102 protein-coding genes and 2 tRNA genes (2 of these 104 only partly in view) are annotated in these 115,343 nt (G+C 50.3%); 59 read left to right on the forward strand and 45 right to left on the reverse strand.

Annotated elements, in window-relative coordinates:
• The 7 genes from ispD to rpoS form a co-directional block, all read left to right on the forward strand.
• Nucleotides 1–712, forward strand: partial view of a 2-C-methyl-D-erythritol 4-phosphate cytidylyltransferase gene (ispD, locus tag IMCC21906_RS09355; protein ID WP_047011946.1) — the 3' portion only. 29 nt of this gene lie to the left of the window's left edge; only the last 712 of its 741 coding nucleotides appear in the window; the start codon falls outside the window, past its left edge; its stop codon occupies nucleotides 710–712.
• Nucleotides 709–1,194, forward strand: a complete 486-nt coding sequence (gene ispF, locus IMCC21906_RS09360) for a 2-C-methyl-D-erythritol 2,4-cyclodiphosphate synthase (protein WP_047011947.1) — start codon at nucleotides 709–711, stop codon at nucleotides 1,192–1,194. The genes ispD and ispF overlap by 4 nt, the downstream gene beginning before the upstream one ends.
• Nucleotides 1,184–2,194, forward strand: coding sequence for a tRNA pseudouridine(13) synthase TruD (gene truD / locus IMCC21906_RS09365; RefSeq protein WP_047011948.1), 1,011 nt, complete (start codon nucleotides 1,184–1,186; stop codon nucleotides 2,192–2,194). Before ispF ends, truD begins: the two co-directional genes overlap by 11 nt.
• 115 nt (nucleotides 2,195–2,309) lie before the next feature.
• Nucleotides 2,310–2,948: a protein-L-isoaspartate(D-aspartate) O-methyltransferase gene (locus IMCC21906_RS09370; protein WP_047011949.1), complete on the forward strand. Its 639-nt coding sequence runs from the start codon at nucleotides 2,310–2,312 to the stop codon at nucleotides 2,946–2,948.
• Nucleotides 2,949–2,999: 51 nt separating this feature from the next.
• A complete protein-coding gene (locus IMCC21906_RS09375; RefSeq protein ID WP_082117430.1) occupies nucleotides 3,000–3,920 on the forward strand; it encodes a DUF368 domain-containing protein in 921 nt (306 codons plus the stop codon).
• A gap of 153 nt (nucleotides 3,921–4,073) precedes the next feature.
• A complete protein-coding gene (locus tag IMCC21906_RS09380) occupies nucleotides 4,074–4,838 on the forward strand; it encodes a peptidoglycan DD-metalloendopeptidase family protein (protein ID WP_231580245.1) in 765 nt (254 codons plus the stop codon).
• Nucleotides 4,839–4,900: 62 nt separating this feature from the next.
• A complete protein-coding gene (gene rpoS / locus IMCC21906_RS09385; RefSeq protein ID WP_047011950.1) occupies nucleotides 4,901–5,875 on the forward strand; it encodes an RNA polymerase sigma factor RpoS in 975 nt (324 codons plus the stop codon).
• A 61-nt stretch (nucleotides 5,876–5,936) separates the two neighbouring features.
• Here rpoS and fdxA read toward each other — a convergent pair whose 3' ends face one another.
• Both fdxA and mutS read right to left on the reverse strand, forming a co-directional pair.
• Complete coding sequence (gene fdxA / locus IMCC21906_RS09390) at nucleotides 5,937–6,260, reverse strand: ferredoxin FdxA (RefSeq protein ID WP_047011951.1); 324 nt, start codon at nucleotides 6,258–6,260, stop codon at nucleotides 5,937–5,939.
• Between the two features lie 141 nt (nucleotides 6,261–6,401).
• Nucleotides 6,402–8,972, reverse strand: a complete 2,571-nt coding sequence (mutS, locus tag IMCC21906_RS09395) for a DNA mismatch repair protein MutS (RefSeq protein ID WP_047011952.1) — start codon at nucleotides 8,970–8,972, stop codon at nucleotides 6,402–6,404.
• A 205-nt stretch (nucleotides 8,973–9,177) separates the two neighbouring features.
• Between mutS and recA the strand changes: the two genes are divergently transcribed.
• The gene (gene recA / locus IMCC21906_RS09400) at nucleotides 9,178–10,206 is read left to right on the forward strand and encodes a recombinase RecA (RefSeq protein ID WP_047011953.1); all 1,029 of its coding nucleotides are present in this window, start codon (nucleotides 9,178–9,180) and stop codon (nucleotides 10,204–10,206) included.
• 223 nt (nucleotides 10,207–10,429) lie between these two features.
• On the opposite strand, the gene IMCC21906_RS09405 is transcribed toward recA, so the two are convergent.
• The 12 genes from IMCC21906_RS09405 to IMCC21906_RS09465 all read right to left on the reverse strand — a co-directional run bounded on the left by IMCC21906_RS09405 (nucleotide 10,430) and on the right by IMCC21906_RS09465 (nucleotide 22,037).
• Entirely contained in the window at nucleotides 10,430–11,596 is a 1,167-nt protein-coding gene (locus IMCC21906_RS09405; RefSeq protein ID WP_047011954.1) for a PilT/PilU family type 4a pilus ATPase, read from the reverse strand.
• Nucleotides 11,597–12,252: 656 nt separating this feature from the next.
• Nucleotides 12,253–14,328, reverse strand: coding sequence for a pilus assembly protein TadG-related protein (locus IMCC21906_RS09415; protein ID WP_082117431.1), 2,076 nt, complete (start codon nucleotides 14,326–14,328; stop codon nucleotides 12,253–12,255).
• 11 nt (nucleotides 14,329–14,339) lie between these two features.
• A complete protein-coding gene (locus tag IMCC21906_RS09420; RefSeq protein WP_047011957.1) occupies nucleotides 14,340–14,594 on the reverse strand; it encodes a DUF3613 domain-containing protein in 255 nt (84 codons plus the stop codon).
• Complete coding sequence (locus tag IMCC21906_RS09425) at nucleotides 14,591–15,292, reverse strand: hypothetical protein (RefSeq protein ID WP_047011958.1); 702 nt, start codon at nucleotides 15,290–15,292, stop codon at nucleotides 14,591–14,593. The genes IMCC21906_RS09420 and IMCC21906_RS09425 overlap by 4 nt, the downstream gene beginning before the upstream one ends.
• Nucleotides 15,293–15,337: 45 nt before the next feature.
• A complete protein-coding gene (locus tag IMCC21906_RS09430; protein ID WP_047011959.1) occupies nucleotides 15,338–16,213 on the reverse strand; it encodes a type II secretion system F family protein in 876 nt (291 codons plus the stop codon).
• Between the two features lie 10 nt (nucleotides 16,214–16,223).
• A complete protein-coding gene (locus IMCC21906_RS09435) occupies nucleotides 16,224–17,084 on the reverse strand; it encodes a type II secretion system F family protein (RefSeq protein WP_052763471.1) in 861 nt (286 codons plus the stop codon).
• A gap of 14 nt (nucleotides 17,085–17,098) precedes the next feature.
• Nucleotides 17,099–18,349 (reverse strand): CpaF family protein, encoded by a 1,251-nt coding sequence (locus IMCC21906_RS09440; RefSeq protein ID WP_047011960.1) that lies wholly within the window; start codon nucleotides 18,347–18,349, stop codon nucleotides 17,099–17,101.
• Nucleotides 18,350–18,367: 18 nt separating this feature from the next.
• Entirely contained in the window at nucleotides 18,368–19,678 is a 1,311-nt protein-coding gene (locus IMCC21906_RS09445; protein WP_047011961.1) for a type II and III secretion system protein family protein, read from the reverse strand.
• 38 nt (nucleotides 19,679–19,716) lie between these two features.
• The gene (cpaB, locus tag IMCC21906_RS09450; protein WP_047011962.1) at nucleotides 19,717–20,598 is read right to left on the reverse strand and encodes a Flp pilus assembly protein CpaB; all 882 of its coding nucleotides are present in this window, start codon (nucleotides 20,596–20,598) and stop codon (nucleotides 19,717–19,719) included.
• 228 nt (nucleotides 20,599–20,826) lie between these two features.
• A complete protein-coding gene (locus tag IMCC21906_RS09455; RefSeq protein WP_047011963.1) occupies nucleotides 20,827–21,279 on the reverse strand; it encodes a TadE/TadG family type IV pilus assembly protein in 453 nt (150 codons plus the stop codon).
• 46 nt (nucleotides 21,280–21,325) lie between these two features.
• A complete protein-coding gene (locus IMCC21906_RS16350) occupies nucleotides 21,326–21,814 on the reverse strand; it encodes a prepilin peptidase (protein ID WP_052763472.1) in 489 nt (162 codons plus the stop codon).
• Between the two features lie 31 nt (nucleotides 21,815–21,845).
• Entirely contained in the window at nucleotides 21,846–22,037 is a 192-nt protein-coding gene (locus tag IMCC21906_RS09465) for a Flp family type IVb pilin (RefSeq protein WP_047011964.1), read from the reverse strand.
• A 188-nt stretch (nucleotides 22,038–22,225) separates the two neighbouring features.
• Between IMCC21906_RS09465 and IMCC21906_RS09470 the strand changes: the two genes are divergently transcribed.
• Together IMCC21906_RS09470 and IMCC21906_RS09475 are read left to right on the forward strand one after the other, a co-directional pair.
• Nucleotides 22,226–22,681 (forward strand): regulatory protein RecX, encoded by a 456-nt coding sequence (locus tag IMCC21906_RS09470; RefSeq protein ID WP_047011965.1) that lies wholly within the window; start codon nucleotides 22,226–22,228, stop codon nucleotides 22,679–22,681.
• Between the two features lie 233 nt (nucleotides 22,682–22,914).
• Nucleotides 22,915–23,349, forward strand: a complete 435-nt coding sequence (locus IMCC21906_RS09475) for a Spy/CpxP family protein refolding chaperone (protein WP_047011966.1) — start codon at nucleotides 22,915–22,917, stop codon at nucleotides 23,347–23,349.
• Between the two features lie 180 nt (nucleotides 23,350–23,529).
• Here IMCC21906_RS09475 and IMCC21906_RS09480 read toward each other — a convergent pair whose 3' ends face one another.
• Both IMCC21906_RS09480 and IMCC21906_RS09485 read right to left on the reverse strand, forming a co-directional pair.
• Nucleotides 23,530–26,469: an insulinase family protein gene (locus IMCC21906_RS09480; protein WP_047011967.1), complete on the reverse strand. Its 2,940-nt coding sequence runs from the start codon at nucleotides 26,467–26,469 to the stop codon at nucleotides 23,530–23,532.
• Nucleotides 26,470–27,712: 1,243 nt separating this feature from the next.
• The gene (locus IMCC21906_RS09485) at nucleotides 27,713–28,552 is read right to left on the reverse strand and encodes a glutaminyl-peptide cyclotransferase (RefSeq protein WP_197085887.1); all 840 of its coding nucleotides are present in this window, start codon (nucleotides 28,550–28,552) and stop codon (nucleotides 27,713–27,715) included.
• 203 nt (nucleotides 28,553–28,755) lie between these two features.
• On the opposite strand from IMCC21906_RS09485, the gene IMCC21906_RS09490 reads away from it, so the two are divergent.
• Nucleotides 28,756–28,980, forward strand: a complete 225-nt coding sequence (locus IMCC21906_RS09490; protein ID WP_052763473.1) for a hypothetical protein — start codon at nucleotides 28,756–28,758, stop codon at nucleotides 28,978–28,980.
• A gap of 214 nt (nucleotides 28,981–29,194) precedes the next feature.
• Nucleotides 29,195–30,295, forward strand: coding sequence for a Na+/H+ antiporter NhaA (locus IMCC21906_RS09495; protein WP_231580349.1), 1,101 nt, complete (start codon nucleotides 29,195–29,197; stop codon nucleotides 30,293–30,295).
• Here IMCC21906_RS09495 and mnmC read toward each other — a convergent pair.
• Nucleotides 30,264–32,351, reverse strand: coding sequence for a bifunctional tRNA (5-methylaminomethyl-2-thiouridine)(34)-methyltransferase MnmD/FAD-dependent 5-carboxymethylaminomethyl-2-thiouridine(34) oxidoreductase MnmC (gene mnmC, locus IMCC21906_RS09500; protein WP_047011970.1), 2,088 nt, complete (start codon nucleotides 32,349–32,351; stop codon nucleotides 30,264–30,266). The genes IMCC21906_RS09495 and mnmC overlap by 32 nt on opposite strands.
• A 47-nt stretch (nucleotides 32,352–32,398) precedes the next feature.
• Here mnmC and IMCC21906_RS09505 point away from each other — a divergent pair, with 47 nt between their 5' ends.
• The 12 genes from IMCC21906_RS09505 (at nucleotide 32,399) to IMCC21906_RS09560 (ending at nucleotide 48,546) form a co-directional block, all read left to right on the forward strand.
• On the forward strand, nucleotides 32,399–34,054 hold the full coding sequence (locus IMCC21906_RS09505) for a peptide ABC transporter substrate-binding protein (protein WP_047011971.1): 1,656 nt from the start codon (nucleotides 32,399–32,401) through the stop codon (nucleotides 34,052–34,054).
• 2 nt (nucleotides 34,055–34,056) lie between these two features.
• A complete protein-coding gene (locus tag IMCC21906_RS09510; protein WP_047011972.1) occupies nucleotides 34,057–35,001 on the forward strand; it encodes an ABC transporter permease in 945 nt (314 codons plus the stop codon).
• A complete protein-coding gene (locus IMCC21906_RS09515) occupies nucleotides 34,998–36,299 on the forward strand; it encodes an ABC transporter permease (protein ID WP_052763474.1) in 1,302 nt (433 codons plus the stop codon). The genes IMCC21906_RS09510 and IMCC21906_RS09515 overlap by 4 nt, the downstream gene beginning before the upstream one ends.
• On the forward strand, nucleotides 36,296–37,279 hold the full coding sequence (locus tag IMCC21906_RS09520; RefSeq protein WP_047011973.1) for an ABC transporter ATP-binding protein: 984 nt from the start codon (nucleotides 36,296–36,298) through the stop codon (nucleotides 37,277–37,279). The genes IMCC21906_RS09515 and IMCC21906_RS09520 overlap by 4 nt, the downstream gene beginning before the upstream one ends.
• Entirely contained in the window at nucleotides 37,276–38,244 is a 969-nt protein-coding gene (locus IMCC21906_RS09525; RefSeq protein WP_047011974.1) for an ABC transporter ATP-binding protein, read from the forward strand. Before IMCC21906_RS09520 ends, IMCC21906_RS09525 begins: the two co-directional genes overlap by 4 nt.
• A 230-nt stretch (nucleotides 38,245–38,474) precedes the next feature.
• Entirely contained in the window at nucleotides 38,475–40,175 is a 1,701-nt protein-coding gene (locus IMCC21906_RS09530; RefSeq protein WP_369795750.1) for an AMP-binding protein, read from the forward strand.
• A gap of 50 nt (nucleotides 40,176–40,225) precedes the next feature.
• Nucleotides 40,226–44,122: an ATP-dependent RNA helicase HrpA gene (gene hrpA / locus IMCC21906_RS09535; RefSeq protein ID WP_047011975.1), complete on the forward strand. Its 3,897-nt coding sequence runs from the start codon at nucleotides 40,226–40,228 to the stop codon at nucleotides 44,120–44,122.
• A 127-nt stretch (nucleotides 44,123–44,249) separates the two neighbouring features.
• Complete coding sequence (locus IMCC21906_RS09540) at nucleotides 44,250–45,116, forward strand: DUF692 domain-containing protein (protein WP_231580246.1); 867 nt, start codon at nucleotides 44,250–44,252, stop codon at nucleotides 45,114–45,116.
• A 1-nt stretch (nucleotide 45,117) separates the two neighbouring features.
• Nucleotides 45,118–45,867 (forward strand): DUF2063 domain-containing protein, encoded by a 750-nt coding sequence (locus IMCC21906_RS09545; RefSeq protein ID WP_047011976.1) that lies wholly within the window; start codon nucleotides 45,118–45,120, stop codon nucleotides 45,865–45,867.
• 144 nt (nucleotides 45,868–46,011) lie between these two features.
• Complete coding sequence (locus tag IMCC21906_RS09550) at nucleotides 46,012–46,767, forward strand: VacJ family lipoprotein (protein ID WP_082117435.1); 756 nt, start codon at nucleotides 46,012–46,014, stop codon at nucleotides 46,765–46,767.
• 110 nt (nucleotides 46,768–46,877) lie between these two features.
• The gene (locus tag IMCC21906_RS09555; RefSeq protein WP_052763475.1) at nucleotides 46,878–48,053 is read left to right on the forward strand and encodes a PP2C family protein-serine/threonine phosphatase; all 1,176 of its coding nucleotides are present in this window, start codon (nucleotides 46,878–46,880) and stop codon (nucleotides 48,051–48,053) included.
• 4 nt (nucleotides 48,054–48,057) lie between these two features.
• Nucleotides 48,058–48,546 (forward strand): STAS domain-containing protein, encoded by a 489-nt coding sequence (locus tag IMCC21906_RS09560; protein ID WP_047011977.1) that lies wholly within the window; start codon nucleotides 48,058–48,060, stop codon nucleotides 48,544–48,546.
• 81 nt (nucleotides 48,547–48,627) lie between these two features.
• On the opposite strand, the gene IMCC21906_RS09565 is transcribed toward IMCC21906_RS09560, so the two are convergent.
• The 3 genes from IMCC21906_RS09565 to dusA are packed head-to-tail and all read right to left on the reverse strand — an operon-like array spanning nucleotide 48,628 to nucleotide 51,075.
• Nucleotides 48,628–49,080 (reverse strand): TerB family tellurite resistance protein, encoded by a 453-nt coding sequence (locus IMCC21906_RS09565; protein WP_047011978.1) that lies wholly within the window; start codon nucleotides 49,078–49,080, stop codon nucleotides 48,628–48,630.
• On the reverse strand, nucleotides 49,080–50,030 hold the full coding sequence (tal, locus tag IMCC21906_RS09570) for a transaldolase (protein WP_047011979.1): 951 nt from the start codon (nucleotides 50,028–50,030) through the stop codon (nucleotides 49,080–49,082). The genes IMCC21906_RS09565 and tal overlap by 1 nt, the downstream gene beginning before the upstream one ends.
• On the reverse strand, nucleotides 50,020–51,075 hold the full coding sequence (dusA, locus tag IMCC21906_RS09575) for a tRNA dihydrouridine(20/20a) synthase DusA (protein ID WP_047011980.1): 1,056 nt from the start codon (nucleotides 51,073–51,075) through the stop codon (nucleotides 50,020–50,022). The genes tal and dusA overlap by 11 nt, the downstream gene beginning before the upstream one ends.
• A gap of 108 nt (nucleotides 51,076–51,183) precedes the next feature.
• Here dusA and gltX point away from each other — a divergent pair, with 108 nt between their 5' ends.
• Nucleotides 51,184–52,683, forward strand: a complete 1,500-nt coding sequence (gene gltX, locus IMCC21906_RS09580; protein WP_047011981.1) for a glutamate--tRNA ligase — start codon at nucleotides 51,184–51,186, stop codon at nucleotides 52,681–52,683.
• Between the two features lie 98 nt (nucleotides 52,684–52,781).
• Nucleotides 52,782–52,857 (forward strand) — tRNA-Ala (locus tag IMCC21906_RS09585).
• A gap of 76 nt (nucleotides 52,858–52,933) precedes the next feature.
• On the opposite strand, the gene ald is transcribed toward IMCC21906_RS09585, so the two are convergent.
• On the reverse strand, nucleotides 52,934–54,046 hold the full coding sequence (gene ald, locus IMCC21906_RS09590; protein WP_047011982.1) for an alanine dehydrogenase: 1,113 nt from the start codon (nucleotides 54,044–54,046) through the stop codon (nucleotides 52,934–52,936).
• A 196-nt stretch (nucleotides 54,047–54,242) separates the two neighbouring features.
• On the opposite strand from ald, the gene IMCC21906_RS09595 reads away from it, so the two are divergent.
• The 4 genes from IMCC21906_RS09595 (at nucleotide 54,243) to IMCC21906_RS09610 (ending at nucleotide 58,866) form a co-directional block, all read left to right on the forward strand.
• On the forward strand, nucleotides 54,243–54,908 hold the full coding sequence (locus tag IMCC21906_RS09595; protein ID WP_047011983.1) for an outer membrane beta-barrel protein: 666 nt from the start codon (nucleotides 54,243–54,245) through the stop codon (nucleotides 54,906–54,908).
• 180 nt (nucleotides 54,909–55,088) lie between these two features.
• A complete protein-coding gene (locus IMCC21906_RS09600) occupies nucleotides 55,089–55,595 on the forward strand; it encodes a (2Fe-2S)-binding protein (RefSeq protein ID WP_047011984.1) in 507 nt (168 codons plus the stop codon).
• Nucleotides 55,592–57,754 carry a xanthine dehydrogenase family protein molybdopterin-binding subunit gene (locus IMCC21906_RS09605; RefSeq protein WP_047011985.1) on the forward strand — a complete coding sequence of 721 codons (2,163 nt, stop codon included), beginning with the start codon at nucleotides 55,592–55,594 and terminating at the stop codon, nucleotides 57,752–57,754. Before IMCC21906_RS09600 ends, IMCC21906_RS09605 begins: the two co-directional genes overlap by 4 nt.
• Nucleotides 57,755–57,780: 26 nt before the next feature.
• Nucleotides 57,781–58,866 carry an MBL fold metallo-hydrolase gene (locus tag IMCC21906_RS09610; protein ID WP_047011986.1) on the forward strand — a complete coding sequence of 362 codons (1,086 nt, stop codon included), beginning with the start codon at nucleotides 57,781–57,783 and terminating at the stop codon, nucleotides 58,864–58,866.
• Between the two features lie 74 nt (nucleotides 58,867–58,940).
• On the opposite strand, the gene IMCC21906_RS09615 is transcribed toward IMCC21906_RS09610, so the two are convergent.
• Nucleotides 58,941–60,767 carry a sodium:proton antiporter gene (locus tag IMCC21906_RS09615; RefSeq protein ID WP_047011987.1) on the reverse strand — a complete coding sequence of 609 codons (1,827 nt, stop codon included), beginning with the start codon at nucleotides 60,765–60,767 and terminating at the stop codon, nucleotides 58,941–58,943.
• Nucleotides 60,768–60,925: 158 nt separating this feature from the next.
• Between IMCC21906_RS09615 and IMCC21906_RS09620 the strand changes: the two genes are divergently transcribed.
• Nucleotides 60,926–62,536, forward strand: coding sequence for a hypothetical protein (locus IMCC21906_RS09620; RefSeq protein WP_047011988.1), 1,611 nt, complete (start codon nucleotides 60,926–60,928; stop codon nucleotides 62,534–62,536).
• Here the strand turns inward: IMCC21906_RS09620 and IMCC21906_RS09625 are convergent.
• The 5 genes from IMCC21906_RS09625 to IMCC21906_RS09645 are packed head-to-tail and all read right to left on the reverse strand — an operon-like array spanning nucleotide 62,526 to nucleotide 68,969.
• On the reverse strand, nucleotides 62,526–62,762 hold the full coding sequence (locus IMCC21906_RS09625; RefSeq protein WP_047011989.1) for a hypothetical protein: 237 nt from the start codon (nucleotides 62,760–62,762) through the stop codon (nucleotides 62,526–62,528). The two genes, IMCC21906_RS09620 and IMCC21906_RS09625, sit on opposite strands and share 11 nt — an antisense overlap.
• Before the next feature lie 60 nt (nucleotides 62,763–62,822).
• Nucleotides 62,823–65,960, reverse strand: a complete 3,138-nt coding sequence (locus IMCC21906_RS09630; RefSeq protein WP_047011990.1) for an efflux RND transporter permease subunit — start codon at nucleotides 65,958–65,960, stop codon at nucleotides 62,823–62,825.
• A gap of 10 nt (nucleotides 65,961–65,970) precedes the next feature.
• Entirely contained in the window at nucleotides 65,971–67,260 is a 1,290-nt protein-coding gene (locus IMCC21906_RS09635) for an efflux RND transporter periplasmic adaptor subunit (protein ID WP_052763477.1), read from the reverse strand.
• Nucleotides 67,257–68,585 carry a TolC family protein gene (locus IMCC21906_RS09640; protein ID WP_047011991.1) on the reverse strand — a complete coding sequence of 443 codons (1,329 nt, stop codon included), beginning with the start codon at nucleotides 68,583–68,585 and terminating at the stop codon, nucleotides 67,257–67,259. The genes IMCC21906_RS09635 and IMCC21906_RS09640 overlap by 4 nt, the downstream gene beginning before the upstream one ends.
• 54 nt (nucleotides 68,586–68,639) lie before the next feature.
• Nucleotides 68,640–68,969: a hypothetical protein gene (locus IMCC21906_RS09645; protein WP_047011992.1), complete on the reverse strand. Its 330-nt coding sequence runs from the start codon at nucleotides 68,967–68,969 to the stop codon at nucleotides 68,640–68,642.
• A 235-nt stretch (nucleotides 68,970–69,204) separates the two neighbouring features.
• Between IMCC21906_RS09645 and IMCC21906_RS09650 the strand changes: the two genes are divergently transcribed.
• Both IMCC21906_RS09650 and rdgC read left to right on the forward strand, forming a co-directional pair.
• Nucleotides 69,205–70,128, forward strand: coding sequence for a cation diffusion facilitator family transporter (locus tag IMCC21906_RS09650; protein ID WP_047011993.1), 924 nt, complete (start codon nucleotides 69,205–69,207; stop codon nucleotides 70,126–70,128).
• A 176-nt stretch (nucleotides 70,129–70,304) separates the two neighbouring features.
• Nucleotides 70,305–71,222 (forward strand): recombination-associated protein RdgC, encoded by a 918-nt coding sequence (rdgC, locus tag IMCC21906_RS09655; protein ID WP_047011994.1) that lies wholly within the window; start codon nucleotides 70,305–70,307, stop codon nucleotides 71,220–71,222.
• Between the two features lie 1,418 nt (nucleotides 71,223–72,640).
• Here the strand turns inward: rdgC and IMCC21906_RS09660 are convergent.
• Nucleotides 72,641–72,730, reverse strand: a tRNA-Ser gene (locus IMCC21906_RS09660).
• A gap of 1,181 nt (nucleotides 72,731–73,911) precedes the next feature.
• Here IMCC21906_RS09660 and IMCC21906_RS09665 point away from each other — a divergent pair.
• The 10 genes from IMCC21906_RS09665 (at nucleotide 73,912) to bcp (ending at nucleotide 80,698) form a co-directional block, all read left to right on the forward strand.
• Nucleotides 73,912–74,322: a hypothetical protein gene (locus IMCC21906_RS09665; protein ID WP_047011995.1), complete on the forward strand. Its 411-nt coding sequence runs from the start codon at nucleotides 73,912–73,914 to the stop codon at nucleotides 74,320–74,322.
• 94 nt (nucleotides 74,323–74,416) lie between these two features.
• On the forward strand, nucleotides 74,417–75,067 hold the full coding sequence (locus IMCC21906_RS09670) for an MBL fold metallo-hydrolase (RefSeq protein WP_047011996.1): 651 nt from the start codon (nucleotides 74,417–74,419) through the stop codon (nucleotides 75,065–75,067).
• Between the two features lie 7 nt (nucleotides 75,068–75,074).
• Entirely contained in the window at nucleotides 75,075–75,563 is a 489-nt protein-coding gene (gene moaC, locus IMCC21906_RS09675; protein WP_047011997.1) for a cyclic pyranopterin monophosphate synthase MoaC, read from the forward strand.
• Nucleotides 75,556–75,804: a molybdopterin converting factor subunit 1 gene (moaD, locus tag IMCC21906_RS09680; RefSeq protein WP_047011998.1), complete on the forward strand. Its 249-nt coding sequence runs from the start codon at nucleotides 75,556–75,558 to the stop codon at nucleotides 75,802–75,804. The genes moaC and moaD overlap by 8 nt, the downstream gene beginning before the upstream one ends.
• 1 nt (nucleotide 75,805) lies before the next feature.
• Nucleotides 75,806–76,267: a molybdenum cofactor biosynthesis protein MoaE gene (locus IMCC21906_RS09685; RefSeq protein ID WP_047011999.1), complete on the forward strand. Its 462-nt coding sequence runs from the start codon at nucleotides 75,806–75,808 to the stop codon at nucleotides 76,265–76,267.
• Nucleotides 76,268–76,432: 165 nt separating this feature from the next.
• Nucleotides 76,433–76,909: a flavin reductase family protein gene (locus IMCC21906_RS09690; RefSeq protein ID WP_047012000.1), complete on the forward strand. Its 477-nt coding sequence runs from the start codon at nucleotides 76,433–76,435 to the stop codon at nucleotides 76,907–76,909.
• Between the two features lie 38 nt (nucleotides 76,910–76,947).
• Nucleotides 76,948–77,508 carry an NUDIX hydrolase gene (locus tag IMCC21906_RS09695; RefSeq protein WP_047012001.1) on the forward strand — a complete coding sequence of 187 codons (561 nt, stop codon included), beginning with the start codon at nucleotides 76,948–76,950 and terminating at the stop codon, nucleotides 77,506–77,508.
• A gap of 246 nt (nucleotides 77,509–77,754) precedes the next feature.
• Nucleotides 77,755–78,660, forward strand: coding sequence for a PhzF family phenazine biosynthesis protein (locus IMCC21906_RS09700; RefSeq protein ID WP_047012002.1), 906 nt, complete (start codon nucleotides 77,755–77,757; stop codon nucleotides 78,658–78,660).
• 59 nt (nucleotides 78,661–78,719) lie between these two features.
• Nucleotides 78,720–80,177, forward strand: coding sequence for a DNA recombination protein RmuC (gene rmuC, locus IMCC21906_RS09705; RefSeq protein WP_047012003.1), 1,458 nt, complete (start codon nucleotides 78,720–78,722; stop codon nucleotides 80,175–80,177).
• 26 nt (nucleotides 80,178–80,203) lie between these two features.
• Nucleotides 80,204–80,698: a thioredoxin-dependent thiol peroxidase gene (gene bcp, locus IMCC21906_RS09710; protein ID WP_047012004.1), complete on the forward strand. Its 495-nt coding sequence runs from the start codon at nucleotides 80,204–80,206 to the stop codon at nucleotides 80,696–80,698.
• A gap of 17 nt (nucleotides 80,699–80,715) precedes the next feature.
• On the opposite strand, the gene IMCC21906_RS09715 is transcribed toward bcp, so the two are convergent.
• Nucleotides 80,716–81,213 (reverse strand): YkvA family protein, encoded by a 498-nt coding sequence (locus IMCC21906_RS09715; protein WP_052763478.1) that lies wholly within the window; start codon nucleotides 81,211–81,213, stop codon nucleotides 80,716–80,718.
• Between the two features lie 151 nt (nucleotides 81,214–81,364).
• Here IMCC21906_RS09715 and IMCC21906_RS09720 point away from each other — a divergent pair, with 151 nt between their 5' ends.
• The 4 genes from IMCC21906_RS09720 to IMCC21906_RS09735 all read left to right on the forward strand — a co-directional run bounded on the left by IMCC21906_RS09720 (nucleotide 81,365) and on the right by IMCC21906_RS09735 (nucleotide 85,076).
• Nucleotides 81,365–82,135: an exodeoxyribonuclease III gene (locus IMCC21906_RS09720; RefSeq protein ID WP_047012005.1), complete on the forward strand. Its 771-nt coding sequence runs from the start codon at nucleotides 81,365–81,367 to the stop codon at nucleotides 82,133–82,135.
• A gap of 101 nt (nucleotides 82,136–82,236) precedes the next feature.
• Nucleotides 82,237–82,572 (forward strand): preprotein translocase subunit YajC, encoded by a 336-nt coding sequence (yajC, locus tag IMCC21906_RS09725; RefSeq protein WP_047012006.1) that lies wholly within the window; start codon nucleotides 82,237–82,239, stop codon nucleotides 82,570–82,572.
• 39 nt (nucleotides 82,573–82,611) lie between these two features.
• Nucleotides 82,612–83,649 carry a 1-aminocyclopropane-1-carboxylate deaminase/D-cysteine desulfhydrase gene (locus IMCC21906_RS09730; RefSeq protein ID WP_231580247.1) on the forward strand — a complete coding sequence of 346 codons (1,038 nt, stop codon included), beginning with the start codon at nucleotides 82,612–82,614 and terminating at the stop codon, nucleotides 83,647–83,649.
• A 65-nt stretch (nucleotides 83,650–83,714) separates the two neighbouring features.
• Nucleotides 83,715–85,076 carry a sodium:alanine symporter family protein gene (locus IMCC21906_RS09735; protein ID WP_047012007.1) on the forward strand — a complete coding sequence of 454 codons (1,362 nt, stop codon included), beginning with the start codon at nucleotides 83,715–83,717 and terminating at the stop codon, nucleotides 85,074–85,076.
• A 28-nt stretch (nucleotides 85,077–85,104) separates the two neighbouring features.
• Here the strand turns inward: IMCC21906_RS09735 and alr are convergent, their stop codons facing one another.
• Nucleotides 85,105–86,190 carry an alanine racemase gene (gene alr, locus IMCC21906_RS09740; RefSeq protein ID WP_047012008.1) on the reverse strand — a complete coding sequence of 362 codons (1,086 nt, stop codon included), beginning with the start codon at nucleotides 86,188–86,190 and terminating at the stop codon, nucleotides 85,105–85,107.
• Here alr and IMCC21906_RS09745 point away from each other — a divergent pair.
• The 4 genes from IMCC21906_RS09745 (at nucleotide 86,185) to thrH (ending at nucleotide 90,695) form a co-directional block, all read left to right on the forward strand.
• Nucleotides 86,185–87,642 (forward strand): serine protease, encoded by a 1,458-nt coding sequence (locus tag IMCC21906_RS09745; RefSeq protein ID WP_047012009.1) that lies wholly within the window; start codon nucleotides 86,185–86,187, stop codon nucleotides 87,640–87,642. The genes alr and IMCC21906_RS09745 overlap by 6 nt on opposite strands.
• A gap of 324 nt (nucleotides 87,643–87,966) precedes the next feature.
• The gene (locus IMCC21906_RS09750) at nucleotides 87,967–88,890 is read left to right on the forward strand and encodes a 5'-nucleotidase (protein ID WP_047012010.1); all 924 of its coding nucleotides are present in this window, start codon (nucleotides 87,967–87,969) and stop codon (nucleotides 88,888–88,890) included.
• Nucleotides 88,891–88,942: 52 nt separating this feature from the next.
• On the forward strand, nucleotides 88,943–89,917 hold the full coding sequence (gene cysB, locus IMCC21906_RS09755; protein ID WP_047012011.1) for an HTH-type transcriptional regulator CysB: 975 nt from the start codon (nucleotides 88,943–88,945) through the stop codon (nucleotides 89,915–89,917).
• A 160-nt stretch (nucleotides 89,918–90,077) separates the two neighbouring features.
• Nucleotides 90,078–90,695, forward strand: a complete 618-nt coding sequence (thrH, locus tag IMCC21906_RS09760; protein WP_047012012.1) for a bifunctional phosphoserine phosphatase/homoserine phosphotransferase ThrH — start codon at nucleotides 90,078–90,080, stop codon at nucleotides 90,693–90,695.
• Here thrH and pabB read toward each other — a convergent pair.
• On the reverse strand, nucleotides 90,690–92,042 hold the full coding sequence (gene pabB, locus IMCC21906_RS09765; protein ID WP_047012013.1) for an aminodeoxychorismate synthase component I: 1,353 nt from the start codon (nucleotides 92,040–92,042) through the stop codon (nucleotides 90,690–90,692). The two genes, thrH and pabB, sit on opposite strands and share 6 nt — an antisense overlap.
• 756 nt (nucleotides 92,043–92,798) lie before the next feature.
• On the opposite strand from pabB, the gene scpA reads away from it, so the two are divergent.
• From scpA to IMCC21906_RS09780, 3 genes are read left to right on the forward strand one after another with little or no spacing between them, the layout of a single operon-like run.
• Complete coding sequence (scpA, locus tag IMCC21906_RS09770; RefSeq protein WP_047012014.1) at nucleotides 92,799–94,958, forward strand: methylmalonyl-CoA mutase; 2,160 nt, start codon at nucleotides 92,799–92,801, stop codon at nucleotides 94,956–94,958.
• Between the two features lie 11 nt (nucleotides 94,959–94,969).
• Nucleotides 94,970–95,974, forward strand: coding sequence for a methylmalonyl Co-A mutase-associated GTPase MeaB (gene meaB, locus IMCC21906_RS09775; RefSeq protein ID WP_231580248.1), 1,005 nt, complete (start codon nucleotides 94,970–94,972; stop codon nucleotides 95,972–95,974).
• Between the two features lies 1 nt (nucleotide 95,975).
• Entirely contained in the window at nucleotides 95,976–96,443 is a 468-nt protein-coding gene (locus IMCC21906_RS09780; RefSeq protein ID WP_047012015.1) for a YiiD C-terminal domain-containing protein, read from the forward strand.
• Here IMCC21906_RS09780 and IMCC21906_RS09785 read toward each other — a convergent pair.
• The 3 genes from IMCC21906_RS09785 to IMCC21906_RS09795 all read right to left on the reverse strand — a co-directional run bounded on the left by IMCC21906_RS09785 (nucleotide 96,436) and on the right by IMCC21906_RS09795 (nucleotide 100,402).
• Nucleotides 96,436–98,235, reverse strand: coding sequence for a thioredoxin domain-containing protein (locus IMCC21906_RS09785; RefSeq protein WP_047012016.1), 1,800 nt, complete (start codon nucleotides 98,233–98,235; stop codon nucleotides 96,436–96,438). The genes IMCC21906_RS09780 and IMCC21906_RS09785 overlap by 8 nt on opposite strands.
• Before the next feature lie 123 nt (nucleotides 98,236–98,358).
• On the reverse strand, nucleotides 98,359–99,570 hold the full coding sequence (locus tag IMCC21906_RS09790; protein WP_231580249.1) for a patatin-like phospholipase family protein: 1,212 nt from the start codon (nucleotides 99,568–99,570) through the stop codon (nucleotides 98,359–98,361).
• A gap of 13 nt (nucleotides 99,571–99,583) precedes the next feature.
• Complete coding sequence (locus IMCC21906_RS09795) at nucleotides 99,584–100,402, reverse strand: pyruvate, water dikinase regulatory protein (RefSeq protein ID WP_047012017.1); 819 nt, start codon at nucleotides 100,400–100,402, stop codon at nucleotides 99,584–99,586.
• Between the two features lie 122 nt (nucleotides 100,403–100,524).
• Between IMCC21906_RS09795 and ppsA the strand changes: the two genes are divergently transcribed.
• Nucleotides 100,525–102,888, forward strand: a complete 2,364-nt coding sequence (gene ppsA, locus IMCC21906_RS09800; protein ID WP_047012018.1) for a phosphoenolpyruvate synthase — start codon at nucleotides 100,525–100,527, stop codon at nucleotides 102,886–102,888.
• Nucleotides 102,889–102,962: 74 nt separating this feature from the next.
• Here ppsA and IMCC21906_RS09805 read toward each other — a convergent pair whose 3' ends face one another.
• Nucleotides 102,963–103,592 (reverse strand): 2OG-Fe(II) oxygenase, encoded by a 630-nt coding sequence (locus IMCC21906_RS09805; protein WP_047012019.1) that lies wholly within the window; start codon nucleotides 103,590–103,592, stop codon nucleotides 102,963–102,965.
• A 109-nt stretch (nucleotides 103,593–103,701) separates the two neighbouring features.
• Here IMCC21906_RS09805 and IMCC21906_RS09810 point away from each other — a divergent pair, with 109 nt between their 5' ends.
• The gene (locus IMCC21906_RS09810; protein ID WP_047012020.1) at nucleotides 103,702–104,019 is read left to right on the forward strand and encodes a Rieske (2Fe-2S) protein; all 318 of its coding nucleotides are present in this window, start codon (nucleotides 103,702–103,704) and stop codon (nucleotides 104,017–104,019) included.
• Between the two features lie 36 nt (nucleotides 104,020–104,055).
• Here IMCC21906_RS09810 and IMCC21906_RS09815 read toward each other — a convergent pair whose 3' ends face one another.
• The 7 genes from IMCC21906_RS09815 to IMCC21906_RS09845 form a co-directional block, all read right to left on the reverse strand.
• Nucleotides 104,056–104,487, reverse strand: a complete 432-nt coding sequence (locus IMCC21906_RS09815; RefSeq protein ID WP_047012021.1) for a GNAT family N-acetyltransferase — start codon at nucleotides 104,485–104,487, stop codon at nucleotides 104,056–104,058.
• Between the two features lie 21 nt (nucleotides 104,488–104,508).
• A complete protein-coding gene (locus tag IMCC21906_RS09820; protein WP_047012022.1) occupies nucleotides 104,509–105,639 on the reverse strand; it encodes a cupin domain-containing protein in 1,131 nt (376 codons plus the stop codon).
• Complete coding sequence (gene purB / locus IMCC21906_RS09825) at nucleotides 105,639–107,003, reverse strand: adenylosuccinate lyase (RefSeq protein WP_047012023.1); 1,365 nt, start codon at nucleotides 107,001–107,003, stop codon at nucleotides 105,639–105,641. Before purB ends, IMCC21906_RS09820 begins: the two co-directional genes overlap by 1 nt.
• Before the next feature lie 67 nt (nucleotides 107,004–107,070).
• On the reverse strand, nucleotides 107,071–107,721 hold the full coding sequence (gene hflD / locus IMCC21906_RS09830; RefSeq protein ID WP_052763479.1) for a high frequency lysogenization protein HflD: 651 nt from the start codon (nucleotides 107,719–107,721) through the stop codon (nucleotides 107,071–107,073).
• Entirely contained in the window at nucleotides 107,714–108,847 is a 1,134-nt protein-coding gene (mnmA, locus tag IMCC21906_RS09835) for a tRNA 2-thiouridine(34) synthase MnmA (RefSeq protein WP_156166026.1), read from the reverse strand. Before mnmA ends, hflD begins: the two co-directional genes overlap by 8 nt.
• A 40-nt stretch (nucleotides 108,848–108,887) precedes the next feature.
• Nucleotides 108,888–109,325 carry an NUDIX hydrolase gene (locus tag IMCC21906_RS09840; protein WP_047012024.1) on the reverse strand — a complete coding sequence of 146 codons (438 nt, stop codon included), beginning with the start codon at nucleotides 109,323–109,325 and terminating at the stop codon, nucleotides 108,888–108,890.
• A gap of 94 nt (nucleotides 109,326–109,419) precedes the next feature.
• A complete protein-coding gene (locus IMCC21906_RS09845) occupies nucleotides 109,420–110,067 on the reverse strand; it encodes a pseudouridine synthase (protein WP_082117437.1) in 648 nt (215 codons plus the stop codon).
• A 150-nt stretch (nucleotides 110,068–110,217) separates the two neighbouring features.
• Here IMCC21906_RS09845 and icd point away from each other — a divergent pair, with 150 nt between their 5' ends.
• Nucleotides 110,218–111,474: an NADP-dependent isocitrate dehydrogenase gene (gene icd / locus IMCC21906_RS09850; protein WP_047012025.1), complete on the forward strand. Its 1,257-nt coding sequence runs from the start codon at nucleotides 110,218–110,220 to the stop codon at nucleotides 111,472–111,474.
• A gap of 71 nt (nucleotides 111,475–111,545) precedes the next feature.
• Here the strand turns inward: icd and IMCC21906_RS09855 are convergent, their stop codons facing one another.
• The gene (locus IMCC21906_RS09855) at nucleotides 111,546–111,761 is read right to left on the reverse strand and encodes a cold shock domain-containing protein (RefSeq protein ID WP_052763628.1); all 216 of its coding nucleotides are present in this window, start codon (nucleotides 111,759–111,761) and stop codon (nucleotides 111,546–111,548) included.
• A gap of 198 nt (nucleotides 111,762–111,959) precedes the next feature.
• Here IMCC21906_RS09855 and clpS point away from each other — a divergent pair, with 198 nt between their 5' ends.
• Together clpS and clpA are read left to right on the forward strand one after the other, a co-directional pair.
• On the forward strand, nucleotides 111,960–112,307 hold the full coding sequence (gene clpS / locus IMCC21906_RS09860) for an ATP-dependent Clp protease adapter ClpS (protein ID WP_047012026.1): 348 nt from the start codon (nucleotides 111,960–111,962) through the stop codon (nucleotides 112,305–112,307).
• A 32-nt stretch (nucleotides 112,308–112,339) separates the two neighbouring features.
• Nucleotides 112,340–114,607, forward strand: coding sequence for an ATP-dependent Clp protease ATP-binding subunit ClpA (clpA, locus tag IMCC21906_RS09865; protein WP_047012027.1), 2,268 nt, complete (start codon nucleotides 112,340–112,342; stop codon nucleotides 114,605–114,607).
• A 101-nt stretch (nucleotides 114,608–114,708) separates the two neighbouring features.
• Here the strand turns inward: clpA and infA are convergent, their stop codons facing one another.
• A complete protein-coding gene (gene infA, locus IMCC21906_RS09870) occupies nucleotides 114,709–114,927 on the reverse strand; it encodes a translation initiation factor IF-1 (RefSeq protein ID WP_022957154.1) in 219 nt (72 codons plus the stop codon).
• Between the two features lie 152 nt (nucleotides 114,928–115,079).
• A protein-coding gene (locus IMCC21906_RS09875) for an arginyltransferase (RefSeq protein WP_047012028.1) crosses the window boundary here: on the reverse strand, nucleotides 115,080–115,343 show its end. 441 nt of this gene lie beyond the right edge of the window; the window shows 264 of its 705 coding nt (coding positions 442–705); the start codon falls outside the window, past its right edge — the gene reads right to left on this strand; it ends in the stop codon at nucleotides 115,080–115,082.

Here is a 115,343-nt window from a genome sequence, read left to right on the forward strand (position 1 = left end):
TGTGCCAGCCGCAGGCGCAGGCCAGCGGCTTCCAGGTGTTGTCCCCAAACAGTATCTCCATCTTCAAGGTAAAGCCATTATCGAACACAGTTTGGGCTGCTTGCTTAATGAGTTGCGCATAGAGTGGATCGTGGTAGCGCTTAACCGAAATGACCAAGGCTTTAGCGCTCTTGAAATAGCGAACCACCCCAGAGTAAAAACCACGCTGGGCGGTGCTGAGCGAGCTGAGTCAGTGCTTAATGGTTTGCAGGCCCTTGCTGAACATGCGGCGGCAGATGATTGGGTATTGGTCCACGATGCGGCGCGTCCTTGTTTACCTCAATCCGACTTAAGCAAATTACTGGAGTCGGGCTGTGCCCATGATGTGGGGGCCATTCTTGCTGCGCCAGTAGTGGACACCATCAAGCGCGGGCTGGCAGCCACCCAGGAAATATCCGAAACCGTTGATAGGCAGCAATTGTGGCGAGCATTAACGCCACAGTTGTTTCGTTATGGTCTACTTAAATCTGCGCTGGAACATTGTCAGAATAAGCATTTAATGGTGACGGATGAAGCCTCTGCGGTGGAGCATTTGGGAAAACAACCGCTATTGGTACCGGGACAGGCCTGCAATATCAAAGTGACTTATCCTGAGGATGTGGCCTTGGCAGAATTTTATTTACAGGACGCGGTTGTTTTGGATGAACGCAAAGAAAAAGGGGACCGGCAATGACGTTGCGCATTGGTCATGGTTACGACGTTCATCGTTTTGGTGGTGATAAGCCCCTGATGCTGTGCGGCGTGGAAATTCCTCACCATAAAGGCTTAATTGCGCATTCAGATGGTGATGTGGCCCTTCATGCCTTGTGCGATGCAATGCTCGGGGCTTTGGCTTTGGGCGACATTGGCAAACATTTTCCCGATACTGATCCCCGTTATGCAGGTGCTGATAGTGGTGAATTACTGCAGCATTGCCGCCAATTGATTTTAGAGCAGGGCTTTGTGTTGGCTAATGCCGACCTGACCATTGCTGCCCAAAAACCAAAATTGTCGCCTTTTATTAAGGAAATGCGAGAACGCATTGCCACTTTATTGGATGTTGCTTTGACTCAGATCAGCGTGAAAGCGACCACGACAGAAAAGCTGGGTTTTGTGGGTAGAGAAGAGGGCATCGCTGTTGATGCGGTGGTGTTGATGCAAGCTTATGATTCCTGATTGGCCCCGAGCATTGGGCGGCCCTGCGGGCCAGGCGCAGCTTAAATTTAACAACGATGATTTTATTGTTGAGGAATTGTTTGAGTTTGAACCCAGCGATGACGGCGAGTTTGATTGGCTTTGGATAGAGAAATCTGGAGACAGCACTGACTATGTTGCTCGGGCCATTGCCCGGGAGGCAGGCGTCACCACCAAGGCGGTAACTTACTCGGGCCTTAAAGATCGGCACGCACTGACCCGGCAATGGTTTTGTGTACACAGAGCGGGTAAACCGGCACTGGAGTGGCAGGACAAAATAAGTGGTAATTGGCGAGTGCTTAAAGCCTGCCGTCATCGTCAAAAGCTGCGAAGAGGAAGTCATCGGGGCAATCATTTTACGCTGTCGCTCAGGGATTTTGTGGGTGACAAAACATTGCTTGAAGTCCGGGCTGATGCGGTGGCACAGGGATTTCCAAATTACTTTGGTGAACAGCGCTTTGGGCGTGATGGCGGCAATATTACTGCCTGCCGAGATTGGTTCGGGTCGGCTAAGCAACTTGGGCGATTTGAAAAAAGCATGTATTTGTCGTCTGCACGGGCCTGGCTGTTTAATCAGTTATTGGCTGCGCGTGTGGATGCGGATAGTTGGTGCTCTGCTTTAGATGGCGAGCTTTTTGCTTTGCGGGATAGTGGCAGCATTTTTAGTGAGCCCTTAAACGCTGATATATTCTCTAGACTTGAGCTTGGCGATATTCATCCTACCGGGCCGTTGTTTGGTGGGGCGGGTAAAACTTGTGTAATGGCTGATGTTGCTAAATTAGAAGCGCAGATATTTGGACGTGAGCCCGAATTGTGTGACGGCTTGTTGCGGTCGGGTTTAAAAATGGAGCGGCGTTCACTTCGAGTTTTAGCTAAAAATATGCACTGGCATTGGGCAGATGAGCAAACGTTTTGCCTAAGCTTTTCTTTGCCCAGGGGCTGCTTCGCTACGGCGCTTGTGCGAGAATTGATCGAATACTAAAACGAGGCTCCAGGATTTAAGATAGTTATTTTTGAACTGCCAGAGGGCAAAATAACTGCTTACAACAGTCTCAAGACAATAATGGGTGGCAACGCTGAATCTACAAGGTATTGGGATGACATCCCAGCGCACAAGAGACCGCCTCATCGAAAGAGTGCGTGAGAAAGGCATTACGGATGAGTCCGTGCTTAAGATAATGCGCGCGACGCCTCGTCATATTTTTTTAGACGAAGCGCTTTCACATCGCGCCTATGAGGACAGCTCCTTACCGATTGGTTTTCAGCAGACGCTTTCTCAGCCTTATATTGTTGCGCGGATGACCGAGCTACTGCTGGCTGCGGGCCCAAGGGAACGCGTGCTGGAGGTGGGTACCGGTTCAGGATATCAAACGGCGATTCTTGCCCAGTTGGTCGAGCGGGTGTTTAGTGTGGAGCGTATTCGACCGTTGCAGGAACAAGCCCGACAGCGTTTACGACATTTGCGTCTGTACAATGTGCATTTGCGTCATGCCGATGGTGGCATGGGTTGGCCTCAGCGCGGCCCGTTTGACGGTATTCTCTCTGCTGCCGCCCCGGAGGTGGTTCCCCAAGAGTTGCTTGATCAACTGGCTATTGGTGGAAGGTTGGTGATTCCTGTGGGCAAGAAGGGCGTACAACAACATTTATGTGTCTATGACAAAACGGAAGACGGCATAAACGAGCAGAAAATTGAGCCGGTGTTGTTTGTTCCTTTGGTCAGTGGCGTGGTTGCGTAACGTATCAATTTTAAAAAATTGCTCCCAGCAGCATAAAAGGAATGTGCATTTGTGAATGGATTTAAACCAGCTATCTTTTTGCGCGGGATGGCAATGGGCGCGGCGGATATTGTGCCTGGCGTCTCTGGTGGCACAATTGCATTTATTACCGGTATTTACGACCAGCTTATTGAGAGCCTGAAATCTTTCAATATCGATGCTCTTAAAATATTATTCAGCCAAGGGGTTCCCGCTTGCTGGCGGCATATCAATGGCAGTTTTTTGTTTAGTCTAATACTGGGCATTATTTTTAGCGCACTTTCTTTAGCCCGAGCCATTTCCTACGCATTAGAGCATTATCCCGTGCCGTTGGCGGGTTTCTTTTTTGGCCTGGTCTTAGCGTCTGCAGTGCTTATCTATCGCGAAATTCCCACCCGAAGCTATGCCACGTTATTGATGCTATTGCTGGGCGCAATTGCTGCATTGGCCGTGGGAGAAATGCGGCCTGCCAGTATTGATGTCTCACCGGTGAGTTTATTTTTGTCTGGCGCACTGGCGATCTGTGCCATGATTTTGCCCGGCATATCGGGCAGTTTTATTTTGCTGTTAATTGGCATGTACGGTCCGGTTATTGATGCCATAAAGGCGCTGGATTTTGGCGCGATTGGGGTGTTTGGTTTGGGCTGTATTACGGGCTTAATGCTTTTTGTGCGGCTGCTATCGTGGCTGCTTGAACATTATCATGCTGCGCTACTGGCCTTTCTCTCAGGTTTGCTGGTCGGATCCCTTAGAATTATTTGGCCTTGGAAATTTGATGCTGAAGCCACGCCTGCTTCGCTGGGAAGTGGCGTGGATTTGACGAATGTATGGCCTTGGCAGTTTGCTGAGCTTGCTAATGCCCATATACCTCTGTCTGCTATTCTGGCAGTCTTTGGTATTATTCTGGTAATCGGCATCGAGCGGATTGCCGCACTCAGCGAGGTAAGGTCTTAGCTTAATTCAATAACTTAATTCAATAGTAGCTCCGCTGAGAGATTTCAGTGTTATGCAGAGGTTTTTTAGACCGACCATGAACAGAGCGACACCGATACACACACTGCTAAACCAATACTGGCCGATAGGTTGTCGGCTAAGGTTGATGTGCCAGTGTTGAACGCGCACTGGATTCCCTTCGCTATTATTATCGCCTTAATTAGTGGGGGCTGCGTGAGTAGTGGTGGCTCTGCGCCTATTGAAGATCGCTACTCGCCGTCTGAGCGTGCACCTAAAGAGTATATTGTCAGCCGAGGCGATACGCTGTTCTCAATAGCCTGGCGGTATGGCTTTGATGTAAAGCGACTTGCTGCGGCCAATAAGATCCCCCCTCCGTTCACGATTTATCCCGGCCAAGCGATTCACCTGAAAGAAAGCAATACTGTGCAGGTCAAACGGCCTACTTCAGTAGCAACCGCTGCCAAGTCTCCTGAAGTTAAAGCGCCAAGCCGCGATGTTGCCAAACCTGTTAAAAAACCTACGCCTAAAGTGTCGTCGAATAAAAATGAATCTTGGCGCTGGCCGGTAAATGGCCGTGTAGTTCGCGCTTTTGTTGCTACCGGACAGGCGCATAAAGGTATTGATATCGGCGGTAAAATAGGCGAGCCTGTACATGCAAGCCGCAGTGGTGTCGTGGTGTATTCGGGCAGCGGTTTAGTGGGTTACGGCAATTTGCTCATCCTTAAACACTCGGAGCAAGAATTGAGTGCTTACGGTCATAATAAACGGGTTTTAGTAAAGGAGGGACAGAAGGTAAAAGCGGGTTCTGTTATCGCCGAATTGGGAGACAGTGGTACGGACTCAGCAAAGCTACATTTTGAAGTACGGATTAATGGAAAACCGGTTGATCCTTTGCGCCTGCTTCCAAAACAAAATTAAGGCAGCAGACTAAAGTATCACCCCAGTCAGTCAATAAAATTCTCAACAATAAGGATTTGACGATGCGGGTATTGGAATCGGAGCTTGATCAAGACGCCTTGGTCGACACCATTCATACAGAAGACTTTAAGCTTGAAAAACGCCGTCTGACGAATAAGCCGGATCAGCGTTTGCATGCCAAACGAACGCGCAGCGAGCTTGATGCAACTCAACTCTATCTCGCCGAGATAGGGTATTCCCCTCTACTTAGTGCTGATGAAGAAAAGCACTTCTCTCGGCTGGCCCGCAGTGGCGATGACGCTGGTCGAAAACGTATGATTGAAAGCAATCTGCGGTTGGTTGTAAAAATTTCCCGACGTTATCTTAACCGTGGTTTGACCTTGCTGGATTTAGTGGAAGAGGGCAATCTCGGTTTGATTCGGGCGGTTGAAAAGTTTGATCCCGAACGGGGATTCCGGTTTTCAACTTATGCCACCTGGTGGATTCGTCAGAACATTGAACGGGCAATTATGAACCAGTCCCGCACAATTCGCTTACCTATCCATGTTGTCAAAGAGTTAAACGGCTACCTCCGTGTCGAGCGCGAGTTAAGCCAACAACTCGACCATATGCCATCTCCAGAAGAAATGGCAGTGGCGATGGACAGACCAGTGGCTGATGCCAAGCGCTTGTGCGGTTTAAAAGAGCGGGTGGGGTCAATTGATGTGCCTGCCGGTCAAGGTAACGACCAGTCGCTACTGGACACCTTAGCGGATCAGCATGCGGCAAACCCCAGCGATATTTTGCAAAGTGAAGATCTTACAAAGTGCATCGATACCTGGCTGGATGCCCTTAGCAGTAAACAGCGAGAAGTTGTGCTGCGCCGTTTTGGGCTCCGGGGCTATGAGAATGCGACCTTAGAAGAGGTGGGCCGAGAAATTGGCTTGACCCGTGAACGTGTCAGGCAGATTCAGGTAGAGGCGTTAAAGACTTTGCGGCAGATGTTCGAAAATAATGGGCTTAGCGCGGCGTCGTTGTTTTCGGATTGCGAAGACTAGAAACCAAAAAGACCTGCTCAAGGCAGGTCTTCTCAATAGCATACAGAATGCGTTCTAGGTTTTAACGCTCCAGATACTGCAGCTTGTTGGGCTTACCTGCCCACTCTTCGGCGTCGGCAGGCGGGTCTTTCATTTCAGCAATGTTGGGCCATACTTCTGATAGTTCAGCATTAAGCTCCAGAAACACTTGCTGATCTTCTGGCAGTTCATCTTCTGAAAAAATGGCTTCTACCGGACACTCTGGTTCGCACAATGCACAGTCAATACACTCATCTGGGTGGATGACCAAAAAGTTAGGACCCTCATAGAAGCAATCTACTGGGCAGACTTCTACACAGTCTGTATGTTTGCATTTAATGCAATCTTCACCCACTACAAATGTCATTTTGGCTCGGCCCCTCTTAAATCGGATGTGGTCTAGTTCCACGAGCCGCGTATTGTAACACTGGCTAAATTTATCGGTATAGACTTTGTCTTAACAATAATTTAGCTGTGGCTTATCGCTTTTTTAGATGAACAGCTGTGATTACAGTAAGGACTTAAGTTCATAGAGCAAATCTTGAGCTTGACGAGGCGTGAGCTCATCGGGGTCCACGTCGCTTAATCGCACAAGGGCTTTTGATGGCTCCGCCGGTGCGGCGAATAAATCGGCCTGAAACTGCTGGGCATCGGCGGCACTGATGTGCTCAGTGCTGGCGTGTTTTTCCAGCTCTTCTAGCTTTCGCCGCGCCGCCGACACGACTTTGCTGGGAATGCCTGCCAGCTTGGCGACTTGTAAGCCGTAGCTACGGTTTGCTGGGCCTTCTTCGACCTTGTGAAGAAAGACAATGTGGTCTTGGAACTCGGTGACACCTAAGTGAACATTGGTCGCCAAAGGATAGGTCTCGGGCAAGGCCGTTAATTCAAAATAGTGGGTGGCAAACAAGGTAAAGGCTTTAATGCGCTCGGCCAGATCAATGCCGCTTGCCCAAGCTAATGACAAGCCATCGAAGGTGCTGGTGCCTCGACCCACTTCATCCATGAGTACCAGGCTTTTGTCGGTGGCGTTATTTAAAATATTGGCGGTTTCGGTCATCTCGACCATAAAGGTTGAACGGCCACCGGCTAAATCGTCGGATGAGCCGATACGGGTAAAAATCTGATCAACAATACTCATTTCAGCCGATTTTGCCGGAACATAGCTGCCAATATGAGCCAGCAAAACAATCAGCGCGGTTTGACGCATATAGGTCGATTTACCGCCCATGTTGGGGCCGGTAATAATTAAAGTGCGGCGGTTTTCGTCCAGATGCAGGTCGTTGGCAATAAAGGGTTCATCCAGTACCTGCTCAACCACCGGGTGACGACCTTGCTCGATATTCAGGCAGGGTGAATCGGATAAAACCGGGCAGCAGAAATCCAATGCCAGCGCACGCTCGGTTAAATTACAAATGACATCCAGCTCGCACAAGGCGTTGGAGGAATCTTGCAAGGGCAGCAACTGCGCGTTGAGGGTTTCTAGCAGCTGCTCGTAGAGCATTTTTTCTCGAGCCAGCGCGCGGCTTTTGCTGCTTAGGGCTTTGTCTTCAAATTCTTTTAGTTCCGGGGTAATAAAACGCTCGGCATTTTTAAGGGTTTGCCGACGGATATATTCAGCAGGGGCCTGTTCTGCCTGGATACGGCTGATTTCAATGTAATAGCCGTGAACCCGGTTGTAGCCGACTTTTAGACTACTGAGGCCCGTACGCTGTCGTTCTTCCTGCTCCATTTTTAGCAGAAAGTCCCCGGCATCGCTGCTGAGGCTGCGCAGTTCATCCAGCTCTTGGTCATACCCCGTAGCGATGACGCCACCATCGCGAATCACCATGGGCGGATTTTCCATAATGGCGCGATCGAGTAATTCTGCCAGTTCAGGAAATTCGCTGATGCTTTCAGACAGGCTTTTTAGCAGCTCGGACTCGGCTTGGCGCAAGTGGGATTGTAGGTGGGGCAGGCTTGCCAAGGCTTTTGCCAGTCGTGACAAATCCCGTGGCCGGGCAGAACGCAAAGCGACTCGTGCCAATATGCGCTCTAAATCACCAATATCTTTGAGCTGGGGTTGCAGTGATTCATACAGAAACTCTGCCTGCAGTTCGGCAATCAGCTGCTGGCGCTGTTCCAGTTGAGCTTTGCTGCGCAGCGGCCGGTGCAGCCAGCGCTTAAGCAAGCGACTCCCCATTGCTGTTTGGCAATGATCAATCACTGACGCCAGGGTGTTTTCGACCCCACCGCTGAGATTAATATCAAGTTCTAGATTGCGTCGGGTGGCCGCATCCATCGCAACGGCTTCATCTCTGGCTTCATGCTGAAGACGCTGGATATGGGGAATGCTGGTTCGCTGAGTGTCTTTGACATACTGTAACAGGCACCCTGCAGCGGCGATGGCGGCGGTTAAGCCTGAGCAGCCAAAGCCGTTAAGGTCTTGTACCTTAAAATGCTGACAGAGACTGCGTTGGGCGGCATCCAAATCAAAATCCCAGGGGGGAAGTCGGCGCAGGCCGGGGCGATTATTCAGCGCGCTACATTCAAACTCATCGGCGATAAGTAGCTCTGCTGGTTGCAGACGCTGAATTTCTGCCAGCAAGGCCGTTTCATCCGTCACTTCAAAAATTTGAAAGCGACCGCCGCTCATATCGAGAGAAGCGATGCCCAAGCGTCCTTGGGTGGCCGCAATGGCAACCAGTAGGGTGTCCTGACGTGCTTCCAGCAGTGCTTCATCGCTGAGGGTGCCGGGGGTAACAATGCGGGCGACTTTACGTTCTACTGGTCCTTTGCTGGTGGCGGGATCGCCAAATTGCTCACAAATGGCAATAGACAAACCTTGTCTTACCAAGCGGCCGAGGTAATTTTCGGCCGAATGGTAAGGGATTCCGCACATGGGAATGGGGTTGCCACCAGCTTTACCACGGGCAGTCAGGGTAATATCCAGCAACTGGGCAGCGCGCTTGGCGTCGTCAAAAAACAGCTCGTAAAAGTCGCCCATTCGGTAAAATAACAGCTCATTGGGATGCTGTGCTTTGATGCCAAGGTATTGTTGCATCATCGGCGTATGTTGGTTCAGCTCGATGCTTGCATTCATCCGGTTATTCCGTCCAAAGTGAGTAATATAAAGGCTGGAAGTTTACGGAAAGCGTTGCGCTTGTGCTACCGGATAACGATATGTAAAAAGAGCATTGACATTACGGCCAATAATACTGAGTATATATACAGTTGTTTTGCCCGGCGGGATTTTGATCATTCCGCGTTTATCACCCATCGCTAGCAAATAGGCAAGGTAGGAAATCATGGACCCCAATAAACAGAAAGCACTGGAATCCGCTCTCGGCCAAATCGAACGTCAGTTTGGTAAAGGCTCGATTATGAAAATGGGTGACAGCTCCAGAGAGGTTATGCCCTCAATCTCCACGGGTTCTTTGGGGCTGGATGTGGCGTTGGGTATTGGTGGTCTTCCCTGTGGCAGGATTGTCGAAATCTATGGACCTGAATCATCAGGCAAAACCACACTTTGCTTGCAAGTGATGGCCGAAGCGCAAAAAGTCGGTAAAACCGTCGCCATCGTTGATGCCGAGCATGCACTGGACCCTCAGTACGCAGAAAAACTGGGTGTGAACTTAGAGGACTTGCTGGTTTCCCAGCCCGACACTGGCGAGCAGGCACTGGAAATTACCGATATGTTGGTGCGTTCCGGTTCAGTCGACGTCATCGTCATCGACTCGGTAGCGGCACTGGTGCCAAAAGCTGAAATTGAAGGGGACATGGGCGACGCTCACGTCGGTTTGCAAGCTCGTCTTATGTCACAAGCCTTGCGCAAGCTGACTGGTAGCATCAAGCAAACCAATACACTGGTTATTTTCATTAACCAGATTCGGATGAAAATTGGTGTGATGTTCGGCAACCCAGAAACCACCTCGGGCGGTAACGCACTGAAGTTTTATGCCTCAGTCCGCTTGGACATTCGCCGCATCGGTTCTGTCAAAGAAGGCGACGAAGTCACCGGCAACGAAACCCGCGTCAAAGTAGTGAAAAACAAAGTCTCGCCGCCATTCAAACAAGCAGAATTTCAAATACTCTATGGCCGAGGTATTTACCGTCTGGGCGAAGTTATCGACCTGGGGGTGAAGCTGGGTTTAGTAGATAAGTCAGGTGCATGGTATGCCTATCAAGGCAATAAAATTGGCCAAGGCAAGGCCAACGCGGCTAAGTTCTTAGCAGAGAACCCAGAAATTGCAAAAGAAGTGGAAGGTTCCATCCGCGAGCAGTTATTGCCTAAACCTACGCCTAAGAAAGTAGAAGAGGCTGAAGCAAGCGAATAGAGCATCGTGTGATAACAGCTAAAGCCAGTAGTCTTTTTGAGCTACTGGTTTTAGTGTTAGTTTTTATTGCTGTGTATGCCAATCGTTATCTACCTTCAGGCTTTTTTAAGCCGCTTACTTTTTAAACTCATTAGATGAATAACACTGACTTAACGTTAAAACTACAATTTCGGTCATTCCCGCCTGCGTATGAATGACAAGTTTAAGCCGGTGTCTTCAATCCTTAGAAAATTTGTTCGTCGCCATCGTCCGGTTCTTCTATTGTTAAGCTAAACCCTGTATTTGTTGCTTCGGATTCAGCTTCTTGGTGGGCGCCGACGGGCAAGCCTCTACTGCTGTGCAGCTTGATTCTAAGGCGGAGATTGTTAGCAGAGTCGGCATTTTTTAATGCGTCTTCAAGACTGATTTTCCCGTCTTCATAAAGTTTGAATAAGGCGGCGTCAAAGGTTTGCATGCCTAAGTTTTCAGACTTGGCCATAATTTCTTTAATGCCTTCGATTTCTCCTTTATGAATCGCTTGAGCGACTGTCGGGGTACCTAGTAAAACTTCAATCGCGGCAGCGCGTTTCCCATCTACAGTGGGTACTAAACGCTGAGAAACAAAGCATTTTAAATTCAGTGACAAGTCTAATAATAATTGATTTCTGCGCTCTTCCGGAAAGAAGTTAATAATTCTATCCAAGGCTTGGTTAGCATTGTTAGCGTGCAATGTTGAGATACAAAGGTGACCCGTCTCGGCAAAGGCGATTGCATGCTCCATTGTCTCTCTATCGCGTATTTCACCGATCAAAATGACGTCCGGTGCTTGCCTCAACGTGTTTTTCAATGCTTGGTGAAAACTCCTTGTATCAACGCCAATCTCACGCTGGTTGATAATGCTTTTCTTGTGGCGGTGAATAAATTCAATGGGATCTTCAATAGTAATAATATGACCGCTACTGCTGGTATTGCGATGATCGATCAGAGCAGCAAGAGAAGTAGATTTACCCGATCCGGTAGCGCCAACAAAAAGTACTAAGCCACGCTTTGTCATCACCACATCTTTAAGTATTGGCGGTAAGCCCAAATCATCAACTTTGGGGATGTCAGTAACAATATTACGAGCCACAATAGAAATTTCATTGCGTTGTTTGAAAATGTTGACCCGGAAGCGTCCGACCTTGGCGATGCTATAGGCTAGGTTCATTTCCAGCTCTAGCTCAAACTCCTTAATCTGCTCACTATCCATAATTTCATAAGCAATCTTTTTAATATCGCCGCTAGAAAAAGGCTCTTTATTCAGCGGCTTAAGCTGGCCGTGAAACTTGGCGCAGGGTGGGGCGCCGGTGCTGAGGAACAGGTCGGAGCCAGCGTTTTTGGCAAGGATGGTAAGGTAGTCGTTGAAGGTCATATGGCCAAATTTTCCTGTGTAGGGCTATACAAATCCACGTTGATAGATAACGAAAATTACTTGTTAACAGTGTATCGCTATATTGAGTTAAATTCCTTTCGATCCAACATGATGAGCTATGTATAGAAATCCCCTTGGTTTCAGCTACCAAGGGGTTTTTTTGGTCAATTCATTGAACTATTAACGCCGCATTTAGCGCGTACGCAGCTTGGGAAAACTGACTCTGAACGGCAGAGTGCTTACTATCAGCTGTTTCACTGTAGGATGCTAGAGGTGGGGTTGACGGCGATAGGGGAGGTTATAAATAAAGCATCGGTGTTGGGCCGTAACCGCTTTAAGGTCCAGGTTGAAGGCTATTCCAGAACGGCGGCCAGCGAGGTGGTGATAGGAAGTCAACAGCTTTTCGTGAGCGGTAAAATCAATGACACTGAGCCAACGGTCTCTAGTGGTATTAAACTCTAGCTCCATTGATCGGTAGGAGCGGGCGCTGACCGCGATTGCTATGGACGAGCTTCTTTATATATTTCAATCGCCTTAGTGAAAGAATCAATTACTCTGACCCTATTGATAACCCTATTGATATAAGTGGCTGGTAGTGTAGGAGAAGCAGTTGTAGGAGCTCCTAGGCTTTCTTTCCATAGGGTTTTAATGCACATTTACATCACCAATCTGACTTTGTCGTTTTCGCAGGTCATAGAACCGCCAACCTCGGCTGCAGCGATGTTAGCACCCAGTAGCTGCAATACTTGGTTCAAGACGGGGTCCAATATCGGTGATAAAGCGCTGTTTATTGTTGAGTTGATAGTCGAAACCAACGTATTCGCTGTGCTGCCCACCAATGTGGTTACCAGCCCCAACCCCGAGCCAGTAATGCCGTTTCCATCGCCATTGGGTTCGTAAAACTCAACGCCGATGCCGCCAATGGTATCAGTCAGGCTGGCAAGTAAATCTTCTTCGCTGAATGTCTGGAAGGCGTTCTGGCCCATACCATTATCTACGTCAGGCAGATAGGTTTCGTCGGGATAGTTCTCATAGTCCAGAGGGGTGCCTGATACGGTGCCGGAGTCAGGTGATGGGGCCCAGCGTAGGCCGATGCCTCCACCTGTAAATGCAGTTCGTTGGGCGTTAGCGGGGTTTGAAGACCAACTACTGCCGGTCCAATACTCCTTGTAGCAGACCACCAGGCACGTCTTTCTCACCAAAACCTCGCCAATATCCAAGATGGGGAAAGGGCTCATTTCCAATTCAGTGTCAGAAAAGGCCTGGGTACTCGCTTCTTCTGTACTGTTTCCTAACTGGCCTAGGGAGGCACTTAGCAACTGTGAGTTAGTCTCAACATCCAATGTTTTATCTTCACCAGCACAGCTATAGTCGCTTACTCTGGCTTCGGAATGGCCAGCATTAATTACCACATCCAGTCGGGGGGAGGGCAAGACTCGAATACTGATTTCTTGCTCTTCGCTTGAGCCTAGGAGATTAGACAGTACTCCAATTAGATCGAGCGCGAGTAAATCATTCACGGTATCTGCCACCGATGATACTAGGGCGTTGTCAAGCAATGGATCCAAGGCGTTATCTAAAGCGGGAAGATCGAGGGAGATAAAAACTCTTAATTGTGCTGACCTGACATAAATTTGATTTGGACCGTCAGGATCAAGTTTCACTAATTCCGGGTTGCCGATCGCTGAGAGTTTGGGAGGCTCTCCCACTTGGAGCCGGATGGTTGCATTGGCTAGGCCAAGCAAATTAGTTGGCAAATTTGCGACGATCCCACTTTCACTGTTGGCCAGTTGAATCGTACTTTGGACAAAATCCAGAACACTTAGCCTACTATCTAACCCAGCTTCATCGGTACCCGTTTGAAGTTCCAGAATATCGCCCAGTTTGACTAACGGTGTGGCGCCGGGAATAGCACCCGACAGTAAATTCAGCGCGCTCAAAGTAGCAGTATTTCCGGTCGGCAAGACATCCGCTGCAACGTTTAGGAGGTCGCTAACGCTCACTTCACTTGAGAGCACGCTATCGTAGCTGCCAGCGTCGAGAGTTAATTCTGATGCGAGTGCATCCATATAATTGAGAAGGTTGATGTCTGTGTCCACCAAACTTTGCCAATCTGCGACATTGAGATTCAAGGTGGTGCCAAGGAGTCCCCCCAGTATCGCGTTTAGCAATTCTGACTGGGTACTGTCTATGGAGACAATATTACCGCTAATCGCCAGTTGCGCCGTAGGCTCACAAGCCTGGGCGACGGCTTCCGCGTAGAGGTCTATGTCTCCTGGAGAGCTAGGCCATAGCTGTTGGAATAAGGATGCGGGAATGGTGCGGGTTAATTTAACTTCTACGGCTTTGCCATTCTCACCCGCGCTGTTGGGTGTGAAAACCCGGCCACCAGCGCCGCCACCTTGGACTCGCCCCAGCGAAACTTTGATGTCGCCATCCTCATCTTCGTCACCAAAATTTCCTTTAAAATCATTTCTGTCTGCTGAAAGTGCGTCCAATGCAACACTGCGACGACCGGCATCATCCATGGTCTGGTCTCGGCAGTACAACAACGCCGTTTCCAATGCCGCTAAATCCGCATTTTTTTGCAGTGAGCGCTTTTCAAGAAAGATTCTGCCGGTATCGACAACCACTGCTAGAAACATGATCAGTGTGATCATCATTACTGCTGCCATCACCGCGACCACGCCTTGTTGCCGTTGCCGTAGTGTTGTTTTATTTGCGGTGATCATCTTGATGATACTCAGTCGTTTGTAAACGTTTCGTCGATAAAACTGTCGGGGATAGGCTGGCTAAAGCTTTTTACGTAGCGCTGATAGATTTCACTGCGGGCTTTACCACTAAGGTACTGCTCATTACCACTTGCTAATTCCCCTGAGCGTTGTGCAGCCATCAGTTTTGCGGTGGCGGTTTGGGGCTCGCTTTTGTGGTTCGGAGGTGTGGCAAAAGCAGGGGCGGCCAGCAACAGGGCGGCAGCGGTGGCAATATAGTATTTCATAGTGGTGCTCCTTTTTTGATGCTGGATGAATTGGCTAAGGCGGGTTGCTTAAAGGTGTTTGCTTTGCCAATGAGTTCTTTGAATTCGTGTCTATCGATACCATTGTTCGATGCCATACGGGCGGCGGTGCGGGTGTCGCCGTCCAGAATCAGGCTGATCACCATATTGCGAATGGCCACTGGGTGCCCAGGTGCAAGTTGTAGGGCGGTCATAAACTCCCGTTGGGCGTCTTTAAACTCTCGGTGGGCCAACAGAATAAAACCAAAATCATTGCGAATATCTGCATTGGTGGGGGCCAGTTTTCGGGCAGTCAGCATTTGTTGATGGGCTTGGGGAATGTCACCTCGAGTAGCCAGTATTTTGGCCATGCCAGCGTGACCATAAGCGGTCATGCAGGTGAGACTAAGATCTCGGTAACTGTTATAGGCTTCGGTCAGTAAACCGGTTTTGCGTTGGCCTTCTGCTCGCAACCATAGTGCTTGGGCGCTATTGGAGTTGTCTCTTTCAAGGTGGGCTAGTGCAGAGTAGTACTGCCCCTCTTTAATTAATTGCGAGACCATATCCAGTTTCATGCTTTCGGCCTGTTGCAGCGGTTTATCGCAGCTGGCCGCTACTGAAACGGATTTGTTAGCGGTGCTGGCACAACCACTTGCCAAAAGGGTCGCGCAAATAGCGATTGTTAAGGTGATTTTTTTCACAGGATTCTCCATCCTTGTACCAAGCTAAGTAGTTAACCCAAGTGGTTAATTGCCCATGCCAGAAAGCGCGCTTGTTAGTGACATAAAGCTGGGGCCTGCCGCAAAAATAAGCAGCGCGGGAAAAAGAAATACCATCATAACCAAAGACATCTTTCCCGATAGCTTGTTGACCGTTTCTTGAAGGTCCAAGCGCCGTCTATTTTGTAATAGGGAGTAAAGCTCATTCAGCGATTTATCGATGCTTCCGCCGGTGATGGACTGTTGGCGGATGACAATTAGGTATTCTTTAAAGCCTTCCGCCGAGGTGCTATTGATTAGCTCATAAAGCGCTTCTTCCTGACTCTGGCCCGATTCAATTTTGTTGACCGCCAGGTTCAGTTCCTTGGCGCAGTTCGGGGTAAGGTCACTCAGTTCATCGCAGATTATTGCCAGTGTTTTGGGCAGCGACAAGCCCACGCGCCAAAGCATACGGGTGGTTTGAATCAGCATTAGGGTTTCGCTTTCAAGTTTGCTTTGGCGCTCCTCGGCGACTTTTTTTAGTAGCGAGTAGCTAATCAGCAACATTACCAATAAGCTGCCCAGTACGCTTAAAATCAATTGGCTAAACTCAAAATTACGGGAAAAAGCGTAGGCACCACCGGTAACGGCAAGCGTGGTGCTGGCGACTAATGTATAGACAGTCGCTCTCATTTGCTGATCGCTTTTAAACAAGCCTGCCCGGCGCAGTAATTGCGATAAGGAGGCAAGCTGAGTGTTTTCTTCCCGTAGTTGACGCCAGATATCTGTGGCGTTGAAATTCATTTGCTTACTTTTGGTGCCGTTATTGTTGGTGGTCTCCAGGTGGGCAACCACCAGTAGTAGCACGGGGGCAGTGCATAGCACGATAGCGCCAATAATAAAGTAGATATGATGTGCTTCCATGTTTCTCTCCTTAGCGGCCGATCGATTTGACCATGCGCCATAACACCACTACACCGAGTATCTCCATCCCGATGGCAAGCAACAATAAGGACTGTCCACTAGGGGTAGCCCACATATCCAGCAGCATATTGGGGTTTTGGTAGAACATATAACCAGCAATGCCGGGGGGGAGCAGGGCCAAGACCATGGCAGTAAAGCGGGTTTCGCCAGTCATGGCACTAAGTTCACGTTTGCCTGCGTCATCAAGTCTTAAAATGGCAACAATATCGTCTAGAATGGCGCGAATGCTGCCACCGTATTGTTCGTTGATACGTAGTGATGTGGCGAGTACACCAAACTCCTGGAGTTTGCTTGCCTTCGCTTCGCGATCAAAGGACTTGTGCAGCTCGTCGCCGAGATGAACGCGACGGACAATACGGCGCATCACTGTTCCCAGAGGACGCTCTAAGGTTTCTACCGAGTCGCTAAACGCGTTTTCCACAGAAATACCTGCCGATAGGCGGCGGGTAATTTGGTTGATAAAAGAGGGCAGTTGCGCCAGCATTTTAGCGCGGCGTTTGGCGCCCACGGCCTTTGTCAGCATCACCAGTACGGCGGGTATCAGTAGCACCACCATCAGGGCCAGTTTGGTGGGCAACAGCAGCGCACTTAGCAACAGCGCAGCGGCCGCTACCGCCAGGGCGCTGTAAATAATCACTGCTGGCAGTTCAACGCCATTGGCTGCCAGGTAGTTTTTGATAAAGTCCGGCACGTCGTCTTCGGTATCGAGCTTGGCGGCCTCGTCTTCGAGGGGCTTGTCGTCATTGTTCAGTAGCAGCAATATAACAAAGGCCAGGCTGGCAACCAGTAATGACAAGGCTATCCAAATCATTTAATTAATCCTTGTTAAACCGTTACTTCTTCATCGAGCAGCGGTACCACATTGCTGTCGATGGCTTGCAAACTTTTGCTGACGTCGTCGTAGGTAAACAAGGTATTAAGTTCCACCCCCTTGTTTGCTAAGCGTAATTCGGCAATTTGAAGTACGCACCGATGACCATCAGACTTGCGGCCAATATGAACGATCAGATCCAGAGCACTACCAATCATTTTTAGAATCAGCTCGCTGGAACCCTTGAAGCCCGACATGCCCACCATCATTTCTAAACGAGTAATGGCGTCGGTTGCAGAGTTAGCGTGAACAGTACTCATGGAGCCACTATGGCCCGTGTTCATGGCCTGTAAAACATCTAGCACTTCGCCGCCACGGCTTTCGCCAACAATGATGCGGTCAGGGCGCATCCGCAGGGCGTTTTTCACCAGTTCTCTTGCGCTAATCTCGCCGACGCCTTCGTTGTTTTCAGGCCGTGTTTCCAGGCGCACTACGTGATCATTACGCAGTTGTAGTTCCGCCGCATCTTCAATAGTGACGATCCGTTCGGTGGTGGGAATATACTGGCTTAGAACATTTAACAGTGTGGTTTTACCTGAGCCAGTGGCACCACTGATCAGCATATTACGGCGATTATTTACAGCGTTGGTCAGGTAGTCTAGCGCCTCACGGCTAATCGAGCCGCCAGCCAATAGTTCCTCTGCGGTTAGCGGGTCCTTACGAAACTTTCGAATTGACAGGCAAGGACCATCCAGGGCCAGTGGCGGTACGATTGCATTAATTCGGCTGCCGTCGCCCAGACGGCCGTCTACAATCGGGCTGGATTCATCGATACGACGACCCAGCGGGGAGATCATTCTGCGAATAACTCGCAACACATGGCGGTTGTCCAAAAAACGCATGTCCGCTCGCGACAACACACCTGCCCGTTCAATATAAATATTGCGGGGGCCATTAATTAAAATGTCATTAATGGTGGGGTCGTCCAACAGAGTTTGTAGAGGGCCATAACCGACTATTTCATCTAGCAGTTGCTTTTCAAGCTTGGCGAATTGATCGCGGCCAATATTGATTTCATGGATGCGACAGTACTGACGTATATAGGCGGAAATTGCCTCTTCAAGTTTTTTTTGATTGTCATCATAGATAACATTGTCGTCTTCAATTCGATCAATAACAAAGGCGTGCATTGCTGCTTTGAGACCTTCGTGATCATTCATATCGGTTTTTTTACTTTCGGATTCGCGCCGCTCCAAGATTCTCATGAGTCTCTCCAGATTCGCTTAATTTGCAAAGCCAACATTGGCCGATCGGGATTCAGTGCTCTTTGAATTCGCTTTATCCTGACCATCGGGATCAAAAATCATGTCCAAAAATGAGGGAGTGTATTGGCTGTAGACTTCACCAGGGAGCTCAGGCAACTTGGCATTTTTGGCAATGGGTTTGACCAGGTGTGGGGTAACAATCATTACCAGCTCCTTGTCTTCCTGCTCAAATTTGGTGGAGCGGAACAACGCGCCAAGAATGGGGATGTCTCCCAATCCAGGAATACGATCGGCATTATTGAAGGTACTGCGGGTCACCAAGCCACTAATCACAAAGCTTTCGCCGGGGGCCAGCTGAATAGAGGTGTCAGTTCGCCGTACCCGCAGGCTGGGTACAGCAACGCCGCTGGCCTGCACGCCGTTGCTGAAGTCCAGGTCGCTAACTTCGGGGGCCACTTTCAGCATAATGCTGTTTTCACTGAGAATGGTGGGGGTGAGGCGTAGCCGTACGCCAAATTCCTTGAACTCAATTTGTACTTGACCGTCTCTGTTAGAAACAGGATAGGGGAATTCGCCCCCGGCTAGAAAGCTAGCCGTTTGGCCAGACAGGCTCACCAGCGAAGGTTCTGCCAAGGTATAAGCATAGCCATTTTTCTGCAGTGCATTAATTGCTCCCCGGAACGAATTGGTAGCGTGCCCAACCAGAATAGAAGAGGCATCGCCACTGTTAACCGTGTTGCCGATCAGGGCGCCCACTGGACTGTTGGCGAGCAGTGGTAGCAGGCCCGTAGAGCCGGTAGCTACCGACGTGTCACCGCCAATATAGGAAAAGGCGGTGCCAATCTGTTTTAGCTGCGAGCGGCTGTATTCCACAATACGGATATCGGTTTGTACCTGAACAGCGCCACTTTGCACGGTATTGTCTTGCACCTGTTTGCCGGCCGATTGCAGTAGTTGGTCATGCTGGTTTAATGACCGAGTCTTACCCTGCAAGTGCACGCCACTGCCGCTAGCATCTACCGCTACACCAGAGGTGCTGCTTACGGGTAGGTCAGGAACAACGTCAATCTTAAATACCGTAGGTTCTGAGCTGCCCTGCCACAGTAGCAACTGGGTAGAGCCCATGGTTTTGGCGGTAAGTAAAAATTCTCGCGAGTTCAACACTTTCAGGCTGGCAATCTCGGGGCTGCCAATGGCGCTGCGTTTAACACTGTGCTGGGTGTTAAGGGCACGCTGTTCGCCCACCGTCATTCTCAGGGTTTTGTAGGGACTGGCTTCCACTGAGGTAACAGCCGCGAGAAGTAATCCTACTAGGAATCCTTTTTTCATTACCGATACTCCTTTATGCTGGGCTAGGCCGGTATTCATTACTTGGTTACTCGAATAGTTTCGACGCTGTCACCGCTGTAAACATAGATGGACTTGGGGGCCGGAGGTGGTTTAAGTCCGGTCACGCTGCGCATCAGAGTGGGGTCGTCTTCGATAGTTTTGGTGGCATCTTCTGCATTAGCTTTTGCTAGTTGCACGTCGCTTTCGCCAATGGCAACTAAGCGAATATTGCCGCTGTTCTCTGCTAGTACCAGGGTGTTGATTTGCTCAATGGCGACCTCCAGCACAGCTGAGCGGCTGCGTTTGCCGGAGTCTTTGTCTGCGGTTTTAGGTTTACCTTTTTCGTCAGTGATTTGGGGTATGGCTTCGCCAATATCATTGCCATAAGCCAGCAGACGAACATTGCTCAGTACTCGGCGCGCCAAACTTTTGTTGTAGTTTTCTTTGTTGGGCCGGGTGGTGTAAATCACATCCACATAATCACCGGGTTGCAGAAAACCGCCGGTACCTACAACCTCATCCACTTTCACCGCAATAGCTCTGTAGCCGGGATTTACATCGTCAGCTAATAGACTGCGTTTTTCGAAGTGAACAAGTCGCAGTACATCGCCTTTGCGGAGGTCGGTTTGTAGCGTCTTGCCAACGATGTCAGTGACCTTAGAAAAACCACCCTCAATACTTTGGGGGTAGGGCACCAAGTCCACCTGCTCGGCATTAATAACGCTACCTTTGGACAGGTCTTGGTTACTGATTATTGTTTTTTGGGCGTAGGTGAAACTGCTGGCATCAGCTTGTGGGGCGGTTGCCACCGAGCCAGGTTGACTAGCATCCTGCTGGCTGATCTTATAGCCGATCACGCCCATGATAATGGCGCCGATAATCAGCAGCGCCGCGATGATTTTTAAAGTCCTTGCTTGCATGGTTGAATCCCTAAAATCGCCTTAAGCTTCAATGTTTCGTATGAGTAATTGGCAACGAAACATACCTGATATATCTGTAACTTTGATGCTATGGCTTGTGTAGTAGGCTCGATATCGTGAGAGATACGTACTAGCGCCCGTGCATGTCGAAAACCTTGCTTTGCGTCACATTACCGCTGGCGCGATGTCGCTCTAACGCCAATGGCAAAGCCGCCGCGAGGGGCGGCATTAAAGACGAAGGCTGGCGCGACCCACCAGGCTGTCTGGCAGACTGGGAATGTCACCCACCAGTGGCAGGGTGATACCCGGTAGAGGCGGCGCGGTGCTTAGCCGAACCGTACATAACATGTTTGGATCACAGGAGAAGGAGAAGTTTTCACCGCTGGTAGCACTACTCACCAAGGATGCAGACAGCCAGGTCAGGGAGTTTTGCACTTGGCTGCGTACCACTGGCTCAAGCTCGTCTTGGGTACACACCGATTCCGCGCACTCCGTGGCCAGTGCGGCCCGCAGGGCGTCTTCGCTGACATAGGTAAAACTCTGGATGATCAGAAACGCCATCCCGTAGGCGATAATCGCGTAAACCATGGCAAAGAAAACCGGAAACATCAGCGCGAATTCAATCGCCACTGCCCCCGTTTGTTTTTTGGCCTTGCCTGTTTTGTTGCTGTTGTGCTTCATGATTCCTCGCCCTCCGTCCAGTGGTTTAGCGGGAGAGATTCGATAGCTAATTGGTGACGTCTAATAGGCTTAGCAAATACTCACCGGTTAATAGATGCAGCGCTGCGCCCAAGGCGATAGCGGTGCCAAGGGGTAGCCCGGTGTGACTGGGCGGCACTGGCTTGGCGTACGTATGGGAGCTTGGCGCAAACACGCCCCGCCAGCTTGCGACCAGCGGGGCTTGAAGCTTAAGCAGACACACCACCAGCAACACGCCGGTGGCAAATACTTGCAGTAATACCGCGCTGGGCCACAGTGGCGCAATCGCCAGCATCAGCTTGACATCGCCGCCCCCCACAATGCCCTTGATATAGCCGGGCAGGGTAATGGCCAAAGCAAAGATGATATTGATTGCCAGTGTCGTTAGGTTCACTTGGCTTTGCGAAAAAAAGGCAAAGTATGCCACTGCCGCTAATAGTGCGTTTAGGGCATTGGGAATTCTGCGACTTTTCCAGTCGAGAACTCCAATGCCGGTTATTAAAGCGGTGGCGATCACAGGCTTACCTATGCATGGCTAGAGGCGCGAGTTAACCACCAGTCGCAGTAGTAACATCAGTGAACATACCCGTGAAAATGCTGCTGACACTTATACCACTAGCACCAAATGCAACGACCAGCGCTACGACAACTATTGCAGCAATAACCGCATACTCAATCGCGCTGGCACCAGTCTCGTCTTTTGCAAAAGATTTCATTTTGGTCAAAATTGTATTTAACATGGGTCGTTCTCCATTGGTTTAGGTTTCGACCGAGATACATAGGCGAATCCCTATCGGCCTTGGTGATAAGATTGCGCTTTGCACAGTTGGAAAAAAATAAGTAGTTGCCGTAGCTGATCTAAGGAAATACCCACTATTTGTAGCGTTATGCGAGATAAAATGCGCTTTTTAGCCCCCCTTTTTGCGTTATGAGCGATAACAAGACGGTTCGCCTGAAGGCCATGGACTTGCTGGCGCGGCGGGAGCACTCTCGAAGTGAGCTTAAAAATAAGCTGTTATTTCGCTTTAGTGAAAACGAATCAGAAATTGATGTGGCACTGGCCGATCTATCTGCTGAGGGTTTGCAGTGTGATGCTCGGTTTTGCGAATCGTATATCCGTGTTAGAGCAGAACGGGGGTATGGGCCTCAACGATTACAGCAGGAGCTGCGGCAACGGGGTGTGGATGAGGCGTTGATTAGTGACGCTTTAGGTTGTTGTGATATTGATTGGTGGCAGCAGGCAGAGGCGCAGTTAATTAAAAAGTTTGGTGAAGGGAAGCCTAGTGATTATAAAGCTCGCGCTAAGCGTATGCGGTTTTTGCAATATAAGGGTTATTCACAGGATCAAATCAACGTAACCTTGGCTACCCTCTGTGGTGATTGAGTTGGACGTTGAATTAAATCGCATTTATGTCATCTAACAGCTCTATGGTACAAGTGCCTCAGAAGCTTGTAGGGTACTTGTTAAATACATAAACCAGCTTAGCTGATGGTGAATGTGACTCTCTTTGGGGTTATTCACATTGCTATTTGATACGGTCGATTCAATTGCTATAAGTGGCGACAGTGGCATTAAGTAGCTGCTAAATCGCAGAGTTTTCAATAAGGAGCTTAACAATGTTAAAACGTTATTCGGTCATTTTGGCCTCGCTAATCATCTTTTTTTCACTGAGTTCAACGACCCAGGCTCAGCAAGGGGCTGACTTGGCCGCTGCTGGTTTGCAGAGCCTGGTGACTGAGCTGAAGCTTGATGAATCGCAAAAACAGGAAGTGGATGCATTAATTAAAAGCTACACAGAAAAGTCTACGGCTATCCGTACTAAGGTTCTGGAGCTGCAAACTGAAATGAAGAGCCTGGAGCTTGGCAACTTGACTAAGAAGAAAATTCAGCGTCTTAGCGCAAGCACGGGTAAATATTCTGCCCAATTCACTGAGCAAACGTTGTTGCTTCAAACTGGTTTTTACGCCGTGTTGAATAGCGAGCAAAAAGCGAAATTTGACGAGTTGAGAGGTCAGATTGCTGAGCGTCGCAGCATCATGTCTTCCCAATAAATAAGAAGCTGGGTGCGCAGGTCCAGTCTGCGCGCCGCCACCTACCGAGTAAATAACGGGCACTCAAAACGATGCCGACCTTTTAGCGTTTATTATGCTTAATATTATTTGAGCCCATTCTCACAGAGGCTTGCAGGGTGCACACTCCTTTAGCTGTGCACCCCACCCCCACCGCGGTGTTTATACTTTTTCCAGCGTAAAACCTTCTTCTTTTATCCAATCTGCCAGCGATTTTGCATGGCTGTCATTGCTAACGACAGCGGTACTGGCTTTGCCTTGTTGTAAGTACGTTTTTGTAACTCTGATGAGATCCTCAGCTTGAGTGTTTAAAACCCGCTGACGAAACAGGCGGCGTTGCGTGAGGCTGCGGCCGAAAAGATTATTCTGGAAGTCTTGCTTGGCTTCGCCTGCTGGGGAACCCGGTTTGTCGATGCTTCCGATAATACCAAGTATTGCTTGCTCTAGCGCTTCATCGGAGATGGGGTTATTTAATAACCATTCGATTGAATCATCAAAATCTTGCAGGGTTTCGGTAAGCCTTGGATCGCGATAAGAAAAGAAACGAAATGCGGCGATATTCGAATCTTGCGAGGCTCCACCACCGTAAGCGCCACCTTGCTCACGAATACAGCGGTGCAGGTAGCCATTGCGAAGATAGCTGGCAAGCACCGTCAACACTGCCGAATCAGGATGCTCTGAGGTGACGGTGGGATAGGCCTTGGCGCAGAAGTTGACCTGGGAGTTGGCGACCCAAAATTCTTGGCGGCTTTCTCGTAGGGGCGCTAAGGTAAACAGATTACTCTGGCTTTGAGAAAGGTCTGACCATGTGCTGGCAAGCTGCTCGTTAAGGCTTGCTACAATTTCCTCATCGGCAATGAATAACAGCTGTTTTGGGCATTGAAGAATTTTAGTATGTAGTGCCAAAAGCCGGGTTGCCAGTTGCTGACGCTGGGTTTGTTCTTTCAGTGCGTCGCTTAACGCCTTCGATGATTTAATGCCCGGAAGGCCGCCTAATTTGTGATTGATGTTAGCGATAGGACTCATCCCCGCACTGGCCGCGCTCATGGCCAGGGCATGGCCGTTTCCGGTAATGGCAGATTGCTTACGTGCGCTAACTTGTGAGGCGATATCAGCGATGCGTTCCAGTTCGTCAAAGCGCTGGGTGGTTAAGGTGTCTTTCATTAACTGGGCTTGATCAAGGGCGTTGCGGGCGAGGGCTTTAGCACTGATGACTAAATAAGCAGTCGATTTTTGCTCGTCATCGGTATCGCCTCGCATACTGGTAAACGCCGAAATGCCGCCACACACTCGAGCTTGTCTAGCTTGGGTTTGCAGATAATCTTCTTTTCCCACCCCTAGTTCGGTTAGCAGTTGGCTGTAAAGGGGCAGTAATGCGGTTTCCTCGTCGCTAAGGGCTGGGAGTGAGAGAAACAGTTGCTGGTAAACCAGGCCGTTGGTGCCCCGGGCATATTGTGTGCAAGGTAGAGAGCCCAGCTTGGTTTTGTTAAAGGGAATTTCCGGGATATCCAGCTGCACGTCGTCTAATGAGACTTTAGGGAGGATGGATTCGTCTTCTTGCAAGGTTTGACGTTCCGCCAGTGCCGCAGCTTGATCTACGATGGCTTGTTTTTCAGTGTCTGACAGAGAAGATTGCAGTGATGCCAATTTGGCTCTTTCGGCATTGTCACGATGCTGTTGCATGGCGGTATCTGGTGCCATGGTCAGTCGTACCCGATGGGGGTTGTCTAGTAGTTGTTGGGCCAAACCTTTTATATAACCGGTGTCTTTAATGCTTTCCCGAAGTTTTTCAATGGCGGGGTCAAGGTTAAGTAAATCAATGGGCTTGCCTCGATGAGTAGCACTGCCCATGGCGTTAAGAATCAGCTGCAGCCCGTAGGGAAAGCCATCGCCACTGATTTCACGTTGCTGTAATTCCAGTTGGTGAAGCACGGCCTCGATATTTTCTTGGGGGACGCCGTTGCTGGCGATGTCGGCAATGGTATCCAGTACCATTTTTTCAAACGCGGGGCCGTGCTCAGCTTCGCTGCCTTCAATACCGCATACCAGCGTCATTTCCTTCATGGAGTCTTCCAGGCCGCAAAGTGGCGAGGGCGCGCTACCCAGCTCAGTGGTTTCTAGTGCCTTTAGAAGTGGGCTGGCGCTATTGTCTAACAACACGCCAGATAGTAACTGCGCTTCAAGAAGTGAGTTCAGGTCGGTGCTGGAGCCAAGCAACCACGCCAACACAATGTGAGTTTTGCCCGCGACGTCTTCATCCTCGGGTACAGGGTAGTGCTCAAGAACTTGGACTGGGGCGTGATAACGTTTTTCATCGGCAACGGAGATATGCACATCCAGTGCATCAAAGCGTGACAGCGCCAGTTCTTCAAAACGGGCCTGATGTTCTGCTGCCGGGATATCGCCAAAGGTCATGAATATCGCATTGCTGGGGTGATAATGCTTGCGATAAAAGTCTTGTAGTTCTTGATAACTTAGGTCAGGGATGGCTTCCGGGTCGCCACCACTGTTGTAATGATAGGTGTTGCTAGGATAGAGGTATTTGCAGAGGGTTTGCCAAAGTTGGCTGGAGACGCTGCTCATCGCGCCTTTCATCTCATTAAACACGACGCCTTTATATACTAGCGGCGAGTTGGGGTTGTCTGCCTCTGCAAACTCCAGGCGGTGGCCTTCTTGGGCAAAGTCCAGTGGGTCTAGTCGGGAGAAAAACACCGCGTCCATATAGACTTGCAAGAGATTTTCAAAATCTTTGCGATTACAGCTGGCAAACGGGTAGGCGGTCCAGTCGGAGCTGGTAAAGGCGTTCATAAACGTGTTTAAGGAGCGCCGGATCATCATAAAAAACGGGTCGCGGAGGGGAAAACGCTCGCTGCCGCATAAAGCCGTATGCTCAAGGATGTGGGCGACTCCGGTAGAGTCTTGGGGCACCGTGCGTAGCGCAACAAGAAAGACGTTTTCGGGGTTGTCGCTGGCAATGTGGTAATGGGCGGCGCCGGTGACGCGATGACGGTACTCTGCAAGGTTGACTCCCAGCGCGGGGATATCCTCACTGCTGATTAGCTCAAAACTGGCGGTGGTGGTTTTTGCAGCGGCTTGACTCATAGTGGGGGACATATCCTTTTTTAATAACAGCGTATTCCCTCATTCTAGCTGGTGGGGATCGGGCGAGGCTAGCCCGAAAATTGTCTGGCTTGATGAAACCCCCTGTATTTGCTGGAAATTGTAAATGACTGCTGTCGTTGAAGCAGGTTGATATCCCCGAAATCGCTTAGCCAGTGTTGCGAGCTTTCGTTGTGGTGGGAAGGGTGTTTTTACTGCGGCGACTGGATCCCGGCTCAAGGCCGGGATGACGATTTTTGAGATTGAGGATGGCGATTTTCGAGACCGAAGGTGATGATTTTCTAGACAGAGGATGGTGGTTTTGGAGGCTGAGGGTGACGATTTTGCTAACGTCGAGACTCGATTAATAAAAGCCCAGAGCTGAGTCTTACCCGCGAAAGCGGGTATCCAGTGTTGCGAGCTTTGGCTGTGGTGGGAAGGGCGTTTTTATTGCGGCGACTGGATCCCGGCTCAAAGCCGGGATGACGATTTTCGAGATTGAGGGTGACGATTTCCGAGGCTGATGAGGGCGGTTTTGGAGACCGAGGGTGACGATTTCGCTAACGTCGAGACTCGGTTAATAAAAGCCCTGAGCTGAGTCTTACCCGCGAAAGTGGGTATCCAGTGTTGCGGGCTTTGGCTGTGGTGAGGAGGGCAGTTTTTACTGTGGCGACTGGATCCCGGCTCAAGGCCGGGATGACGATTTTCGAGATTGAGGGTGGCGATTTTGGAGTTGATGGTGGTTGTTTTGGAGCTAAAGGATAGCGGTTTGAAAATCTGAGGATAGCTGTTTGGAGCCTGAGGATGCCGCTCTGTTAATCACGTTTTTAGAAAATGCTTCCACTTGGTTATGTGGCCTGTCTAATTTTATGATATGACAAGCTCTATCTCGTTGAGAGGTAATGAAGTGTTACCTATATGGCCGAGCTAGATGGCCGAGCTAGTCTGTAACCCATGTGACCGGTTTGCACTAAACAGAGTCTTACCCGCGAAAGCGGGTATCCAGTGTTGCGGGCTTTGGCTGTGGTGAGGGCGTTTTTACTGTGGCGACTGGATCCCGGCTCAAGACCGGGATGACAATTTTTGAGGCTGAGGCTGAGGCTGAGGCTGAGGCTGAGGCTGAGGCTGAGGCTGACGAGTTAAAGTGTTATCCCTATTGTGGTCGTATATGCAAGATGTTGAAGAAGTTCTTGGATGCTCGCTTACAAGGATGACATGTTTAGATCAATGCCATTCGGTCTTGGAGCTACTTTTGGGGGAGGGGAAGCGGGATTTCAAGCCGGTAAATAACAGGCCAGAATTTCCCGGTAACGAGCCAGCTGCCATCACTGCTGTCGTAAGCGATGCCATTTAGTACGGCTTGATCAGAACTGACCGCCGGTTTTAGTGCCGCAAGATTGATCCGGGAAACTACATTTCCGCTTTTAGCGTTGATAAAGACGATGTCGTCGCTTTGCCAGACATTGGCGACCACATAGTCACCAACACATTCTAGTTCATTAAGCTTATCTACGGGCTTGCCGTTTTCCCTTACCTCTACTTTATGGCTGAGCTTCATGTTTGTGGGTGATAACCATTGCAGGCTCGCGCTGCCGTTACTCATCACAAATTGGCCTTCGTCACCCAAGCCGGGGTGAAAGCACAATCCCCAGCCTTCACCTTGATAGGCAAAGGCGCCGAGCACACTAAAATGATGGGGATCTAGAATAAGCCCTTTTTGCGCCCGCCATGTCAGCAGATACAGCCGGTCACGATAAATACTCAAGCCTTCTGCAAAGGCGGTGTCGGGGAGGGCCACGCCTTTAAGGTCGGGATCTTGACTTGCCTTAGGAGGGAAGTGACGGCTGATAACCTTAGAGCGACCGTACAACCCCGTGCTTTCAAACATTCGGCCTTTATAGAGCTCTAAACCCTGTGTAAATAAAGCGGTGTTATGAGGGTACTGTGTAATAACCCGGTAACCCCGTTTCTGTGCAGTTTTAGCAGTGGTGTCGGCCGGTGCGCCGCGAACTTGGGCGGTTAACATCGGTATTGAAATCAGGGCGGCAAAAAGCCAGCTCCTGTAGCGTATAAAAGTGTAAGTCATAACCAAATCATAACAGGGGTAAATGAATATTGGGTAACTCCCTGTCATGGCTACAAATTGTGAAAATTACCGTTAGGGGAACAACTTTAGGTGTTACTGTGTCAGAGATTACGCTTGGCAAGAAAAGCTAGGTGTAAAAAACATAATGCCACGACTGAAAAAGTGGCGTTCATTCTGCGATAGCTCAAGGAGGGCTAAAACAAATGAAGCGCAATTCAGAAAATACCTTGGTTTCAATGGTAAGTCGTTATCTTTTAGTAGCGATTATTGCGGGGGCAGGCCTGTTTACAATCACTGCTTGTGAGGAAAAAGGCCCTATGGAAGAGGCTGGAGAAAGTATCGATCAAGGAATGGACGATATGGGCGATAGCATGGATGAAGGCGCTGAAGAGATCAGTGACGAATACGATGACCATACAACTAATTAAGTTTAGTTGTGTAACGGGCGCCTAATTGGCGCCCGTTTTTTTTAACTATTGTCACAGGGAAAAGTGTTTTGTGGATTGTTTACACAGGGAGAAATAATCTCGCAAACTAGTGTAGAATCCGCCGTGTTTGTTGTTTAAAAAGGCCCGAAAAATGTCCCTCACTAGCGCATTCAAATGCCGAGAGCGGCTTGTTCCGGGCACCTTGTTAATTTTAATGTTGATCGCTATAGCCATAGCGATTGTTGCTGCAAATTCCCCCTATAGCCGTTTATACGATGGCTTGCTCGATGTACGTAAACCCCTCGATTTTCTAAAGCTGCCCACGTCCAGACCGCTTGTTTTTTGGATTAACGAGACCCTGATGCTTGCTGTGTTTTGTTGGACTGCTTTATTCCTAAAGCAATTTCGACAACGTCATTCAACAGTTACGCGACCCTTGATAGTTGTGTGGTGCTTGGCTGTAGTGAGCAGCGTGGGGGTGCCTTTCGTCTTGCTAGGCATACAGCAACAACAATTTGATATTGGTCATTTAGCTGCTGTAGCGGCCGACCCCGCCTTAGTTTGGGTCTGTGGTTTGCTGCTGTGCCGTTTTCTTAATGCGGATTCACGTCTGTTACTGGTGGCATTTGTTGCCAGTCAAAGCCTCGTTGTATTGGGCGGGGTGTATTTATATCAACTCCCCAACCTGCAATTGGGGCTGGGAGTGTTGGCCGCTTTTTTACTGACGGCGAGTATTTTATTTGCCAGGTATGGCTTTTTGTTATCGCTGCTCTGCGCTGCAGTTGCATGGTGGGTCTTGTTAAAAATGGGCTTGCCGGGGGGGCTGGCCGGTGTGGCACTGGCCTATGCGCTACCTATTCCCCAAAACCCGAATCAGCGCCTAATAGTAATAAGCGGCGTTGTGATTTTTCTTATTTGTCCGTTGCTGGTCGCTAATGCCGGTATCGGCCTGCGGGGTGTTGATCCAGGTTATGTTTTGCAGCTGCCTGCGTTAAGTTTGCTGTTGACCAGTATGTTACTAAAACCCTTATGGTTGTTTTTACTATTGGCGATTGCCATGCACTTTGATTGCTTGCCTGCAGGCTTGAAACAGAAGAGCCCCGTTCTATTTGGGCTGGCTTTACTCAGTGGCGCCAGTCTTTCGGGCCAATTGTATTTTGGTAGCTTGATTGATCGTGTAGGTAATTATCATTTTGATGTTCGAATGGCTGCGCTGTGTGGTACGGCTCTTGTCTTAGCCGGAGCATGGTGTTGTTTTCGGTCGGTATCCGGCCTCGCTGCGACTAGCGACGATTTTTCTTCAGGTCTCGAATAACAAAACGCGCAGGGGAGAGGTTTTCACAAAGCGCTCTGTCTAGCGGTGGAAACTCGCCACCAATATAACTTGCGATAAGCTCTGCGCAGATGGGGCTTGAGGTCAAGCCTCGGGAACCGTGGGCAATATTAAGGTATAGCCCTGGTTGATAACTGCCCGGACTATCGATGGTCGCTTTGGCATCTTTTCGTAAACGTTTGTAGTCGATATCAAATTTGGCCAAGTCAGGCACTGGACCCACAATAGGATGATAATCCGGGCTGGTACAGCGTAAGGCGGCGCGGCCGCCGAGAGCTTCTGCATTGCTGTGGAGCAACTCCGGGGAAAGCTTTCTAAGCTGCTGGATGTTCCAATGATGCTCCATATCGCTGAGTTCGCAATGTTGATCTTTAAGATTGAAGCTTGCACCAATACAAAAATTCTCACCGGTTGCGGGTGCAAAGTAACCTTCGTGACAAACGACTTTTTTAGGTGAGTAGGCGAGGTCTTTTGGCGATAAATAGCTCAGCTGCCCCCGAATAGCCCGGGTAGGAAGATAGCCGCAGCATGAGAGCGTTTTTGCCTCATGGCTATTGGCGATAACCAGTATGTCTGTTTCAGCAAGGGTTTTGCCAGCACGATTGCTGAGTTGCCATTGTGATTCTTGGTAATTTATCTCCCTCACTTCAGTATTATATTTTACGGTAATGGCATCGTGGTTGAGCCAGTATTTACAAAGTGCTGGCGGTGATAGCCAACCCGCACCGGGGTAGTAAAAGGCCGGGGCATGAAGGGGAATGCCTGCCAGCACGCTCGCTTGTTCTGGCGAAACAAAGGTGAGCCAATCTTGATGTTTTAATAATGTCTTTAGTTTCTCAAACAGTAACTTATCCGCGTGAGTGCTGGCCATTTGTAGCACACCGCAGAGTTCGCCAATGATATGTTGTTGCTCTATAAGTGGGCGATAATAGCCCAAGGCGTGCAGAAAGCTTGTCAGCGTAAAGCGGTTGAGACTGCCCAGCTCAGCGGAAAGCTTGGTGTAAAGCACGCCTTGCGGATTACCTGATGCGCCTTGAGCCGGTTCAGAGCCTCGTTCAATAACCTCGACTTGATATCCACGCGTGGCCAGTGCTCTTGCTGTGCTGGCACCCGCCAAGCCTGCACCGATGATTGTCACTTTGTTTGCTAGAGGGTTATTGGAACTGCGGTTAGAACTAGGGCAAGTATAAAAGGGGTTGTGCCATGGGACTTTTATATTGCCCCTGTTACTGTTACTGGCCATGCTGATGGCAGAGGTTGCTTGGGTGTTTTTTCGGCCATGCAATATGGCAGGCTTGTGATCAAGGCCGTTTACTGTTGCTACCGAAAATCCTCTCGTAATTAAACCGCGACAAACAAGCGCGTCTCCAGTGGACGCGGCAAAGCTACTGCCGGGTTTGCTTAACGTGGTAATCGAGTCAAGCAAGGTTTCTTGCCACATGTCGGGGTTGAGCTGTGGTGCAAAGCCGTCTAAAAACCAGGCATCGGCGGCGAGGCTCGAATGCGAATTTTTCTGACTTTCGTTATGGGTGCTGGATGACAAAATAAGCTCAGTTAAACCGTCACTTACATCACCAAAAAACAGATCCAAGCAAACTCTCTCACAATTCAACAATCTACGGTGGCGGCCTGGTACCAGCGGTGGATAGTTGTGCTGTAGTATGCTGGCTAGATGGCATAGTTCGGGCCAAGATTGGTGTGCCTTTTGCAGATCAATTGTTCTCATTGGATGTTTATCGATTGAGATATAGTGCAGCTGCCAATGTGACGGTGCTGTTTGTTGCCAGAGCTGCCAAGCAATCAGAAAATTAAGTCCGGTGCCAAAACCGGTTTCGATAATAGTAAACGTGCCCGGAGGTAATGCGTGAAGCTTATGCCACCGTTGGGCCAAATCATTGTGGTGAAGGAATACATGCCGATTTTCTGCAAGACTGCTTTCTTTGGAAAAATACCCATCGCTATAAGCTTTAGCCACGGGGACGCCGTCTTGCCATTCGACATCTGCGGTTTGAAGATAATAAGGGTTGGCGTTATCCATGGTGTTGAAAATGTCAGAGCAGCTATTGGCGGGATCGAATTGTAGCAGTGATTAAGTCAAAAAAAGTTTTAAGAGTTGTTAACCCTTTTCGGGATTGTGCGTTGCCCGCTTTTTTGAACATATTTTTATGCGTGCTACTGACTTTCTCGATTCCCGCTTACAGCCAAGCGGTTGATAGTGCCAACGCCAAAATTAGTTTGGCATTGGCAACTGAACCCCCTAGTTTAAATAGCGCCCAGGCCACCGATGCCATTGCCAGTTTTGTTCTATCTCATTTAATGGAAGGCTTATTAGCTTATGGTCCAAAGGGTGAATTGGTCGCGGGTGTTGCAGAGCGCTGGGAGTTAACGGCGGAGGGCGCCCGGTTCTGGTTGCGTGACGATGCACGCTGGAGTGACGGTCGTAAAGTCACGGCCCATGATTTTGTGTTTGCCTGGCAGTATGCACTTAAGCCCAGTACCGCCTCTCAGTATGCGTTTATTTTTTCGCCTATTGCCAATGCTGAGAAAGTGAATCGTGGCGAGTTGCCTCCTGCTGCGCTGGGTGTATCGGCGGTGTCTGACCGAGAACTTCGAGTAGACTTTGAAACGCCATGTCCCTATTTTCTTAGCCTGACCGCCTTTATGACGTTTATGCCGCTGCGTGAAGACGTGGTGCAAGAATGGGGCGACCGCTTCGCCGCTGACCGGGATAAGATGGTCTTTAATGGTCCTTTTGTGCTCTCCAAGTGGGTGCACGGCGCGCATTTACGATTTGAGAAAAACCCCCAATATTGGAACGCTGAAAGTATCCGTCTCGATGAAATCGATATTCCCTATATCACCAGTGATTTCAGTGCCCAGTTTAATTTATTTCGAGATGGGCAAATTGCCATGGCAGGACTCGATACGGGGTTGTTAGATGAGGCGGTAAAGCGCGGTTATGACATCCACGATTTTCATACGGGTTCGTTGTTTTTTTTGGAGTTTAATTTTAGAGAAGGGCGGGTTACTCGCAACCTGGCTTTTCGGCAAGCGGTGCAGCGGGTGATTGATCCCGCTTTGCTGGTGAATAAAGTGATTGGCTTGCCGGGAATCGCACCGGCATATTCGCTGTTTCCTAAAACAGTGGAGGGCATGTCCGCTCCGTTTAGAGAAGAGTATCCGGTGGCCAAAGTGCAACCCGATCTGGCGGCCGCACGGCGGCTGTTAGCGCAGGCTAAGCGAGAATTAGGTATCGACGAATTTCCACCTTTATTACTCCTGTCAGGGGACAGCCCCAGATCTCAACAAGAAGCTGAGTATTATCAGTATTTGTTCCGTAAGGGGTTAGGTATTGATTTGCGTATCGATCAACAGGTCTTTAAACAGCGATTGGAAAAAATGCGGCGGGGCGACTTTGATATTGTCGTGGCGGCGTGGGGACCGGATTACGACGATATTATGACCTTTGGCGATTTGTTTGCTTCTTGGAATGATAATAACCGCGGGCGATATAATAACCCTCAGTACGATCGCTGGGTGCGAATTGCTCAGCGCAGCAAAGACCCCGAGCAGCGTTTTAAGGCGATGTCACATATTCAGCGCATCGTGGTAGAGGATGTGCCGATATTGCCTACCTATGAAAACGGCTTGTTGTATGTTCAGCATCCGCGTTTAAAAGGCGTGAGACGGGGTGTGTTTGGCGGCGATCCCTCTTTTAAATATGCCTGGATAGAGCCTTAGTTATGCTGAGCTTTATTGCCAAGCGGTTGCTGTCGGGCGTCATAACCATTTGGTTTATTGCGACTGCCACCTTTTTTGCCATGCACGCCGTACCTGGTGACCCATTGGTGCGAGACAAAGCCATGTCGCCACAAGTGCGGGCCGAGCTAGAGGCGCGTTACGGTTTAGATAAACCGCTTTTTACTCAATATCAGCTTTTTCTTGGCAATATGATTAAAGGGGATTTTGGTATTTCCTTCACCCAAGAAAACCGCTATGTGAACGATATTATTCGCGAGCATTTTCCTATTTCGGCTATCTTGGGTATCACCGCATTATTGATTGCTTTGGTCGGTGGAGTGACCGCGGGCAGTGTGGCGGCCTATTACCGAAATCGCTGGCCAGATCGATCGGTGATGGTGGCGGTAATTGCGTCGATATCAGTACCGAGCTTTGTTATTGCCGCGCTGGCCCAGCTTATTATTGTGCAACTTAATCGCGCTGCTGAACAAACCTTGATTCCTGTCGCGGGCTGGGGCGGCATTGCCAATGTTTGGGTGCCAGCGTTGGTGCTTGGGTTGGGCACAATGGCCTATCTCAGCCGGTTGATGCGGGCCTCTATGCTAGAAGTTATTACCACCGATTACGTTATGGCGGCTAAAGCAAAAGGCGTGGGGCGCTGGCCCTTGTTTTGGCGCCATCAATTGCGCAATGCAGTGTTGCCGGTAGTCACAGAACTTGGGCCTACCATTGCGGCCATCACCACGGGTGGCTTTGTAGTGGAGTTGGTTTTTGCTATTCCCGGTTTAGGGCGTTATTTCGTCCAGGCAGTGCAGCAATTGGACTACACCGTGATTATGGGCACCACGGTATTTTATGGCGCGTTTTTGGTATTGGTGGTCGTGATTATCGATATCAGTTACGGCTTTATTGACCCCCGTATTCGCTTGTACCGGGGGCGGGGATGAGTATTTCGGTATTTCGTTTTGCACCTTGGCGGCCACCAGTATGGCAATCTTCTGAGCTGCCGACAGCGGTGCCGTTGCCGCGTCTGTTCAGCCCGGCTGTCATTATTTCGCTGGCGGTGGTGGTAGCTATGGTGCTTTTTGTCACCCTGGGACCACTGTTTTGGCAGCAAGACCCTTCTCAACAGTGGCTATCGCAAATTTCTCGGGGACCGACTCCGGCGATGTCGGTTAAAGTTATTAAGAATGACGACGCTTGGCATGTCAGTAAGCGGGTTACGCGCTTGACCGTGGTTGAGGCCAATACCGAACGGGTGCGCTTGCAGTGGCCGAATGTAGACGGCGTAGCGACTTATCGGGTCTACCGCAGCTTGGCATCGGAGTCGGGTATTGGCTTACCAATGAGTGACGTGAATCGTGCTGCGTTTGAAGATCGTCTTCAGCTGCGTCACAGAATATATCGTTACACCATAACTGACGCAGATACCGGCCTGCTATTGTTCGCCAGAGACGTGCGGCCTCAGCCCGCCATTTCTCTATTTGAGGCCCAGCTTCAAGGCCTGATTAAGCTGGGGAGCGCCACACCGGAATTTATCGACTTGCCGTCTCACCCCTTGGGAACCGATGCCCTGGGTCGGGATATGCTCGCCCGCTTAATGGCCGGGGGGCAAACGTCGTTGTTTGTCGGGGTGGTGGCACCGTTGTTGTTTATTGGGCTGGGTTGTCTTATCGGCGCTATTGCCGGTTTGCTTGGCGGCTGGGTAGACCAGGTGCTTATGCGGCTGGTGGATTTTGTCATCGCCTTACCGTTTTTGCTGTTTATGATTCTGTTCCGGGTTGCCTTTGGTATCGGCCCGGGAGAAAACGGTATTGCGCCGCTAATTTTGGCGATGTTGATGTTGAGTTGGCCAAGCAGCGCCCGGCTTATTCGCGGCCAGGTATTGGCATTGCGAAGTCAGCCCTTTGTCGAGGCGGCTCGATTGGCTGGGGTTGGCCGCGCGGGATTGATTGCTCGGCATTTGTTTCCCAATGTGTTGCCGATGATTTTGGTGGCCTTTAGTTTTGCGATTCCGCAAGCAATTTTTACCGAGGCGTTTTTATCGTTTATCGGCATGGGGGTATCACCCCCCACCACCTCTTGGGGCGCGCTTTGCAATGATGGTATTAAAACCCTGTTATCCCATCCCCGTCAGCTCTTGCTACCCGCCTTGCTGATTAGTATCTCGGTACTGGCGTTTAACACCTTGGGCGATGCCCTCCGGGACGCCACCGACAGACGGGCAGGGGCGGTGAAAGCATGAGTCTGGTTTTAAATTTACAAAATTTACAGCTTAGCCTTGGTGACAATCCGGTGCTCAGAGATGTATCTATGACCTTGGAACAGGGCGAGTGTCGCGCTTTGGTGGGGGAGTCTGGCAGCGGTAAATCACTCACGGCTATGGCGCTGTTAGGGCTGTTGCCTAATGGCGCTAAGCTGAGCGCAAACGCCTGGACGTTTGCGGGCAAAAAGATGGCTGTGTTGGATGCCAAGCAATGGCGGGGGCTGCGGGGCAACGACATTGCGATGATCTTTCAGAATCCCATGTCAGCCTTAAACCCTACCCAAAAAGTGGGTGATCAAATTGCAGAGCCTCTGCGGATTCACCAAGGGCTTAGCCGAGCCGCAGCAAAGAAAGAAGCAATTAGCTTGTTGGAGCGTTTGGCCATTCCCAACCCCGCCCGCCGAGCAGAGCAATACCCTTTTGAGTATTCTGGCGGCATGTTACAGCGGGCAATGATTGCCATGGCCAGCGCCTGTAAACCGAAGCTATTGATCGCCGATGAGCCCACTACGGCATTGGATGTAACCGTTCAGGCTGAAGTGCTAGGTTTGCTAAAAGAACTTCAGCAAGACCGGGGCATGGCCTTGTTGTTTATTACCCACGATTTAGGGGTGGTAGCGAATGTCGCGGACTCAGTTTCGGTGATGTATGCGGGACAAACTATTGAGTCCGGCAGTCTTGAGGCGGTCTTTAGCCGAGAGGGACATCCTTACACCGCCGCGCTCAAAAAAGCGGTGCCCAGCTTAGAGCATGATCAAGCGTTGTTTGCGATTCCCGGTACGCCGCCAGACCCTCGGGAGCTACCCAAGGGTTGCAGCTTTGGTCCGCGTTGCGATCACAGAATGGCAATCTGTGAAGAAGAACCGGCACTGCATCGCTGCAGCGACGGTCATTTGAGCCGCTGTTGGCGCTGGCACCCCGAGCACCCATTGCGTTGGCGGGAGGGCGATTGCCAATGAGCGTGTCGCCGATACTGACTGTGCGGGATTTACGCTGCCATTTTGACAGCGGCCAAGGTTTGCTCGCCGCAGTGGACGGCGTTGATTTAAATATCGCCCCTGGCGAAGTGCTGGGCTTAGTCGGCGAGAGCGGCTCGGGTAAGTCTACACTGGGGCGTATTATTGCGGGCCTGCAACCCCGAACCGGGGGCAGTATGGTTTTGGATGACAGACCGCTGCCGGCGAAATTTAAGAGCCGGGATTTTCGTTTTACCGCCAACCGGGTACAAATGGTCTTTCAAGACAGCTACGCGAGTTTAAATCCAAGAATGACCATCCTCGATAGTCTGCTTGAGCCGCTTCGAGTACGAAGAATGCCTGACTCTGCGGCCAAAGCATTGGGGCGGCAATGGTTGGACCGGGTTGGTTTGGCGGCGGGTGCTGCCGAGCGTTACCCGCATGAGTTATCTGGTGGTCAACGACAGCGAATTGGCATCGCGCGGGCTTTTATCGCAGAACCTAAACTGGTGATTTGCGATGAACCGGTGTCGGCACTGGATGTGTCTGTGCAGGCCCAAATTATTCAGTTGCTGCGTGACCTACAGCAAGACTTAAATACGGCAATGTTGTTTATTGCCCACGATTTAGCGGTGGTTCGTCACCTCAGCAGTCGAACGGCGGTCATGTATTTGGGGGAAATTGTTGAGTTGGGGGAGAGTGCTCAGGTGTTTTCTCAACCCTTGCACCCCTATTCTAAAATGCTGATATCGGCGCATTTGAGTGCCGACCTTAAGCACAAAAATGTCAGCCATTACCGCAGTGATAAATCCGCGGTGCGATTGCCGCCTCTAGCGGACGATGCGGGTTGTCGTTTTGCTCCACGCTGCCCTTATGCCGAGGAGGGGTGTGTCGCTCAGCCACCGTGGCTGCAGTCTGGCGACGGTGGCAGTGTGGCGGCTTGTCATCGATTGCAATGGTTGGACTAAGTACGTCGCATCGCGACGTTTCATTCAAATAGGGCGGTATCAGACTTTATGGATTTGAGCGTATAGCGTGATTTATATGCTCAGTGTTGACAGTGAACACAAAAGCCGATAGCTTGCATTATTGTGCTCAAACTGTGCTTGGTTTTATGCCTTGATGCTTGTTTTAGGGTTAAGGTGTCTTGTGCTGATACGGCAATAACAATAATGGTGAAAAGGTAGGAGGGGTGATTTTGTCCGATAAACGTGAGGCCGTTGCAAACGCTATTGAAGCCGGTAGGTCGCTGGCGGGTGTTCCCAGTAGCGTAGATCTAAGCCAGTTTGCCAATCTTGCTGAAATGTTTCAGCACTGCGTTGACACGGCCAGTAACAATCCCGCCGTAAGCTGTTTGGGCTACACCCTGAATTACAGTGATCTGGATCGGCTTTCGGCTAATTTTGCGAGCTATCTGCAAAATGAGTTGGGAATGAAAACCGGTGATCGCATCGCGATTCAAATGCCCAATATTCTTCAGTATCCGGTGGTGCTTTTTGCTGCCATTCGCGCGGGTTTAGTGGTGGTTAATACCAATCCACTGTACAGCGAGCGGGAATTAGAACATCAAATTAAAGACTCCGGTGCCAAGGTGATGGTGGTGCTGGCAAATATTGCCGAAGTGGCCGCGGCGGTTGCCCCCATGGCAGGGATTGAGACCGTCATTGTTACCGAGCTGGCCGACTTACATCCACCGGTAAAAAGACTGTTGATTAACTCGGTGGTTAAGCACGTCAAAAAAATGGTCCCTAAAGTGTCTTTTCCCAATAGCGTCAGTTTTCGGACTGCCTTGGCAAAGGGTAAATCCGGTCGCTACCAGCCCACGACGGCGGGCAAGGAAGACTTGGCCTTGTTGCAATATACCGGTGGCACAACCGGTGTCTCTAAGGGGGCAATGATTAGTCATGGCAATTTGATTGCCAACGTTTTGCAAAGCAAAGAACTGTTTGAAAGCTATGGTCTCAAGCCGGGAGAAGAGACCTTTATGGCGCCTTTGCCGCTCTATCATATTTACTCATTTATGCTGAGTTTTGTGGTCATGCTGCAGGGGAATCACTCTGTGCTGATTCCCAACCCCCGTGACTTGGATAGCGTCATTAAGGAAATGCGTCGCTGGAAGTGGTCTGGAATGAGCGGCATTAACACCTTGTTTGTCTCGTTGTGTAACCACCCAGAATTTGCGAGCTTGGATTTCTCTTCGTTAAAAGTCACCTTGTCGGGTGGTATGGCACTAACGGCCGGGGCGGCTAAAAGCTGGCAGGAAATGACCGGTTCTGAGGTGTTTGAAGGTTACGGCCTGACCGAAACCTCCCCCGTTGTTTCGATCAACCCCGGTGGTAAAAACCAGGTGGGGACTATTGGTTTGCCCTTGCCGGGTACCGATATTCGCATTATTGCCGAGGGTGGTGAAGAATGCGGTATTGATGAGCGCGGTGAGCTGTGTGTTAAGGGCCCTCAAGTCATGATGGGGTATTGGCAGCGGCAGGATGAAACCGATAAATCAATGAAAGACGGCTGGTTTCATACCGGCGATGTGGCTGTTGTGCAGGCTGATGGTTATATGCGGATTGTCGACCGCATGAAGGACATGATTCTGGTGTCTGGATTTAATGTGTATCCCAATGAAATTGAAGACGTATTAAGCAGCCATCCCAATATTAGGGAGTGTGCGGCGATTGGTGTGCCCGATGAAAAGTCTGGTGAGGCGGTTAAAATTTTTATTGCCACTAAACAGGGAGACATTGATCAAGACGAATTAAAAGCCTTTTTGCGTGAACGTCTTACGGGCTATAAAATGCCCCGCTATATCGAAGTGCGGGACGAGTTGCCCAAAACCAATGTTGGTAAGGTGTTGCGGCGCGATTTGCGGGATGAAGAGTTGGCGAAACGAGCCAGCTGATTAACACTCCCCAAAAGGCGCTTAACGGCGCCTTTTTTATTGCGAGCCCTATGCCAGAATCCTCTCTGAACTCCCTGTTTGATGCCTTGAATGAATGCTGTCTTATTGACCAGTTCCCATTGCGCCGGGAGTTACTGCGTTTAAAGAAAGCCGCCCTTGAGCCTGAACCGCGCCAAAAGGCATTGGCAAAGCTGCAAGCACGCTTGGACCGCTCAGTGGCCAACCGCCTGGCTCGGCTAAACAGCGTACCCGTCGTCAGCTACCCTGAAGATTTACCCGTCAGTGGCCGGGTTGACGATATTAAAGCGGCCATCGCCAATAACCAGGTCGTGATTGTTGCCGGGGAAACGGGCTCGGGTAAAACGACCCAAATCCCCAAGGTCTGCCTTGAGCTGGGCCGAGGCGTGGCGGGTTTGATTGGTCACACCCAACCCCGGCGCTTGGCCGCTCGCAGCGTTGCCCAACGTCTTGCCGATGAGTTGGCAACGCCGCTAGGGGAGAGCGTGGGTTTTCAAATTCGCTTTCAGGATGTCAGTAATCCGCGCACCCACATCAAGGTGATGACCGACGGGGTCTTGCTGGCGGCGATTAATCAGGATCGTTTTCTTAATCAATACGACACCATCATTATTGACGAAGCCCACGAGCGCAGTCTCAATATCGATTTTTTGCTGGGTTATCTTAAAACCCTGCTGCCTAAGCGCCCTGATTTGAAACTGATCATTACCTCGGCGACCATTGATGTTGAGCGTTTCTCTGAGCATTTTAATAACGCCCCGGTGATCGAAGTATCAGGTCGGAATTACCCGGTGGAGTATCGTTATCGACCAATGGAGGAGGCGGAATCTGGCAATGATCTGCCCGCAGCTATCGAAAACGTGCTGAACGAGTTACAGCGCGGGGGCGAGTCTCGCCGGGGGGATGTCCTGGTGTTTCTCAGTGGTGAACGGGATATTAGAGAAGTTCACCGACATTTAAAGCGCAGCAGCAATGACAACCTGGAAGTGTTGCCACTGTATGCCCGTTTAAGTAATAAAGAACAACAGCGCATTTTTGATTTGCGGGGACGGCGGGGTTGGCGCGTCGTGTTGGCGACGAATGTTGCCGAAACCTCCTTGACCGTTCCCGGTATTCATTTTGTGATTGATGCCGGTACCGCCCGCATCAGCCGCTACAGTGTGCGCAGTAAAGTGCAGCGGCTGCCAGTAGAAGCGATCTCCCAAGCCAGTGCCAACCAACGGGCGGGGCGTTGTGGCCGTCTTGCCCCCGGTATTGCTTATCGCCTATACAGCGAAGAAGATTTTCAGCGGCGGCCTGAGTTTACTGAGCCGGAAATTCAGCGCACTAATTTGGCGGCGGTTATTTTGCAAATGCTGCAACTGCGTCTGGGCGAGATAGAGAAATTTCCATTTATTAACCCCCCTGACCGCCGCTTGATTAATGATGGTTATGGCTTGTTGCAGGAACTGGGGGCGGTTGCTGGCAGAAGCCTAACTCCACTGGGTAAGCGCTTGGCACAATTGCCTGCGGATCCTAGAATTGGCCGCATGTTGTTGGCAGCCGCTGAGCAGAGCTGCCTGCATGAAATGTTGATTATTGCCAGTGCCTTGAGTATCCAAGACCCTAGAGAACGCCCGGCAGATAAACAACAAGCTGCCGATGAGAAGCATCGCCGCTTTTCCCACCCCGAGTCTGATTTTATGGCTTATCTGGCGTTATGGGACTACGCCGAAGAGCAGCGTCAGGAATTATCAAGCAATCAGTGGCGCAAGCTTTGCCAGAAAGAGTTTTTTTCGTGGACGCGTATGCGGGAATGGCGAGAAGTTCATCACCAACTGACGTTGCTGTGTCGGCAAATGAAGCTGGTTAAAAATCAAGAGCCCGCAGATTATCAACGCTTGCATCAAGCTCTGTTGCCAGGGTTTTTGAGTCAGATAGCGTTTAAAACGGAAGAGCGGGATTACTTAGGCGCCCGCAACCGCAAGCTGAGAATCTTTCCCGGTTCGGCGTTGTTTAAGAAATCACCTAAGTGGATTGTCGCCGCCGAGCTGGCCGAAACCAGCCAGCTTTTTGCCCGCTGCGTGGCCAGGATCGAGCCGGAATGGGTACTGGGGGTAAACGACGACCTTCTCAAACGCCGCTATTACGAACCCCATTTTCAAGCAAAAACCGGGCGCGTTGTGGCCTTTGAGCAAACCCTGCTATTTGGTCTGCAGATTCGCGACAAACTGAAGGTGAATTACGCCCCCATCAATCCCAAAGAAAGCCGGGAAATTTTTATTCGACAAGGACTGGTCGAAGGACGTTATCGCGGTAAAGCGGCATTTTTTGTCCATAACCGTGCATTGATTGACGATATTGTAGGCTTGGAAGATAAAACGCGGCGCCGGGATATCCTCGCCTCTGATGAGGAGCTGTTCCGCTTTTATGATGAGCGACTACCCGAAACCGTTGTGTCTGCGCGGCATTTAGAAAGTTGGTTAAAACGCGATGCGCCTAAAAATGCGCTGTATCTAGGGCGTGGCGATGCCATGCGTATCGCTGACATCGATGCCGGTGAAGCTCAGTTTCCCGATGTGTTGCATTGGCAGGAAAATCAACTGCCACTGAGATACCATTTTGAACCTGGCCATCCCGCCGATGGCGTAACGGTGCTGTTACCCATGGCGCTATTGGATAAAGTCCCCGAGGGGCGTTTGCAATGGCTGGTGCCCGGCTTACTGCGAGAAAAGTCGATTGCCTTAGTTAAAGCGCTGCCCAAGGCCCAGCGCAAACAACTGGTGCCGGTGCCCGATTACGTTGACCGGGCCTTGGAAACGCTGTCGCCCTCTGACACGTCTTTACTCGAGGCGCTATCAATTGCGCTAAAACGCATTAGCGGTGTTGAAATTGATTTGCAGAGCTGGTCAGCACAATCGCTAGATGACTACTATCGAATGAATATCCGGGTATTGGATGATGCCGGCGAAACCCTGGCGGAAAGTCGAAATTTGAATTCGCTGCGAAGCAAACTCAGCCATCGGGTGCAGAGCAGTATCGCCAAAGAAACCGGCAAGGGTTTTGAGTCTAGAGAGGTTGATTGTTGGGATTTTGGTGCGTTGGCGGTAGAGCATCAATTTAAACAAAGCGGTGCGACTTTAACAGCTTACCCCTGCTTGCGACTGCGCAAACAGACGGTAGAACTGGCCTTGGCGGAGTCGCTCCAAGAGGCACAGCGGGAAAGCCTTGCAGGCGTGCAGCAATTATTGTTGCTTCGACTCGGCCAACAAACCAAGGGCTTGCGCAAACAGTTGTTTAGCAATAACGCCCAGCAATTGCAGTTTGCGGCCTGCCAGCAGGACCGGCGCCAATGGATAGACGATACCTTAATGGCGGCGGCCCGGGAGGCGTTTGGTTTGAGCACAGAGTGTCTTCCCCGCAATGAAGAGGCTTTTGAGTCAATCTGGCAGCGTGGTCGCAGTGAGTTTGTGCCAGTGGCGGAGCGCTATGATGTTTTGCTGGGCGAAATATTAGGGCTGTATAGCGATATTTGTCGGCGGATGAAATCCTTGAATAGCTTGGCGTGGATTCAGAGTATTAATGATATTCGCCAGCAACTGAGCAGCCTGTTTAGCAAGGGGTTTATTCGGGATTGCAGTTTACAAGAGCTGGCGCAGTTTCCGCGCTATCTTAAAGCGGTGCTGCAGCGTATGGACAAGCTCGACGGTAACTTTCAGCGAGACCGTCAATGCACATTGATTATTGAACCGATGCAGGAAAAAGTCGATCAGGTGTTGCTTAAAGACCCATTGGCAATGACCCTGGCGGATTTTGCCGAGTTTCGTTGGATGCTAGAAGAATTCAGGGTCTCGCTGTTTGCCCAACAGCTGGGTACCGCAATGCCGGTGTCTGAAAAACGCTTAAAGAATGCTTGGAAGGCGCTGGCACCACTTGTAACAAAAGCTTAGGCTGAGAGTCTGCAGTGAACGGCCGCTGAAACATCGTTCTGCTGATTTGCTGCGTAGAAGCTTGCGGAGCAAACAGGCTTAGTCGTGTATTCAGCCCCTTCATTCTCTAAACAGCAAAGTGGAATTAATGGTAAAAAGTGCGCCCAATATGATTTCTGGCAATACTGCGCTGGCGGGCCTTGGCCTGCGACGCGGACTGCTGGAAGACTTTAAAAATATCGAGCTTGGCGATATTGATTTCTTCGAGGTGGCGCCAGAAAACTGGTTGAATATGGGCGGGCGATTTGGCCGGGCGTTTCGTGAATGTGCCGAACGTTTTCCTGTTTACCTCCATGGTTTGTCCCTTAATATTGGCGGCTTTGCACCGCTGGATACCCAGTTGATCAATCAAATTCGGGGGTTTATGGATGAATTTGATTGCACGCTATATTCCGAGCATCTGACTTACTGTGCGGATGAAGGTCACCTCTATGACTTAATGCCTATTCCCTTTACTGAGGAGGCGGTTAAGCACGTTGCAGCTAGAGTGCGACAAACCCAGGATATATTGGGCCGCCGAATATTATTAGAGAATGCCTCTTATTATGCTGCACCGGGGCAGCAAATGTCCGAGAGCGAGTTTATTTGCGCCGTGGCCGCCGAGGCTGACTGTGACCTGCTGCTGGACGTGAATAACATTTACGTTAACAGCATTAACCATTGCTACGATCCCTATGCGTTTTTAGCCGCGTTGCCCGCGCAGCGCATTCGCTATATTCATATTGCCGGACATTATCACGAGGCCGAAGATTTGCGTATCGATACCCATGGTGCCGATGTGATTGACCCTGTGTGGTCTTTACTCGATGCTGCCTACGATAAAGCTGGGGCATTGCCGACCTTGTTAGAACGGGATTTTAATTTCCCCCCCATGGCTCGACTGCTCGAAGAAGTTGCGCAAATACGTCGTGCCCAAGCTCGGGTACAAGCCGTGCTGACTGAGCAAGGAGGCTGATATGCCATCCGAATTAGTGCAACTGCAGAAAAAACTTAGCGACTACGTTCGTAACCCTGAGGCAAATCCTGGCCCAGAAAATATTGAAGTCCGCCGTTTACAGATATACCAAGATTTGTTTTTCAATACAGTTGAAGGCTTTGTTTCTACGGCATTTCCGGTTACTCGAACCCTCTATGATGACGCCGCGTGGCGAGGGATTATTCGGGACTTCATGTGTTGCCATTATTGTAAAAGCCCTTTTTTTGTAAAGCTGGCTGAAGAGTTTATTGATTACCTCAGCAATGAGCGGCAAATGCTGCCCTCTGACCCTGCTTTTTTAGTAGAGCTGGCTCATTACGAATGGGTTGAGCTTGCCTTGGATATCAGCACCGAGCAGCTGCCGGAGATACCGCCCGTACCAAAAGAGGTTTTATCGGTAAATTTGCAGATGTCGCCACTGGCGTGGTCATTGGCATATCAATTTCCGGTTCACAAAATCAGTGCGACATTTCAGCCAGAGACTGCCGACGCCGAACCGACTTTTTTGCTGGTATACCGCAACAGTAAAGACGTGGTTGGCTTCTTGGAAATAAATGCTGCCACCGCGCGGTTATTGGTTTTATTAGAAGAGCAGGGTGGCAACGTCACCGGGGCTTTAAGCCAATTAGCCGCAGACATGGGTGCCACTGTTGGGGCCTTGAAAGGTTTTGCCACTGAGCTGCTACAACAGATGCTGGAATTAGAGATTTTGCTGGTCGCATCTGATTAGCAACAAACGGGGGTACGAAAGTCTATCAACAGCACGATGCTTTCCCTGTATTATAAGTGTTCAAGGTATATGGAGGCGCTGAGGACTGGCTAGATATTAGGCTGGCGAGACAGGCGTATTGAATTCAGGCTAAGGATTTCAGCAATGTCAGTATTGCGAAATGATAAAACAAGATTATTTGGGCTGTCGGGCGGCTTAGCCGTGCTGCTGGCGGCGCTGTTGTCGTCTCCCAGCTTTGCTGATGACGATACGCTTGATCCCCGAGACCCTCTGGAGGGCTTAAATCGTAAAATATTTGCCTTCAACGAGGTTGCCGACCGCTATGTGCTTAAGCCGGTCGCCAGGGGATATAAAACGGTAACCCCCACTCCGGTTGAAACAAGCATCGGCAACTTCTTCAATAATATTGGTGAAGTGCAGAGTTTTGGCAACGATATTCTGCAGGGCAAACCCAGTAATGCCATGGTCGATGCCGGACGGTTTATTATCAATACCACGGTGGGCGTTTTAGGCTTGTTTGATGTGGCTACCCATATTGGTTTGAAACGAGAGCCAGAAGATTTTGGCCAAACCCTTGCCGTTTGGGGGGTAGGCTCTGGTCCGTACCTGATGCTGCCACTGTTTGGCCCCAGCACACTTCGAGATGGGACTGGCACCGCGGTAGACAGCTACACTTCTGCAGAGGGCAATATTGACCCCGAGCGAGCCCGCTACTATATGAAGGTCATTGATGTTGTTGATACCCGGGCTTCGTTGTTGGACTCAGAAGATCTTATCTCTGGAGATCGCTATAGTTTTTTGAAAGATGCTTACTTACAGCGTCGGGAGTATTTGATTAACGATGGCAAAACTGAAGACAGTTTTGGTGGCGAGGACTTCGAGTCATTTGAAGAATTTTAGTGTCCCGGAGGGCATCGTGTCAGCCGACTTTCTCTCTGTAATGTTCCCGCTGTGAATCCTGCACATTTTTGTTGCTTGTGTGCCGATAGGGATACGAGTAAAAAGGCTTGATGAGCATCCCTTTACGGCATCGTTTGCTTTTAGTAGGGCAGGCGATTACCAATTATGCAGATTTACGCAGCTCCCTTGAGTCACTGGGGGTTGAAGTGCTGCTTGTCATTCAGCGCGACGAAGGCTTGTTGAGCTTTCGAGAAGACGATATTGACATGGCCATGATTGATATCGATGCAGCCGATGGCATCGGCTTATTGTCTGATATGGCCGACGATCCCCGAGAATTACCGCTTATTGCCGTTTCCCATCGAGAAAGTGCTGAAGACGTAGTTTCGGCATTGCGCCACGGTGCCACCGATTATCTGATGTTGCCGACCAAAAGCACCAATGTGCTTGCCCATGCCATGGAGCGGGCTATGGAGCGGGCGATTCTCAAGCGCGAGAATCTTGCTTACCGCACCAAACTGGAAAATGCTAACCGCGAGTTACTTGAGAGCCTGACCCACCTGCAGCAAGATCAACAGGCGGGTAAGCACGTTCAGCAGTTGTTATTGCCGGATACCCCAAAAGAAATTGGCGGTTACCGGTTTTGCCACTTTATTCAGCCATCGTTGTATCTCAGTGGTGACTTTGTTGATTATTTCTTAGTCGGCGAAGATCACGCTGTGTTTTTTGTTGCGGATGTGTCTGGGCATGGCGCTAGCTCTGCGTTTGTGACGGTTTTTCTGAAAAATCTCTTTGCCAGTAAACGTAGTGATTTTTTACATAGAGGCTCAACCGCGATTTTGTCACCTGCAAAAATGCTGGCAATTGCCAATCGTGAGTTGATCGACATGGGCATTGGCAAGCATGTCACGATGTGTGTCGGCGCGGTGGATTTGAAATGCCAGCAAATGAGCTACTCAGTGGCTGGTCATTTACCGGCACCGGTGATGGCGGTTGATGGGGTGGCGGCATTTTTGCCCGAGCACGACATGCCAGTGGGTTTGTTTAGCGAAGCAGAATTTAGTGACCATATGATCAGCTTTCCGGAAGGGGCTGTGCTGAGTCTGTTCTCAGATGGTATATTAGAAGTTCTGCAGCAGGAAAATCTGGAGCTGAAAGAGCAGGCCTTATTGGACTTGCTCAAGTCAGGCCAGCGTTCTTCTACAGAGTTGGCGGAGGCCTTTGATTTATTTACACAAAATGAGCCTCCAGATGATATTGCAATACTCGTCGTCAGCAGGTTATAGGCTAATGCAGCCGGGAAAAATTTTAGTCGCCGAGCAGGATGGTGCATTTGTCATCAAACTGGTCGGCGATGTTCGTTTAACGCTATGCACAACCATGGATGAGTTCTTTGACGAGATGTTAGCCGTCAAGGGCTTTGCCAGTGTGGTTGTGGATCTTGCAGATGCTGTCAATATCGATAGTACCACCTTGGGTTTGCTCGCCAAATTAGCGATTAAAGCAAAACAGCGGTTTCATTATATTCCTCTCGTTCTTTCTACTAACCCTGATATTACCCGGGTGCTGGAGAGTATGAGCTTTGACCGGGTGTTTCGTATTCGAGAGGTGCCCTTGATCAGTGACGAAGATCTGGGCGAGTTACCGGTGCTCCCCGACAGTGAAGAGGGTGTGAAGCGCAGGGTGCTGGAAGCCCATCGAGTGTTGATGGGCATGAGCGAAAGCAATCGCGCCAAGTTTCGGGAATTGGTGACCTTGCTCGAAGGCCAGTGTTATTGAGTTAATTTGAATGAGCGAATGAGGCATCGCTTAGCATTTAAGCCAATGCCTCACGCTTGTATCGGTAACGGCGCTCGCTCGTTACTCCATATTCTCCAGTTTTTCAGTCGTTATCAATTTAGCCCGAATAAACTCCCGGTGGGGGAGATAAATCAAGTCTGAAATTTTGCGGATTAAGTGCTCTTCGTATTTATCGATCCGGCCATCCTCTGCGGCCACTTCCCACAGGGATAACACCAGCTGATATTTTTCCTGATTGTCGCAATTGTCGTTGATATAACGTGTAAAGGGATACAGTGAGGTACTGTCTTGCGTGGTGTCTTGTGCCTGGGCGACGGCTTTTTCGACCTCGCTTTCAGATACTGAAAAGTGCCGTACCAATAAACCGCGAATTTTGTCTACTTCAGCCGGGTCTTGCTCGTAGTCCGATTTACTGACTTCCACTAGCAATGCCGCGGCAGCCATTTCCATGGTCATCGACAGGCTGTCGTCTTCTGTATCGGAGGCAAAGAATTTTTTTAAGTGCTCAAACATTATTTGTCCCAATTTTTTAGCATGGCTTCTAATTTAATTTGATCTGCGGCAAAGGCGCGAATGCCCTCTGCTAATTTTTCAGTTGCCATGGCGTCTTCGTTCATTGCCCAGCGAAAGCTGGATTCGCTTAATACCAGTCGCGGCACGGCTTTAATATCCATTTCTGGAGATAGGCGGCGGGGCAAATCACCGCTGGCGTTCTCAAGCTCTTCCAGTAATGCCGGGCTGATGGTTAAGCGGTCGCAACCGGCTAGGGCTTGAATTTCGCCAGTGTTGCGAAAGCTGGCACCCATCACAATAGTCTTGTATCCGTGCTGCTTATAATAGCTGTAGATGCTGCTAACGGAGATTACACCGGGGTCTTGTTCTGCTGTGTCGGGTGTATTGCCATGGGCAACATGCCAATCCAGAATGCGGCCCACAAAAGGCGATATCAATGAAGCGCCAGCTTCAGCGCAGGCGGCAGCCTGAGTCAGACTGAAAAGCAGGGTCAGATTACATTCGATCCCTTCATTTTCCAAAATTTCAGCGGCCCGAATACCTTCCCAGGTCGAGGCAATTTTGATGAACAGCCGAGATTTATCCACGCCTTGCTTCTTATACAGTTCAATCACTTGACGGGCTTCTTCTACCGTTGCGTCGGTATTAAAAGACAGTCGAGCGTCGACTTCTGTAGAAACCTTACCGGGAACCAACTGGGTAATTTCTTTGCCAATGCGCACGGCAAAGGCCATCACCGCCGATTTCAATGCGGCCTCGCTACGGTCTTCACCCAAACTGGCGACAACCTCGTTAATCATGTCTTGATACTGGGGCAGTTGCGCGGCTTTAAGAAGTAATGAGGGATTGGTGGTGGCGTCTTGAGGGGTAAAACGGCGGATGGCTTCAATGTCACCCGTGTCCGCGACCACGTCAGTCATATTTTTAAGCTGTTCCAGTTTACTCGTCATTCGATACCATCCTGTATTCCTGTTGGTCTTCTACGGCTTTGCTCACTATGGCCATGGCTTGGCGCAGTACGTCACTATTCGCGCCGGGTAAGTGGGCATGTTGACTCAAGTGGCGCCGAAATAATTTAGCGCCAGTCTGGCCGTTAAAGATTCCCAATATGTGTCGGGTAATGTGGTTTAAGCGCACATTGCCGCTATTTAGTTGCGAGTCGATATAAGGTAGCAGCGCTTCTAATACCGCGAAGCGAGTGGGGGTGGGCGATGTTTCACCGTAAAAACGCTGATCTACCTCGGTGAGGAGATACGGATTTTGATAGGCACTGCGTCCCATCATGATGCCATCCACATATGACAAATGCGAGGCGCCACTGCTGAGATTGTCAATGCCGCCATTAATGATGACCTCTAATTCGGGAAAGTCTCGCTTTAGCTGATACACAAAGTCGTAGTTTAGAGGTGGTATTTCTCGGTTTTCTTTGGGGCTAAGCCCTTGTAGCCACGCTTTGCGTGCATGCACAATAACCGCGTCGGCTCCCGCGTCGGCAACCGCGCCGACAAAATCGATTAACGGTCCATAGCCTTCTTGCTCGTCGATACCAATTCGGTGTTTGACAGTAATCGGGAGTGAGCAGGCATCTTTCATTGCCGAGACACATGCTGCAACCCGCTGGGGCTCGGCCATTAAACAGGCACCAAAGGCGCCGTTTTGGACCCGGTCCGAGGGGCAGCCACAGTTGAGATTGACCTCATCGTACTGCCATTGCTCAGCAAGTTTGGCGGAGCGCGCCAAAGCATCAGGGTCGCTTCCACCAAGTTGCAAGGCAACAGGGTGCTCAACATCACTAAATTGCAAATGCCGCTCGACATCACCGTGGAGCAGGGCGCCAGTGGTGATCATCTCGGTATACAGCACGGCCCGCTTGCTGAGCAGGCGCCAGAACACGCGACAATGCCTATCACTCCAGTCCAACATCGGAGCGACGCAGAAGCGGCGGTCCAGCCCTTGGATCGGGATGTGTAGAGAATTACTTGGGGTTTTCTGCATGAGTAGATGAATCTGCCAACGGGCTACGTATAATACGCGGCTTAATGCTTGCCGGAGCAATTGCCGGCGCCAAACCCTGTATTCTATTGAAATGGAAGCAAACTCTCCATGACTGTTCGTACTCGCATTGCGCCGTCACCCACCGGCGACCCCCACGTAGGCACCGCGTATATCGCGCTTTTTAATTACTGCTTTGCCAAAAGTCAGGGCGGTGAGTTTCTGTTACGGATTGAAGATACCGATCAGCAGCGCAGTACGGCGGCCTCTGAAAAAGCCATCTTGGATTCTTTGCGGTGGTTGGGTTTAGATTGGGATGAAGGTCCAGATGTCGGCGGACCGTCGGGACCGTATCGTCAAAGCGAGCGCAGTGACATTTACCAGCAACATTGCCAGCAGCTTATCGATCAAGGCAAAGCCTTTCGCTGCTACCGTACGGCAGAAGAGCTAAATACTTTGCGGGAGTCTCGTCGGGAGGCGGGTTTGCATACGGCTTTAAAAGCCAGCGATTTGCGCCTATCTGAAGAAGAGGTGCAGGCTAGGGAAGCAGCAGGCGCGGCCTATGTTATTCGGATGGTGGTGCCGGAAGAGGATGGCCGTTGTGAAATCGACGACATGTTGCGGGGCAAAATAGAGCTGGAGTGGTCCCAGGTTGACGCACAGATTTTGTTGAAATCCGATGGTTTGCCTACCTACCACCTGGCCAATGTGGTGGATGATCACCTGATGGGGATCACCCATGTGCTGCGAGGAGAGGAGTGGATTAACTCTGCGCCCAAGCACAAGTTACTCTATGAATACTTTGGCTGGGAGATGCCTCAACTTTGCCATTTACCGCTGCTGCGGAACCCGGATAAGAGCAAATTAAGCAAGCGCAAAAATCCCACCAGTATTCTGTACTACCAGCGTATGGGCTTTATGCCGGAAGCCTTGTTGAATTACTTGGGGCGTATGGGCTGGTCCATGCCCGACGAAAGCGAAAAATTTAATTTGGCGACCATGCTCGAAAATTTTGACGTATCTCGGGTCAGTTTGGGCGGGCCAATCTTTGATGTAGAAAAACTGCGTTGGCTCAATGGGCTCTGGTTACGTGAAGATCTGGATCAAGAGCAGCTGGCTCAGCGCTTGATGGAGTGGGCGCTAAACAAAGAAACCCTGGCCAAAATTTTGCCCCATGCCCAATCACGGATAGAAGTCTTTAGCGATTTGGCACCTTTGGCTGCTTTCTTTTTGTCAGGCATGCTGCCGATTTCGCCGGAAAGCTTCAGTGCTTGTAATTTAGATGAAGAAGAGCTGGTGTCGGTGCTGCAAGCGGCGGCATGGCGGCTGGAAGCCGAGCAAGATTGGCAGCGGGATACGCTTTTTGCAGCGATTAAGTCCTTGGCCGACGGCATGGAAATAAAGCTAAAGGATTTTATGCCGCCGCTATTTATTGCCATTGCCGGTACCACCGCGTCCATCTCGGTAGTGGATTCTATGGAGGTGCTGGGCCCAGAAATGAGCCGGGCAAGATTGCGTTATGCCGTAGATGTCTTGGGCGGGCTTGGTAAGAAACGGCTTAAAAAGTTGGAGAAACGCTACCAACAAGCTTTACAGAATAGTGCTGGTTAACAATCGTCATTTTCGGTTTTTGATTTAAGCTTACTGTTTTTACAGACAATTTGTTGACAAGCTCAGAGGTGATCATTAATATGCGCAGCCTCTGCTTTGGGGCTATAGCTCAGCTGGGAGAGCGCTTGCATGGCATGCAAGAGGTCCGCGGTTCGATCCCGCGTAGCTCCACCAAAGTTTTAAAAAGCCGCCTATTTTTAGGCGGCTTTTTTGCGTCTGATCCACCAGAATCTGGTCGCTGCATTTTCCATCAAAACAAAGCCGCGTTGTTTTCATAGGGTAAGCCGTGTGCATCAGCGACGGCTTGGCAATAAACCTTTCCTTGCGCAATATTTAACCCATCTCGAAAGTACTTATCATTCTGTAAGGCTTGCTGCCAACCTTTGTCTGCCAACGTCAGGACGTAGGGCAGTGTGGCGTTGTTAAGGGCGAGTGTGGCAGTGCGAGCAACAGCGCCGGGAATGTTGGCGACGCAGTAATGAACAATGCCATCAACAATATAACGGGGGGCGTCATGGCTTGTGGGGCGGGATGTTTCAAAACAGCCGCCTTGATCAATGGCAACATCGACTAACACGGCACCACGTTGCATTTTTTTGACCAGATCGGCGCTGACAAGTTTGGGGGCGGCGGCGCCAGGAATGAGAACCGCGCCAATGACTAAGTCGGCATGGATGACTTGCTGCTCAATAGCATCGGTTGTGGAGTAAAGGGTTTTCAGGCGACCTTGAAACTGTTCATCTAAGATTTTAAGGCGGGATACAGAGCGATCAATTACGGTGACATCTGCCCCAAGTCCCAGCGCCATCGCAGCGGCATTGATGCCGACTACGCCGCCACCAATAATGCAGACTTTCGCCGGTAATACACCGGGAACGCCGCCAAGCAGTTGTCCCCGTCCGCCGTTAATCATTTCTAATGATGTTGCGCCAGCTTGCACGGCGAGCCGACCCGCCACCTCTGACATCGGGGCCAGCAGGGGTAAGCTGCCGTTGGGGGCAGTGACGGTTTCGTAGGCGATCGCGATGGCGCCGGATTGCAATAACAGTTCAGTTTGCTGCAGGTCGGGTGCAAGGTGCAGATACGCAAATACAATTTGATCTTTTTGAAGCAGCTTACATTCTTCGGGTTGGGGTTCTTTGACCTTCACAATCAGTTCGGCATTGCGGTATAGCGTTTCGGTATTGTCGATGATGGTTGCGCCAGCGTCGATATAGGCTTTATCGGCAAAACCAATTGCGGCACCGGCACCGGTTTCTACGGTGATACTGTGGCCGTGCTTGCTTAACTCGCGAACGGAGGTGGGGCTTAGGCCGACCCGGTATTCTTGCGCTTTAATTTCTTTTGGGACAGCGATTTTCATTCGGCGCTCCTACAATGATTCCAAGACAGCTGTTTTCAAAATAGCTACGGCGTAAAGTCGCAAAGTGGGTGGGACTTACATATCAGTCTAGCCGATGCTTTGGTAAACGTTGTTAGTCAATATTCTTAGTCGTCATAGTTCAGCATTGATTCAGTCTTTTCGGCAGATACTTCCATTAATCTTTGGAGGACATGCTATGAAAAAATCATTAATGGGGCTGGCGGTTGCCGTGGCGGTTATGCCTTTTTATGCCCAGGCTAATGACTATGGTCGCAGTGCTTATAATGCGACCCCGACCATGTATTTGTTTGGTGGCGTAGGGGCTGCCGATTACGATTTGGCCAGCGAAGATGTGCGCTTTAGTTTTGGCGATGGTTCTCTTAATCGCATTGAGGAAGACAATCAGTCGGTCAGTTGGCGGTTCGGCGTGGGGTACCGTATTGCCGATGTGTTGTCTTTTGAGTTTGGCTATGTGAACTTGGGTGAATTTGCCGCCAGTGCCCAGTCAGACGGCTCTAGGGTGGCCACCAATGGCTACGCGCCGGGGCGAGTGGATATTGATGGCGAAAGCAGTGGGGTATTTTTAGGTTTAAATGCGCATACCCCAGATGAAGAGCCCGTTGGCTTGTATTTACGCGGTGGAATTTATAGCTGGGAAGTGGATGGCCGAGTAAAAGATAGCAGCCGGAGCGGTCGGTTTTTAGTTGACGGTGTCGATCCCTTTATCGGCGGCGGATTGCGTTTTGCTATTGATCGTAATATTCAAATTCAGGTCGGTTACGACTATTACTTTATTGACGACGATGAGGCACTGGATACCGCAGTAGGCGTGTTAGGGGCTGACTTGGTGTTTTATTTCTAAGCTGATCTATCGCAAGGGTATTCTCAGCCGCTATTGACCGTGAATCGCCCAACATTGTGCACTGATGCCATAGGCTTGTTTAGCGTAATTTAGTGATAATACGGCAGCGAATACGCCGCCGCCGCAGAATTCTTATTGCCCGGCGAGTATAGTGGGGAATCGGATGAGGCCGGAGGCACAATGAGCAACATAGAAATCACTCTTAATGGCGAAGCTCGCCAGCTATCGGTAGAGGATGGCACGCCACTGTTGTGGGTGCTGAGGGAACAACTGGCCATGATGGGCACCAAGTTCGGTTGCGGTGTGGGGCTATGCGGCGCTTGCACTGTACACCTTGATGGCAACCCTGTTCGTAGCTGCAGTTATCCGGCCCAACTTGCCAATGGCCGGAAGGTCACCACCATTGAAGGCCTGGCGCCCTCTGACGAAGAATTGCATCCCGTGCAGCAAGCCTGGCTTGAAATGAACACGCCCCAGTGCGGTTACTGCCAATCGGGCCAAATTATGTCCGCGGCGGCATTGTTGGCCAACAACAACTCACCCGATGACAGTGAAATCGATGCGGCCATGTCGGGCAACCTCTGCCGTTGTGGCACTTATCCACGCATTCGTAAAGCCATACATCGAGCGGCGGCGTTAATCGCTACTGATCAGGCTGATGCTCCTGCCGAGGAGTCCCAAGCATGATGCAGCGCAGACAGTTTTTAAAAACCACCGCTCTGCTCGGTGGTGGCGTTGCCATTGGTTTTCACCTCACGGGCTGTGATCAAGCGCCTTATCCAGGCAGCGCCGATGATGTGCGACCCAATGCCTTTTTGCAGCTAAACAGCACCGGTGAGATTGTGTTGCAGTTGCATAAATCGGAAATGGGACAGGGGGTTTACACGGCCATGGCGACCCTGGCCGCCGAAGAAATTGGCATTCATCCCTCCGAGTTAAAAATTGAACACGCCCAGTTCCACCCGGAATTTAGAGACCCGAGTTTTAAAGTGATGATTACCGGTGGTAGTTCATCGCTATCAACCAGTTTTTTACCTCTGCGAGAAGCCGGTGCGGTGATGGGGGCATTGTTACGGCATGCGGCGTCTTATCAGTTAGGCGTAAAACAAGAGCGGTTGACGCTTCAAAACGGTATGGCGGTATTTGAAGATAAAAAAGTCAGCTTTGCTGAGCTGTTGCCCGTCGCACGAAAGCTACCCATGCCCAGCGATGTTGCTCTGCGTTCCGCCAGTGACTTTCGTTATATCGGCAAGTTTGATCAGCGCTTAGACAGCCGTGACAAAGTCACGGGCAAAGCGATGTTTGGTTTAGATAGTTCTTACCCCGATGCTCTTACGGCGGTGTTAGTACGCTGCCCGCATTCGGGTGGCAGTTTGAAAAAATTTGATGCCAAAGAAGCGAAGGATAAACCAGGTGTTGAGTCTATTTTTGAGATAGACGGCAAAATTGCGGTGGTTGCCAAAGGCTATTGGCAAGCCAGACAAGCCGCCAATATTATTGATGTGGAATGGAATAAAGGGCCATTCGAAGGCTTAAGTCAAAGCGATTTGTTAACCCGCCGCAAAGCATTGCTAGACAGTGAAGATCGCCGAAAAGCGGAAGAAATCGGTGATGAAACCTTGTTTGCCGGTGACGACTATAGCGCCGAATACCAGGCACCGTATTTAGCTCATGCGACGATGGAGCCAATGAATGCGTTGGCTGCTGTTACCCAAAACGGCTTAGAAATTTGGACCGGTATTCAAGCCATAGACCTGGCACGCAATGCAATTGCCGACGCAACAGGGTTTACACCAGAAGAAATCACTATTCACAATACGATGCTGGGCGGTGGTTTTGGCCGCCGTTTAACACCAGATTATATGGTAGAAGCCGCGCAGTTGGCGGTGCATTTGAAAAAACCGGTCAAGTTAATTTGGAGTCGCGAGGACGATATGCGGCACGATTTTTATCGTCCCGCAGCGATGGCAAGAATGTCGGCAAAATTGTCTGGCAATAAAGTAAACGGTATTTATAGCGAGTTAGTGGCCCCTAGTATTTTTAAAGGCTTTTTGCCCATGGTGACCAATACGCTGTTGCCAAATTGGGTGCCAGATAAAGCCCATCGTTATCTCGGTGATATGGCATCGGGATACGACCCTTCAGCAACAGAGGGGGTAATTAAATCTCCCTATCAGTTTCCCTATGCGCGTACGGACTACATAGAAGAACCGTCGCCTGTTCAAGTAGGTTATTGGCGCTCGGTGGGGCACTCTCAAAACGCATTTTTTATGGAAAGTTTTGTTGACGAGCTGGCCCACCAGGCTGAGCAAGATCCGCTGGATTTTCGGCTGCGGTTGCTACCACCCGATAGTCCCTACCGGGCGGTGTTAAAACTGGCAGCAGAGAAGGCGGGGTGGGGCAATCCTCAAGAGGGCCGCTATCAGGGCTTAGCCTTTCACGAATCTTTTGGCACACCTGTGGCGCAGGTGGTGGATGTCTCCATTGAGCATGGCCAAATTCGCGTTCATAAGGTCGTTTGCGTACTGGATTGTGGTTTGGCGGTGAACCCGGATATCGTCAAAATGCAGATGGAAAGCGGCATTGTATTTGGTTTGACGGCGGCGCTTAAAGGCGAAATCAGTTTTCAAGATGGCGCGGTACAGCAGAGTAACTTTCATAATTATGAGTTGCTGCGCTTGTTTGAAACTCCAGAAATTGAGGTCTATCGCATTGATAGCCAGGCGTCCCCCAGCGGTGTTGGCGAACCCGGTGTGCCGCCCATTGCGGCAGCCGTGGCCAATGCAGTCTTTGTGGCAACCGGACAGCGTTTGCGCAGCTTGCCGCTCCGTTTGGCTGCGTCGTAAGACATAATCAAGGCTTGGATGGTGTAATGAACGATATTTCTTACCCCCATGACACACCCCCGCAAAAGGGCGAATGGCTCAAGGTTGCCGAGGGTGTGTACTGGTTGCAGATGACGTTACCAATGTCGTTGGACCATATCAACTTGTACGTTTTAGAAGACGATGCAGGTTGGTGGATTGTGGATACCGGAATGAAAACCGGTGATACCCAAGAGCGATGGCAACTGTTGTTTGACGGTCCGATGGCGGCTAAGCCGGTCATTGGCGTGATTTGCACCCATATGCATCCAGACCATGTCGGCAAGGCGGGATGGTTATGTGATTACTGGCGCGCGCCACTATATATGAGCTTTGGTGAATACCTGGCGGCCAGGGCGTTTGCCTCGATAAAGGGCGGGGCGCTCAGCTGGAGCACTGAGCAATTTTATGTTCGCACTGGCGTAAACCCTGAACACTTAGCGGCAGCCGGGAAAAAATTCCGAGGGTTTGGCAATATTGTTGAGCCTATCCCCATGAGCTTTCAGCGTTTAAGCGAAGGGACGTGTCTTAAGATTGGCGGCCGTGAGTGGCGTGTGATGTTGGGCAGTGGCCATTCGCCAGAACATGCCTGTTTATATGCGGCGGAAGATAAGCTGCTGTTATCTGGTGATCAAATCATTCCTCGTATTACCTCCAATGTCAGTGTTATGCCCACCGAGCCAGACGCTAACCCCTTGGCCGAATGGTTTGTGGCACTGAATAAATTTAACAATGAAATCGATCCAGATACCTTGGTATTGCCTGCCCATAATGCGCCGTTTTACGGGGTTCGTCCGAGGCTAGAATATTTAATTGCTCATCACGAAGGTCATCTTGCCGAAATTGAAAAAGCCTGCAAAACCGAAAAGTGTGCGCTGGATTTACTGGGGGTGTTATTCAAGCGCCGTCTTGAAGTATCGCAAATGACTTTGGCCATAGGTGAAGCTGTTGCGCACTTAAATTTTCTAGTTCAAGAAGGGCGTTTGCAGCGTCGCTTAGATGAGCAAGGCATTTACCGCTATCGCAGTTTGTTTCCCGATGCACCTTGCTACTTTAGCCGGGTGGAGTCAGATTCTCCCTTGATGGAAGTCTGATTTCTAGCTGTGTCAGAAAGGGAGGTCATAGACCTCCCTTCGTTGTTTTGGTGAGCTAAATAAGCGTTGAAAATCTACTTAGTGGGCTCCGCCGCGTCTTCAATTTTTGCATCTGCAGCTTTGCTTTTTTCCTCGGGGGGAACAAAGCTAATCACCACATCGCCTTCTTGATATTTACGTCCGGTCTGACTGAGCCACTGTAATTTATTCCCCTCAGGAATCACCGCTAAGCGCACTGCACCTTCCGGAAGGTTTTCTAAAAAGGTTTTTTCAGTATAGGTGTCGGTAATCGTGGTTTTGCGAATATGCCAACCGCGAATGAGTCGGGTCCATAGCTCAGCAAAGGCAATTTTTTCACTGAAGGCGGTAATACCTCGACGGGTTTCTGATACCACCCGACTATTGCGCTCATCGCCGCTATCGTAAGGTTGAAACACACGGTGACGGCCTAAGTGTGGAGCATAATGATTGCAAACCATAGAGTTGTAATGGTTGTTGCCGGTGGCCGCCAATACGGTATAAACGCTATCCAGGGCCATTGCCTCGTCTGCCATGTCAGACAAGACTTCGCCAAACCAGGTCTCTACCCCTTGTTGACGAGCATTTTGCAATCGTCCCCATTCACTGTCGGCAATGACCACCTCTTGATTCACTTTTTTAAGCGCAATGGCCAATTCCACCGACCAAGGTGAGGCGCCCACAATTAATACCCGACCTTTACCGGGCGGTCTTAATTTTAGCAGTTTGGTCAGCGGCCCTAATGAAAAGCCATGGGCGATAACCGTGGTAAAAATAATCATAAAAATGGCCGGCACCAAATACCGGGCATCTTCAAAACCCGCTTCAATTAACGCCGGAGCAAAGGCCCCTGCAGAGGCGGCTGCAACAATGCCGCGCGGCGCAATCCAACTGATTAACAAACGGTCACGCCAGTCGCAATCGGTCGCAATGGTGGATAAAAATACCGCCAATGGCCTAACCACAAAGAGGAACACCAGTACCATGAATACCAGCGGCATATGAATAGTGCGCAGATCTTCAATGGTGAGTGAGGCGGTGAGCACAACAAATAAGAAAGAGACCAAAATAAGCGTGATGTACTCTTTAAAGCGGCGCATCTCGTCAAGACTCCGCAGCCGCATATTGCCCATCACAATGCCCATTAGCGTGGTCGCGAGTAGGCCTGATTCGTGCTGCACCATATCTGACAGGGCGTAAACGGCGAGTACCGAAGCAATAATGGAGGGCGCTTTTAAGTATTCGGGTATCCAGCCTCGGCGGAATAGAATTCCGAGCGTCCAAGCGATGCCGCCACCCAGCGCAAGCGATACCCCAAAAGCGAGCCCTAAGCTTATGAGGATATGACCAACGGCGGTGCCTTCGCCGGAATAGAGCAGATACTGATAAACCAAAACCGCGAGCAATACACCGAGGGGGTCATTAATAATCCCTTCCCATTTGAGATAAGACGCGGTGCGACGATTTAACTTGGCGTGCTTAAGCAAGGGCATAATCACCGTTGGGCCGGTAACGACCAGAATGGCACCCAGCAGCGCGGCGATGCCCCATTCCAGTCCGCCAACATAGTGGGCGGCGACTGAGCCAATCCCCCAGGCCAGAATCACCCCGATGGAGGTTAAGCGCCGCGTGACCTGGGCGGTTTCTCTTAACTCGTGGAACTGGAGGTTTAAGCCGCCTTCAAACAAAATAATGGCGACAAATAAAGAAGTGACCGCGCTCAGGCCCTCACCAAAATCTTGGGCGGGCTGAATCCAACCCGACACCGGACCCAGTATCAAGCCGGCCGCTGCCAGCAGTACGATAGCAGGAAGTCGGAAGCGCCACGCCAGCCACTGACAAAATATTCCGCTGACTAAAATTCCCACCAACGATATGGTCATATACTGATTTATCCTTAAATTATCGATTTTTTTGCCAAAACCAAGCCATGCTTGCCCAAAGTTGGGACCTTGGTCAAGCTGTACGACGATAAGATCCTTTAGGATGCGTTTCTCGTTGATGTGTTAGTGTGTATTTAAATTGATAAAGGGAGAAGGCTATGCGGGCGCTGTGCCGATGGATGACGGTGGCGGTGTTGTTAAGCCTTGCGGCTTGTGCAAGCCAAGATAGTGAAAGGGAGTTTCGTCTCGAATCTGGGGAAGCGGTACGCTTTCTTGGCAATGTCGATGATGAGCGTTTTATTGATGGCCGGGCTGCCTACCTTTCCAGCAACAGCAAAACGGTTTTTGATGGCCGTTTTGACGACAAGGGCTACCCCCATTCGGGACATCTTGCCCAAACGCTGCTGGGAGAAGGTAGCGAGCTCTACAGTTTGCAACTTATCGGCGAATTCACTTTTGACCAACAAAACCTGCTTATTGATTTTCTCGGTGACTTTACGTTAGTCGACAGTCAAGGTCGCGTTGTGGCTGAGGGCAAAAACAGCCGTTGGCAAGCACCTTATAACAAAGCTCACCCATACCTATCGCCTGGTAATTTTGGCCTGGATGGCAAAAATCAATACCGTCAATATCGTCGCCACATTCCGCTAGCGGCTGAAAAAGGCCGCTTGATCGAGATTCATCGCCCACTTGCGGGGCCATTCCTGGTCGACAGTTACTTTTGGGAAGGTCAGCCTCAGGGGCGGGTCAATATCACGGCCGAAAATGTTGGTGGCAAATCCTATGTTGTAGAACGCCAGTATCACTCTGGTGGTGATGACAGCAAACAATATTTTTACTATGAACCTGGAAGCTTTAGCGAAATAGAATTGATGGGGGCTTGCAACTCCATGCCCACATTAACCGTGCCTCAAAATATTCTAAAAGCCTTTGCCTACGACTGTGAGAAAACGAAGTTTCTGGCGGTAAGCCCCTTATTTAAAGCAGCAAGAGTGGAGATACACCTCTCCGACCTCGATAACAGCGGCAGTGTACGACGTCTTGTTGTTAAACAAAAAGACAGCAATGCTGAAATGAATATTGACCCCGAAGCCCTGTACGAAGGTGAGTTGATTCCAGAAGGGGCGGTTTTAAAAACCCGTGCTGACAAGCTTATTTCCTATAGCCATTTTTATCGGGGCCACGCTGTGGGTATAGGCATTGATGGCAATGCTGAATCGCCACATTATCTTCAGTCCAAATGGCCAGAAGCTGACCAAGATATGCCGCCTAAAAGCTTGCTCGATGGTTTAAAAACTCAATATGCGGCACAGCAAAAGATATTGGATAACCTCGACGTGTCGAAGGCCAGTGCGTCTAAAGATAAAAATGAACCGCTAAAAAAGCAGTTATTAAGCGCCTATTCGGAAGATGTCAGCAAAGAAGATGACGATATTTCTGGCCTGCAAGCCAGTTATCAACGCTGGCAACACGACGGCACTGCCAAAATTCTCGGTTGGTGGCACGGCGCGGATGGCAGTCTGCCGGGTTTAAAACAACTGAAAAAAGATCTGCAAAAAGATTTAGAAAAGTGGTGGCAGCAAAGTCAAAACTTGATACACAAACAAGCTGCATTATCCTGCGCGGTTAAGGGCTTAAGCTTGAACGACGCAGATTGGCAGTGTCATCTTAAGCCGAGTAAAAAAGCCGAAAACATTTGTCATCAGTACTATGGCAAATCCACTTGCAACAAAATGCTAAAATCCCTGACCAGAAAAATTACTCGTTAGGGTCTGTTACCATTTTGGTCAGACCCGCAAAGCGGGACAGAATGCTTTGAAATTCTCCCTTGCTGATATCCACTAATTCCAATACCCGGCCATAGAGCATAATGGTTGGCACATTGCGGCCGCCCAATTCTTGTTGGGTTTGCTGCAGGCAATAAAGAATCGCCCGCTCTTTTTTATTCAAGCCATCTCTTACATCGGGTAAGTTGTCAAAATTATCCTGATCCATTTGTCTCTCGTTTAATGCCCCACCTGAGCTGAATAGGCTCGCGTGGGGCGAGGGTATGGGTTAATGGCGCTGTTCCCGCTCATGCAGCCAATGATACAGAACCGGCAATATCAGCAAGGTGAGTAGGGTAGACGAGATAATGCCGCCAATCACCACGGTTGCCAATGGCCGCTGCACCTCTGCACCGGTGCCGGTGTTTAATGCCATGGGTATAAATCCCAAGCTGGCCACTAGCGCGGTCATAATCACCGGACGCAGGCGAGTGAGTGCGCCATCAATTACCGAGCTGCGGAGTTCGCCGGTTTCATGCCAGCGTTGCCGTATAAAAGACAGCATGACGAGGCCATTCAATACGGCAACACCCGATAAGGCAATAAAACCAACACCTGCCGAAATGGACAGCGGCATATCCCGCAGCCACAATGCCAGCACACCGCCGGTTAGTGCCAAGGGCACACCCGTAAAGATAATTAAGGCATCTTTAAGGGAGCCAAAGGCCATCACCAGCAGCCCGATAATTAACAACAGGGTCACCGGCACAACAATGGCCAGACGTTGGCTGGCGGACTCCAGCTGTTCAAAGCTGCCGCCGTAATCCAACCAGTAACCGCTTGGCAGCGTTAATTGCGCGTTGATAGTTTGTTTGACGTCGTCTACAAAACTGCCCAAATCACGGTCTCGCACATTGCTGCTTACCACGACTCGACGCTTGCCGTTTTCTCTGCTGATTTGTGCCGGTGCCGGTTTAAGCGATAAATCTGCGACTTCACTCAAGGGTACATATTGGCCATTGGCTAAGAGCACGGGTAAAAATGCCAGATTATCGATATCTCGCCGCAGCTCGTCGGGAAGTCGCAACACTAGCTTAAAGCGGCGGTCACCTTCGTAGATTAAACCGACCTCTTCGCCGCCAATGCCGGTCGCAATTAGCCTTTGTAAATCGTCTACGTTTAAACCATAGCGGGCTAATGCCATTCGTTTGGGGATAACCGACAGCATAGGTAAACCGGTGACTTGTTCCACCCGCACATCGGCCGCGCCGTCAACGGATTTAATCAAGGCCATAACGTCGTTGGCACTGGCGACCAGTTGTTCAAGGTCGTCACCAAAAACCTTTACGCCAAGATCGGCGCGAACCCCAGATATCAGCTCGTTAAACCGCATTTGAATGGGCTGGGTAAATTCATAATTATTGCCGGGCAGTGTTTTTAAGGCCGCTTCCAGTTCTGCCACGAGTGTCACCTTGGGTTTGCTGGGGTCGGGCCATTCACTGCGAGGTTTCAAAATAACAAAATTATCTGCAACGTTAGGTGGCATCGGGTCGGTGGCCACTTCGGGTGTGCCTATTTTGGCAAACACTTTATCGACCTCGGCAAATTCCTTAAGCCGCCGTTCCAGTATGCCCTGCATTTCTATGGACTGCTCCAACCCGGTGCCGGGAATGCGCAGCGCGTGAAGAGCGATATCGCCTTCATCCAATTGGGGGATAAACTCGGTCCCCAATGTCGTCATCAGGTAGAGAGAAAACGCAATAAGTAGTGCTGCCGCACTCATTAGCACACCGCGAATTTGCATGGCTTTCTCTAGCGCCGGGCGGTAAACCTCTTTGCCTTTGCGAATAACAGCACTTTCTTTTTCGCTGATGTTGCCACCCATAAAGATCGCTACTGCGGCAGGTACCACTGTTAGCGAAAGCAACATGGCGGCAAGGAGTGCCATCACTACGGTGGCAGCCATGGGGTGAAACATTTTTCCCTCGACCCCAGTCAGAGAAAAGATGGGAATGTACACCACGGTAATAATCGCCACCCCAAACAGGCTAGGGCGTATCACTTCATTGCTAGCTTGAAATACGACATTGAGCCGTTCCCGCAACGGCAGTCCTTGGCTTTTCGCCTGTTGCTTTAACGTGGCGGATTGCTGTTGAGCCAATGCCAAACGACGAATGCAGTTTTCAACAACGATCACTGCACCATCCACAATCAAGCCAAAATCCAAGGCGCCCAGGCTCATCAAGTTGGCCGATACGCCATTTTTCACCATGCCGGTAATGGTCGCCAACATGGCGAGTGGGATCACCGCAGCGGTAATTAAGGCAGCTCGGAAGTTGCCCAGCAACAGAAAGAGAATGACGACCACAAGCAGGGCGCCTTCCAACAGATTTTTTTGCACGGTGGCAACAGTTTTTTCAACAAGGCTGGTGCGGTTATAAACCACTTCTACTTTCACCCCAGCGGGCAAACTCGGTTTGATGGCCTGCAGTTTTTTTGCCAAGGCCTGAGCCACGCTGCGAGGGTTTTCGCCGACTAACATCATCGCTGTGGCCATGACGGTTTCTTTGCCGTCGCGGGTTGCGGCCCCGGTGCGAAGCGCTTTGCCAATGGCGACGTCGGCAACATCGTTAACGGTGATGGGCACATTACCCTGACGACCCACCACTACATTTTCTATATCGCTGATGCCACCAAGTTGGCCTGGGGAGCGCACCAAAAACTGTTGACCATTGCGCTCAATATAGCCGGCACCACGATTGTTGTTATTACTGCGCAGCGCTGTAGCGAGATCGTTCAAACTCACACCCAGCTCAAGCAAACGCGCCGGGTGCGGGGTGACATGATATTGCTTGTCATAACCACCAATAGTGTTGATCTCTACCACGCCGTCCAGCTGTGCGAGCTGAGGCTTGATGATCCAGTCCTGAATCTCCCGCAAATCCATGGCATCAAGCGCCTTGCCATTTTTGTCGGTAGCACCGGGCAACGCTTCTACTGTGTAAGTAAATATTTCGCCAAGCCCAGTGGCAAGGGGGCCCATCTTGGGCTCAAGTCCCGGCGGTAAAGCGGTTTTTATTGCAGCAAGTCGTTCGTCAATCAGGTTGCGGGCGTGGTAAATATCTGTCCCTTCCTTAAAAACAACGGTTACTTGAGAGAGGCCGTAACGAGACAAAGACCGGGTGTAGTCCAATTTTGGCAGCCCATAAAGAGCCGTCTCCACCGGAAAGGTAATGCGTTGCTCCGCTTCCAGAGGGGAGTAGCCGGGGGCTTCGGTGTTAATTTGCACCTGGACATTGGTGATGTCGGGTGCGGCATCGATGGGAAGATGCTGATAGCTCCACACCCCCGCGAACATTAATACCAGCGAAAGACTCAATATAAGATAGCGTCGCTCAATGGAGAGACGCAGGATTTTTTCAATCATGAATCACTCCTTAGTGTTGGTGAGAGGCGCCAGATTTTAAAATGTCGGCCTTGATCAAATAGCTGTTTTCCACCACATAAAGATCGCCAGGTTTTATGCCTGACAACACCTCGGTGTACTTGCCGTCGCTACGGCCCAGTTTTAATGGCTGCGCTTGATAGCTGTTGTCAGCGTGAATAAACACCACCGGTCCACCGCCAAAACTCTGTAAGCCTTTATTGTTGACCGCGATATTCACCGGCACTTTTTCAGCATCAATTTGCGCTTTTACCATGTCACCCGGTGCCATATCGCCGTCGTCATTGCTCAATATCACCCGGGCCAGCACAAACGGACGACCCATCGCGGCGGGGGTAATGCTTTCTATGGTGCTCTCGTGCAGATGGCCGTTATGGGTGACATGCACACCTTGACCGACTTGCACTTCAAAACGTTGACTGGGAAATATTTTTAACTCCGCCCAAAGCTGTTGGCTATTCAGCAAGGTGAACAGCGGCGCATCGCCGGTGATTTCTCCCGCGTTGCCGTGACGGTTTTGGACGATTGCCTCCATCGGTGAACGCAGCTGATAAGTTTGCAAACTTTGATTGGATTCAACCACAGCGAGTACATCGCCGTTAGCAACCCGATCACCTGTGCTGGCATTCATGCGTCGAATAATGCCGGGAAAGCGCGCCCGAATATGCGACTGCTGATCGGGCGGTGTGACCAAATTGCCATAAACCTGAATATGCCTCTCAATAATGGCCGGAGCCACAGCGGTTGTTTTAATGCCTACCTTGTCGGCAATGGCTGCCGGAATGCTCACCCGGCCTTCGTAATTAGACCATTGCCAGTGGTAGTGCTTGTCGTCAATGCGCAGGTCTGCGCTGATATCAAAGGAGTGGGGTTCGTCGACGCCATTTTTTGCGCGCCAATAATCGTCTTGTTTACGGAAGTGATAAGCGGTTTTGGCGCCATTTAAACCTGTGGTTTGTAGGCTGAGTTGTGCCTGCTGCACAACGTTGCCGTTACGCAGTATCCACGCGTGCAACTCTGCAGGTTCAGTATTTTCGGCAATGCTGACTTCCAGACTGATCTCACCCTCGGTAAACAGGCGACCGCCATGGGGGCCTGTTGTTGGTTGCTCGGTATGACCGTGTTCATCGCTGTCATCGGCTGCATCATGGTGGTGTTGTTCATTTGCGGCTACAGGCTTAGCCCAAAGTATTGCAAGAAATAAGACCAGCCCTCCAAACAGGGCTATGAGTGGTGGTCGTGTTAATCGGGAATAAAAAGGGGCTTTCATTAATATGTTCATTTGGAATCCTGGGCGGTTGCCGGTTTTGTTGCGGCGCTAGCTGTCGTTGCTGCCGACGCCAGTGGCTCTGCTGTCAGTTGTTCAATCAAGGCTTGATTGAGCAGGGCAGTGCTGGCGGCATCGATGCTGGCAAGGCGGGCATCGAGTAATTCGCGGCGCACACTTAGCCAATCCAAATAACTGTAACGACCTTGATCGTAGGCTTGGCGGGTTTGTTTTAAAGCTGTCTGCAAAGCGGGAATAACCTCATTGCGTATTTGCCTGGCAGCAGCGGCACTTTGCTGATGGGTTTGCCAAGCTTCAAAAAGCCGTGCCCTGAGGGCCAGCAGGGCGCTGTTTTTTTCGGCATTGAGTCTTTCCCGTTTTGCCCTGGCAGATTGCACATCACCTTGACTGCGGCTGCCGGTAAACAAGGGTACTGAGATACCGGCCACCATGGCCGATTCGCCGCTGTCCTCAAAATGCCGTATGCCCACACTCCAGCGCACATTGCTTGATGATTGACTGCGGGCCAGCTCGATCTCAGCATCACGTAGTCGAGCCTGGCTGGCATACACTTGTATAGCCGGACTGGCAGTCGCCCGCTGATACAGCTCTGCAAAATCTGCTGGCGTTTGAAACTGAAATAACTCACCGCTGAGACGACTGAAGTTGGCCGATGTCGCCCCCCATAAAATAGCGAGTGTGAGTTTTCGGCTTTCCAATTCGGCTTGCATTGCGGTTAACCGCAAATTGGCTTGGCTCAACGTGGCCTTGGCCCTCAGCCGTTCGGCTTCAGGGGAGGCACCCCGATCAACCCGATGGCTGACCAATTTGACGGTGGTTTTTGCCAAATCACGTGCCTCTTTCATCACGTTGAGCTTTTCTTGCACGGCTAAGGTGGCAATGTAGCGTTGAGTGACCTGGCCTAAAATATCCAGGCCAGCGGCTTTATGTTGTGCTTCCATTAAGGCGTAACGAGAGTTAGCGGTAGAAACTCTCGCATTGCGCTTATCACCGAGTTCGATAACCGAGGCGATGGAGACGGTGATGTCGGCCCTGTCTGTCGCCGAAAAGGGTCCCGTCCCCAACATATTTTCGGCTTCAATACCCAGCTCATAGCCGGGCGACAACGCGGCACGTTGCCGGTGGCCCTCAAGCGCTTTGAATCGCCATTGAAAAATATCGAGGTCGGGGTTGTTTAATCTGGTGCGCTCACTTGCTTCGGCAAGGCTAAGTGTCGCTTCTGTAGCGTTTGCGACAGAGGCGATACACAGCCACACCGTCGGCAGCAACCATATTAGCAAGCGGGGCAATACCTGCCCGCACGGCTTTTTTATAAGCATGGGTAAGAATCCTGCTTTTCCTAAAAAGAGAGTTTTAACGGGAAATGGACAGGATCAGGCGATTGGAGGGCGGTCTATGGAAGTAGGCTGTGAGATAGGTAAATCAAAATAGCGGTCAAGAACAAAGCTGGTTGGCAGCACAGCACTCATGGCGATGACTCTACCGGGCAGAGCAATATGGGAGCCGTGGCCGTGGCAATGACAACAGTTGTCGCAGTCGTCGACATCGGCGGGACTGATATTGAGGTCTTGTTGATCGCTGGCGATGTCGCTGTCAGCCAAACATTCAATGCCGAGGCAGTCGTCGTCGCTTAAGCCTTGGTGGTGAGGGTCTTGGCTGGCAGGAAGATGGTTGTCGGCGCTAACTTCAATGGCAAAAAGCAAGGACTAACAAAACATCAGCGCCAGCATAAGCCGGGCGATGGTCTGTATATTCCTGCGTATTGCATTAAAGTCCATAAACAACAATTCGTTAAATCTAAATTCAGCCAGCAGACTACCATAGCTAATTAACGTCGAACAGGCAGCTGCGTCCGATTCATCATTGGAATACAAACTGGATTGGAATTGAGTTTTTCCAGCCTCAAAGCGTATGCTTTAAAAAGACATAGGAGTGGGCATGGACTCAAACAGCAAGCCACATCATCACGGTCATCATCATAGCCATGACTATGGCAGCGACAAACGAATTGCCTGGGCTTTTTTTCTGAATGCGAGCTTCGCGATTATCGAGTTTGTTGGCGGCTTTTTGACCAATAGCACCGCGATTATGGCCGACGCCGTTCATGATCTAGGCGATAGCCTGTCTATAGGCTTAGCCTGGTTGCTCAATAGATTGGGGCACCGCAACCCCAACGATGACTTTACCTATGGCTTTCGGCGTTTTTCATTATTGGGCGCGCTCATTAATGGTCTCATTCTTATTGCAGGTTCAGTCTGGGTGCTTTACACCGCTATCCCTCGACTGTGGGACCCAGTGATGCCTGTCGCCGAAGGCATGTTGGGTCTAGCCATTTTAGGTGTGGTGGTAAATGGCTTTGCCGCTTACCGCTTGAGTGAGGGCAAAAGTCTGAACGAGCGCATGCTGAACTGGCATCTGATGGAAGATGTGCTGGGGTGGTTGGCGGTGCTGGTGGTGTCGGTGGTGCTCATGTTTGTCGAGCTGCCAATTTTAGATCCCTTACTATCGGTGGCGTTTACGATCTTTATTCTGATTAATGTCGCCAGAACCGTTTATGAAACCCTGCGCTTATTTGTCCAGGCCGTACCTGATCGAGCGATGAGTCAACGAATAAAGCAGCAGCTGACAGCCATGCCCGAGATTACCGATGCCCACCATTTGCATATGTGGTCGCTGGATGGCGAACACCACGTGCTTACTGTGCATCTGGTATTACAAGCTGCACTGGATATGAACCAGCAAGCCTGTCTTAAAGCGGCTATTGCCAAGGAGCTTGCCGAGTTTGAACTTGCCCATACCACCATCGAGCTAGAGCTGCCCGATGAAGCTTGTCGAGACCAAAAGCCACACGATAAGCAGTAAACATTTGGCTCCGGTTAGCAGCTATAAAAAAGCCCGCCGTCAAGGCTGATATGCGAGCGCAATAAAGTCTAGAATGCTGCGCGTCACCATTTTACTGTGCAGCATCGTTTTTATGGCTAACACCCTTAGAGCCAACGCCGGTCTGCCGCGTCATACCAAAAACAGGATAGCAATACATGTGGTTTAAAAATCTACTGGTCTACCGTTTTACACGCCCCTTTGAACTCAGCCACGAGCAAGTAAACGAAAAACTCATCGAACGGGAGTTTTCACCCTGCGGTAGCCAAGATATGCAAAGCCTGGGCTGGGTTAGGCCTTTAGGACAGCAGGGCACGGAACTGGTCCACAGCACCAATGGTTGCATCATGATCTGTAGCCAGCGCCAAGAAAAAGTTCTTCCGGCAGCGGTTATCAAAGAAGCGCTAGAAGAAAAAGTGCTCGAACTGCGGGAAACCGAAGACCGCAACCCCGGCCGCAAAGAACGTATTGATATGAAGGAAGAACTGGTCTTTGAAATGCTGCCCAGAGCCTTCGCCAAGTCTCGAAAACAATACGCATATATCGATCCGGTCAACGGCTGGTTGATCGTCGATAGCGCCAGCCATAAGCGCGCAGAAGAACTAATGGTACTGCTCAGAGAATGCCTAGGCAGCTTGCCCGTGATTCCCGTTACCGCCAAAAATACCGTCCACCACAGCATGACCGACTGGCTGAAAGCCAGCGCACCAGAAGGTTTTGAACTCGGTGGCGAGTGCGAACTGATCGACGCCTCTGATGAGAGCGCGGTCATTCGTTGCAAAAACCAAAACCTCGGCTCCAAAGAAATTCTCAGTCATATTGATAGCGGTATGTTTGTCAGCAAACTTGCCTTGAGTTGGGCAGGCGGTTTGGAGTTTATGGTAGACGATCAACTCACCATTAAACGCCTGCGCTTCAGTGACATGATTATGGAAAAAGCCGACGACATTCACACCGACTCCGCCGCTGAGCAATTTGACGTCGACTTCTCGATAATGAGTGCGGAGCTGGCTCGTTTCATTCCCGCATTGCTGGGCGCCTTTGGCGGAGAAGATACCTCGAATATCGATGGCTAAAGCGGTTGTTTAACTTTGCCATGCCGAATATTACAGGTGATTCTCAAACATCAGCACCACATATACGTCACCAGCGCACACTTGTTGAATACTGCAGACGATTCTCAATCATCAATATCACATAGACATCGTCATCCCGGACGCCATCAGGCGATCCGGGATCCAGCTTCGGAGCAAGGTATTTACTAAGGCAGAGGTGTATTGCACTGAGGCTGACTGGATACCGGCTTAAAGCCGGTATGACGATGTGGTGAAGGGGTGTTGAGTATAGGCATTACCAACGCACACTTGTGGAATACGGAGGCGATTCTCAATCGTCGACATTACATATACATCACCAGCGCGCACTTGCGGAATACAGCTGCGATTCGTCAATACCAGAAGCACATAGTTTCTCGTCATCCCGGACGCCAACAGGCGATCCGGGATCCAGCTTCGGAGTTAGGTATGTACTAAGGCAGAGGTGTATTGCACCGAGGTTGACTGGATACCGGCTTAAAGCCGGTATGACGAGATGGTGGAGGAATGTTGATATAGGCATTACCACCGCACACTTGCGGAATACAGCTGCCATTCGTAACTACCAGACGCACATATAGGTCACCAACGCGCACTTGTGGAAGACAGCAGGCGATTCGTCAATACCAGACGTACATAGTTTCTCGTCATCCCGGACGCCATCAGCCGATCCGGGATCCAGCTTCGGAGCAAGGTATGTACTAAGGCAAAGGTGTCTTGCACCGAGGTTAACTGGATACCGGCTTAAAGCCGGTATGACGAGGTGGTGGAGGGGTGCTGAGTATAGGCATTCCCAACGCGCACTTGCGGAATACAGCTGCCATTCGTAACTACCAGACGCACATATAGGTCACCAACGCGCACTTGTGGAATACAGTGGCGACTCTCAATCATCAACTTCGCATATACACCGTCATCCCGGACGCCATCAGGCGATCCGGGATCCAGCTTCGGAGTAAGGGATTTACTAAGGCAGAGGTGTATTACACCGAGGTTGACTGGATACCGGCTTAAAGCCGGTATGACGAGATGGTGGAGGAATGTTGATATAGGCATTACCACCGCACACTTGTGGAATACAGCTGCCATTCGTAATTACCAGACGCACATATAGGTCACCAACGCGCACTTGTGGAATACAGTGGCGACTCTCAATCATCAACTTCGCATATACACCGTCATCCCGGACGCCGTCAGGCGATCCGGGATCCAGCTTCGGAGCAAGGTATTTACTAAGGCAGAGGTGTATTGCACCGAGGTTGACTGGATACCGGCTTAAAGCCGGTATGACGAGGTGGTAGAGGGAGATGAGTGCCATGAGGTAGAGCCTGTTATCGCATGGCTAGGATCGCGGAATAAATAAAAAAGCCCCGGTCTGGCGACCGAGGCTTTTTGTTTAATGGCGGTGAGGGAGGGATTCGAACCCTCGAACAGTTTGACCCGTTACACACTTTCCAGGCGTGCTCCTTCAGCCACTCGGACACCTCACCAAACACATTGTCGTCGCCAGTGGCGTGTTGGGAGTTACCCCACCTGCGAGTGCTGCGCACTCGTTCCTTCAGCCATTGACTCGCTCCTGTCGGAGCTCGGGGCTGCGCCCCGTTGTCGCGAAGCGCCAACGCCCAAACCCGCTGCGCGTGTTTGTCGGACACCTCACCAAACACATTGTCGTCGCCAGTGGCGCGTTGGGAGTTACCCCACCCTGCGAGCGCTGCGCACTCGTTCCTTCAACCATTGACTCGCTCCTGTCGGAGCTCGGGGCTGCGCCCCGTTGTCGCGAAGCGCCAACGTCTAAACTTGCTGTGCAAGTTTGCCGGACACCTCACCAAACACATTGTCGTCGCCAGTGGCGTGTTGGGAGTTACCCCACCTGCGAGTGCTGCGCACTCGTTCCTTCAGCCATTGACTCGCTCCTGTCGGAGCTCGGGGCTGCGCCCCGTTGTCGCGAAGCGCCAACGTCTAAACTTGCTGTGCAAGTTTGCCGGACACCTCACCAAACTCATTGTCATCGCCAGTGGCGTGTTGGGAGCTACCCCACCTGCGAGCGCTGCGCACTCGTTCCTTCAGCCATTGACTCGCTCCTACCGGAGCTCGGGGCTGCGCCCCGTTGTCGCGAAGCGCCAACGTCTAAACTTGCTGTGCAAGTTTGTCGGAACCTCACCAAAACCTGTATTTTGTCGTTCGCTAAAATGTTGGTTTTGCTCCAACAGCAAGTGTTATGCACTTGATTATTTAGCCAATGACGCGCTCCTGTGGGAGCCTTGCTAAACCGTTGGCGGCACAATTTTGCTTAGCGGTGCGCCCCGATTTAAGGGCGGCTACTCTATAGCTTTTTGATATGGAAGGCAATTGCCGGTGGTTAAAAATCGTTTTGCTAGATCTTCCTCCAAAAGGCGGTGTCGCAAAGTATCTAACGATTAGGGCTATATTGGTGCGATGGCGGTTTAATTGGTGCGAGCCGTGTCGTAGTTGAGAAGACATTGTGGTTGGCTATGGCAACAATTGCCTTAGTCAAAGCTATTTCGGCGTGGTTTTTACCGTGATGACGTTGGTTTGTGCATGTTAACTCATATACATTGAGCCTTGCTTTGTCTGGAACAGTTTTTGCTCCACACTGAGTTGAATATATAAGGTGGTATTGTTTGTGCGACTCTCGCTTGAAGGAATGTATATGGCTTACTCCCCGGAAATGGTGTCGCTGCTGCAGCAGTTGCGATCTCGTATTTTCGCTGAGTTCGGAATGAAAATACGTCTGGTTGATCCTGATTTATTGCAGACGTTGGGTAGTTTGGGAAAAAAATCCCGAGCCCCCTTCACACGGAAGACGGTCGTTAAAATAATGGAACTTGGCGATATTAATTACGATATCGACGATACCGAAACTCAAAAAAATAAAGCGGCGTTGGCGGCTAAACCCGAGCCACTGCTTGAAAACTCAAACTCTGGCCAGGACTTTTCTACCGTGACCTATCGAGGAAATAAGGTTTCACGTAAAAAAGTTGAAACCCCGGTGCCCGCTAAGACCTTTGAAAATCTCAAGCCAAGCAAACGAATGTACCGCGGTCAGGTGGTTTACGAATAAACCTTTTGTCCATCCTTCAGCGGGGGCGACCCCGATTCCCATTTTGTCCATGATATGATGCGCCGATAGATATCAGCAGAAATCGAGCATTTTTATGACCATTAAGTGTGCCATTGTGCCGGTTACCCCATACCAGCAAAATTGTTCTATTGTCGTGTGTGAAGAAACAGGACTCGCTGCCGTGGTGGACCCGGGCGGTGATATTGAACAAATCGAAGCAGGCCTTGAACAACTGGGCGGCAAGTTAGAAAAAATTCTGCTTACCCACGGCCATATGGACCATTGCGCCGCAGCGGATGTGATGCGCCAAAAATACAATATTCCCATTATTGGCCCCCACAAAGACGATGCTTTTTGGATAGAAAAGCTGCCCGAGTGGTGCAGCATGACGGGCTTTCCCCATGCCGATGCATTTACCCCAGATGAGTGGTTGGACGATGGTGACACTGTTACCGTGGGCAAGCAGACCTTTGATGTAAAGCATTGCCCAGGCCACACGCCGGGGCATGTGATTTTCTTTCATCAACAAAAGAAACTCGCGATGGTGGGAGATGTGCTGTTTCAGGGTTCGATTGGTCGCACTGATTTTCCCAGAGGAGATCACGACACCCTGATACAGTCGATTCAGGAAAAGCTCTGGCCCTTGGGTGATGACGTCACGTTTATTCCTGGTCATGGCCCAACCTCGACATTTGGTCACGAAAGACAGACCAATCCCTTTGTTTCAGATACCCGGTTCGGTTGAGGTGAGTATGGCGGATTTCACTCACTTTGACGGCAAGGGCAATGCCCAAATGGTGGACGTTACTGACAAGGCCGTTAGTCAACGTCAAGCGATAGCGACGGGCATGGTGACCATGCAAGCTGACACTTTGCGAATGATTGCCGAGGGCAGTCATAAAAAAGGCGATGTGTTGGCTATTGCTCGTATTGCGGGCATTCAGGCCGCGAAAAAAACAGCTGATCTTATCCCCTTGTGTCACCCGCTGATGCTGTCTTCTGTAAAGGTCGACTTTGAATTGAACCATGCCAACAACACGGTGGAAATTCGCGCCATGTGTAAACTGGCTGGCCAGACCGGAGTAGAAATGGAGGCATTAAGCGCCGTGTCTGTTGCCGCATTGACCATTTACGATATGTGTAAAGCCGTCGATAAGGGCATGCGTATTAGCGATATTCAACTAGAAGAAAAACAGGGCGGTCGTTCGGGACATTGGCAGCGGGAGCAGACAGATGATTAAAGTGTTGTTTTTTGCCAAGCTGAGAGAAGCCTTAGATTGCGAGGAATGCAGTATTCCCGTCGAGCACACCACGGTGGGTGAACTACGCAAGGGGCTGATAGAAGAGGGCGGTGAAGCGTGGCGGCACGCCTTGGGCGGTAGCAATATTCTGTGTGCGGTAAATCAACAGCTGGCGAAAGAAGATCAAACCGTAAACAGCGGCGATGAAGTCGCTTTTTATCCTCCGGTAACGGGGGGATAACATGCAGATCTTCGTTAGCGTTCAAAAAGAAGATTTTGATGTGGCTGTGCTATCAAGAGCCTTGCGGGCCAGCTCAAATGAAGTCGGTGCGTTGGCGACGTTTGTTGGATGTATGCGGGGTAGCAGTAAGGGGCAGCCTTTAACTGAAATGTTTCTTGAGCATTATCCCGGTATGACCGAGCGCAGTATCCGCAACATTGTGGAAGAAGCCTGTCAACGATGGCCACTATTTGCCTGCAGTGTGGTGCATCGCATCGGTCATTTAAGCCCCGGTGATCATATTGTCTTTGTGGGGGTTGCTAGCGCCCATCGAGGCGATGCCTTTCAAGCCTGCGAATATATTATGGATTTTCTAAAGTCTAAAGCGCCATTCTGGAAAAAAGAAATTAGCCATGATGGCAGTAGCCACTGGGTGGATGCCCGTGTCAGCGATGACGAAGCACTGCAGCGTTGGATGGGGTAGTTCGACACACTTCGACGAATTTTTCATTTCTCTAGTATTTTCCAAATCAATGCTTGCCCCTATGTGTGCACTGGCTAGCCAGCAGTGCAGGTGTATAATGCTGCGTTGGTTTGGCGCCCGACGAGATTGGCGTTAAACATAGTGGTAAATGACGAAGGGGAAGTTATGAGTCTTGATCAGCGCCTGTTACGCGATAGTTTAGGGCAGTTTGCCACTGGGGTTTGTGTGGTAACGGCAAGCGCGCCAGGCTTTGCCCCTTTTGGCATGACCGTCAATTCTTTTGCTTCAGTCTCACTTGAGCCACCGCTGGTACTTTGGAGTCTGCGTAATGACTCTGAGTGTTTTGACGCTTTTTTGGCGGCAAAACACTACACCGTCAATGTTCTCAGCCAAGATCAAATAGGCCAGTCTAATAAGTTTGCAGGCAAAGATGACCATGCCTTGGCCCAGACCGAATACCGAACCGGCACCAGTGGCAGTCCGGTGCTTCGCAATGCACTTTGCAGCATGGAGTGCGAAACATGGCGTCGTTATGATGGTGGTGACCATCTTATTTTAGTCGGTCGTGTTATTGCGGTAGATAAACGGCCAACAGGAAAACCGCTTGTTTTCCACGGTGGAATGTACCGAGAACTACGTTGAAACCTTGCGTTGAGCGCGTGTGTGGTGGGAGCTAGGCAATGAAATATTGTAGCGAATGTGCTGCAGAATTAAGCGAAATAGTGCCCGAAGGGGACAATCGTCCTCGGTATGTCTGCACGGCCTGCGACAGCATTCACTATCAAAACCCCAAGGTGGTTACCGGTTGTCTTGTTAGCCATAAACAGCAAGTGCTTTTGTGTCGTCGAGCCATAGAGCCGCGCAAAGGTTTTTGGACTATTCCTGCAGGTTTCATGGAAAATGGTGAAACCATGTGCGAAGGCGCATTACGGGAAACGGTAGAAGAGGCTGCTGCAAACGTTAAAAACGAGTGTTTGTATCGCCTGTTTGATATTCCTCATATTCACCAAGTTTATGTTTTCTTTCGCGGCGAGCTAGATGGCGATTATGGCGTTGGACCAGAGAGCTTGGAATCAGCGCTGTTTAATGAAGAAGATATTCCTTGGTCTGAACTGGCTTTCCCTATTGTGACCGATGTCTTGGTAGATTATTTTGCTGATCGCAAACAAGGGCATTATCCGGTTCGGGTCAGTCGTCCCAGCCCACTTTGGGCGCAGCAGACGCAACACAACAAGCCCTGATTTCAGCCTCGTTTTGGGGCAAATAATAAGGCAGGGCAGTTTAGCCTCAAACAATTGGTCTCACCCCCTTCCATCGCTAGCGTCGGTGCTTTCTTTGTCCTTTTATAAAGGGGCGGTAACAGCTGGCATAGACATTGTCCGCAGTCTTATCTACATTAATAGCAAGGCTGCGGCGGTTTATTTTCTGCAATAACATAACCGCGCCAACCAAAGGCCCCTATTCAATAATAAAGAGAGTTTGCGAATATGCAGCATTATAAAATTGTTGATGTCTTTACCCACCAAGCTTTTAGTGGCGCCCAGATTACGGTATTTCCCGACGCCGGCAGCCTGAACGATGAGCAAATGCAAAGTATCGCGAAGGAAATCAATCACTCTGAATCTGTATTTGTACTGCCTGGTCAGGCTAATGCAACACCGGAGTTAAAGATTTTCTCTCCAACGGGGCCCCGGCCCGCAGGCAGCCATAGTTGTGTGGCGGCAGCCTATGTTTTGGCTGAAGGGGGGCACTTCGAGTTTACAGAGAACAACTGTCATACTCAGTTAACTCACGGTGGCGCCGCATTAGATATCAGTTTGCACAGAGATGGTGAAAAACTGCATACCCAATTGTCTCGTCAGCTACAGCCCCAAATAGACCGTTATGTTCCCGACAATAAAGAACTGCAAGGCATTCTGGGATTGGGTGATCATGATATTGAACAGTTAAAATCCCGTAGCTTGTTTGTGAGTTGTGATACCCCGTATTTGATTGTGCCGTTAAGAAGCATGGACGCGGTGTATCGGGCAAGATTTAATGCCGAGGCTTGGGCGCAGAGCAGTGCCTCATCAATTCCCTTGAGCGAAATCCTGTTGTATTGCCGGGAAGCGGAACACCCCATGGCCGATTTTCATTTGCGCTTATTAGGTCCGCAAATTTCCCCTCAAGAAGATCCCCCGGTTGGCGCATCGGTACCCGCTTTTGCAGCCTTTCTGCGAGAAGTTCAGCAGCTGGGCGAGGGTAGCCATAACTTTTGGGTGGAGCGGGGCAAGCAAAGTGCTAGACAGAGCTTGTTAAAAGTAGAAATGCTATACAAAGCCTCGGCGCCGTTAACCGTTAAGGTAGGCGGTGATGCGGTGTTGGTGGGCGAGGGGAAGCTGTTCGCCATCTAGTAGGCTATGCCGTTATAATCCTCGCGTTTTTTAACCCAATTAACTTTCTGCGAGTGTAGATGGCATCTTCTCAAGTAATATTGTTGTTAGTGTGTTTGGGCGGCTTGGCTTGCGGTGCGGTACTGGCATGGCTAAGTTGCTCGCGCCTGGCACGAAGCAAAGCGCAAGCAGTTCAGCAGCGCCTGGACCAACTTAATGAAGATCAGCTTACTCTCAAGCATAGTCTGCATACGCTTCAGCAAGAACTTGATTCCAGCCGCAGTAGTCAGCAGCAAGCGTTGCGAGATGTGGCGGTGCTTAATGCAAGAGATGAATCCAATGCTGCGCAAATCCAGGAGTTGCGTGAGCAACTGCAACAAGCCCAAGACAAACTAGCTACCGCCAACACCCGCCTTGCCCAACGCGAAACCGAATATCAGCATCTTAAAACCAGCAGCGATGAAAAAATCGCCTTGCTGAATGATGCTAAAAAACAGCTTACCGAGCAGTTTGAGCAGTTGGCCAATCGAATTTTTGACGAGAAAACCCAGCGCTTTCAACGCAGCAACCAAGACAGCCTAGAAACTTCCTTAAAACCCTTTAGAGAGCAGCTTAAAGATTTTCGCAGTCGGGTCGACCATATCTACGACAACGAAAATCGTGAGCGAGGCGAGTTGCGCGAGCAACTAAAAAGTTTGCAAGAAATGAATCGCAGTATTAGTAAAGAGGCACAAAATTTAACCAAAGCCTTAAAAGGGGATAACAAAGCACAGGGTAACTGGGGCGAGGTCATTCTTGAAAAAGTGCTTGAAGAGTCAGGCTTGCGTAAAGGCCATGAGTACGAAACCCAGGCCAGTTTCACCGATGAGTCGGGACGCCGACGCCAGCCCGATGTCATTGTTCGGCTACCCGATGAAAAAGACATTATTATCGATGCCAAAGTGTCCTTGCTTTCCTACGAGCGTTATTGCAGTGCGGAAGATGACAATGAGCGCAATGCCTTTCTAAGAGAACATATTCAATCTGTTCGCCAGCACATTGCCGGCTTGTCCACCAAGGCTTATCAACATATTGAAGGTCTTCGCACACTGGATTTTGTGTTTATTTTTATCCCTGTTGAAGCCGCCTTTATGGCCGCCTTTGAGCACGACCCTGAACTGTTTAGAAATGCCTACGAAAAAAATATTATTGTTGTGGGGCCAACAACATTGTTAGCCACTTTACGTACAGTACAAAGCATCTGGCGTTACGAGCGTCAAAACCGCAATGCCGAAAAAATTGCCAGCGAAGCCGGTGCACTTCACGATCAATTTGCCCTGGTTGTCGAGTCTCTGGAAGACATTGGCAAACATCTGGATCGTGGCCAAACCGCGTATGAGAAAACCATAAAACGCATGACCGATGGTCGAGGCAATCTGGTAGGAAGAGTTGCTCGCCTTGAAGCATTGGGCGCTAAGGTGAAAAAGACCTTGCCCTCTGCGCTGATGGATAGGGCCGATGTTCAACGCGACGATATACAAGAAGATGACAACAGCTAAATAGACACAAGGAGCAGGAGAAACACGTGGCACATCCCAAAATTGGCAATATGGCACCCGCGTTTAGTCTAAAAGATCAAAATGGCGACACGGTCAGTTTGAAGGACTTTAAGGGCAAAAAGAACGTATTACTGTATTTTTACCCCAAGGCAAAAACGCCAGGCTGCACGGTGCAGGCTTTGGGTATTCGGAACAGTCACAAAGACTTCGCCAAGCTCGATACTGTGGTATTGGCCGTCAGTCCTGACCCCGTTGCGAAATTGAAAAAATTTGAAGAGAACCCCCAAAAAGAACAAGCGCCGCTGAATTTCACATTGCTGTCAGATGAGGATCACGCCATTGCTGACAAATATGGTGCCTGGGGACCGAAAAAATTTATGGGCAGGGAGTTTGACGGTATTCTGCGCAGCAGTTTTGTGATTGGCAAAGATGGTCGCCTGAAATACATCATGGATAAAGTCAAAACCAAAACCCATGATCAAGATATTTTAGATGTGATCAAATCATTGGATTTGGATTAATCGCTCAATAGCGATAATTAGCGCGGTTTGTCTTCTGGGCTTCGGTCGCGTTTTGTGCCCAGATCTTCTTGCGGGGTGACAAAATCTTCCTGTACAGCTGCGGCGTCTTGCAGTTCTTGCTGGGCGCCATTATTACTGCGAAACAAGCGATATTGGTCCAAGTCTTTTACCACCAAATCTAAACATAGTTTGAGAACGACCGCGTCGTCTAAAAAACCGGCAACAGGAAGAAAGTCGGGGATAGCATCCAAGGGCGTCAAAATATACAGCAGAGCTGTGGCAATAGAGCCAATAGACCACCAAGGCACTTCTCGGTAATTACCTTTTGCGTAGTCTTGAAGCATATTGAACAGTAATTTTACTTGGTCAATATACGGCGCCAGTGTTGCGGTGCCGAGCACGCGGTCAATAATCCGCTGGCGCTTGCTCAGGGTTTCTTGCAGTTTGCTTTCATCCTTTTTAGCAGCGCCATCGTCTAAAATCTGTTTTGCGCGTTTTCTAGAAAATAACAACATGGTTGTTCTCCCAGTGGATGAATCTTCTCCATTCTACGGACTGCGGCTTGCGGGGTAAATTCACTAGGGCGAAAGGTCTTGGTTAAGAAAAGGCGTAATCGCAGCCTTTTTGCTAAGCTAGCTCCCTTTTTTGACGGTTCAGGAGTAAGGCATGCGGATCATCACCGCCAACACCAATGGCATTCGCGCGGCGGCTCGCAAGGGCTTTTTTGACTGGTTTGCGAAACAAGATGCCGATGTGGTGTGCATTCAAGAGACTAAGGCCCAGCAAGACCAGCTGGAAGATGCCTTGTTTCATCCCGAGGGCTATCAAGTGGTATTTAGTGACGCAGTCAAAAAAGGCTATAGCGGCACGGCTATGTATCTACGTAAACCTTGCGACGCCATTACGACTTCATTGGGTTGGGACCCCGCTGATAGTGAAGGTCGCTATATTCGTGCCGATTATGACAAGTTGAGTGTGATTTCGCTGTATATGCCGTCCGGCAGCAGCAGTGAGGCAGCACAGGCAAAGAAAGATGCTTTTTTAATTAAAATTTATGAGCATTTTGTCGAGTTGAAAAACAGCGGCCGGGAGCTGATTATTTGCGCCGACTGGAATATTTGCCACAAAGAAATTGACTTGAAAAACTGGAAGCCAAATCAAAAGAATTCCGGGTTTTTACCCCACGAGCGAGCCTGGTTGGATAAACTCTATGACGAGGCGGGGTTTGTGGATGCGTTCAGGCAAATTAACAATGAGGCCGTTTATACATGGTGGTCTAACCGTGGCCAAGCTTGGGCTAATAATGTGGGATGGCGATTAGATTATCACGTGGTGACGCCAGGCTTGGTGCCGACGATTAAAGACGCCAGCGTTTACACCGATGAGCGATTTTCTGATCACGCCCCGTTCACCATGGATTACGACTACTCGCTTTGATTCAGGCGCTTGTGTAATATGCAGGCTGATTTTTATTAGGGTTGCCGGTAAGCAATGCATGGCAGCTCAGCGCTAATTATTTATCTCTAGAAGGAAGTCCAATGAGCTTTTTTATCTCCCAAGCCCATGCCCAGGGCACCGCTGGTGCACCACCTGCTGGTGGTGATTTGTTCCAGATTGGTTTTCTGGTACTGATGTTTGCCTTATTTTACTTTATTGCTATTCGTCCTCAGCGCAAGCGTCAAAAAGAACATGCAGCGATGATTTCGGCCCTTGGTAAGGGTGACGAAGTGGTCACCAGCAGCGGCATTCTCGGTAAGATCAACAAACTTGACGATGATTATGTCGTACTGGCCGTTAATGAAAATGTTGAACTGAAATTTCAACGCTCGGCGGTTCATGCGGTGCTGCCTAAAGGTACGCTAAAAGCGATTTAATCAATTCACCCAGCGCCCCATGATTGGGGCGCTTTTGCAATGACGGTTTGTTCTATGGCATCCGACTCTGCACTTCCTGCTGACTACCATCCTCCACGGCTCAAGCTGGCCCAACTGCCGACGCCGCTGCAATTTTTGCCTCGGCTAAGTGAAAAACTTGGCGGACCACGAATATGGGTTAAGCGCGACGACCTGACCGGCAGCGTGTTGTCGGGCAATAAACTCCGCAAGCTGGAATTCACCCTCGCTCAGGCTCAACAAGAAGGTTGCGACACCGTGATTACTTGTGGTGGCTTGCAGTCTAACCACTGTCGGGCAACGGCCTTGTTGTGCGCGCAGCTCGGGTTAACATGTCATTTACTGTTGCGAGGCGATCCGACAGGGGAAGCCGACGGCAATTATCTTTTGGATAAACTTGCCGGTGCGACGATTAATACCTACGTGGCCAAAGATTATCAGGGTGCAATTTCTGATTTGCTACGCCAGTGGCAGCAGCATTATCAAGACTTGGGCCGCAAAGCCTTTATTATTCCCACCGGCGCGTCAGATGGCATTGGCGTTTGGGGATATTTTGAAGCCTGCCGCGAGTTACAGCAGGATTTTGCCGCGGCTAATATCACGCCTCAACATATTATTTGTGCTACAGGTTCTGGTGGCACCCAGGCGGGTTTAACCGCCGGGGCTCAAGCCTTCAACCTCAATGCCCAAGTCTGGGGCGTTAACGTCTGCGATGATGCGGCGTGGTTTATGAATAAGGTCCAAGCGGATTTGCAAGACTGGCAGCAGCGTTACCAATTGCAGTTTGATGTGGCAAACCAGTCGATTAATGTGATTGATGGCTATGTTGGTCCGGGCTATGCATTGGCTACTGCAGAAATTTATCAATGCATAGCCGAGTTGGCGTCACAAGAAGGCATCGTCTTAGACCCGGTTTACACTGGCAAGGCTTTTTACGCCATGCTGCAAGAACACCAACAAGGTCGATTTGGCAGCGATGGCGATATTGTTTTTGTGCATACCGGTGGTGTCTTTGGGCTGTTTCCGCAGCGACAACATTTTGCTTTCTTGGATAATTAAAGAACGGATGAAGGCATTTAAATAAATCACTGAACTCACCCCGGCTGCCCGGATAAGGATTAACCATGGAAACCCTCAGCAACTGGATCGCCGCCGTTAACAGCATTGTCTGGGGACCGTTAATGCTGGTGTTGATATTAGGCACAGGGGCGTGGTTGATGGCCGGGCTGCGCTTAATGCCGCTGCGGGGTATTGCTACGGCGTTCTCACTAATGTGGAAGGGCCGCAAGGGGAATGGCGAAGGGGAAATCAGCCCTTTTCAGGCGCTAGCAACATCGCTGTCAGCCACCATCGGCACCGGCAATATTGCCGGGGTGGCGACGGCCATTGCTCTCGGTGGTCCGGGTGCATTGTTCTGGATGTGGTGCACGGCCTTGGTCGGTATGGCCACCAAATATGCTGAAGCCGTATTGGCCGTTAAGTATCGTGAACAGGCTGACGATGGCAGTTACAGCGGCGGGCCGATGTATTACATCAAAAACGGTCTGGGTAAAAAATGGCAATGGCTGGCGAGTTTGTTTGCTTTTTTTGGTGCTTTTGCCGGTTTTGGTATCGGTAATACGGTGCAATCAAACTCGGTGGCAGATGCCTTGTTCACCACCTTTAATATCCCTTTTTGGCTTACCGGGGCTGTCTTGTTTGTCGCCGTGGCGCTGGTGGTATTAGGTGGGGTTAAACGCATTGCTACGGTAGCGGGCTATCTTGTGCCCATTATGGCGGTCAGTTATCTGGCGGTGGGCTTGTTGGTCGTGGCGATGAACCTGTCAGAGCTGCCCGCCGTCATCGTGTTGGTTTTTGATTCGGCCTTTAACGGCACCGCAGCAGTAGGGGGTTTTGCCGGTGCAGGTATTGCCGCTGCGATTCGTTTTGGTGTTGCCCGAGGGGTGTTTTCTAACGAAGCTGGGCTAGGTAGCGCACCGATTGCCCATGCGGCGGCCCAGACTAATCATCCTGTCAGGCAGGGGATGGTAGCCATGCTGGGCACCTTCATTGACACCTTGTTGGTCTGCTCGGTCACTGGCTTTGTCATATTAATTTCGGGGCAGTGGCAAACCGGCGAGTCTGGAGCGGCGCTATCGGCCAATGCCTTTGAGTCGCTGTTACAGGGTGGCCACTATATTGTCGCGATTGGTTTAGCGGTGTTTGCATTCACCACTATGCTTGGCTGGGCTTATTACAGTGAGCGTTGTGTGGTGTATTTTTACGGTGCCAAAGCGGTGCCCATCTTTCGGGTGGCGTGGGTGCTGGCCATTCCCTTGGGAGCAGTGGCCAAGCTCAGTTTTGTTTGGCTGCTAGCCGATACCTTGAATGCCTTGATGGCGATTCCTAATTTGATTGCACTACTGTTGTTGAGTCCGGTTGTGTTTCAGGTCAGCCGGGGCGCGTTGCAAAAATTAAAGCGGGGAGAGATGCAGGGCGATGCCTGAGATAAATCGCTGTAAAATTAACCGCCTGTTAGTCGTAAATCCGCGCTACCCGGTCCGTAATCCGGGTAAATAACTCGTAGCTGATTGTTCCGCAGTGTTGTCCTACTTCGGCAGCAGATAAGCCTTCTCCCCACAGCGTCACTTCATCGCCTATTGCCGCCTCCGGTATATGGCTCACATCAATTGTGCTTAGATCCATAGATACCCGGCCCGCAATGGGCGCGCGTTTCCCTCTGATTAAAACCGGGGTGCCATCGGGAGCGTGACGAGGGTAGCCATCGGCATAACCCACGGCAAGGGTGGCAATTCTGCTGGGAACCGTTGTCCGCCAGCGGCGGTTGTACCCGACTCCCTCACCGGCGGCCAATTCATGAATATCCAGGATGCGGGTTTTAAATCGCATGACTGGTGCCAACGCGGTATCGGCTAGGTTGCCAGTGGGGTCGTCACCATAGAGCATAATACCGGGGCGCACCCATTGGGCATGGCTGTTTGGGTGGGCAATAATGGCTGCTGAATTGGCCATACTTTTAGGGTGCTCTCCCAAGCTCTTACTGAGGCTTGTGAGCCGGGAAATCTGTTGGGCGGTGACTTCACTGTTGACATCGTCGGCCTCGCTGAAATGGCTCATATGATGGAGACTAGAGACCTGTTCACAATTGGCGAGCAGTTTGTGGGCAGCAATAAAATCCTCCCGGTTCATGCCTAATCGGTTCATGCCTACATTGTGTTTTAACCAGATTACCAGCGGCGCTGGCAGCGACGCTTTGCTAATCAGTGTGGCGCTAGCCAGATTATGTACCACTAAATCTAGCTGCAAGTTGGCGCACTGCTCAAGGAGGGGCAGGTCTACCAAGGTGCCTAACAAGAGTAGCCGTCCGCTAGGGTAGTGTTCGCGTAGGCGTTGGGCTTCATTCAGACGCGCTACTGCAACGCCCTGACAAAAGGGGCGCTGGCATTGCATAAGGGTCTGGGTGACCCAATTTGCACCGTGGCCGTAGCCATTGCCTTTGACCATCGCTAAGATGGCCGCCTCGGGAGCCAAACGTCTTACGGTGGTAATATTGTGGCGAAGTGCCTCGGCAGAAAATTCTACCCATGTGGTGTTATGCATAAACAGCTGCTCAACTTTTTCGGCAATTTTAGCCAGCTTGGCGCATTGATGATAGCGCTGATATTTAGTCCCTTTGCCAGTGCAGAGGGCTGCCCCTATGAGTTTTTTCCTCCTGTAGCAGATACCCAGTTATTAATGCCCGCCGATCGCTTACCCAACTTGCTGCAGTTTGAGTCGAAGACAGAGGATTGTCCTGAGCTCTTGGCTGATTTTGCCCAATTATATTTTTGGGGTATTGCTGGGCTGTCGCCAGATATGCAACGCTCTGCACACTATTTGGTCCAGTTACGAGCCATTGCTCCCGTCCATTCGGTATTGCGACTCTTAGAACCGGCTATGGTGCTGCTGGGTGAAAGCCATCGCTACAGCTTACACGAGGCCTTACGCCGTTATCAGCGAGAAATAAATAGCGGCCAGCCGCTACGCCGGGATAAGGCTTTAGCCGTAATCAATCAACTTGCCGCAGTGGGACAAAGGGTTGATGTCAGTGATCAAAAGCTGTTTTTGGACCCGCAGCATACGACTCCGGCAGCGTTTAACGGCAACCGGGCGGTGGTACTTAATGCCGAAGCAGGTTTATTGTTTGCTTATGGTCACAGTGGTGGGCTGGAATTGCTATGGGCCAAGCCATTGGCTAGCGGTAAAGCTGCATTTAAACATGTGAACGAATATCTCTCTTTTTTTGCCGCCGGTAACGATAGTGGTTTAGATCATCGACGCCAGCAGTGGCGAATGCCTGTTCAGCAATTACACAGCGGTATTATCCGCAGTCGTTTTATGACTCAGCGTGGCCAGCGGGATATTCATTGTACGGCTACCGTCATTGCGTCCCAGTGGCTGCTGACCGCGGCCCATTGTTTGTCGCCGCCGCAAGATGCGGCCAATGGCCAACTGAGCGAATTATTTTTTGAATGGCAGGGAGAAAAACGTGTCGTCAGCGAAATATGGCGGCACCGAAAACACCGCGCCGCTGCTGAAGGCGCAGGGGAGGTGCTAGCGTATAGTGGCTCGGATCTGGCACTGATAAAGCTTCAGGTGGGAGTGAATGTGGCTGAGTTCCCCCAGCTGAATTCGCCTGCAGCCACGCCACTGCAAATAATCAGTTACGGCTACCCCCAGGACAAAACCCCCGGCAGTTTATGGGCGAGTAAGTGTCAGGCAAAACCGTATTTACGCGCAGAAAATGGCTATGGTGATGTTTATCGCCTAAATTGCAGTAACAGTGTTGGTCAGAGCGGTGCTGCGATATTAAACAGTGCCCACCCCCAACAGATTTTCGGTGTGTTATCGGCGCGAGTGCGGCAGGGCACAGACGATTACAATGTGTTTGCCGCGTTTGCCCCCGACCTGGTGAAGGACGTACGGGGACTGGTATTTGGCGCAAAGGACGAGTCCCGCTATTTTGAACGGCTCCAATTTAATGATCGGCATTGGGCCAGAAACGTTCATTAGGGCCTGTTAACACTAAGTGGATTGTCACTGTTGAGGCTAAAAAAGGGCCAATCTCGGCGCGAGGAGAGTGGTTTGGTCATTCCAAATATACGACGAGCAACACAGAGTGGTGCTTTTTTAGCCTCAACCCGTAGGGCTGGGGCCATTTTTGCCCCCAGCGTTGTTGCCAGCCACTTGTTTAGAATGACTAAACGGCGTGTCTGTCGCCTAGCTGGAGGCAAAAATGACCGCCAGCAGTAATAATCCACTTAGTGTTAACAGGCCCTTGTTGCCTGCGTCAGTGCATCTTGTATAGTGACTTTATGGTTAGCAGCAGGCTGTCTTATGCCCAAAGGTTTTGAAAATAAATTAGTGGTCGCGATATCGTCTCGGGCACTGTTCAATCTGGATGAAAGTCATCAGGTCTTTGAAAAATCAGGCCTAGAGGCGTATCAGCAATACCAGATTGATCACGAAGATCAGATCCTGGAACCCGGCGAGGCCTTTGGCATTGTCGAGCGCTTACTCAGTCTTAATCAATATTTGGATGATTCTCGGGTTGAGGTGATTTTGCTGTCCCGCAACTCTGCCGATACCGGCCTGCGGGTCTTTAATTCTATAGAGCATTACGGCCTCAATATCAGTCGGGCCGCCTTCAGTGGTGGCGAAAGCCCGTATCGCTATGTCTCAGCTTTTGGCTGCCATCTGTTTTTATCTACCAATGCCGAGGATGTGTCTCGGGCCTTGGAGCATGGCGTAGCTGCGGCGACGCTGATGCCTCGTGGCAAAAAAAGCGACACCCAAAAAGCTAAAAAAGAACTGCGCTTTGCCTTTGATGGCGATGCCGTACTGTTTTCTGACGAAGCCGAACGGGTCTTTAAAAGCCAGGGCTTAGAAGCCTTTACCGCCAGTGAAGTCGCTGCGGCAAATCGGCCTCTTAGTGGTGGCCCCTTTAAACCTTTTTTGTCGGCCTTGAATAAGCTTCAGTCCGAATTTCCCGCCGATAATCCACCTATCCGCACTGCGCTGGTTACAGCGCGTTCGGCTCCCGCTCATAAGCGGGTGATTAATACCCTGCGAGAATGGAATATTCGTATCGACGAATCACTGTTTTTGGGCGGGTTGGAAAAAGGCGAATTTTTACGGGCCTATGGCGCCGACGTATTTTTTGACGACCAGCCCGGTCACTGTGAAAGTGCCAGCGAACATGTATCCACTGGTCATGTACCCCACGGTATTGCCAATATAAAAAGTGAGTCTGAAGGCTAATCTTTGAGACATCGATAAAACCCCACCGGGGCTTGTTGGGAGCATTGCGTTTATGAAACTGCAACAACTGCGATATATCTGGGAGGTCGCCCATCACGAGATGAACGTCTCGGCTACCGCCCAAAGTCTGTTTACCTCCCAACCCGGTATTAGCAAGCAAATCCGCATGCTGGAAGATGAGCTGGGGGTCGAAATTTTCTCCCGAAATGGCAAGCATTTAACCCATATTACCCCGGCGGGTGAGGCGATATTAAAAACAGCGGGGGAGGTGCTACATAAAACCGAAAGCATCAAACACATCGCCCAAGAGTTTAAAAACCCCAGTAAGGGCAGCTTGTCTATCGCCACCACTCACACCCAGGCCCGCTACGCCTTGCCACCGGTAATTAAAGCCTTTATTGATCGCTATCCCGATGTATCGCTGCATATGCACCAGGGCACGCCCATGCAGATATCCGAATTGGCAGACCAGTTTGGTGTTGACTTTGCCATTGCCACCGAAGCGTTGGAGCTGTTCAGTGATCTGGTGATGATGCCTTGTTACCAGTGGAATCGAACCATTCTGGTGCCGCGAGATCATCCACTCACCGAGAAATCCCCCTTAACCATTGAGGATGTCGCCGCTCATCCCATTGTGACCTACGTGTTTGGTTTTACCGGCCGTTCCAAACTGGATGACGCCTTCAAAAAACGCAACTTAGAGCCAAGGGTCGTCTTTACCGCCACCGATGCCGACGTCATTAAAACCTATGTCCGACTGGGTTTAGGCATTGGTATTGTCGCGCAAATGGCCTATGACCCCAGTACAGACGGTGATTTGGTCGCACTGGATGCCAGCCACTTATTTGAGCCCAGCATTACCAAAGTTGGCTTTCGGCGTGGCACCTATATGCGCAAATATATGTATGACTTTGTCGAGCTATTTGCCCCGCACTTAACAAAAGCTCTTGTCGATAAAGCCTATGAATGCCACAGCAAAGCCGAGCTAGAGGAGCTGTTTTCAGGTATTAAGTTACCGACGTATTAGCAAAGAATAGTGCTTATTTCTCAACGCATATCTGCGGCAAACTCGTTATTCTGCTGATCAGCGCAGTCGTATCGCTAAAAGTGAGCTCAACTCCCCAATTGCTTTCTTAGCGGCAAGCCGGTAGATTGAGCGCCGTTTTTTCATTCTGAGGAGAATACCCGTGGAAATCGCCTGTCTTGACCTGGAAGGTGTGCTAATTCCTGAAATTTGGATTGATTTTGCCGAGCGCACTGGCATTGAGGCCTTGAAGGCAACCACCCGAGATATTCCCGACTACGACGTGTTGATGCAGCAACGTCTGCGATTGCTCCATGAAAATGGCTTGGGCTTACCAGATATTCAGGCAGTGATTGCCGATATGAAGCCAATGGACGGCGCCAAAGAGTTTTTGGACTGGCTGCGGGCGCGTTTTCAGGTGGTGATTCTGTCTGACACTTTTTATGAATTTGCTGCACCGCTGATGGCACAGCTGGGCTGGCCAACACTGTTGTGCCATCGCCTTGAAACCGACAACTTGGGTAAAGTGGTGGACTATAAAATCCGTCAGGTTAATCCCAAACGGCAGGCCGTTTTAGCATTGAAAACCCTGTATTACCGCATTATTGCTGCGGGTGATTCCTATAACGATACGACTATGCTTGCTGAAGCTGACGCCGGAATTTTGTTTAAGGCCCCGGATAACGTTATTAGCGAATTTCCCCAGTTTCCCGCCGTCCACGATTACGAAGCATTGAAGCTGGAGTTTTTAAAGGCTTCTGATCGCAAGCTCAGCCTATAAAACGGATTGCGCTGCAAGCGCGTCTAAAAGGCGGTTGATTTTGGTGTTGGTTTCATCAAATTCTTCCGCCATGTTTGAATCAGCTACAATTCCACCCCCTGCAAAACCTTTAATCTCACCGTTTTCGCACACAAAGCTGCGAATCAGGATATTGCTGTCCATTCTGCCATCGGCCGCTAAGTAAAAAACACTGCCGCAGTACAAGCCTCGCTGATGGGGCTCAAGCTCACGGATGATTTCCATGGCCCGTTTTTTGGGCGCGCCGGTGATGGAGCCGCCGGGAAAGGCGTCGATTAGCGCGGTAAAAGCACTGGCTTCCGGTTTTAATGTGCCGCTGACGGTACTGACTAAGTGATGCACCGTCTCAAAGCTTTGTAGCTCGCAGAGCTTGTCTACTTTAACGCTGCCGGGGCGGCAGTTTTTGCTGAGGTCGTTACGGATAAGGTCGACGATCATGACATTTTCCGCTCGATTTTTTTCGCTTGCGCCCAAGCTTTCAGCTAGTGCTGTGTCCTTTATCGGATCTGGACTTCTGGGCGCGGTCCCTTTAATGGGTTGGCTGAAAATAAGTCCTTGCTTCGCTGCCAGAAAACGTTCGGGTGAGACGCTGAGCACTTGCCCCTGGGGTAAATTGATATAGGCAGAAAAAGGCGCCGCAGCTTGTTTGCGCAATGCCAGGTACGCCGCCCATGGCTGGCCATGATATTTGGCTGAAAAAGCCCGGCTGAGGTTAATTTGGTAGCAGTCGCCAGCGTAGATGTAGTCTTGGGTTTTATTGAAGGCTTGTTGGTATTGCTGGATATCGCTATTGCTGGTGAAGGCGCCTGTCAGTGAGAATTTTGTAAAAACAGAAGGTGGCGTTTGGAGTAATGCGAGAATTTTTTTGATTTTAGCTGGATCGGCCGTGCTTTGGGTGACTAACTCAGTGCGCTTCAGCTGGTGGTCCACCACCACGACCCAATCATAGATGCCAATAAACAGGGGCGGTAACCCGACAGGGTTGCCTGTGGCGGCTTCGTCTAAATGTAACATTTCCCCCACGTCGTAACCCAGATAACCGATGGCACCACCGGAGAAGGGCAGGTCGGGATGCTGGGGCATATCGTTAATGCAGGCCTCGATGTTTGATTGTGTAAAAGCCAACTCTTCGCTGAGTGCTTTTGCCTCGCCTGAAACGCGGATATGAAAATGATTGATCGGCTCGGCACTAAATATGTCGTAACGGCCTTGGTCAGAATATGGCTTTGCGCTATCGAGAAAAACGGCCCCGACCCAGTCATGAAAATGTGAAAATAAATCGCTACTGTCTTTGGTATAGCTCAGTGAATAGCGACGAGGCAAAGTCATGGGTAGTTCCCAGTAAAATGAATGGTCTGGCAAATAAGGCGTTTTGTGGATGTTGGGCGCGGTGGAATTTTAGAGTTTGTCTGAGTGGAAGGCTACCATCGCAGCTCGCTGATATTGCACAAACACAATAGTATCATCGGGTTTTACAAGGCAATGAAGAAAAGCATGATCTATATGTTGGATTATATTTAAATTACATCTTGTTGAATATAAAGAAATATTTCAATTATATATCTAATGCTTTCGCTGTAAAAATCTATCCACCGACGCCATCAAAAAACACGTATCGCTTTTACTTAGATCTGAAGCCAGGGTTGCGGGTTATTGCGCTGGGTTATGGCCGCTGGCTACGGCGCTGGATTATATTTGGCACACATAATTGCCATGCAGGCTAGCTTGCAACCCACTAACAAAGCGCCGATACAGCAACGAACAGCCTGAATGCACCCGATCTGAAACCGCATAGGCGGGGTGCGCGAATATGTTGGTGGAGAAATTTCAGGGCTATAAAGCGATTTATCGGCAATTTTGTTTTAAAATCAGCCCCCTTAATTGAACAGCGGCTTTTTTAGTTCGCTGAGAAAACTCAATTTTTGACTGATGCCCCGATACAAGGGGCACATGGAATGGGCATGTTGTTCAGCCCCCATTCTTGTGAAGTGCGTTAGCTGAGCTGCACAGCCGATAGCGCCTTCACGTATAATTCACGGCCGACAACAGGCCTTAAAGATCACTGAAACGACAGGTAGTAGACGCATGGCGGATTATAAAGCTCCACAATCCTCGGTAGACGAATGGAAAACCCTTGCTAACAAGACGCTGGAAAAATCCGGTAAAAGTCTGGATGACCTGACTTGGCATACCCCAGAAGGCATCGACGTTAAACCTTTGTACACTCAAGAAGATATCGAAAACCTGCCTTATACCAACACCTTGCCCGGTTTGGAGCCGTTTATTCGCGGCCCTCAGCCCACCATGTATGCGGGTCGGCCCTGGACTATTCGCCAGTACGCGGGCTTTTCTACTGCAGAAGAATCCAATGCTTTTTACCGCAAGGCGCTGGCCGCTGGTGGTCAGGGCGTATCCGTTGCCTTTGACCTTGCTACCCACCGTGGTTATGACTCAGACCATCCGCGGGTAACCGGTGATGTGGGTAAAGCGGGCGTGGCTATCGATTCCGTTGAGGATATGAAAATTCTGTTTGACGGCATTCCGTTGGATAAGGTTTCGGTATCCATGACCATGAACGGCGCCGTGTTGCCTGTGTTGGCGGGCTATATCGTTGCTGCAGAAGAGCAGGGCGTTAATCAGGATCAACTGTCTGGCACCATTCAGAACGATATCCTCAAAGAGTTTATGGTTCGTAACACCTATATTTACCCGCCGTTGCCCTCGATGAAAATCATTGGCGATATTATCGCCTTTGCATCGGACAATATGCCCAAGTTCAACACCATCTCTATTTCTGGCTACCATATTCAAGAAGCTGGTGCCGATGCGGCATTGGAGTTGGCGTATACCCTGGCCGACGGTAAGGAATATATCCGCACCGCCACCAATGCGGGCTTGGACATTGATAAATTTGCGGGCCGCCTGTCCTTTTTCTGGGGCATTGGCATGAACTTCTACATGGAAATCGCCAAAATGCGAGCGGCACGCTTGCTATGGGCCGAGATCGTGTCTGAGTTTGAGCCCAAAAATCCCCGTTCAAAAATGCTCCGTACCCACAGCCAAACCTCGGGCTGGTCACTGACCGAACAAGACCCCTACAACAACATCGTTCGTACCACGATCGAAGCGATGGCTGCTGTGTTTGGTGGTACCCAGTCCTTGCACACTAACGCCTTGGACGAAGCCATTGCGCTGCCAACCCAATTTTCTTCACGTATCGCCCGTAACACCCAGTTGGTGATTCAAGAAGAAACGGGCATCACCAAAGTAGCGGATCCCTGGGGCGGCTCTTACATGATGGAATCGCTGACCAAGCAGATTGCCGACCGTGCCCGTGAGCTGATTGCCGAAGTGGAAGAAAAGGGCGGCATGGCCAAAGCCATTGAAACCGGCCTGCCTAAACTGCGCATTGAAGAATCTGCTGCACGCAAACAAGCCCGTATCGACCGGGGCGAAGACGTGATTGTTGGGGTGAACAAATACATCCTCGATGAAGAGCAAGATGTTGAAGTCTTAAACATTGATAACGAAGCGGTGCGTAAATCGCAGGTTGCCGCGTTAGAGCGTATTCGTGCCAATCGCGACGAGAAAGCGGTTGAAGATGCACTGGAAGCAATCTATCAATGTGCTGTAAGTGGCGAAGGTAACTTATTGGATTTAGCCGTAAAAGCGACTCGCGTTCGTGCAACAGTCGGGGAAATTTCCTTTGCGATGGAACGTGAGTTTGGCCGTTTTAATGCCCAGTCTCAAACCGTGTCTGGCGTTTACGGCAGTGCCTTCCAGGACGACGAGAACTGGCAGGGCATTTCTGGCGATATCGACACCTTCGTTGAAAAACACGGTCGCCGTCCTCGCATGCTGGTTTGCAAAATGGGGCAAGATGGTCATGACCGCGGCGCAAAAGTTATCGCCACCGCCTTTGCCGATGTAGGTTTTGATATCGACTTGTCACCGATGTTTTCAACGCCAGAAGAAGTCGCCAAGCAAGCGGTAGAAAACGACGTGCATGTAGTCGGGGTGTCTTCTCAAGCGGCCGGTCACAAAACATTGGTGCCGGCATTGATTGAAGAACTCAAGAAAGCGGGCGCCGACGATATTATCGTTATTGCCGGTGGGGTAATTCCTCGTCCGGATTATGATTTCTTGTATGAAGCCGGTGTCAAAGGCATCTTTGGTCCCGGCACCAAGATTCCCCTCGCAGCTCGTGGCGTATTGGACGCTATCAACGAAGCCTACAAGGGCTAATCTCCTCGCAAATGGCGGCTTCCACTGAAGCCGCCTTCGGCATGGCCAATATGATTGATACCCAAGCATTAAGAGACGGTAACCCCCGTGCTCTTGCCAAGGCCATTACCTTGGTAGAAAGCAAAAACCTGGCGCACCGGGGCCAAGCGCAAGCATTGCTCGAAGAGGTTTTACCTTATTCAGGCAATAGCATTCGCATTGGCATCACCGGAATTCCTGGTGTGGGCAAATCGACCTTTATCGAAGCCTTTGGTCTGTACCTATTGGAGCAGGGTAAACGGGTGGCGGTACTGGCGGTAGACCCGAGTTCGCCCATTGCTGGTGGCTCTATTTTGGGTGACAAAACCCGAATGGAAATGCTGTCCCGCAGCCGCGATGCGTTTATCCGGCCCTCGCCCTCAGAAGGTTCACTGGGCGGCGTCGCCCTTAAAACCCGCGAAACTATGCTGCTCTGCGAGGCGGCAGGCTACGATGTGATTTTGGTTGAAACCGTTGGGGTAGGGCAATCTGAGTACGAAGTGGCCAGCATGGTCGACTTTTTTATGGTGCTGATGCTGCCCAATGCCGGTGATGAATTACAGGGCATCAAGAAAGGCATTATGGAGTTGGCAGATGCGTTGGTGATTAACAAAGCCGACGGTGAAAGCCTGAATTACGCTGAACAAACCCGGCGCCATTATCAAAATGCCCTGCACCTGTTGCGGCACACCAGTTTTTGGACGCCTCAAGTGCTAACCTGCTCGTCATTAAAAAATGAAAATATCGAAGCCGTTTGGGGCATGATCAGTGGCTTTCAAATAGATGCCACCAAAAATGGTTCGCTGCAGGACAAGCGTGCCCGCCAAGCCCGGGAGTGGATGAACAAACTACTCCACGGCATGCTGGATTTAAAACTGAAGGAAAACCCTGAGGTAAAAGCCTTATTGCCAGAGCTGAATCAAAAAGTGATGGAAGGGCAAACAACGCCTTATGTGGCAGCCCAAACCTTAATTAATTTGTTGTTTAAGGCGACCTAGCATGGCCAATACCGCGATGGACGAGTTTATCGCCCAATATCTTCCCAGTGCTCAGTTTATGCAGCTGGAAGTGGATGCCTACAATGGCAAATCCTTGCATTTAAAAGCGCCACTGGGTCCCAATATCAACGACAAGAACACCGCCTTTGGCGGTAGTATTTATTGTGTGTCGGTTATGGCCTGCTGGGGCATGGTGTATATGCGTTGTGTCGACTATGGTCTAGACCCGGATATCGTGATCGCCAAGGCTGAAATAGAGTACTTGAAGCCCGTGACGGGCGACATTCTGGCTAAAAGCCTTGAAGCAGATGAAAACCGCTGGAATGATTTTTTTAGCCGTTACGAGGAGCGCGGCCGGGCCAGAATGGCGCTGAGTTCAGAGGTTCATGTTAACGGCGAGCTGGCGGTTAAATTCTCAGGCAACTACGCCATTATTGGTGAAAAAAGCCGTGACTCGGGTATTAAATAGCGCCGATTCCTTCAATAATCCGCACCGTTTTTAATAATTCTGCGGGTTTGAAAATGGGCGCGGAGCAACGTTTGGCATTGCAAACAAAAGCAGCGCTTCGCTCAAGCACAGGGTATTCCACGTCGTGTCGGGGCAGCTTGCCTTGGTTACGATCCCACCATTCAATACGGCGGTAGCGCGGCACCACTTGCAGGGCTTTGTCATAAAGTGCCTGGGCACGGGAGTCTGTTTTTGAGCCAACAATGGTCAAATGTAATGGCTCAGTGGCCAGCTCTTGGTCGGCGAGTAAAATACCCGGTTCGGTAAACTGCGCGTCTACTATTGCTGGTTGGACCAGATAACGGAGTGCCTGCTCAGCTAATTTTCGGTCTTGGCTTCGCCCACCAACCTGAAACAATCGATTAGCGGTTCTGGCCAGCTGAATATTTTCCGCCAGATCAACATGGAGCTTTAACGGTGACTCACTCGCTTGGCTCATCGCAGCAACACCGGCTTCAAGCTTAGCTACCAGTTTAACGTCTATTGCATCGGCGACATTTTGGGCCCGACGTAACCAGACCGGGGCAGTACTGATTTCATAAAGATCCAAAAACGCTTCTATTACCGCCACGTTATCGCTGAGAAATAGCGTTGGTTCCGTTTCTTGTTGATGGAAGAAACTGCCGTTTTTGTGCTGCCTGTTGCTGAGCAACCACTGCGACGTTTTCAAGGCTTGATCCCGATAAGCGGCGCTGCCGGTAGCCCGATATAGCCACGCTAACGCTGACACCATGCTGGCATTGCTATTGGTGTAGCGCTTTTTGTCTATTCGGGGAATACCCAGCTTTCTTCGGGCGTTATTTTGTAGCGCAAAATACGCCGTTGCTTTCTTACCTTGAATTAAGTCGGCATCCTGACTGTTGAAATATCCAGCGTTGTCGTCTTTCAAAAACCGGTTGACGTAGTGAAGGGTATTTTTTGCGGCGCGGAGGTACTGTTCATTCTGGCTTGCCATATAGGCTTGGGTATAGAGCCGAATATAGCGAGTTTGGCTGCGCATAATTTTTTCAAAATGCGGATGCTGCCAATCACCATGGGTGGAGTACTGATAGAAGCCATACCACACAGGGTCTTGCAGGTTTAGCGCGCCTTGTAACGTGCGGTTGAGCCTCTGCCATTCGGCTTTGTCACCGTTGTAGCCTTGGTTGAGGGCGTATTCAACACTGCCATCATCAAGAAACTTCATCGGAATTTTTAAACCACCATGAACCGGATCGGCGGCGGCTTTGTGTTTGGCGATGAGTACTTTGCGATCTTGCTCACGCAGTTTTCCATGTACCTTGTCGCTATTTTCGATATGAACTTGGCGCTCGGGACTGGGATCACGAACAATCGCCGCGAGCAATGCTGTCATATTATCGGGGGAAATGTAGCCAGCTCGTTTGACGATCTCCTCACCATCGGCATTGAAGACAATGGTTGCGGGCCAACCCCAAGCACGAAATCGCGCAGCAAGGCCGGGATTGGCATCGTGGTCGACTTTTACAGGAATATAATGCGCTGCAATCGCGGCGGCAATTTTGGGATCAGAGTAAGTGCGTTGGTCCATGACATGGCACCAATGGCACCACACTGCCTCAAGGTTCAGCAGAATAAATTTGCCATCTCGCTTAGCTTGCGTAAATAAATCTGAGTGCCATGGTTGCCAAGGGATTAAATTTTCCGTGCTTTTATCACTGGCTTTAAGGCTGAGGGGTAGATACAGCAGCAATAGCAGTACGGCAAGATGTAAAAGGCTGGGATTTGATTTCATAGCCAGTATACGCAAAGTAGCTTGCTACCGATGATGGGGCAAAAGCACAGGCAAACAAACTTTAGCGCAATTCGTTCTTGCTATGCCTGCCCGGCGGCAGTGGCCCCGTCGAGCTAAGCGCTTTTATAGCTGAACAGCTGGCTCGGAATCTTTATATAAAAACTTCTCTAAAGAGGTCTTTTCTCGCATGCCATCCCGATAGCCTAAATCAATCAGTTTGCCGCAGTATTCCGGGGTAAAGAGCAAATAACTGGCAATGCTGGTGCCACCGCCGCTGCTACCGGTGCGGCTGAGAAAAATCCGCAGGCTTCTTGGCAATTCTTTAATGTGGTCGTCGGCGATGCGATCTATATCCTCGCTGGGACTGACTACCAAGCATTGAATAGGGATTAACTCCCGACCCATCAGTTCTATAGCATCCTCGGGCACCAAGCGCAGTAGTTCATTAATACGTTCAAGCCGTTCGATATCCGTTTCAATACTGTCGATAAAGGCGCTGTTTAATAGCTGTCCTAAAATCTGTCCAAAGGCAGGGGAGTGCACGGGTTTTGGTGGATGGTGATATTCTTTGCGATGGCCATTAGCAGGGATAACCAGCACTCGGTGTGCCCCTAAATGAATCGCGGGGCTAATTGGTGTGAGTTGGCGCAGGGCGCCGTCACCATAATAATATCGTCCCACTTTGGTGGGCGGGAAAATGGTCGGGATGGCGCTGGACGCCATGAGGTGTTGCAACTGAATCGGGGTGGCCAAACCCTGTCGGCGCCAGCGCTGCCAACCTGCATGCTGGGGGCCGCCTTGGAAAAAGGTCTCTGACATCCCCAAGGTGTAATTCATCGCTGTTAAACATAGCGCATCAAGATGGCCCTGCTGAATATTGCGGCCTATTTTATCGAAGTCGATATTGGCTTTAAGCAAGTCGCGCAAGGGCGAATTTTCTAGCAAGGCCACCGGGCGGCCCACGGCGATACCGGCGTTAAATAACGACATGGTCAGCCGGATCACATTACGGATAACACCCAGCACATCTGCTCGATAAATTTTGTCCGTGCTGAGGTTAGCCCAAAGTGTTTCAAGCTTATTGGCAGTACCAACAAAGTCATCCGCCCCGGCGGCCATAGAGACTGCATTAATAGCGCCGGCTGAGGTGCCCGCCATAATCTGAAAGGGATTGCCTTGCCGATCGCCATGTATCTCCGCTAATGCTTTTAACACCCCCACTTGGTAAGCGGCGCGGGCACCGCCACCGGGCAGCACCATGGCAGTATTGGAGCGTAGCGCGGTATCTGCCATGGCTTCGCGGGGGGAGCTAAGAGTGTGTTCTGACCGCTTCATTGTCGCGCTATCCTTAACGGCCTTTGCCACGCAGGCCGGTGTCGAACAAGATGCGGGTGGCGATTTCTTCGACGGAAGCATGGGTTGTATCTAAAAAGGGGATACCAAACCGACGGAACATAGCCTCGGCCTGACGCACTTCATCTTCGCAACGGGTTTGTGACGAATAGGGGCTATCTGGGCGCCGTTCTGAACGGATTGCGGTCAGCCGGCGGGGGTCGATGGTCAAGCCAAACAATCGATCCCGATGGGCCGCCAGGGCTTTAGGCAAGCGGTTATCGTCTAAGTCTTCTTCCGTTAGCGGATAGTTGGCGACAAATATTCCCGACTGAAGCGCTAAGTAAAGACAGGTTGGGGTTTTGCCACTGCGAGAAACGCCAATCAGGATGACTTGCGCCTGGTCGTAGCGGTTGATACGGGCACCATCATCATTATCGAGCGCAAAATTAACGGCATCGATTCGATTTTTATAATTGGCATCCCGGTCGGCATTTTTCAGGCGGCCCACGGTGCTTGAGGGTTTTTCGCCCAAGGCGGTTTCTAGCTGCCGCACAAACGGCCCCAACACATCAACAATAATGCCTTTGCTGGTGGCGATGACTTCACGGATATTTTCATTTACGAGGGTGTCGAAAATGATCGGCGTGACGCCACGCTCTTCCGCAGCGCGATTGATTCGCTGCACCGCTGCGTGGGCTTTGTCAGTGCTATCGACGTAGGGCACGATAATATGTTCAAAGCTCAGCGTCTCAAATTGCGCCAAAATACTTTTGCCCAAAGTCTCTGCGGTGATACCGGTACTGTCTGAAATAAAAAATGCTGGGCGGATCATGTAGTTTTTTTACCCAATGTCATGTGAATCTCGACGGGAATTTTCAAAATTCCTCGCATACTATAACGCTGCAGAGCACTTATAACTGCAAATCACCCGCTTTGTAAAATAGGAGAAACATCGTGTCTGAGTATGTGATCTGGTTTCAAGACCTAGGTATGAAAGATGTCGACCGGGTAGGTGGCAAAAATGCATCCCTGGGTGAAATGATCAGTCAGTTAGCAAAAGCCGGTGTTTCGGTGCCCGGTGGCTTTGCGACCACCTCAGATGCCTTCCGCGATTTTTTGGAGCAAAGCGGATTAAAAGAGCGAATTGCCAACCGGCTGGAAGATTTAGATATCGACGATGTGAAAACCCTTGCCGAAACGGGCAAAGAAATCCGCCAGTGGATTATCGACACCCCTTTTCCTGAAGCTCTTAACGACGCTATTAAAACCGCTTTTGAAGAAATGGCTGGCGACACCGTAGCGGTGCGTTCTTCGGCCACCGCCGAAGACCTGCCCGATGCCTCTTTTGCCGGGCAGCAGGAAACCTTCTTGAATATTCGTGGCCTCGATAATGTCATGGTGGCGATCAAAGAAGTGTTTGCCTCTTTGTATAATGATCGCGCTATTGCCTACCGGGTTCACAAAGGCTTTGAGCACGCCGATGTCGCCCTGTCTGCCGGTATTCAGCGGATGGTGCGCTCTGAAATTGGCGCGGCAGGTGTGATGTTCTCGATGGATACCGAGTCGGGCTTTGACGGTGTGGTATTTATTACCTCCTCTTACGGTTTGGGTGAAACCGTGGTCCAGGGCGCGGTAAATCCCGACGAATTCTACGTCCACAAAGCGACATTAGAAAAAAATCGCCCGGCGGTATTACGCCGCAATCTGGGCAGCAAAATGATCAAAATGATTTACGGCAGTGAGGCCAGCGCGGGCAAATCAGTGGAAACGGTTGACGTGCCTGAAGCTGATCGGGATCGCTTTAGCATTAACGACGCCGAGGTGATGTCGTTGGCAAAACAGGCCGTCATTATCGAAAAACATTACGGTCGCCCGATGGATATTGAGTGGGCTAAAGACGGTGACGACGGTGAGCTTTACATTGTTCAGGCTAGGCCCGAAACCGTGAAAAGCAATGAGTCTGCCACGCTGATGGAGCGTTACCTGCTTAAAGAAAAGGGCAATGTGCTCAGCGAAGGTCGCTCCATTGGTCAACGTATTGGCGCGGGCCCAGTTCGAGTTATCGACAGTATTGCCGACATGGACCAGGTGCAGAAGGGTGATGTGCTAGTCACCGATATGACCGACCCGGATTGGGAGCCGGTGATGAAGCGGGCTTCTGCCATCGTGACCAACCGGGGCGGGCGTACTTGCCACGCCGCGATTATTGCCCGGGAGCTGGGCATTCCTGCGGTAGTAGGGTGTGGCGATGCCACAGAAACCCTAAAAACCGGCCAAGAAGTGACAGTATCCTGTGCCGAAGGGGATACCGGCATGGTCTATGAGGGCATACTGGATTTCGATATTAGCAGAAACAAACTCGAAACCATGCCGGAGTTGCCCTTTAAGGTGATGATGAATGTCGGCAATCCAGACCGCGCTTTTGACTTTCAATCCTACCCCAACGCCGGTGTGGGTCTGGCGCGCTTGGAATTCATTATTAACAGAATGATTGGCGTGCATCCCAAAGCGCTGATGGAGTACAACGATCTGCCCCGCGACGTGCAGCAGGCAGTAAAGCGCCGCATTGCTGGCTATGGCGACCCGGTGGAGTTCTATGTTGAAAAGTTGGTGGAAGGCATCTCTAGCATCGCCAGTGCCTTTTATCCCAAGCCGGTCATCGTGCGGATGTCAGATTTTAAATCCAACGAGTATGCCCATCTGATCGGCGGCAGCTTGTACGAGCCCTCTGAAGAAAACCCCATGCTGGGTTTTCGGGGTGCCTCTCGCTACATTTCTGACTCCTTCCGGGAGTGCTTTGAACTTGAATGCCGGGCACTGAAAAAAGTTCGGGAAGAAATGGACCTCAGCAACGTCGAAATCATGGTGCCCTTTGTGCGCACGGTGGGCGAAGCCCGGCAGGTGATTGAACTCTTGGAAGCGAATGGTCTCAAGCGCGGCGAGAATGGTCTGAGAGTCATCATGATGTGTGAGCTGCCCGCCAATGCCTTGTTGGCAGATCAGTTTCTGGAATACTTCGATGGTTTTTCTATCGGTTCCAATGACCTGACGCAGCTGACGCTGGGGCTGGATCGGGACTCTGGCTTGATTGCGCATTTATTTGATGAGCGCAACGATGCGATAAAAGTGCTGTTAAAAAGCGCGATTCAAGCCTGTAAAGCCCAGGGGAAATACGTCGGCATTTGTGGTCAAGGGCCGTCTGATCACCCTGATTTTGCCCAGTGGTTGATGGAGCAGGGGATTGATAGTGTTTCTCTGAACCCAGACTCGGTGCTGGATACGTGGCTGTTTTTGTCTGAAAAATTAAAACAAGCTTAAACCCGAGCAGCGATTAAAATGATAAAAGAGGGCAGCTGAAGCATCAGTCGCCCTCTTTTTATGTTTAGAGATGCTTATTTGGTCAACGCTTTAAGTTTAGCGCTCAGCTTGTGAAAAAACCGGTGTTTGCTGCCCGCAGAATCAGAGCTTAAAAAGTTAATTTGTATCGAACGTCGGGTTCCTTCATAAGAGGGATAGCCATGCCAGCAGTTATCGGTGACTTTAAATGCCACTAAACTGCCCGGTCCCGGCGCGATCTCTTCCACAAAATCGTTCATATCTGAACCGCCGTTTAAAATCCGCAGCCGACCTGTGTCTGCGCTCCAGCTTTCATTTAAGTAAATTAATACTGTGACCAGCTTGGTTTTGGAATCCGTATGCATGCGGCCATCTTTTGCCCGTGAATAACCCCGCAAAGTCATCATAATGGGGCGATCCTTCAGATCGATATCGAGCTTTTCTGACAGTAGCTGTCGAAATTCGGGAGAGTCTAAATCTTGTAGAAAATCCTGAAAATCGGCTTGGATCTGCACGTCGTCAATATTAAAGCTGCCCCCCTGAGTGATGTCTGGAAACGCTTCAATGACCTTTTTAACGCCAGCGGGCAACAGGGATGCCTCAGACGTAAAATAGGGAAAGGGCTGTTGTTTCACTTCGGCATTTTTCAACGCCGGGATATCAATTAGTTGAGCTGTTTGAGTCACAAGGGGTCCTTTTTTTAAAACTTAATCGCTTCTATTGTTATATTAATACTGATGAAGGTGTACACACCTACGATACCAGCAAACGCTGGCACAGTGGCCTGGAGATACTATGAATTATTACAGCCTTGAGAAGCTTATTAATCTTTATGATGGCTATCGCAAGCTGTTTAAAATTGATAACCATAACCTGCTATTACTACAATTGGACGGTCAGCGATATTTAATAGAAAGCCGTTGCCCCCATCGCGGCCACGCTTTGAGCACCGCAGATATGGAGGGTGATCAGATAGTTTGCCCGCTGCATGGTTATCGATTTGATCTGCGCAGTGGTGCGTTGCAGCATTTTACCGAAGAACCCTGCCGGTCGTTAAGACGCTATGATATCGTCGATAGAGATAATGAACTGGGAGTCGTTCTGGATAACTGAGCCGTATCCCAGTCAAAGTACTGATGTCAGGCTTGGTTACTTGGTTAATGCTAAAAACATTTGCCGGTGGGGAATGCCTGCATCCATAAATACCTCACCGCGTGGCACAAACCCCAGTTTTTCGTAAAAACCTAGGGCATGGCATTGGGAAGATAAGGTTAATTCCCGTATTCCCTCAGCTTTGGCCGTTTGAATGCAAGCCTGCAACAAGGCCTTTCCCCATCCCTGACTTCGGTACCCGCTTAAAACTGCCATACGGCCGATTGAACCATCGTTGAGTAGGCGCAGGGTGGCAATGTACGTGGTGGTTTCGCCAATTGAATTTTGTAGCAGCCAGTGTCGGGCTGTTTGGTCGTGTTCATCCAGTTCCATCTCCACCGGAACACCTTGCTCGCGGACAAACACCTGATAGCGGATATCGGTAAGACACTGGTGATGAGTGGTCCAGTTGGTTTCAATGATCTTCACATGACGCCCGTTGTTTTCGTTTTAACCTTGATCATCATCGCCTGTCTGCTCGGCTACGAGCAGTGTGCCACGCTCATAAAGCCGGTATAGCAGCTCTTGGGGGAGTATGTGCACTGGCACATCGCTGCCGGGTTCTAAACGGCAAAATGCCTGCAAACCGTCCTGATAACTGGCCGGTAGTGTATCGCTTTCTCCATCTGCAAATAGCACCTTGCCGTGAAATGCCAGCCGGGCTGTTAATGCAAGTACCAAGGGCTGTCGCGTTATCGTTTTATAAAACTCAGTCTCATTCAGCTCCGCAGGCTCGGCCTCAGGCGGCCGATGGGTCATTAATCTGCCAAACCAGTTGGCAAGAGTGTTGTCGTCCTCAAGGGCCGATGCCATGAGTTGCCGGGCTTGATTGATGGCATTAGCATCAATCTCGCCGCAGTGCTGGCCCGCATTGAAACTGGGATCACGATAACGCCGCGCAGAGTCGCCTTGCTCTGCAAGATGTTCGGCAAAGTCCTGTAACATTTCGGTTTGGGAGGGCGCCCGAAACCCCACTGACAGCGTGATGCAATCGTCACTTTCGGCTATTCCCCAGTGGGCACAACCCGGCGGAATATACAGAATATCGCCGGGGTTGAGCAGGTATTCCGCTCGGCTGTCAAAATTGCAAAGCAACCGTAAGTCAGGGTTGTTTTGCATTGGCGTGGTGCCGTCACAATGGGGACCAATTTTCCAGCGCCGCTGGCCTTCACCTTGAATCAGAAACACATCGTATTGATCAAAATGAGGGCCGACATTGCCGCCGGGAGCGGCGTAACTGATCATAATATCCTGCTGGCGCCAGCGAGGCAGAAACCGAAAGCATTGGTTTAATTCGGCTACCTCTTCAATCCAGTGATCAACACTCTGAACAAGGAGCGTCCAGTTTTGAGGGGGCAGGGTGGCAAAGCGCGCCTCCTCAAAGGGGCCGGACTCCAGTTGCCAGTTGCTGCCATCTTGAATAATCAGACGACTGTCGATGTCTTCTTCACAGGCCATGCCAGCCAAGTCGTCGCCATTAACTGGGCAAACAAAGTCTGGCAGCGCCTGCCGTATTAAAACCGGGCGGCGCTGCCAATCGTTGCGGAGAAAACCCTCAACATCAAAGTTTTGCAAAGACACTAAATTCGCTTTGCCTGTTCAATGGCGTTGCCGATGTAGTTGGCGGGGGTTAATGCACGCAACCCCACTTTAGCTTCTTCGGGAATGTCCAAAGACTCGATAAATGGCAGCAAACTTTCTTTGGTAATGGTTTGGCCGCGAGTCAATGCTTTGAGTTTTTCATAGGGCTCTTCGACACCGTAGCGACGCATCACGGTTTGAATGGGTTCGGCTAAGACTTCCCAACTGTTATCCAAATCTTCGGCAATCCGGCCAACATTAATTTGCAGTTTGCTTAAGCCTTTTAACGTAGCTTGGTAGGCAATAAAGCTGTAAGCAAAACCGACGCCCATGTTTCGCAGTACGGTGGAATCAGTGAGATCCCGCTGCCAGCGAGAAATCGGCAGCTTTGCGGCTAAGTGACCCAGTACGGCATTGGCAATGCCGAGATTGCCCTCGGAGTTTTCAAAGTCGATGGGGTTCACTTTATGGGGCATGGTGGAGGAGCCTACTTCTCCGGCAATGGTCCGCTGTTTGAAATAGCCCAATGAGATATAGCCCCAAATATCCCGGTCTAAATCGATCAAAATCGTGTTAAAGCGAGCAATGGCGTCAAACAATTCGGCAATATAGTCGTGGGGCTCAATTTGAGTAGTGTAAGGGTTCCAGCTTAGCCCCAGCGCCGAGATAAAGCTTTGGGCGTTAGCTTCCCAGTCGATTTCAGGATAGGCCGACAAATGTGCGTTGTAGTTACCCACGGCGCCGTTGATTTTACCCAGCAGTTCAATACTGGCAATGACCTCGCGTTGGCGGCGCAATCTAGCAACGACGTTAGCCAGTTCCTTGCCCATGGTAGTTGGGCTGGCAGTTTGGCCATGGGTGCGGGACAGCATGGGAACTTCGGCAAACTCCACCGATTGGCTCGAAAGTTTGTCAATAATGTCGTCGGTAAAGCCGAGTAGGCTTTGGCGGCCTTCGCTTAGCATCAGGGCATGAGACAGGTTGTTAATATCTTCTGAGGTGCAGGCAAAATGAACAAACTCTGACACCGCAGCCAACTCTGTATTGCTAGCAATCGCTTGTTTAATAAAGTATTCGATAGCCTTAACGTCGTGGTTGGTGGTGGCCTCGATATCTTTTACTTTCTGGGCATCGGCTTCGGAGAAGTTCTCTACCAAGGTATTTAAAATGTGGTTTGCCTCGTCGCTCAAGGCGGGCACTTCACTGATACCGGGGTTTGCGGCTAGCTGCTGTAACCAGCGAACCTCGACAATCAAGCGGCAGCGGATCAATCCGTATTCACTAAAAATCGGTCTAAGGCTTGCGGTCTTGCTGCCGTAGCGGCCGTCAACCGGTGAAATTGCGGAGAGTGCTGATAAGTCCATGGTGTCTACCTATTACGAAGGGCTAATTACATTGAGCAACTGAGGAAAGGCGGCAATGATACCCGAGTCAGTGGCGAATTTCAGTGTTGAGCATCTGCTTGGTTTGCTCGAATAAGCGGCCGCGCTGAAACAACAGCACCCAGCGACTGCCGCCAGACTGGTGCCATAGAAATGCGGACCGCACGGCGGCTAATAAAAGCGCCCGTATTTTGGCAGCGTTATGACTGCTTTGCAGCTGCTGAGCACTACCGCGAATTTGCAATCGGTAAGAAAATTTGGATAGTGTATCTTGATAAATAGCCGCAAGAGATGTGCATAAGCTACTGATATCACTATCATCGAATTCGGTTTTCTTTGCCGCATGTTGAAGGCGGTTAGCCATTAAGGACGTCATATCCCGATCATTGCGGAGTTTTTTCTGCAGGTGCATGACCCCCATAGAATATCGCAGGATATTTTGTTTTTCGGCGTAGTCATTGCCGCTGAGAATATCTCTAAGGCTACGCAGACCAAACTCAAGATTGTCTATGCCGCCAAAGGCTTGCTCGGCATTTTCGCTAGAAAACGCAAACAGACTGTTGATAGAGGCCTCCATCGCTTTGGGCTCGGCTTGGCCGGTGCGGGCAAGCTGGTCAACCAGACCCGCAGCTTGAATCAGCCCGGCAAGGGCCAGGGTGCGGTTGCGCCACTGTTGCTGCTGCATAGTTTGATCAGCCATGTTGTTGGTCTGCTGCCTCCTGAAGCTGTCCCGCTTCGATAACGCCACCACCCAGGCACACCTCATCGATGTAAAAAACCACCGATTGGCCGGGAGTAATGGCTCGTTGGGGCTGGTCAAACTCAACCCGATAGCCGTCGCCATTCACGCTGATGGTACAAACTTGATCGGCTTGACGGTAGCGGGTTTTGGCTTTGCAATTTAATGGCAGAGCTGGGCGGCTATTAATCCAGTGGATGTCTTTGACATCGAGGGCGTCTTTAAACAGTGCCGGATGCTGGCTGCCCTGAGCGACAATCAGTACATTTCGAACTAAGTCTTTTTCAATTACATACCACGGCTGGTCACCAGCCCCCGCCACGCCACCAATTCCCAGCCCCTGGCGTTGACCAATAGTGTGGTACATCAAACCGCTGTGCTCGCCCATCACTTGGCCGTCGGTGTTTTCGATAACACCGGGCTGGGCGGGAAGGTATTGCTGCAAAAAATCTTTAAACCGCCGTTCGCCGATAAAGCAAATGCCAGTGCTGTCTTTTTTGTCGTGAGTAACCAAGCCGTGTTGCTCTGCGAGTTCTCGCACCCGCGGTTTTTCCATTTCACCAATAGGGAAGAGGGTTTTGGCTAATTGGGCTGCGCCGACAGCATGCAGAAAATAGCTTTGGTCTTTGTTGTTGTCCAAACCTTTTAAGAGCTGGGTTTTGCCCTCTTTTATGCTGTTACGGCAATAGTGGCCTGTGGCAATGCCATCAGCACCCAGCATAAGGGCATAGTCCAAAAAGGCTTTAAACTTGATCTCGCGATTACAAAGAATATCGGGATTGGGCGTGCGACCCGCTTGGTATTCTGCCAAAAAGTGCTCAAATACATTGTCCCAGTACTCGGCGGCAAAATTGGCGGTATGCAAATGGATGCCCAGCTTATCGCAAACAGCTTGGGCATCGGCGAGATCGTCTTTGGCAGTGCAATATTCGGTGCCGTCATCCTCGTCCCAGTTTTTCATAAACAGGCCTTCGACCTGATAACCCTGTTGTTGTAGCAACAGGGCTGAGATGGACGAGTCGACGCCACCGGACATCCCCACAATAATGCGGGTGTTTTCTGGCGTATTTTCGCTAACTGCGATCATGCTGTTTTACTTCCAAAATCATTAACTTAAAACCACTATCTCAAAACATCATCGACAGCGGATAGCGATGCCCGGCAAGGTAGCGCTCTAAATTATCCAGCACCAGAGGGCTGCGAAGCATTTCTTTACGCTGCCGAACGTCGTCGACACTGAGCCAAAGCACGTCTTTAATATCTGTGTCTAAAAGGGATTCGGGACAAAATGCCAACGGTCTGCCAAAAAAACAGCTGCGGTGATAGGTGACGCCATTGCCAGGCGTAACGTACAAGCCCATGCCCACCACACCATCAATCGCTACTTGCCATTGCGTTTCTTCCAGCGTTTCTCGCTGGGCGGCTTCAATCAGGGTTTCCTCGGCCTCAAGATGGCCGGCTGGTTGATTAATCACCCGCTTACCATTTGCCACTTCTTCGACAAACAGAAATTTGCCGTCGTTTTCGATGATGCTGGCCACGGTGACGTGTGGATACCAAGTCATGGTACTTCCCCATGTGCTCATTAAAGGTCCGATTGCTCAAACCCCATTGAAAATGTTCGCCTGAAAAGCGAGGGATTGTAACAGCGTCAGGGCTTTATGGCCTACTGCGACGATTTCGGTGGGGGAGACGAGTACGCGAACCAAGTCGTTTCGGCTTTTTTACTGCTGTTCTCGTCGCCGACGACGCGATCAGTGCTGGTGGCACCGGTGCCCGGCAGTGCTCACCCGGCGACAAGTCTGTTAAATCCCAGTCGCCAATTTTTGCGCGGATTAAGCGCAGGGTAGGAAAGCCAACTGCTGCGGTCATGCGTCGCACCTGACGATTTCGGCCCTCAGTAATGGTTAATGATAGCCAAGATGTGGGGATTGCGGCGCGATAGCGTACTGACGGATGCCGCTGCCAAAGCCCAGCGGGCTCGAGTATTTTTTCGGCTTTTGCGGGCTTGGTAAGACCGTCTTTTAGCGTGACGCCATTTTGTAACGCAATTAAGGCAGCATCAGTTATTTCACCCTCTACCTGTACCCAATAGGTTTTGGGTAGTTTAAAGCGCGGGTCACTTATATGCTGCTGAAGTCGGCCATCAGCGGTCAGCAGAAGCAAGCCTTCTGAGTCAAAATCTAGCCTACCGGCTGGATAAATCTTAGGGATCTTGATGTAATCGGCCAGAGTCAAACGGCCATCAGCTTCGCTGAATTGGCACATGACTTGGAAAGGCTTGTTAAATAAAACAATTTCGCTCACAGGAAAATACTGCCATTCATGGAAGAAATTCGACTATAAAATGGTATAATGCCGCGCTTTTTGGATTTTCGAGAGCCGGATTGTACCACTCGTGAGTGGCATCTCGGGAAGCAAGCGAAGTTCCTCAACTAATAAACCATGGAGTCAAAAATGGGATACCAACATATCAAGGTACCTGGCGAGGGCGAGAAGATCACCGTCAATACGGATCTCTCCCTGAACGTACCCGATCGGCCAATTATTCCTTTTATCGAAGGTGATGGCATCGGGGTCGATATTTCTCCGGTAATGATTAAAGTCGTCAATGCCGCCGTTGAAAAAGCCTATTCAGGCAAAAAAGCCATCAGCTGGATGGAAATTTACACAGGTGAAAAAGCTGCTGAGCTGTATGACGGCGACTGGTTTCCCGCCGAAACACTGGATGCGATCAAAGAATACGCCGTGGCGATTAAAGGCCCACTGACCACACCAGTTGGCGGTGGTTTTCGTTCTTTGAACGTAGCATTGCGTCAAGAATTAGATTTGTATGTTTGTCAGCGCCCGGTTCGCTGGTTTGAAGGCGTGCCTTCACCTGTTAAAGAGCCCGGCAAAACCAATATGGTGATTTTCCGGGAAAACTCCGAAGATATCTACGCTGGTATCGAATGGAAAGCGGGCACTCCCGAAGCTGACAAAATGATCAACTTTATGCAGGAAGAGATGGGCGTTACCAAAATCCGCTTCCCGCAAAACTGTGGTATTGGTGTTAAACCAGTATCTGAAGAAGGCACTAAACGCCTTGTTCGCAAAGCAATTCAATACACCATTGACCAAGACCTGCCTTCGCTGACCATCGTTCACAAAGGCAACATCATGAAGTTCACCGAAGGGTCTTTCAAAAACTGGGCATATGACCTGGCTATGGAAGAGTTTGGCGCTGAGCTGCTAGATGGCGGTCCTTGGGTCAAAATGAAAAACCCCAACACCGGCAAAGAAATCATTATTAAAGACGTGATTGCAGACGCCATGCTTCAGCAAGTATTGCTGCGTCCAGACGAGTACAGCGTTATTGCAACGCTAAACTTGAACGGCGATTACTTGTCAGACGCATTGGCGGCACAGGTGGGCGGTATTGGTATTGCTCCCGGCGCCAACATGAGCGACAACGTGGCCTTGTTTGAAGCCACCCACGGCACGGCACCCAAGTACACCGGCCAGGACAAGGTTAACCCCGGTTCGTTGATCCTGTCGGCAGAAATGATGCTGCGCCATATGGGTTGGAATGAAGCTGCGGATTTGATTATCAATGGCATGAACGGTTCGATCCAAGCCAAAACCGTCACCTATGACTTTGAGCGTTTGATGGAAGGGGCCACCCTCCTGAAGTGTTCGGAGTTTGGCGATGCGATTATTAAGCACATGGCTTAATCGCTTCGTAAAGGTACGACAAAAGCCGCCATCAAGGCGGCTTTTTTGTAACTGACAGAAATCGTGAGAAACTAGCGTTCGGGGTCGTCTGTCGTAATACTTGTGGCATGCAGGCCTTTGGGGCCTGGCTCGGCATCAAAACTCACCGATTGACCGGCTTTTAGCGTTTTATAGCCTTCCATTGAAATCGCCGAGTAGTGGGCAAAAACCTCTTCTTCACTGTTTTCTGAGAGGATAAAGCCGTAACCCTTGGCATTATTAAACCATTTGACAACACCGTTTTGCATAGAAATAGACCCGCAACTGTCGTTATATTTATTGTGAAACAGCGCCTTACCCTTGTTTTTGGTCGGCGCCAACCCCATTTTTTAAAACAGGATGGGGGTTGTCGTCAAGTAAAGCTTTGCCCCTGCACAAATTGGTGCATTTCCCTATTGCTAAGGCGCGAAGGGGTGATAAGCTCAAATTAACAACGTAGTGAGATTATGCAGTCTGATATCTACAACATGAGTGAAGATCACGACGAAGACCATAGCGGTGGTACCGCGATTGAGACCGCCAAGCCGGAGCTCAAAAAGCCACCACTGTATGTCGTTGTGTTAATGAACGACGATTACACGCCGATGGAGTTCGTTGTTGAAGTACTGGAAGATTTTTTCTACATGGATCGTCAGAAGGCCACGCAAGTGATGCTGACGGTACATACAGAGGGCAAAGGTGTCTGCGGGGTATTTACCCGGGATATCGCCGAGACCAAGGCGGCCCAAGTTAATCAATATGCCAGAGATAGCGGTCATCCGCTGTTGGCTGAGATTGAAATGAGCGAAGCGTGAATGCTGTTAATTGAGTAGAGGCGGAGCAGGCGATGTTGAGCAAAGACCTAGAAACCACCTTAAGTCAGGCCTTTAAATCGGCCCGTAATCGCCGTCATGAATTTATGACGGTGGAACATTTATTGTTGGCCCTGGCTGACAATGATGCCGCCGTTAAAGTCCTGCTGGCCTGCGGCGCAGATTTGGTCCAGCTCAAGGGCGACCTTGATGAGTTTGTCGAAGCGACCACACCGCGCATTCCCGATGAAGATGCCGAGCGCGATACGCAGCCAACGCTGGGTTTTCAGCGGGTACTGCAGCGGGCTGTATTTCATGTGCAGTCCTCAGGCAAGCAAGAAGTTACCGGCGCCAATGTGCTAGTCGCGATATTTAGCGAACAAGAAAGCCAGGCGGTGTACTTTCTGAAATCCCAAAATGTAACCCGCCTCGATGTGGTGAATTACATCACCCACGGCATTTCCAAAGTGTCCGGCAGCGAAGGCAGCGCCGAATCTGACCAGCAAGCCGAACAAGAGGCTGACGGCGGTGATCCTGAGCAGCGACCACTGGAAAACTTTGCCACTAACTTAAATGAAGAGGCCAAAATAGGTCGTATTGACCCGTTGATTGGCCGTGCCGATGAGGTAGAGCGGGTTGCACAAATATTGACCCGTCGTCGCAAAAACAATCCTCTGTTGGTAGGGGAGTCCGGGGTAGGTAAAACCGCCATTGCCGAAGGTTTGGCAAAACGTATTGTTGATGGTGATGTGCCCGAGGTGCTGTTAAACAGCGTGGTTTACTCTCTGGACATGGGCGCCTTGCTGGCGGGTACGAAATATCGTGGTGACTTTGAAAAACGCCTCAAAGGTTTGCTTGCCGATTTGAAGAAGCGGGAAGGGGCAATTCTCTTTATTGATGAAATCCATACTATTATCGGCGCCGGTGCAGCCTCCGGTGGGGTAATGGACGCGTCAAATCTGCTTAAACCCCTACTCAGCTCCGGACAAATGCGCTGCATTGGTTCAACGACCTTCCAGGAATACCGCGGTATTTTTGAAAAAGATCGGGCCCTTAGCCGCCGCTTTCAAAAGGTAGATGTCAACGAGCCCTCAGTGGAAGACACCTTCCTGATATTGAAAGGTCTGCGCTCTCGCTTTGAGAGCCATCACGACCTGCAATATAGCGATGCCGCTTTGCGCACCGCAGCTGAGATGTCAGCTCGCTATATCAATGACCGCTTCTTACCAGATAAAGCCATTGATGTCATCGATGAAGCAGGCGCATATCAGCGTCTGCAGACCAAAGAGAACCGAATAGAGCTGATTGATGTGCCGCAGATTGAGGCCATTGTCGCTAAAATTGCGCGAATTCCACCAAAATCAGTGTCCAGTGATGACAAGGCTTCGCTGGCCAAGCTGGAAGATAATCTGAAAATGGTGGTGTTTGGTCAAGATCAGGCCATAGGGGAATTAAGCGCATCCATCAAGCTGGCTCGGGCTGGTTTGAAAGCGCCCGATAAACCCATTGGTTCATTCTTGCTAGCGGGCCCCACGGGTGTGGGTAAAACAGAGGTGTGTAAGCAGCTCGCCCAGCTATTGGGGCTTGAGTTGGTACGGTTTGACATGTCTGAGTACATGGAGCGTCACACCGTTTCTCGTCTTATCGGTGCGCCTCCGGGCTATGTTGGCTTTGATCAAGGTGGTTTATTGACCGATGCCGTCACCAAGCACCCTCATTCAGTAGTGTTGCTGGACGAGATTGAAAAAGCCCACCCCGACTTGTTCAACTTGTTGCTGCAGGTTATGGATCATGGCTCGCTCACGGATAACAACGGACGCACTGCGGATTTCCGCAATGTTATTTTGGTCATGACCACCAATGCTGGGGCAGAAAATATCAGTCGTCGCTCAATTGGTTTTACTGAACAAAATCATGCCACCGATGCCCTGGAGGCCATTAATCGTCTCTTTACTCCAGAATTCCGCAACCGCTTGGATAGCACCATTAGCTTTGCACCACTGGAAGCCGATGTAGTCTTGACGGTGGTAGACAAATTTCTTGTCGATCTGCAGGCTCAGCTGGATGAGAAAAAAGTGGTACTGGATGTGGACGATGATGCTCGTCGTTGGTTGGTGAAGCGCGGCTATGACAAGACCATGGGTGCACGGCCAATGGCGCGTGTTATTCAAGAACACATCAAAAAACCCTTGGCTGAGATGGTCTTATTTGGTGATCTCGCTGAAGGCGGCACCATCCACGTCAGTGTTGATGGCGATGGGCTTGAATTACATGCCGAAGTTGCTGAAATGGCCGTAGAGTAAAGTGAGATCGTGGCCGTATTCTACGGCCACAGAAAAACCCACGCGGCCTGGGCGGCGTGGGTTTGCAAAATTACAATTTGGAAGATAGAAAGGGCGGGAGTTTAACGACCGCGGAAGGTAATACGGCCCTTGGTAAGATCGTAAGGGGTCAATTCAACCTTCACCTTGTCACCGGTCAGTATGCGTATATAGTGCTTGCGCATTTTGCCAGAGATATGGGCAGTTACAACGTGGCCATTTTCCAGACGTACCCGGAAGGTGGTATTGGGCAAAGTATCGATAACTTCGCCTTCCATTTCTATCTGGTCTTCTTTCGCCATTCGGCAATATTCCTCACTAAAAATTCTTTTGCGATTGCTGCGCCGCCGGACATGGCGACTAAGAAAAAACAGCGCGCATTTTGCCTGAATTCATCTTAATAGGCAATTTGTAGCGACACATCTCTTTGGGGTACAGCTATTAATGAATCTGCTTAGTTCAGGCGAACCCAGCGATCACTCATATAAAGTTCAATGGGGCGGTAATCTGTTTTGTAGCGCATTTTTGCACACTCGCGAATCCAGTAGCCCAAATACACATAGGGCAGCTGTAATTCTCGACAGTATTGAATCTGCCACAGAATCGCCATAACCCCCAAGCTGCGTCTGTCTGAGTGTGGATCATAAAAAGTGTAAATTGCCGATAAGCCATCATTCATAATATCGATAACCGCCACTGCCACCAGTTGTTCTTGCAA

This window comes from Spongiibacter sp. IMCC21906, assembly GCF_001010805.1.
GTDB lineage: Bacteria > Pseudomonadota > Gammaproteobacteria > Pseudomonadales > Spongiibacteraceae > Spongiibacter.

Excerpts from the sequence above, each read along its gene's own strand:
- ispF (WP_047011947.1), top strand. The coding sequence starts at position 709 with ATGACGTTGCGCATTGGTCATGGTTACGACGTTCATCGTTTTGGTGGT.
- truD (WP_047011948.1), top strand. The coding sequence starts at position 1,184 with ATGATTCCTGATTGGCCCCGAGCATTGGGCGGCCCTGCGGGCCAGGCG.
- IMCC21906_RS09370 (WP_047011949.1), top strand. The coding sequence starts at position 2,310 with ATGACATCCCAGCGCACAAGAGACCGCCTCATCGAAAGAGTGCGTGAG.
- rpoS (WP_047011950.1), top strand. The coding sequence starts at position 4,901 with ATGCGGGTATTGGAATCGGAGCTTGATCAAGACGCCTTGGTCGACACC.
- fdxA (WP_047011951.1), bottom strand. The coding sequence starts at position 6,260 with ATGACATTTGTAGTGGGTGAAGATTGCATTAAATGCAAACATACAGAC.
- mutS (WP_047011952.1), bottom strand. The coding sequence starts at position 8,972 with ATGAATGCAAGCATCGAGCTGAACCAACATACGCCGATGATGCAACAA.
- recA (WP_047011953.1), top strand. The coding sequence starts at position 9,178 with ATGGACCCCAATAAACAGAAAGCACTGGAATCCGCTCTCGGCCAAATC.
- IMCC21906_RS09405 (WP_047011954.1), bottom strand. The coding sequence starts at position 11,596 with ATGACCTTCAACGACTACCTTACCATCCTTGCCAAAAACGCTGGCTCC.
- IMCC21906_RS09415 (WP_082117431.1), bottom strand. The coding sequence starts at position 14,328 with ATGATCACCGCAAATAAAACAACACTACGGCAACGGCAACAAGGCGTG.
- IMCC21906_RS09420 (WP_047011957.1), bottom strand. The coding sequence starts at position 14,594 with ATGAAATACTATATTGCCACCGCTGCCGCCCTGTTGCTGGCCGCCCCT.
- IMCC21906_RS09430 (WP_047011959.1), bottom strand. The coding sequence starts at position 16,213 with ATGGAAGCACATCATATCTACTTTATTATTGGCGCTATCGTGCTATGC.
- IMCC21906_RS09435 (WP_052763471.1), bottom strand. The coding sequence starts at position 17,084 with ATGATTTGGATAGCCTTGTCATTACTGGTTGCCAGCCTGGCCTTTGTT.
- IMCC21906_RS09440 (WP_047011960.1), bottom strand. The coding sequence starts at position 18,349 with ATGAGAATCTTGGAGCGGCGCGAATCCGAAAGTAAAAAAACCGATATG.
- IMCC21906_RS09445 (WP_047011961.1), bottom strand. The coding sequence starts at position 19,678 with ATGAAAAAAGGATTCCTAGTAGGATTACTTCTCGCGGCTGTTACCTCA.
- cpaB (WP_047011962.1), bottom strand. The coding sequence starts at position 20,598 with ATGCAAGCAAGGACTTTAAAAATCATCGCGGCGCTGCTGATTATCGGC.
- IMCC21906_RS09455 (WP_047011963.1), bottom strand. The coding sequence starts at position 21,279 with ATGAAGCACAACAGCAACAAAACAGGCAAGGCCAAAAAACAAACGGGG.
- IMCC21906_RS09465 (WP_047011964.1), bottom strand. The coding sequence starts at position 22,037 with ATGTTAAATACAATTTTGACCAAAATGAAATCTTTTGCAAAAGACGAG.
- IMCC21906_RS09470 (WP_047011965.1), top strand. The coding sequence starts at position 22,226 with ATGAGCGATAACAAGACGGTTCGCCTGAAGGCCATGGACTTGCTGGCG.
- IMCC21906_RS09475 (WP_047011966.1), top strand. The coding sequence starts at position 22,915 with ATGTTAAAACGTTATTCGGTCATTTTGGCCTCGCTAATCATCTTTTTT.
- IMCC21906_RS09480 (WP_047011967.1), bottom strand. The coding sequence starts at position 26,469 with ATGAGTCAAGCCGCTGCAAAAACCACCACCGCCAGTTTTGAGCTAATC.
- IMCC21906_RS09485 (WP_197085887.1), bottom strand. The coding sequence starts at position 28,552 with ATGACTTACACTTTTATACGCTACAGGAGCTGGCTTTTTGCCGCCCTG.
- IMCC21906_RS09490 (WP_052763473.1), top strand. The coding sequence starts at position 28,756 with ATGAAGCGCAATTCAGAAAATACCTTGGTTTCAATGGTAAGTCGTTAT.
- IMCC21906_RS09495 (WP_231580349.1), top strand. The coding sequence starts at position 29,195 with ATGTTGATCGCTATAGCCATAGCGATTGTTGCTGCAAATTCCCCCTAT.
- mnmC (WP_047011970.1), bottom strand. The coding sequence starts at position 32,351 with ATGGATAACGCCAACCCTTATTATCTTCAAACCGCAGATGTCGAATGG.
- IMCC21906_RS09510 (WP_047011972.1), top strand. The coding sequence starts at position 34,057 with ATGCTGAGCTTTATTGCCAAGCGGTTGCTGTCGGGCGTCATAACCATT.
- IMCC21906_RS09515 (WP_052763474.1), top strand. The coding sequence starts at position 34,998 with ATGAGTATTTCGGTATTTCGTTTTGCACCTTGGCGGCCACCAGTATGG.
- IMCC21906_RS09520 (WP_047011973.1), top strand. The coding sequence starts at position 36,296 with ATGAGTCTGGTTTTAAATTTACAAAATTTACAGCTTAGCCTTGGTGAC.
- IMCC21906_RS09525 (WP_047011974.1), top strand. The coding sequence starts at position 37,276 with ATGAGCGTGTCGCCGATACTGACTGTGCGGGATTTACGCTGCCATTTT.
- hrpA (WP_047011975.1), top strand. The coding sequence starts at position 40,226 with ATGCCAGAATCCTCTCTGAACTCCCTGTTTGATGCCTTGAATGAATGC.
- IMCC21906_RS09540 (WP_231580246.1), top strand. The coding sequence starts at position 44,250 with ATGGTAAAAAGTGCGCCCAATATGATTTCTGGCAATACTGCGCTGGCG.
- IMCC21906_RS09545 (WP_047011976.1), top strand. The coding sequence starts at position 45,118 with ATGCCATCCGAATTAGTGCAACTGCAGAAAAAACTTAGCGACTACGTT.
- IMCC21906_RS09550 (WP_082117435.1), top strand. The coding sequence starts at position 46,012 with ATGTCAGTATTGCGAAATGATAAAACAAGATTATTTGGGCTGTCGGGC.
- IMCC21906_RS09555 (WP_052763475.1), top strand. The coding sequence starts at position 46,878 with ATGAGCATCCCTTTACGGCATCGTTTGCTTTTAGTAGGGCAGGCGATT.
- IMCC21906_RS09560 (WP_047011977.1), top strand. The coding sequence starts at position 48,058 with ATGCAGCCGGGAAAAATTTTAGTCGCCGAGCAGGATGGTGCATTTGTC.
- IMCC21906_RS09565 (WP_047011978.1), bottom strand. The coding sequence starts at position 49,080 with ATGTTTGAGCACTTAAAAAAATTCTTTGCCTCCGATACAGAAGACGAC.
- tal (WP_047011979.1), bottom strand. The coding sequence starts at position 50,030 with ATGACGAGTAAACTGGAACAGCTTAAAAATATGACTGACGTGGTCGCG.
- dusA (WP_047011980.1), bottom strand. The coding sequence starts at position 51,075 with ATGCAGAAAACCCCAAGTAATTCTCTACACATCCCGATCCAAGGGCTG.
- gltX (WP_047011981.1), top strand. The coding sequence starts at position 51,184 with ATGACTGTTCGTACTCGCATTGCGCCGTCACCCACCGGCGACCCCCAC.
- ald (WP_047011982.1), bottom strand. The coding sequence starts at position 54,046 with ATGAAAATCGCTGTCCCAAAAGAAATTAAAGCGCAAGAATACCGGGTC.
- IMCC21906_RS09595 (WP_047011983.1), top strand. The coding sequence starts at position 54,243 with ATGAAAAAATCATTAATGGGGCTGGCGGTTGCCGTGGCGGTTATGCCT.
- IMCC21906_RS09600 (WP_047011984.1), top strand. The coding sequence starts at position 55,089 with ATGAGCAACATAGAAATCACTCTTAATGGCGAAGCTCGCCAGCTATCG.
- IMCC21906_RS09605 (WP_047011985.1), top strand. The coding sequence starts at position 55,592 with ATGATGCAGCGCAGACAGTTTTTAAAAACCACCGCTCTGCTCGGTGGT.
- IMCC21906_RS09610 (WP_047011986.1), top strand. The coding sequence starts at position 57,781 with ATGAACGATATTTCTTACCCCCATGACACACCCCCGCAAAAGGGCGAA.
- IMCC21906_RS09615 (WP_047011987.1), bottom strand. The coding sequence starts at position 60,767 with ATGACCATATCGTTGGTGGGAATTTTAGTCAGCGGAATATTTTGTCAG.
- IMCC21906_RS09620 (WP_047011988.1), top strand. The coding sequence starts at position 60,926 with ATGCGGGCGCTGTGCCGATGGATGACGGTGGCGGTGTTGTTAAGCCTT.
- IMCC21906_RS09625 (WP_047011989.1), bottom strand. The coding sequence starts at position 62,762 with ATGGATCAGGATAATTTTGACAACTTACCCGATGTAAGAGATGGCTTG.
- IMCC21906_RS09630 (WP_047011990.1), bottom strand. The coding sequence starts at position 65,960 with ATGATTGAAAAAATCCTGCGTCTCTCCATTGAGCGACGCTATCTTATA.
- IMCC21906_RS09635 (WP_052763477.1), bottom strand. The coding sequence starts at position 67,260 with ATGAACATATTAATGAAAGCCCCTTTTTATTCCCGATTAACACGACCA.
- IMCC21906_RS09640 (WP_047011991.1), bottom strand. The coding sequence starts at position 68,585 with ATGCTTATAAAAAAGCCGTGCGGGCAGGTATTGCCCCGCTTGCTAATA.
- IMCC21906_RS09650 (WP_047011993.1), top strand. The coding sequence starts at position 69,205 with ATGGACTCAAACAGCAAGCCACATCATCACGGTCATCATCATAGCCAT.
- rdgC (WP_047011994.1), top strand. The coding sequence starts at position 70,305 with ATGTGGTTTAAAAATCTACTGGTCTACCGTTTTACACGCCCCTTTGAA.
- IMCC21906_RS09665 (WP_047011995.1), top strand. The coding sequence starts at position 73,912 with ATGGCTTACTCCCCGGAAATGGTGTCGCTGCTGCAGCAGTTGCGATCT.
- IMCC21906_RS09670 (WP_047011996.1), top strand. The coding sequence starts at position 74,417 with ATGACCATTAAGTGTGCCATTGTGCCGGTTACCCCATACCAGCAAAAT.
- moaC (WP_047011997.1), top strand. The coding sequence starts at position 75,075 with ATGGCGGATTTCACTCACTTTGACGGCAAGGGCAATGCCCAAATGGTG.
- moaD (WP_047011998.1), top strand. The coding sequence starts at position 75,556 with ATGATTAAAGTGTTGTTTTTTGCCAAGCTGAGAGAAGCCTTAGATTGC.
- IMCC21906_RS09685 (WP_047011999.1), top strand. The coding sequence starts at position 75,806 with ATGCAGATCTTCGTTAGCGTTCAAAAAGAAGATTTTGATGTGGCTGTG.
- IMCC21906_RS09690 (WP_047012000.1), top strand. The coding sequence starts at position 76,433 with ATGAGTCTTGATCAGCGCCTGTTACGCGATAGTTTAGGGCAGTTTGCC.
- IMCC21906_RS09695 (WP_047012001.1), top strand. The coding sequence starts at position 76,948 with ATGAAATATTGTAGCGAATGTGCTGCAGAATTAAGCGAAATAGTGCCC.
- IMCC21906_RS09700 (WP_047012002.1), top strand. The coding sequence starts at position 77,755 with ATGCAGCATTATAAAATTGTTGATGTCTTTACCCACCAAGCTTTTAGT.
- rmuC (WP_047012003.1), top strand. The coding sequence starts at position 78,720 with ATGGCATCTTCTCAAGTAATATTGTTGTTAGTGTGTTTGGGCGGCTTG.
- IMCC21906_RS09715 (WP_052763478.1), bottom strand. The coding sequence starts at position 81,213 with ATGTTGTTATTTTCTAGAAAACGCGCAAAACAGATTTTAGACGATGGC.
- IMCC21906_RS09720 (WP_047012005.1), top strand. The coding sequence starts at position 81,365 with ATGCGGATCATCACCGCCAACACCAATGGCATTCGCGCGGCGGCTCGC.
- yajC (WP_047012006.1), top strand. The coding sequence starts at position 82,237 with ATGAGCTTTTTTATCTCCCAAGCCCATGCCCAGGGCACCGCTGGTGCA.
- IMCC21906_RS09730 (WP_231580247.1), top strand. The coding sequence starts at position 82,612 with ATGACGGTTTGTTCTATGGCATCCGACTCTGCACTTCCTGCTGACTAC.
- IMCC21906_RS09735 (WP_047012007.1), top strand. The coding sequence starts at position 83,715 with ATGGAAACCCTCAGCAACTGGATCGCCGCCGTTAACAGCATTGTCTGG.
- IMCC21906_RS09745 (WP_047012009.1), top strand. The coding sequence starts at position 86,185 with ATGCATAAACAGCTGCTCAACTTTTTCGGCAATTTTAGCCAGCTTGGC.
- alr (WP_047012008.1), bottom strand. The coding sequence starts at position 86,190 with ATGCATAACACCACATGGGTAGAATTTTCTGCCGAGGCACTTCGCCAC.
- IMCC21906_RS09750 (WP_047012010.1), top strand. The coding sequence starts at position 87,967 with ATGCCCAAAGGTTTTGAAAATAAATTAGTGGTCGCGATATCGTCTCGG.
- cysB (WP_047012011.1), top strand. The coding sequence starts at position 88,943 with ATGAAACTGCAACAACTGCGATATATCTGGGAGGTCGCCCATCACGAG.
- pabB (WP_047012013.1), bottom strand. The coding sequence starts at position 92,042 with ATGACTTTGCCTCGTCGCTATTCACTGAGCTATACCAAAGACAGTAGC.
- scpA (WP_047012014.1), top strand. The coding sequence starts at position 92,799 with ATGGCGGATTATAAAGCTCCACAATCCTCGGTAGACGAATGGAAAACC.
- meaB (WP_231580248.1), top strand. The coding sequence starts at position 94,970 with ATGGCGGCTTCCACTGAAGCCGCCTTCGGCATGGCCAATATGATTGAT.
- IMCC21906_RS09780 (WP_047012015.1), top strand. The coding sequence starts at position 95,976 with ATGGCCAATACCGCGATGGACGAGTTTATCGCCCAATATCTTCCCAGT.
- IMCC21906_RS09785 (WP_047012016.1), bottom strand. The coding sequence starts at position 98,235 with ATGAAATCAAATCCCAGCCTTTTACATCTTGCCGTACTGCTATTGCTG.
- IMCC21906_RS09790 (WP_231580249.1), bottom strand. The coding sequence starts at position 99,570 with ATGAAGCGGTCAGAACACACTCTTAGCTCCCCCCGCGAAGCCATGGCA.
- IMCC21906_RS09795 (WP_047012017.1), bottom strand. The coding sequence starts at position 100,402 with ATGATCCGCCCAGCATTTTTTATTTCAGACAGTACCGGTATCACCGCA.
- IMCC21906_RS09810 (WP_047012020.1), top strand. The coding sequence starts at position 103,702 with ATGAATTATTACAGCCTTGAGAAGCTTATTAATCTTTATGATGGCTAT.
- purB (WP_047012023.1), bottom strand. The coding sequence starts at position 107,003 with ATGGACTTATCAGCACTCTCCGCAATTTCACCGGTTGACGGCCGCTAC.
- hflD (WP_052763479.1), bottom strand. The coding sequence starts at position 107,721 with ATGGCTGATCAAACTATGCAGCAGCAACAGTGGCGCAACCGCACCCTG.
- mnmA (WP_156166026.1), bottom strand. The coding sequence starts at position 108,847 with ATGATCGCAGTTAGCGAAAATACGCCAGAAAACACCCGCATTATTGTG.
- IMCC21906_RS09840 (WP_047012024.1), bottom strand. The coding sequence starts at position 109,325 with ATGACTTGGTATCCACACGTCACCGTGGCCAGCATCATCGAAAACGAC.
- icd (WP_047012025.1), top strand. The coding sequence starts at position 110,218 with ATGGGATACCAACATATCAAGGTACCTGGCGAGGGCGAGAAGATCACC.
- IMCC21906_RS09855 (WP_052763628.1), bottom strand. The coding sequence starts at position 111,761 with ATGCAAAACGGTGTTGTCAAATGGTTTAATAATGCCAAGGGTTACGGC.
- clpS (WP_047012026.1), top strand. The coding sequence starts at position 111,960 with ATGCAGTCTGATATCTACAACATGAGTGAAGATCACGACGAAGACCAT.
- clpA (WP_047012027.1), top strand. The coding sequence starts at position 112,340 with ATGTTGAGCAAAGACCTAGAAACCACCTTAAGTCAGGCCTTTAAATCG.
- infA (WP_022957154.1), bottom strand. The coding sequence starts at position 114,927 with ATGGCGAAAGAAGACCAGATAGAAATGGAAGGCGAAGTTATCGATACT.